At 68.7% G+C, this 111,779-nt stretch carries 108 protein-coding genes, 1 tRNA gene and 1 pseudogene (2 of these 110 only partly in view); 43 read left to right on the top strand and 67 right to left on the bottom strand.

Annotated features, from left to right (window positions below; all coding sequences use genetic code 11):
• The 3 genes from IEY36_RS05775 to IEY36_RS05765 form a co-directional block, all read right to left on the bottom strand.
• Positions 1-728 carry the 5' portion of a TRAP transporter substrate-binding protein gene (locus IEY36_RS05775; protein ID WP_188965953.1) on the bottom strand. The gene continues 274 nt to the left of window position 1, outside the view, so 728 of the gene's 1,002 nt are visible here — the first part of the coding sequence; it begins with the start codon at positions 726-728; its stop codon lies off the left edge, out of view.
• 109 nt (positions 729-837) lie between these two features.
• Positions 838-1,725 (bottom strand): dihydrodipicolinate synthase family protein, encoded by an 888-nt coding sequence (locus IEY36_RS05770; RefSeq protein WP_188965952.1) that lies wholly within the window; start codon positions 1,723-1,725, stop codon positions 838-840.
• Positions 1,722-2,435 carry a GntR family transcriptional regulator gene (locus tag IEY36_RS05765; protein ID WP_188965951.1) on the bottom strand — a complete coding sequence of 238 codons (714 nt, stop codon included), beginning with the start codon at positions 2,433-2,435 and terminating at the stop codon, positions 1,722-1,724. The genes IEY36_RS05770 and IEY36_RS05765 overlap by 4 nt, the downstream gene beginning before the upstream one ends.
• Before the next feature lie 66 nt (positions 2,436-2,501).
• Here IEY36_RS05765 and araD point away from each other — a divergent pair, with 66 nt between their 5' ends.
• Positions 2,502-4,229 (top strand): L-arabinonate dehydratase, encoded by a 1,728-nt coding sequence (gene araD, locus IEY36_RS05760; protein ID WP_188965950.1) that lies wholly within the window; start codon positions 2,502-2,504, stop codon positions 4,227-4,229.
• A 173-nt stretch (positions 4,230-4,402) separates the two neighbouring features.
• Positions 4,403-4,867, top strand: a complete 465-nt coding sequence (locus tag IEY36_RS05755; RefSeq protein ID WP_188965949.1) for an OmpA family protein — start codon at positions 4,403-4,405, stop codon at positions 4,865-4,867.
• A 146-nt stretch (positions 4,868-5,013) separates the two neighbouring features.
• Here the strand turns inward: IEY36_RS05755 and IEY36_RS05750 are convergent, their stop codons facing one another.
• A complete protein-coding gene (locus IEY36_RS05750; protein WP_188965948.1) occupies positions 5,014-5,571 on the bottom strand; it encodes a cysteine dioxygenase family protein in 558 nt (185 codons plus the stop codon).
• A 168-nt stretch (positions 5,572-5,739) separates the two neighbouring features.
• On the opposite strand from IEY36_RS05750, the gene IEY36_RS05745 reads away from it, so the two are divergent.
• Both IEY36_RS05745 and IEY36_RS05740 read left to right on the top strand, forming a co-directional pair.
• On the top strand, positions 5,740-7,086 hold the full coding sequence (locus tag IEY36_RS05745; protein WP_188965947.1) for an amidase: 1,347 nt from the start codon (positions 5,740-5,742) through the stop codon (positions 7,084-7,086).
• Positions 7,083-7,409 (top strand): cupin domain-containing protein, encoded by a 327-nt coding sequence (locus IEY36_RS05740; RefSeq protein WP_229681159.1) that lies wholly within the window; start codon positions 7,083-7,085, stop codon positions 7,407-7,409. The genes IEY36_RS05745 and IEY36_RS05740 overlap by 4 nt, the downstream gene beginning before the upstream one ends.
• 139 nt (positions 7,410-7,548) lie before the next feature.
• Here the strand turns inward: IEY36_RS05740 and ltnD are convergent, their stop codons facing one another.
• From ltnD to IEY36_RS05725, 3 genes are all read right to left on the bottom strand, one after another.
• The gene (ltnD, locus tag IEY36_RS05735; protein ID WP_188965946.1) at positions 7,549-8,448 is read right to left on the bottom strand and encodes an L-threonate dehydrogenase; all 900 of its coding nucleotides are present in this window, start codon (positions 8,446-8,448) and stop codon (positions 7,549-7,551) included.
• 281 nt (positions 8,449-8,729) lie between these two features.
• Complete coding sequence (locus tag IEY36_RS31080; RefSeq protein WP_268238101.1) at positions 8,730-9,185, bottom strand: MarR family winged helix-turn-helix transcriptional regulator; 456 nt, start codon at positions 9,183-9,185, stop codon at positions 8,730-8,732.
• Between the two features lie 164 nt (positions 9,186-9,349).
• Complete coding sequence (locus tag IEY36_RS05725) at positions 9,350-10,291, bottom strand: ketopantoate reductase family protein (RefSeq protein WP_188965944.1); 942 nt, start codon at positions 10,289-10,291, stop codon at positions 9,350-9,352.
• A 343-nt stretch (positions 10,292-10,634) separates the two neighbouring features.
• On the opposite strand from IEY36_RS05725, the gene IEY36_RS05720 reads away from it, so the two are divergent.
• Entirely contained in the window at positions 10,635-11,663 is a 1,029-nt protein-coding gene (locus IEY36_RS05720) for an esterase-like activity of phytase family protein (protein WP_188965943.1), read from the top strand.
• A gap of 148 nt (positions 11,664-11,811) precedes the next feature.
• Here the strand turns inward: IEY36_RS05720 and arsB are convergent, their stop codons facing one another.
• The 3 genes from arsB to IEY36_RS05705 form a co-directional block, all read right to left on the bottom strand.
• Positions 11,812-12,873, bottom strand: coding sequence for an ACR3 family arsenite efflux transporter (arsB, locus tag IEY36_RS05715; protein WP_188965942.1), 1,062 nt, complete (start codon positions 12,871-12,873; stop codon positions 11,812-11,814).
• Between the two features lie 16 nt (positions 12,874-12,889).
• The gene (locus tag IEY36_RS05710) at positions 12,890-13,654 is read right to left on the bottom strand and encodes a competence/damage-inducible protein A (RefSeq protein ID WP_188965941.1); all 765 of its coding nucleotides are present in this window, start codon (positions 13,652-13,654) and stop codon (positions 12,890-12,892) included.
• Positions 13,655-14,087: 433 nt separating this feature from the next.
• A complete protein-coding gene (locus tag IEY36_RS05705; protein WP_229681157.1) occupies positions 14,088-15,182 on the bottom strand; it encodes a calcium:proton antiporter in 1,095 nt (364 codons plus the stop codon).
• A gap of 64 nt (positions 15,183-15,246) precedes the next feature.
• Between IEY36_RS05705 and IEY36_RS05700 the strand changes: the two genes are divergently transcribed.
• A complete protein-coding gene (locus IEY36_RS05700; RefSeq protein ID WP_229681156.1) occupies positions 15,247-16,008 on the top strand; it encodes a VIT1/CCC1 transporter family protein in 762 nt (253 codons plus the stop codon).
• Between the two features lie 143 nt (positions 16,009-16,151).
• On the top strand, positions 16,152-16,433 hold the full coding sequence (locus IEY36_RS05695) for a hypothetical protein (protein WP_188965940.1): 282 nt from the start codon (positions 16,152-16,154) through the stop codon (positions 16,431-16,433).
• Between the two features lie 345 nt (positions 16,434-16,778).
• Here the strand turns inward: IEY36_RS05695 and IEY36_RS05690 are convergent, their stop codons facing one another.
• Positions 16,779-18,596, bottom strand: coding sequence for an ABC transporter ATP-binding protein/permease (locus IEY36_RS05690; protein ID WP_188965939.1), 1,818 nt, complete (start codon positions 18,594-18,596; stop codon positions 16,779-16,781).
• Positions 18,597-19,059: 463 nt separating this feature from the next.
• A complete protein-coding gene (locus IEY36_RS05685; RefSeq protein ID WP_188965938.1) occupies positions 19,060-20,304 on the bottom strand; it encodes a Zn-dependent hydrolase in 1,245 nt (414 codons plus the stop codon).
• A 494-nt stretch (positions 20,305-20,798) separates the two neighbouring features.
• On the opposite strand from IEY36_RS05685, the gene IEY36_RS05680 reads away from it, so the two are divergent.
• Positions 20,799-21,257, top strand: a complete 459-nt coding sequence (locus IEY36_RS05680) for a septal ring lytic transglycosylase RlpA family protein (protein WP_188965937.1) — start codon at positions 20,799-20,801, stop codon at positions 21,255-21,257.
• A 15-nt stretch (positions 21,258-21,272) separates the two neighbouring features.
• Here the strand turns inward: IEY36_RS05680 and IEY36_RS05675 are convergent, their stop codons facing one another.
• Entirely contained in the window at positions 21,273-22,178 is a 906-nt protein-coding gene (locus IEY36_RS05675; protein ID WP_188965936.1) for a LysR family transcriptional regulator, read from the bottom strand.
• A gap of 101 nt (positions 22,179-22,279) precedes the next feature.
• Here IEY36_RS05675 and IEY36_RS05670 point away from each other — a divergent pair, with 101 nt between their 5' ends.
• Complete coding sequence (locus IEY36_RS05670) at positions 22,280-23,467, top strand: MFS transporter (RefSeq protein ID WP_188965935.1); 1,188 nt, start codon at positions 22,280-22,282, stop codon at positions 23,465-23,467.
• Positions 23,468-23,883: 416 nt separating this feature from the next.
• Here the strand turns inward: IEY36_RS05670 and yihA are convergent, their stop codons facing one another.
• The 5 genes from yihA to rpmH form a co-directional block, all read right to left on the bottom strand.
• Positions 23,884-24,540 (bottom strand): ribosome biogenesis GTP-binding protein YihA/YsxC, encoded by a 657-nt coding sequence (gene yihA, locus IEY36_RS05665; protein ID WP_188965934.1) that lies wholly within the window; start codon positions 24,538-24,540, stop codon positions 23,884-23,886.
• A 98-nt stretch (positions 24,541-24,638) separates the two neighbouring features.
• Positions 24,639-26,441 carry a membrane protein insertase YidC gene (gene yidC / locus IEY36_RS05660; protein ID WP_188965933.1) on the bottom strand — a complete coding sequence of 601 codons (1,803 nt, stop codon included), beginning with the start codon at positions 26,439-26,441 and terminating at the stop codon, positions 24,639-24,641.
• An 11-nt stretch (positions 26,442-26,452) separates the two neighbouring features.
• Positions 26,453-26,686 carry a membrane protein insertion efficiency factor YidD gene (yidD, locus tag IEY36_RS05655; RefSeq protein WP_188965932.1) on the bottom strand — a complete coding sequence of 78 codons (234 nt, stop codon included), beginning with the start codon at positions 26,684-26,686 and terminating at the stop codon, positions 26,453-26,455.
• Positions 26,683-27,057, bottom strand: a complete 375-nt coding sequence (gene rnpA / locus IEY36_RS05650; protein WP_188965931.1) for a ribonuclease P protein component — start codon at positions 27,055-27,057, stop codon at positions 26,683-26,685. Before rnpA ends, yidD begins: the two co-directional genes overlap by 4 nt.
• Positions 27,058-27,080: 23 nt before the next feature.
• The gene (rpmH, locus tag IEY36_RS05645) at positions 27,081-27,215 is read right to left on the bottom strand and encodes a 50S ribosomal protein L34 (protein ID WP_188965930.1); all 135 of its coding nucleotides are present in this window, start codon (positions 27,213-27,215) and stop codon (positions 27,081-27,083) included.
• Positions 27,216-27,426: 211 nt separating this feature from the next.
• Between rpmH and IEY36_RS05640 the strand changes: the two genes are divergently transcribed.
• The 5 genes from IEY36_RS05640 to IEY36_RS05620 all read left to right on the top strand — a co-directional run bounded on the left by IEY36_RS05640 (position 27,427) and on the right by IEY36_RS05620 (position 32,876).
• Positions 27,427-28,113 carry a TVP38/TMEM64 family protein gene (locus tag IEY36_RS05640; protein WP_229681155.1) on the top strand — a complete coding sequence of 229 codons (687 nt, stop codon included), beginning with the start codon at positions 27,427-27,429 and terminating at the stop codon, positions 28,111-28,113.
• Positions 28,106-29,527 (top strand): dihydrolipoyl dehydrogenase family protein, encoded by a 1,422-nt coding sequence (locus IEY36_RS05635; protein ID WP_188965928.1) that lies wholly within the window; start codon positions 28,106-28,108, stop codon positions 29,525-29,527. The genes IEY36_RS05640 and IEY36_RS05635 overlap by 8 nt, the downstream gene beginning before the upstream one ends.
• Before the next feature lie 502 nt (positions 29,528-30,029).
• Positions 30,030-31,097 (top strand): patatin-like phospholipase family protein, encoded by a 1,068-nt coding sequence (locus IEY36_RS05630; RefSeq protein ID WP_229681154.1) that lies wholly within the window; start codon positions 30,030-30,032, stop codon positions 31,095-31,097.
• A 265-nt stretch (positions 31,098-31,362) separates the two neighbouring features.
• Positions 31,363-32,133, top strand: a complete 771-nt coding sequence (locus IEY36_RS05625; RefSeq protein WP_188965927.1) for a methyltransferase domain-containing protein — start codon at positions 31,363-31,365, stop codon at positions 32,131-32,133.
• Positions 32,130-32,876: an SIR2 family NAD-dependent protein deacylase gene (locus IEY36_RS05620; RefSeq protein ID WP_229681153.1), complete on the top strand. Its 747-nt coding sequence runs from the start codon at positions 32,130-32,132 to the stop codon at positions 32,874-32,876. The genes IEY36_RS05625 and IEY36_RS05620 overlap by 4 nt, the downstream gene beginning before the upstream one ends.
• A 14-nt stretch (positions 32,877-32,890) precedes the next feature.
• On the opposite strand, the gene IEY36_RS05615 is transcribed toward IEY36_RS05620, so the two are convergent.
• Genes IEY36_RS05615 through IEY36_RS05605 form a run of 3 tightly spaced genes read right to left on the bottom strand, consistent with a single transcriptional unit; the run spans position 32,891 to position 35,672 of the window.
• Positions 32,891-34,051, bottom strand: coding sequence for an MFS transporter (locus tag IEY36_RS05615; protein WP_188965926.1), 1,161 nt, complete (start codon positions 34,049-34,051; stop codon positions 32,891-32,893).
• Positions 34,048-34,488 carry a DUF3293 domain-containing protein gene (locus IEY36_RS05610; RefSeq protein WP_188965925.1) on the bottom strand — a complete coding sequence of 147 codons (441 nt, stop codon included), beginning with the start codon at positions 34,486-34,488 and terminating at the stop codon, positions 34,048-34,050. The genes IEY36_RS05615 and IEY36_RS05610 overlap by 4 nt, the downstream gene beginning before the upstream one ends.
• Positions 34,485-35,672: a class I SAM-dependent rRNA methyltransferase gene (locus IEY36_RS05605; protein WP_188965924.1), complete on the bottom strand. Its 1,188-nt coding sequence runs from the start codon at positions 35,670-35,672 to the stop codon at positions 34,485-34,487. Before IEY36_RS05605 ends, IEY36_RS05610 begins: the two co-directional genes overlap by 4 nt.
• A 227-nt stretch (positions 35,673-35,899) precedes the next feature.
• Here IEY36_RS05605 and IEY36_RS05600 point away from each other — a divergent pair, with 227 nt between their 5' ends.
• From IEY36_RS05600 to panC, 4 genes are read left to right on the top strand one after another with little or no spacing between them, the layout of a single operon-like run.
• Positions 35,900-36,259, top strand: a complete 360-nt coding sequence (locus IEY36_RS05600) for a hypothetical protein (RefSeq protein ID WP_188965923.1) — start codon at positions 35,900-35,902, stop codon at positions 36,257-36,259.
• Between the two features lie 6 nt (positions 36,260-36,265).
• Positions 36,266-36,529 carry a hypothetical protein gene (locus tag IEY36_RS05595; RefSeq protein ID WP_188965922.1) on the top strand — a complete coding sequence of 88 codons (264 nt, stop codon included), beginning with the start codon at positions 36,266-36,268 and terminating at the stop codon, positions 36,527-36,529.
• A complete protein-coding gene (locus IEY36_RS05590) occupies positions 36,526-36,852 on the top strand; it encodes a DUF1488 family protein (protein WP_188965921.1) in 327 nt (108 codons plus the stop codon). The genes IEY36_RS05595 and IEY36_RS05590 overlap by 4 nt, the downstream gene beginning before the upstream one ends.
• Positions 36,853-36,889: 37 nt before the next feature.
• Entirely contained in the window at positions 36,890-37,732 is an 843-nt protein-coding gene (gene panC, locus IEY36_RS05585; protein ID WP_188965920.1) for a pantoate--beta-alanine ligase, read from the top strand.
• A 261-nt stretch (positions 37,733-37,993) separates the two neighbouring features.
• Here the strand turns inward: panC and IEY36_RS05580 are convergent, their stop codons facing one another.
• Positions 37,994-38,881, bottom strand: coding sequence for a DMT family transporter (locus IEY36_RS05580; RefSeq protein ID WP_229681152.1), 888 nt, complete (start codon positions 38,879-38,881; stop codon positions 37,994-37,996).
• A gap of 76 nt (positions 38,882-38,957) precedes the next feature.
• Positions 38,958-39,746 (bottom strand): aldolase, encoded by a 789-nt coding sequence (locus IEY36_RS05575; protein ID WP_188965919.1) that lies wholly within the window; start codon positions 39,744-39,746, stop codon positions 38,958-38,960.
• A gap of 68 nt (positions 39,747-39,814) precedes the next feature.
• Here IEY36_RS05575 and IEY36_RS05570 point away from each other — a divergent pair, with 68 nt between their 5' ends.
• Positions 39,815-40,246 (top strand): VOC family protein, encoded by a 432-nt coding sequence (locus tag IEY36_RS05570; protein ID WP_188965918.1) that lies wholly within the window; start codon positions 39,815-39,817, stop codon positions 40,244-40,246.
• A 106-nt stretch (positions 40,247-40,352) separates the two neighbouring features.
• Here the strand turns inward: IEY36_RS05570 and IEY36_RS05565 are convergent, their stop codons facing one another.
• Positions 40,353-41,657 carry an LLM class flavin-dependent oxidoreductase gene (locus tag IEY36_RS05565; RefSeq protein WP_188965917.1) on the bottom strand — a complete coding sequence of 435 codons (1,305 nt, stop codon included), beginning with the start codon at positions 41,655-41,657 and terminating at the stop codon, positions 40,353-40,355.
• A 302-nt stretch (positions 41,658-41,959) separates the two neighbouring features.
• Positions 41,960-42,367 carry a hypothetical protein gene (locus tag IEY36_RS05560; RefSeq protein WP_188965916.1) on the bottom strand — a complete coding sequence of 136 codons (408 nt, stop codon included), beginning with the start codon at positions 42,365-42,367 and terminating at the stop codon, positions 41,960-41,962.
• A gap of 146 nt (positions 42,368-42,513) precedes the next feature.
• On the opposite strand from IEY36_RS05560, the gene argB reads away from it, so the two are divergent.
• On the top strand, positions 42,514-43,404 hold the full coding sequence (argB, locus tag IEY36_RS05555; protein WP_188965915.1) for an acetylglutamate kinase: 891 nt from the start codon (positions 42,514-42,516) through the stop codon (positions 43,402-43,404).
• 117 nt (positions 43,405-43,521) lie between these two features.
• On the opposite strand, the gene IEY36_RS05550 is transcribed toward argB, so the two are convergent.
• Positions 43,522-44,736, bottom strand: coding sequence for a DUF2336 domain-containing protein (locus IEY36_RS05550; protein WP_188965914.1), 1,215 nt, complete (start codon positions 44,734-44,736; stop codon positions 43,522-43,524).
• Positions 44,733-46,106, bottom strand: coding sequence for a sensor domain-containing diguanylate cyclase (locus IEY36_RS05545; RefSeq protein ID WP_188965913.1), 1,374 nt, complete (start codon positions 46,104-46,106; stop codon positions 44,733-44,735). Before IEY36_RS05545 ends, IEY36_RS05550 begins: the two co-directional genes overlap by 4 nt.
• 100 nt (positions 46,107-46,206) lie before the next feature.
• Here IEY36_RS05545 and dapD point away from each other — a divergent pair, with 100 nt between their 5' ends.
• From dapD to IEY36_RS05530, 3 genes are read left to right on the top strand one after another with little or no spacing between them, the layout of a single operon-like run.
• On the top strand, positions 46,207-47,043 hold the full coding sequence (gene dapD / locus IEY36_RS05540; RefSeq protein WP_188965912.1) for a 2,3,4,5-tetrahydropyridine-2,6-dicarboxylate N-succinyltransferase: 837 nt from the start codon (positions 46,207-46,209) through the stop codon (positions 47,041-47,043).
• On the top strand, positions 47,043-48,191 hold the full coding sequence (dapE, locus tag IEY36_RS05535; protein ID WP_373290313.1) for a succinyl-diaminopimelate desuccinylase: 1,149 nt from the start codon (positions 47,043-47,045) through the stop codon (positions 48,189-48,191). The genes dapD and dapE overlap by 1 nt, the downstream gene beginning before the upstream one ends.
• A gap of 32 nt (positions 48,192-48,223) precedes the next feature.
• Positions 48,224-48,769, top strand: a complete 546-nt coding sequence (locus IEY36_RS05530) for a hypothetical protein (RefSeq protein WP_188965911.1) — start codon at positions 48,224-48,226, stop codon at positions 48,767-48,769.
• A gap of 3 nt (positions 48,770-48,772) precedes the next feature.
• Here the strand turns inward: IEY36_RS05530 and truA are convergent, their stop codons facing one another.
• The 3 genes from truA to def all read right to left on the bottom strand — a co-directional run bounded on the left by truA (position 48,773) and on the right by def (position 51,204).
• On the bottom strand, positions 48,773-49,534 hold the full coding sequence (gene truA / locus IEY36_RS05525; protein ID WP_188965910.1) for a tRNA pseudouridine(38-40) synthase TruA: 762 nt from the start codon (positions 49,532-49,534) through the stop codon (positions 48,773-48,775).
• On the bottom strand, positions 49,534-50,439 hold the full coding sequence (gene fmt, locus IEY36_RS05520) for a methionyl-tRNA formyltransferase (RefSeq protein WP_188965909.1): 906 nt from the start codon (positions 50,437-50,439) through the stop codon (positions 49,534-49,536). The genes truA and fmt overlap by 1 nt, the downstream gene beginning before the upstream one ends.
• A 234-nt stretch (positions 50,440-50,673) precedes the next feature.
• The gene (gene def / locus IEY36_RS05515) at positions 50,674-51,204 is read right to left on the bottom strand and encodes a peptide deformylase (RefSeq protein ID WP_188965908.1); all 531 of its coding nucleotides are present in this window, start codon (positions 51,202-51,204) and stop codon (positions 50,674-50,676) included.
• Between the two features lie 191 nt (positions 51,205-51,395).
• Between def and IEY36_RS05510 the strand changes: the two genes are divergently transcribed.
• The 3 genes from IEY36_RS05510 to IEY36_RS05500 all read left to right on the top strand — a co-directional run bounded on the left by IEY36_RS05510 (position 51,396) and on the right by IEY36_RS05500 (position 53,350).
• Positions 51,396-51,791: an Hsp20 family protein gene (locus tag IEY36_RS05510; protein WP_229681180.1), complete on the top strand. Its 396-nt coding sequence runs from the start codon at positions 51,396-51,398 to the stop codon at positions 51,789-51,791.
• 89 nt (positions 51,792-51,880) lie between these two features.
• Positions 51,881-52,147: a hypothetical protein gene (locus tag IEY36_RS05505; RefSeq protein WP_229681150.1), complete on the top strand. Its 267-nt coding sequence runs from the start codon at positions 51,881-51,883 to the stop codon at positions 52,145-52,147.
• 24 nt (positions 52,148-52,171) lie between these two features.
• Positions 52,172-53,350 (top strand): tetratricopeptide repeat protein, encoded by a 1,179-nt coding sequence (locus IEY36_RS05500; RefSeq protein WP_188965906.1) that lies wholly within the window; start codon positions 52,172-52,174, stop codon positions 53,348-53,350.
• 59 nt (positions 53,351-53,409) lie between these two features.
• On the opposite strand, the gene hpf is transcribed toward IEY36_RS05500, so the two are convergent.
• From hpf to IEY36_RS05465, 7 genes are all read right to left on the bottom strand, one after another.
• A complete protein-coding gene (hpf, locus tag IEY36_RS05495; RefSeq protein ID WP_188965905.1) occupies positions 53,410-54,000 on the bottom strand; it encodes a ribosome hibernation-promoting factor, HPF/YfiA family in 591 nt (196 codons plus the stop codon).
• Positions 54,001-54,102: 102 nt separating this feature from the next.
• Entirely contained in the window at positions 54,103-55,578 is a 1,476-nt protein-coding gene (rpoN, locus tag IEY36_RS05490) for an RNA polymerase factor sigma-54 (RefSeq protein WP_188966120.1), read from the bottom strand.
• A gap of 81 nt (positions 55,579-55,659) precedes the next feature.
• On the bottom strand, positions 55,660-56,421 hold the full coding sequence (gene lptB, locus IEY36_RS05485; RefSeq protein ID WP_188965904.1) for an LPS export ABC transporter ATP-binding protein: 762 nt from the start codon (positions 56,419-56,421) through the stop codon (positions 55,660-55,662).
• Positions 56,418-57,368: an LptA/OstA family protein gene (locus IEY36_RS05480; protein ID WP_188965903.1), complete on the bottom strand. Its 951-nt coding sequence runs from the start codon at positions 57,366-57,368 to the stop codon at positions 56,418-56,420. Before IEY36_RS05480 ends, lptB begins: the two co-directional genes overlap by 4 nt.
• Positions 57,369-57,376: 8 nt before the next feature.
• Complete coding sequence (lptC, locus tag IEY36_RS05475) at positions 57,377-58,099, bottom strand: LPS export ABC transporter periplasmic protein LptC (protein ID WP_229681149.1); 723 nt, start codon at positions 58,097-58,099, stop codon at positions 57,377-57,379.
• Positions 58,096-59,073, bottom strand: a complete 978-nt coding sequence (locus IEY36_RS05470; protein WP_188965902.1) for a KpsF/GutQ family sugar-phosphate isomerase — start codon at positions 59,071-59,073, stop codon at positions 58,096-58,098. Before IEY36_RS05470 ends, lptC begins: the two co-directional genes overlap by 4 nt.
• A 385-nt stretch (positions 59,074-59,458) precedes the next feature.
• Positions 59,459-60,115, bottom strand: coding sequence for a ribonuclease D (locus IEY36_RS05465; protein ID WP_229681148.1), 657 nt, complete (start codon positions 60,113-60,115; stop codon positions 59,459-59,461).
• A gap of 168 nt (positions 60,116-60,283) precedes the next feature.
• Here IEY36_RS05465 and IEY36_RS05460 point away from each other — a divergent pair, with 168 nt between their 5' ends.
• Positions 60,284-60,766 carry a YybH family protein gene (locus IEY36_RS05460; RefSeq protein ID WP_188965900.1) on the top strand — a complete coding sequence of 161 codons (483 nt, stop codon included), beginning with the start codon at positions 60,284-60,286 and terminating at the stop codon, positions 60,764-60,766.
• A 25-nt stretch (positions 60,767-60,791) separates the two neighbouring features.
• Here the strand turns inward: IEY36_RS05460 and IEY36_RS05455 are convergent.
• Together IEY36_RS05455 and IEY36_RS05450 are read right to left on the bottom strand one after the other, a co-directional pair.
• Positions 60,792-60,878: transfer RNA gene (locus tag IEY36_RS05455), tRNA-Leu, on the bottom strand.
• A 113-nt stretch (positions 60,879-60,991) separates the two neighbouring features.
• Positions 60,992-62,221: an SAM-dependent methyltransferase gene (locus IEY36_RS05450; protein WP_188965899.1), complete on the bottom strand. Its 1,230-nt coding sequence runs from the start codon at positions 62,219-62,221 to the stop codon at positions 60,992-60,994.
• A gap of 154 nt (positions 62,222-62,375) precedes the next feature.
• Here IEY36_RS05450 and IEY36_RS05445 point away from each other — a divergent pair, with 154 nt between their 5' ends.
• From IEY36_RS05445 to fzlA, 5 genes are all read left to right on the top strand, one after another.
• Positions 62,376-63,323, top strand: a complete 948-nt coding sequence (locus IEY36_RS05445; RefSeq protein ID WP_188965898.1) for a complex I NDUFA9 subunit family protein — start codon at positions 62,376-62,378, stop codon at positions 63,321-63,323.
• 252 nt (positions 63,324-63,575) lie between these two features.
• Positions 63,576-65,015 carry an NAD(P)-dependent oxidoreductase gene (locus IEY36_RS05440; protein ID WP_188965897.1) on the top strand — a complete coding sequence of 480 codons (1,440 nt, stop codon included), beginning with the start codon at positions 63,576-63,578 and terminating at the stop codon, positions 65,013-65,015.
• A 5-nt stretch (positions 65,016-65,020) separates the two neighbouring features.
• Entirely contained in the window at positions 65,021-69,559 is a 4,539-nt protein-coding gene (gene gltB / locus IEY36_RS05435) for a glutamate synthase large subunit (RefSeq protein WP_188965896.1), read from the top strand.
• Between the two features lie 125 nt (positions 69,560-69,684).
• Positions 69,685-70,194, top strand: a complete 510-nt coding sequence (locus IEY36_RS05430; protein ID WP_188965895.1) for a hypothetical protein — start codon at positions 69,685-69,687, stop codon at positions 70,192-70,194.
• Between the two features lie 74 nt (positions 70,195-70,268).
• The gene (fzlA, locus tag IEY36_RS05425) at positions 70,269-70,937 is read left to right on the top strand and encodes an FtsZ-binding protein FzlA (protein ID WP_188965894.1); all 669 of its coding nucleotides are present in this window, start codon (positions 70,269-70,271) and stop codon (positions 70,935-70,937) included.
• A 51-nt stretch (positions 70,938-70,988) separates the two neighbouring features.
• On the opposite strand, the gene IEY36_RS05420 is transcribed toward fzlA, so the two are convergent.
• On the bottom strand, positions 70,989-71,801 hold the full coding sequence (locus IEY36_RS05420; protein ID WP_188965893.1) for a tetratricopeptide repeat protein: 813 nt from the start codon (positions 71,799-71,801) through the stop codon (positions 70,989-70,991).
• Between IEY36_RS05420 and IEY36_RS05415 the strand changes: the two genes are divergently transcribed.
• On the top strand, positions 71,800-72,735 hold the full coding sequence (locus IEY36_RS05415) for a Rossmann-fold NAD(P)-binding domain-containing protein (protein ID WP_229681147.1): 936 nt from the start codon (positions 71,800-71,802) through the stop codon (positions 72,733-72,735). The genes IEY36_RS05420 and IEY36_RS05415 overlap by 2 nt on opposite strands.
• Here the strand turns inward: IEY36_RS05415 and IEY36_RS05410 are convergent.
• The 5 genes from IEY36_RS05410 to IEY36_RS05390 form a co-directional block, all read right to left on the bottom strand.
• A complete protein-coding gene (locus IEY36_RS05410) occupies positions 72,688-73,440 on the bottom strand; it encodes an alpha/beta hydrolase (RefSeq protein ID WP_188965892.1) in 753 nt (250 codons plus the stop codon). The genes IEY36_RS05415 and IEY36_RS05410 overlap by 48 nt on opposite strands.
• Before the next feature lie 301 nt (positions 73,441-73,741).
• A complete protein-coding gene (locus tag IEY36_RS05405; RefSeq protein ID WP_188965891.1) occupies positions 73,742-74,908 on the bottom strand; it encodes a fumarylacetoacetate hydrolase family protein in 1,167 nt (388 codons plus the stop codon).
• An 81-nt stretch (positions 74,909-74,989) separates the two neighbouring features.
• Positions 74,990-75,505: a glycosyl hydrolase 108 family protein gene (locus tag IEY36_RS05400; RefSeq protein ID WP_188965890.1), complete on the bottom strand. Its 516-nt coding sequence runs from the start codon at positions 75,503-75,505 to the stop codon at positions 74,990-74,992.
• A gap of 46 nt (positions 75,506-75,551) precedes the next feature.
• Positions 75,552-76,706 carry a patatin-like phospholipase family protein gene (locus IEY36_RS05395; RefSeq protein WP_188965889.1) on the bottom strand — a complete coding sequence of 385 codons (1,155 nt, stop codon included), beginning with the start codon at positions 76,704-76,706 and terminating at the stop codon, positions 75,552-75,554.
• 271 nt (positions 76,707-76,977) lie between these two features.
• Positions 76,978-78,183: a patatin-like phospholipase family protein gene (locus IEY36_RS05390; protein ID WP_188965888.1), complete on the bottom strand. Its 1,206-nt coding sequence runs from the start codon at positions 78,181-78,183 to the stop codon at positions 76,978-76,980.
• A gap of 138 nt (positions 78,184-78,321) precedes the next feature.
• Between IEY36_RS05390 and IEY36_RS05385 the strand changes: the two genes are divergently transcribed.
• Positions 78,322-79,296, top strand: coding sequence for a Bug family tripartite tricarboxylate transporter substrate binding protein (locus IEY36_RS05385; protein WP_188965887.1), 975 nt, complete (start codon positions 78,322-78,324; stop codon positions 79,294-79,296).
• Positions 79,293-80,375: a malate/lactate/ureidoglycolate dehydrogenase gene (locus tag IEY36_RS05380; protein ID WP_188965886.1), complete on the top strand. Its 1,083-nt coding sequence runs from the start codon at positions 79,293-79,295 to the stop codon at positions 80,373-80,375. The genes IEY36_RS05385 and IEY36_RS05380 overlap by 4 nt, the downstream gene beginning before the upstream one ends.
• A 37-nt stretch (positions 80,376-80,412) precedes the next feature.
• On the opposite strand, the gene IEY36_RS05375 is transcribed toward IEY36_RS05380, so the two are convergent.
• The 6 genes from IEY36_RS05375 to trxB form a co-directional block, all read right to left on the bottom strand.
• Positions 80,413-81,384 carry a Bug family tripartite tricarboxylate transporter substrate binding protein gene (locus tag IEY36_RS05375; protein ID WP_188965885.1) on the bottom strand — a complete coding sequence of 324 codons (972 nt, stop codon included), beginning with the start codon at positions 81,382-81,384 and terminating at the stop codon, positions 80,413-80,415.
• Between the two features lie 82 nt (positions 81,385-81,466).
• Positions 81,467-82,456, bottom strand: a complete 990-nt coding sequence (locus IEY36_RS05370; protein ID WP_188965884.1) for a Bug family tripartite tricarboxylate transporter substrate binding protein — start codon at positions 82,454-82,456, stop codon at positions 81,467-81,469.
• Between the two features lie 102 nt (positions 82,457-82,558).
• Entirely contained in the window at positions 82,559-83,143 is a 585-nt protein-coding gene (locus tag IEY36_RS05365) for a DNA-3-methyladenine glycosylase I (RefSeq protein ID WP_188965883.1), read from the bottom strand.
• Positions 83,144-83,185: 42 nt separating this feature from the next.
• A complete protein-coding gene (locus tag IEY36_RS05360; RefSeq protein WP_188965882.1) occupies positions 83,186-83,425 on the bottom strand; it encodes a hypothetical protein in 240 nt (79 codons plus the stop codon).
• Positions 83,426-84,007: 582 nt separating this feature from the next.
• A complete protein-coding gene (locus tag IEY36_RS05355) occupies positions 84,008-84,898 on the bottom strand; it encodes a LysR family transcriptional regulator (protein ID WP_188965881.1) in 891 nt (296 codons plus the stop codon).
• A complete protein-coding gene (gene trxB / locus IEY36_RS05350; protein ID WP_188965880.1) occupies positions 84,898-85,872 on the bottom strand; it encodes a thioredoxin-disulfide reductase in 975 nt (324 codons plus the stop codon). Before trxB ends, IEY36_RS05355 begins: the two co-directional genes overlap by 1 nt.
• Before the next feature lie 145 nt (positions 85,873-86,017).
• On the opposite strand from trxB, the gene IEY36_RS05345 reads away from it, so the two are divergent.
• Positions 86,018-86,494: an Lrp/AsnC family transcriptional regulator gene (locus IEY36_RS05345; protein WP_188965879.1), complete on the top strand. Its 477-nt coding sequence runs from the start codon at positions 86,018-86,020 to the stop codon at positions 86,492-86,494.
• 399 nt (positions 86,495-86,893) lie between these two features.
• Here IEY36_RS05345 and IEY36_RS05340 read toward each other — a convergent pair whose 3' ends face one another.
• The 9 genes from IEY36_RS05340 to carA all read right to left on the bottom strand — a co-directional run bounded on the left by IEY36_RS05340 (position 86,894) and on the right by carA (position 95,905).
• On the bottom strand, positions 86,894-88,153 hold the full coding sequence (locus IEY36_RS05340) for a threonine ammonia-lyase (RefSeq protein ID WP_188965878.1): 1,260 nt from the start codon (positions 88,151-88,153) through the stop codon (positions 86,894-86,896).
• Between the two features lie 89 nt (positions 88,154-88,242).
• Complete coding sequence (greA, locus tag IEY36_RS05335; protein ID WP_188965877.1) at positions 88,243-88,716, bottom strand: transcription elongation factor GreA; 474 nt, start codon at positions 88,714-88,716, stop codon at positions 88,243-88,245.
• Between the two features lie 114 nt (positions 88,717-88,830).
• Complete coding sequence (gene carB, locus IEY36_RS05330; RefSeq protein ID WP_188965876.1) at positions 88,831-92,076, bottom strand: carbamoyl-phosphate synthase large subunit; 3,246 nt, start codon at positions 92,074-92,076, stop codon at positions 88,831-88,833.
• Between the two features lie 8 nt (positions 92,077-92,084).
• On the bottom strand, positions 92,085-92,372 hold the full coding sequence (locus IEY36_RS05325; protein WP_188965875.1) for a hypothetical protein: 288 nt from the start codon (positions 92,370-92,372) through the stop codon (positions 92,085-92,087).
• Entirely contained in the window at positions 92,369-92,662 is a 294-nt protein-coding gene (locus IEY36_RS05320; RefSeq protein ID WP_188965874.1) for a hypothetical protein, read from the bottom strand. The genes IEY36_RS05325 and IEY36_RS05320 overlap by 4 nt, the downstream gene beginning before the upstream one ends.
• An 85-nt stretch (positions 92,663-92,747) precedes the next feature.
• Positions 92,748-93,047, bottom strand: a complete 300-nt coding sequence (locus IEY36_RS05315) for a hypothetical protein (protein WP_188965873.1) — start codon at positions 93,045-93,047, stop codon at positions 92,748-92,750.
• Positions 93,044-93,676: a LysE family translocator gene (locus IEY36_RS05310; protein ID WP_188965872.1), complete on the bottom strand. Its 633-nt coding sequence runs from the start codon at positions 93,674-93,676 to the stop codon at positions 93,044-93,046. Before IEY36_RS05310 ends, IEY36_RS05315 begins: the two co-directional genes overlap by 4 nt.
• The gene (locus IEY36_RS05305; RefSeq protein ID WP_188965871.1) at positions 93,676-94,434 is read right to left on the bottom strand and encodes an SDR family NAD(P)-dependent oxidoreductase; all 759 of its coding nucleotides are present in this window, start codon (positions 94,432-94,434) and stop codon (positions 93,676-93,678) included. The genes IEY36_RS05310 and IEY36_RS05305 overlap by 1 nt, the downstream gene beginning before the upstream one ends.
• A gap of 85 nt (positions 94,435-94,519) precedes the next feature.
• Entirely contained in the window at positions 94,520-95,905 is a 1,386-nt protein-coding gene (gene carA, locus IEY36_RS05300; protein ID WP_229681179.1) for a glutamine-hydrolyzing carbamoyl-phosphate synthase small subunit, read from the bottom strand.
• 111 nt (positions 95,906-96,016) lie between these two features.
• On the opposite strand from carA, the gene IEY36_RS05295 reads away from it, so the two are divergent.
• A complete protein-coding gene (locus IEY36_RS05295; RefSeq protein ID WP_188965869.1) occupies positions 96,017-96,469 on the top strand; it encodes a GatB/YqeY domain-containing protein in 453 nt (150 codons plus the stop codon).
• A gap of 120 nt (positions 96,470-96,589) precedes the next feature.
• Entirely contained in the window at positions 96,590-97,039 is a 450-nt protein-coding gene (locus tag IEY36_RS05290) for a DUF3592 domain-containing protein (RefSeq protein WP_188965868.1), read from the top strand.
• Positions 97,040-97,081: 42 nt separating this feature from the next.
• On the opposite strand, the gene IEY36_RS05285 is transcribed toward IEY36_RS05290, so the two are convergent.
• Positions 97,082-97,300, bottom strand: a complete 219-nt coding sequence (locus IEY36_RS05285; RefSeq protein WP_188965867.1) for a DUF3126 family protein — start codon at positions 97,298-97,300, stop codon at positions 97,082-97,084.
• 146 nt (positions 97,301-97,446) lie between these two features.
• Between IEY36_RS05285 and dnaG the strand changes: the two genes are divergently transcribed.
• From dnaG to IEY36_RS05270, 3 genes are all read left to right on the top strand, one after another.
• Entirely contained in the window at positions 97,447-99,246 is a 1,800-nt protein-coding gene (gene dnaG, locus IEY36_RS05280) for a DNA primase (RefSeq protein ID WP_188965866.1), read from the top strand.
• A gap of 70 nt (positions 99,247-99,316) precedes the next feature.
• Entirely contained in the window at positions 99,317-101,239 is a 1,923-nt protein-coding gene (gene rpoD, locus IEY36_RS05275; RefSeq protein WP_188965865.1) for an RNA polymerase sigma factor RpoD, read from the top strand.
• Between the two features lie 116 nt (positions 101,240-101,355).
• Positions 101,356-101,925 carry a GNAT family N-acetyltransferase gene (locus IEY36_RS05270; RefSeq protein ID WP_229681146.1) on the top strand — a complete coding sequence of 190 codons (570 nt, stop codon included), beginning with the start codon at positions 101,356-101,358 and terminating at the stop codon, positions 101,923-101,925.
• On the opposite strand, the gene IEY36_RS05265 is transcribed toward IEY36_RS05270, so the two are convergent.
• From IEY36_RS05265 to IEY36_RS05245, 5 genes and pseudogenes are all read right to left on the bottom strand, one after another.
• Positions 101,897-103,990: a protein-disulfide reductase DsbD family protein gene (locus IEY36_RS05265; protein ID WP_229681145.1), complete on the bottom strand. Its 2,094-nt coding sequence runs from the start codon at positions 103,988-103,990 to the stop codon at positions 101,897-101,899. The genes IEY36_RS05270 and IEY36_RS05265 overlap by 29 nt on opposite strands.
• A gap of 108 nt (positions 103,991-104,098) precedes the next feature.
• Positions 104,099-104,815, bottom strand: a complete 717-nt coding sequence (locus IEY36_RS05260; protein WP_188965864.1) for an MgtC/SapB family protein — start codon at positions 104,813-104,815, stop codon at positions 104,099-104,101.
• An 80-nt stretch (positions 104,816-104,895) separates the two neighbouring features.
• Positions 104,896-106,539: an FAD-dependent oxidoreductase gene (locus IEY36_RS05255; protein WP_188965863.1), complete on the bottom strand. Its 1,644-nt coding sequence runs from the start codon at positions 106,537-106,539 to the stop codon at positions 104,896-104,898.
• A 172-nt stretch (positions 106,540-106,711) separates the two neighbouring features.
• Complete coding sequence (locus tag IEY36_RS05250; protein WP_229681144.1) at positions 106,712-108,832, bottom strand: sodium-translocating pyrophosphatase; 2,121 nt, start codon at positions 108,830-108,832, stop codon at positions 106,712-106,714.
• A 570-nt stretch (positions 108,833-109,402) separates the two neighbouring features.
• Positions 109,403-109,817, bottom strand: a pseudogene (locus IEY36_RS05245) (IS5 family transposase); the annotation flags it as partial.
• Between the two features lie 300 nt (positions 109,818-110,117).
• Here IEY36_RS05245 and IEY36_RS05240 point away from each other — a divergent pair.
• A complete protein-coding gene (locus tag IEY36_RS05240) occupies positions 110,118-110,639 on the top strand; it encodes a MarR family winged helix-turn-helix transcriptional regulator (RefSeq protein ID WP_188965860.1) in 522 nt (173 codons plus the stop codon).
• On the opposite strand, the gene IEY36_RS05235 is transcribed toward IEY36_RS05240, so the two are convergent.
• Positions 110,636-111,529 carry a TauD/TfdA dioxygenase family protein gene (locus IEY36_RS05235; protein WP_188965859.1) on the bottom strand — a complete coding sequence of 298 codons (894 nt, stop codon included), beginning with the start codon at positions 111,527-111,529 and terminating at the stop codon, positions 110,636-110,638. The genes IEY36_RS05240 and IEY36_RS05235 overlap by 4 nt on opposite strands.
• Positions 111,530-111,764: 235 nt before the next feature.
• Between IEY36_RS05235 and IEY36_RS05230 the strand changes: the two genes are divergently transcribed.
• On the top strand, positions 111,765-111,779 hold the 5' end (the start) of the coding sequence (locus IEY36_RS05230) for an HpcH/HpaI aldolase family protein (protein ID WP_188965858.1). The gene runs 765 nt beyond the window's last position; only the first 15 of its 780 coding nucleotides appear in the window; the start codon lies at positions 111,765-111,767; the stop codon falls past the right edge of the window.

Below are 111,779 nucleotides of genomic sequence, written 5' to 3'. Positions count from 1 at the left end.
TCCGGCACGTTGGAATGCTCGGTGGTGGAATAGAAGCGCGCCACCTCGAAGTGGCGGGTCGATTCATAGGACGGCCAGTTGTTCTCCGCCCCGTCGATCACGCCCGATTGCAGGGAGGTGAAGACCTCGCCGAAGGGCAGCGGCGTCGGGTTGGCGCCGAGGTTGCGCATCAGGTCGATCCACAGATCCGACGTCTGCACGCGGATCTTCATGCCGCGCAGATCGGCCGGCGTGCGCACCGGGCGCGTCGTGTAGATGCTGCGCGCCCCGGCGTCGTACCAGGACAGCGCGATGATGCCGATCTTCTCGAGATCGGCGGCAATCGCCTCGCCGGCCGGCCCGTCGATCGCCGCCTGCATGTGCGCGACATTGCGGAACAGGAAGGGCAGCGTCACGACATTGGTCGTCGGCGCCAGGTTGTTGAAGGGCGAGAGGTTGAAGTTCGCGAAGTCGATGGTGCCCAGCCGCATCTGCTGGATCGCCTCGTCCTGCTGGCCGAGCTGCGCGGAATGGAAGGTGCGCATGCGGATGCGGTTGTTGGTGCGCTCGCCGACGATCCGGGTGAAGGCATCCATACCGATGCCGTTGGGGTAGTCGGCAGCATGGATGTTCCAGCCGCGCCATTCCTGCGCGGCAGCGGGGGCGGCGCCGAGGCCGAGCATACCGAGCGCCGCGGCGGCGACGGCAGCGAAAAGGACGCGGCGGGGCCGCGTGGTCTTGGGGGGCATGGAAGTCTCCTCGAACGGGGGCGGTGGTCCGCTCCTCGGGTGGTTAACTGCAATAGCAGATAGCAGATAGCAGATTGGGGCGTCTTTCAGGCAGCCGTCAACGGCCCCGTCAGACCGATGACCAGCCTGCCATGAGCGCCCGCAGCCTTGCGAGGGAATCCGGCGCGACCGGCCAGGCGGCGGGCGGGCGGGCATGGCCGACATCCTTGCCCGCCAGTGCCAGCGCCGCCTTCACGATCGAGACATTGGCGCCGTTCTGTTCCTCCGAGCGCAGGGCTTCGAAGGGGCCGATTTCCCCGATCAGCGCATTCGCGGTCGCGAAATCCGCCGCCCGCAGCGCAGCGAGGATGGCAACGGACCGTTCGGGCGCGACATTGATCAGGCCGGAGGTGAAGCCCTGCGCACCCAACGCCGTCATTGGCGGCGCCCAGGGTTCAGCGAGGCCGCAGACGAAGCGAATGCCTGGCGCGGCGCGGATGGCGCGCGCCAGGGCCATCAGGTCGACGCTCGCCCATTTCACCGCGACGACGCCGGGGATGGCGGTCAGCGCCGCGATGGCGGCGTCGCCAATGCCGGCATTGCGCAGATACAGCACCACCGGCAGCCCGGCCGTGTCGCCGATGCGCCGCACATACTCGGCGACACCGCGCGGGCTGACGAAGGGGTCGGGCGGTTGGTGGACCATCACCGCATCGGCGCCATCGGCCTTCGCGCGCGCAGCAAGGCGCACGGCCTCGTTCACGGACCGGCCGATGCCGGCGACCACGCGGGCGCGACCGGCGACGATGGCCGGCACCTCGGCCTGCATGCGTTCGGCCTCGGCGAAGGTCAGGCCATAGAATTCCGAGGTATTGCCATTCACCGTCAGCGCATCGACGCCGGCCGCGGCGCAGCGCCCGACGATAGGCGCGAGGCGGGCGGGGACGATCGCGTCGTCGCTGTCGAAAGGTGTCACCAGAATGCCGGAGATGCCGGTCAGTGCCTGTTCCAAGGTCATGTCCGGCGTTCCTTTCGAGGTGGTGGCGGCAGCACGCCATTGGTCACCAGCGAGCGCAGCACATGATGGCGCATGCGTGCCTCCGCGAGTGCGGGGTCGCGCTTCTTCAGCGCGGCGACGATGCCCTTGTGCTCGGCCAGCGCCTTGGGCAGGTCGCGTGGCGTGCTGCCCACCGCACGGTGCCGGCCAAGGTTGTCGTAGGCGCGCAGCGACCCCAGCGAGCGCATCAGGAACAGATTGCCCGTCGCGCGATGGATCAGGGCGTGGAATTCCTCATTCGCCTCATCGAGGGCATCGGTGTCGCGCGCCTCGGTGCCGGCCTGCATGCGCTTGAGGATGGCGGCGATGGCGGCGATCGAGCCGGCATCCATGCGTTCCGCCGCGAGCGCGGTGGCGACGCCCTCCAGCGCGGCGCGGATGCGGCCGAGTTCGCCGAGTTGGGCCGGGCCGACCTCGGCCACCACCGTGCCGCGGCGGGGCAGGGTGACGACCATGCCATCCTGTTCGAGCCGGCGCAGCGCCTCGCGCACCGGCTGGGCGGAGATGCCGAGTTCCACGGCCAGGCTGCGTTCGGAAATCTTGTGTCCGGCGGGCAGCACGCCTTGCACGATGGATTCGCGCAGGCGTCGATAAGCGCGCTCCCCGAGGGAGAGCGTATCCTCCTCGGCGAGCGGCGCGATCCTCCCTCGGGCTGTCTTCGCAGCGGCCATGGACAACTGCCATAGCAGTTGGCAGCCTCCGGCGGAAGCCAAGCCGACGCCAGGAGGAGAAAGCCCATGACCCGCAAACGCCCCGAGGAACTGCGCAGCCATCGCTGGTTCGGCGTGGATGACCTGCGCGCTTTCGGCCATCGGTCGCGCATGCTGCAGGCCGGCTATGCCGAGGAGGATTTCCGCGGCAAGCCGGTGATCGGCATCATCAATACCTGGTCCGAACTCAGCCCTTGCCATTTCCACTTCCGTACCCGGGCGGAGGAAGTGAAACGCGGGGTGTGGCAGGCGGGTGGCTTCCCGGTCGAACTGCCGGCGCATCCGGTGACCGAGCAGTACCAGAAGCCGACCTCCATGCTGTATCGCAACATGCTGGCGATGGAGACGGAGGAACTCGCGCGCAGCCATCCCTGCGACGGGCTGGTGCTTCTGGGCGGCTGTGACAAGACGCCGCCAGGGCTGATGATGGGGGCAATCTCGTCGGGTCTGCCGTCGATCATGGTGCCGGCGGGGCCGATGTTGCGCGGCAATTGGCGCGGCAAGACGCTGGGGTCCGGTTCCGATGTGTGGAAATACCATGCCGAATTGCGCGCGGGAAACATCACCCCGGCGCAGTGGAAGGACATGGAAGGCGGCATCGCGCGGTCCTTCGGCACCTGCATGACGGCCGGCACGGCGGCGACGATGATGCTGGCGGTGGAAGCGCTCGGCTTCACGCTGCCGGGGGCGTCGTCCATCCCCGCCGCTGACTCCGCCCATCCGCGCATGGCGACCGAGACCGGCCGCCGCATCGTCGAGATGGTGTGGGAGGATGCGACGCCGCAATCGCTGATCACCGAGGGCAGTGTGGATAATGCCGTCACCGCAGCGATGGCCTTCGGCGGTTCGACCAACGCCATCCCGCATCTGATCGCCATGGCGCGGCGCGCGGGGGTGATGCTGGATCTCGAACGCTTCGATGCGCTGTCGCGACGCGTGCCGCTGGTGGCGAACCTGCGCCCCAATGCCGGTGAATATCTGATGGAGGATTTCTTTTACGCCGGTGGAGCGCGCGCCTTCCTCAACCGCATCCGCGACTATCTCGACCTGTCCGCGCGCACCGTCACCGGCAGGACGATGGGCGAGAACATCGAGGGCGCCGAGGTCTTCGATGACAAGATTATCTTGCCGGTCGACAAGCCGTTGCAGGCCGAGGGCGGGCTTGCCGTGCTGAAGGGCTCGCTGGCGCCGAACGGCGCGGTCATCAAGACCAGCGCGGCCGAGCAGCGTTTGCTGCAGCACACCGGCCCGGCGGTGGTGTTCGAAAACTATGCTGATCTGAAGAAGCGTCTCGACGACCCCGATCTCGACGTCACGGCGGATTCAGTGCTGGTGCTGAAGCAGGCTGGGCCGCAGGGCGGGCCGGGCATGCCGGAATGGGGCATGCTGCCGCTGCCGCAGAAGCTGCTGAAGCAGGGTGTGCGCGACATGGTGCGGCTGTCGGATGCGCGCATGTCCGGCACCTCCTACGGCACCTGCGTGTTGCATGTGGCGCCGGAAAGCCATGTCGGCGGGCCGCTGGCCTTCGTGCAGGATGGCGACCTGATCAGGCTGGATGTGGCGGGGCGGCGGCTCGACGTGCTGGTGGATGAGGCGGAGATGGAAAGGCGCCGCGCCGCCTGGACGCCGCCTGCACGGCGTTATGGGCGTGGATGGACGTCGCTGTATCTCGACAACGTCACCCAGGCGGATGAGGGCTGCGACATGAAGTTCCTGGAAGGGACGACGCCGACGCCGGAGCCGGATATCTACTGAGGGACGCGGAGAGAAGCTTTGCCGGCCTGGTCAATTGCGGGACGGGGCTCCCGGCTCGTTCGACAAGCCGAGCCGGACTGGAGAGATACCGGCACGTGCTCACATCCGATCAAGGACGACCCGTCGCACGTGCTGCGGTGCGTCCTGGCACGTGTCCACGAAGGGCAACGCGCATGAAGGGCTGTCGGGCCGCTTTTGCGATCCTCGTTGTTGGCGTCAGCTTGTTCTCGGCCCGCATGGAGGCATCCGCCGAGCAAATCAACCATCGCTGCTTCTTTGAACCCGAAAGCGACGCTATCGACGCGCGGTGCGAGCAAGTCCTGCGGGATGCATTGGCGCTATGGGAACGCCGTCGGGACGGGCGAGCACCGGCGCGGATTCCATCGGACGGCACAATGGCACCGGCACAGATGGGTCGGGTTGACGTGATCGGACATATCGACGGTGCCGAGGTGCAGCGCGGGCTCTCGATCGTTGGGGAGCAACGCGCCAGAGCCGTTGCCGAATGGCTGATCGCCGCGGGCATTTCACGAGGGCTGGTCAGGCTGTGTCCCGTGAACGTGCGGGATATGCTCGTGCCGACGCCGCCGGGAGTAGCGGAGCCGTGGAACCGTTGGACCGAAGTCGTTCGCCAGTAGCGCCTGGGCGAATCAGAACTGGGTAAAGCCAGCTTCCGACCTCCTGGCGCAGATGTCATCTGCAGCGCCAAGTATCGGTTTCCAAAGGCCCCGGGCCTTTGGCGGGGTGAGGTCCGGAGAGGGGCAGCACCCCTCTCCGCCCACCGTCACCGATGCGCCAGCATCGCGTTGCTGTCCTCGAACCGCTGCATCACCTTGGCCGAATCATACGGCCCTTCCTCCAGCGTCTCCGGGTCCCATTCGCTGCGATGCGCGGCGAAGAAATCCCCGCCATAGACATGGATCGCCCCGGTCAGGCGCGGGATCGGGTTGGTCACCGAATGGATGATGTCCTTGCCCAGCACCGTGCAATCCCCGGTGCCGAGGGCCTTGGCGCCGGCCGCCTCGATGCGGTGCCCGTCGCCCTCGGCGATGCGGCGCCAGAAGATGTTGTCCTCGCGCCCGCCATAGATGCCGATGCACGCCCACATGCGGTGATCATGCGGCTGCAGCGTCATCAGCGGCCCCCAGGCCAGGTTCAGGATGGTCAGTTCCGGTGAGCGGTACAGCGGCACCAGCCCGGCCTTGGTCGGTTCGCCCAGCGCCTTGATGACCGAGGCATGGTCGGCGACGGCGCGAGCGACGACCTCGCGCACCGATTTGTGGCTGCTGTCCTGCGCGATGGCCTCGCGGCAATCGGCGATGAAGCGGTCGAGATCGAACATGGGGGTGCCTCCCTGCTGGCGGGACATTGCAATCCCTACGCGGAGCCTGATTGAGAAGTTACGCCTCCGCCGATGGCGGCGCACGCCAAATTCTCGCCTGCCCGAGCGCCCTTGTCGATCCTCGAGCAGGGCGGAAGAATGCCCGCCAGGTTCAGGAGCAGCGCCAGCATGAAAACGCTTGTCGAGGCCGCCGCGTCACTCGCGGCCGGCCACACCACCGCCGCCGCGCTGACGGATGCCGCGCTGGCCCGCATCGCCGCGCCTGAAGGCGAGGGCGCACGGGCATTCATTGCCGTGCATGCGGAGACCGCGCGCGCTTCCGCCGCCGCGATGGATGCGCTGCGCGTCGCCGGCCGAGCGCCCTCGGCCTATGCCGGCATCCCGATCAGCATCAAGGACCTGTACGACGAGGCGGGCGTCACTTCGCGCTCGGGCTCCATGGCGTTGAAGGGTGCGCCGCCGGCCAAGGCCACCGCGCCCGCCGTGCAGCGGCTGATCCGCGCCGGCTTCGTGATCCTCGGCCGCACCAACATGGTGGAATTCGCCTTCTCCGGCCTCGGCGTGAACCCGCATTTCGGCACACCGCGCAGCCCGTGGGACCGGGCCAGCGGGCGGCTGCCGGGGGGTTCCTCCTCCGGCGCCGGCGTCGCGGTGGCCGATGGCATGGGCTTCGCCGGCCTCGGCACCGATACCGGCGGTTCCTGCCGCATCCCGGCCGCGCTGTGCGGTGTGGTCGGCTGGAAGCCGACGGCCAAGCGCGTGCCGATCACCGGTATCCTGCCGCTCGCCACCTCCCTCGATTCGGCCGGTCCGCTGGCGCGCAGCGTGGCGGATTGCGCCGTCGTCGATGCGCTGATGGCCGGCGCCGAGGACCCTGTCGCGCCGAAGAAGCTGCCGATCAAGGGCCTGCGCCTCGGCCTGCCGCGCGGCACCTTCCTGACCGATGGCATGGACGGCACCGTCGCGGCGGTGTTCGGCCGCACCCTCACGCGTCTTTCCGCCGCGGGGGCACAGATCATCGAATTCGACTTGCCGGAGCTGGCCGAGATACCCGTTGCCAATGCCGCCGGTGGCTTCGCGGCCAGCGAGGCCTGGGCCTGGCACCATTCGCTGATCACCGCCAAGGCCGATGACTACGACCCGCGCATCCTCAAGCGCATCCGTCGTGGCGAGCAGATGTCCGCCGCGGATTACGTGGATCTGCTGCAGGCCCGCGCGCGCATCATTGCCGCCGCCGCCCCGCGCACCGCGCCCTTCGATGCGGTGATCTGCCCGACCTGCCCGATCATCCCGCCGCGCATCGCCGAGGTGGAGGACGAGGCCGACTACAACCGCATCAACATGATGCTGCTGCGCAATACCAGTGTCGGCAATTTCCTCGACCTCTGCTCGATCAGCATCCCCTGCCACGCGCCGGGTGAGGCGCCTGTCGGGCTGATGCTGACCGGCGAACACATGGGCGATGCCCGGCTGTTCCAGGCGGCGGCTTCGGTGGAAGCAGTGCTGGCGGCGTGAGCGCACCGCGCTTCGGCAGCCTGCATGACGGGCCCGCCCCCGCCGCGCCGGGGGCGGAAACCTTCACGGAATTGCTGCGTGCCGGCGGAGCGCGGGTGGAACGCATCGCCTCCCGCGCCGTCCGCGACGGCGACTGGTACGAACAGGGCTGGGCGGAATTCGTCCTGCTCGTCGCCGGGGCGGCGCGGCTGGGCTTCGCCGATGGCACCGAACACCCGCTCGCCCCTGGCGACTGGGTGCATCTGCCGGCTTGCTGCCGACATCGCGTCGTCTGGACCGACCCGGCGGTGGAGGCGATCTGGCTGGCGGTGCACTTGCCGTGAGGCCGAGAGTCCGTTTGGGAACGCGCCTTCCGGTGCGTTTCCACGTACGGCACCGGCCCGCCCCTCGGCCACTCATTTCACGATGCTGGCGTGGGTGGCCGGGCCGGGGCGGGCCGCTGCCGGACTTTCCAACAGGCTCTCAGCCCTTGCCGTCGCCCGGCAGCTTGATCCCGGTCATCGCCTGCCACACCCGGATGACGAAACCATCATCCTTGCCGCCCTGGCCGATCGCCCGCGCCGCGGTGAACAGCTGCTGCGCCTGGGAGGCCAGTGGCACCGGGAAGTTCAGCCCGCGCGCCATGTCCGCGACCAGGCCAAGATCCTTCACGAAGATGTCCACGGCTGATCGCGGTTCGTCATCGCCGGTGAGTACGCGGGCCATGCGGTTCTCGAACATCCAGGAATTTCCGGCCGCGCTCGTCACGACGTCGTAAAGCTGCTGCGGATCGGCGCCGGCGCGGATGCCCAGCGCCATCGCCTCCGCCGCCACCGCGATATGCACGCCGGCGAGCAACTGATGCACCACCTTCACCGTGGCGCCGATCCCGGGTTCCTCGCCGAGGTTCCACACTTTGGCGGCGACCGCGCCGAGCACCGGTTCCGCCGCCGCGAAGGCGGCCGCGCTGCCGGAGGCCATCACCGTCATCTCGCCCGCCCGCGCCTTGACCGCGCCACCCGAGACCGGCGCGTCGAGGAACAGGAACTGTCGCGCCGCCGCCAGCTCGGCCAGGGCGCGCGCCGCATCCGGCCCCATGGTGGCGGAACTCACGATCACAGCGCCCGGGGCCAGGCGCGGCAGCGCGCCATCGGCGCCGAACACCGCCGCCTCGGTCTGGGCGGCATTGACCACCAGCACGACGAGCGCCTCGAGCCCCTGCGGCAGTTCGGAGGCCTTGGCCGCGACGCCGCCGCCGGCCTCGGCGAATTCCGCCCGCGCGGTCTCCCGCATGTCACAGCCGGTCACGTCATGCCCGGCACGCAACAGGCTCAGCGCCGCGCCCATGCCCATGCTGCCCAACCCGATGACGCCGACCTTCATGTCTTTGACCCCGTGTGAGGGGCGCAAGCTGGCGTCGTCACGGCGGGCGGTCAACGCGTCATCGCGACCAGCAACTGGACGACGGCGAAGACGACCATGAGCAGCAGCGCGATTTGCCGCAGGCGATGGATGGAAGGCATGGCGGTCTCGGCTTGAACAGTGCCGGCGTCAGGACGGCACTGCCCGAAGCCTAGAGCAGATCGGCCGAGGCTGGCATCATTGTTCGGCCTGACGATACTCAATCGAACGACCAGGCGGCGGCCTCTCGACCGGAGCCTGTTCTAGGCGCGGGGTCGGTGCTTGCGCCCTTGCCGGGCGATCAGCGCACGCAGCAGGTCCTTGATCGCGGCCGCATCGGGATGGCGGGCGACAACCTCGGCCTCATGGGCACGCGCGGCGACCAGCAATTCGGCCAGCATCGTCTCTCCCTTGGGGGCGAGGTGCACCCGTACCAGCCGCCGGTCCCGCGCATCCTGCTGGCGTGTCACCAGGCCACTGCGCTCCATGCGGTCGAGCACCTTGGTCATGGTCGGCTGTTGCAGGAGGCACGCGTCGGCGAGCACGGTCACGGTCTCGGGCCCGCCTGACAGCGTGCCCAACACACGCCACACCGGAACCGAGACCCCACGCGCGCGAATTCGGTCGTGGAACTCCGCGGAAACGACATGCGATGCACGCGCAAGTAGCGAAAGTAGATAATCATCTACAAAGCGAGGCGATGTGTGTTCCGTGTCCATGGCGATCCACCCCGATGGAAGGCGGTACATTAACCATTTCGGACCTGCGATGTCTCGCATTGCATGCATATATTTCGTGATGCAGGTCCGCGTGCGGCATTATCGGTGCCTCGGTGCCAGTTTGAGACGATCGTTTGTGCGTCGCAATATGATGGGTGCGTCTCTCAGCCTCGTGGCAGTCGATCGGCCGCGCGGCGCTGCTCATAGGCGTGGGCATGCAGCAAAGCGGCTTCATGGACCTCCTCGGGCAGGCCGGCGCGCCGGAGGGCCGCCAGCAGGAAGCCAAGGATGTGGTCGGCCTCGATCCGCCCGCCGGCCTCGATATCGCGCAGCATCGAGGTGGCATAGGCACTCGCCGGGTCGGCAAACAGCGTGCGGTATTCGGCCATGAAGGCCTCGCGCATCGGAAAGCCATGGGCGGCCGCGATGGCCGCATTGCGTTCGAGCAGGCGGTGCAGGAAGGCGCTGCCGCCGCCGCGCACGATCTCCCCCACATTGGCGCGCATCAGCACGGTGCCGATCGCGCTGGTGCCCAGATGCACCAGCTTCTCCCACATCCGTGCCATGATGTCGGGCACTGCCTGTGCGACCACGCCGCGGGCGGGCGCGAAGGCGGCTTCGATGGCGCGGACACGGTCGGACAGCCCGCCGCCGGTTTCCCCGAAGGTGATCCAGCGCCAGTCATTGAGCTGCCGCACCATCCCATCGGGGGCTAGCGTCGCCTGGATCTTTGCCAGACCGCCAAGGACGCGATCGACGCCGAAGGCCTCGCCCAGCCTCTCAATATGGGACAGGCCATTGAGCACCGGCAGGATGGCGGTCCGACCATCCACGGCCGGGCGGATGGCGGCAATCGCATCGTCCAGGTCATAGGCCTTGCAGGAGAGCAGGATCACGTCCCATCCCGGCCCGACCCGCTCGGCGCCGATCGTGGCGACGGGGCCGCGCCAGGCGCCGAACGGGCTTTCAATGACCAGGCCGTCGCGCTCCAGCACTGCCTGGCGCGCCTGGCGGACCAGGAAGGCGACCTCCGCCGTACCGGCCTCGGCAAGCCGCCCGCCAAAATAGCCACCCAGGGCACCGGCCCCCAGCACCAGGACACGCATGTCGTTTCCTCTCGATTCTTCGCGCAGGACACTAGATCCTTGCGTGGACATTCGGTGGTGCGGATGTGCGTTGAGGCCCCGGATTTCCGTTTGCCGCGTCCTGCGGATGAGTGCGTCGGGTGCGAGGCCTCGCCGGCGCCTTGGCCGGCGTTTCAGGGGCCGATGAAGCCGTCGAGGCGCTGCCCGCCGTACCCGGGCTCGACGCGGTGGTGGCTCTCGACGGTCGGCTTCACCCTTGCGCCGATGGACACCCAGGCTCCTCTGACTATGTTGGGCCGGGCGACAGACCGCCTGTGTCGGCGCGACGCTGACGCGGAGAACCCGGCCCGTCGTGCCTCCTTCCGTGCCCTGGAAACGACTTCACCACCAAACCTGGCGATCATGCGCCAGGCCTCCGGTTAGTGGGGAGACAGGGCAGGGCAAGGGCCTCTCCCGACGCGCCGCGCTCGCCGCGGCACTGGCCACGACGGGGTGCCTCCACCCCTACCCGACGCCCCCCGCAGGCGGTGCCGCCAATGCCCTGCCGCCCCTGCCGCTCGCTGGCCCGCTGCGCAGCCTGGGCGGCCTCGATATCGACAATGCCAACCTTGGGGCCGGTGGCCTGTCCGGGCTGTATCTGGATGACGGCCTGGTCGCGACATTCGTCGATGACCGAACGCGCTGGGCGCAGGCCCGCCTTGTGCTGCGGGACGGGCTTCCGGCGGGACTTGCGCCGATCGCGTCCGGTCCCCTGAATGATGGCGGCGGACGGCCTCTGCCGGGCGGCTTTGGTGGCGACGCGGAGGCGCTGACGCGCCTGCCCGACGGCACTTGGCTGGTCGCTTTCGAACGATGGCATCGCATCCGCGCCTATCGTCGGCTTGACGATGCGGGCCTCTATGTCGAGGCCCCGACCGGCCTCGATCGTGCACCAGCGAATGGCGGGCTGGAATCGCTGGCCCTGCTGGCCGATGGCCGCCTGCTTGCCATTGCCGAGGATTTGCAGCCGACCGGCAGCCCTTCCCTGCGTCAGGGTTGGGTTGGCGGGCCGGGACTCTGGGCGCCGCTCACCTATCGCCCGGCAGAGGGCTTCGTGCCGGTTGACGCCACCGGCTTACCGGATGGCGGGGCGCTGGTCCTGGAGCGCCGCTTTCGTTGGTACAGCGGCTTTTCCGGCCGCCTGGTCCGCCTGCCCGCCGGCGCCATGAGGCCGGGCGCGGTGCTGGAGGGGCAAGAGATCCTGCGCATCGACGGCAACCCCGTGCCGGCGGAGAATTTCGAGGGCGTCACGGCGCGCCGCCATGACGGGCGAACCCTGGTCGCCATCGTCGCCGACGACAACCACATGCCGAATCAGCGCAGCCTGATGCTGTTGTTCGAACTGGCCGGTTGATTTCTTCTTGTCTGGAGCGACGTGGTTGTGTCGCCCGGGTACGGTCGAGCCGTGCGCGCGACGAGGATTCTGTCCGGAAGCCGGCGCCCGCCACGGCTGTTGGCACGGGCATTCCCGGTACGCTTGTCGTCCCGGTTGGCCCGAGACCTCAGCGCGTCGCGCCGGCCTCGTACCAGCCGCGCGTCGCGGTGACGATGCGCACGACGGAGAGCATCACCGGCACTTCCACCAGCACGCCGACCACCGTCGCCAGCGCCGCGCCGGAATCGATGCCGAACAGTGAAATCGCCGCCGCCACCGCCAGCTCGAAGAAATTCGACGCGCCGATCAGCGCCGCCGGCGCGGCGACGCACCAGGCGACGCCGAAGCGCCGGCTGAGCCAATAGGCGAGTCCGGCATTGAGATAGACCTGGAGCAGGATCGGCACGGCCAGCAGCGCGATCACCAGCGGCTGCGCCAGGATACGCTCGCCCTGGAAACCGAACAGCAACACCAGCGTCGCCAGCAGCGCCAACAGTGAGACCGGCTGCAGCCGCGCAAGGACGCTGGACAGTGCCGCTGCGCCACCACCGGCAAGCAGCGACCGCCGCCAGACCTGCGCCACCACCACTGGCACGATGATGTACAGCACCACGGAGAGGAACAGCGTGTCCCACGGCACCGTGATGGAGGCCACGCCGAGCAGCAGCCCGACCAGCGGCGCGAAGGCCACCACCATGATGGCGTCGTTCAGCGCCACCTGGCTCAACGTGTAGTGGGGTTCCCCGCCGCAGAGTTCGGACCAGACGAAGACCATCGCCGTGCAGGGCGCGGCGGCGAGCAGGATCAGCCCGGCGATATAGGACGGGATCTGCGCCTGCGGCAGCAGCGGGGCGAACAGCCAGCCGATGAAGACCGTGCCGAGCAGCGCCATCGAGAACGGCTTCACCGCCCAATTGACGAACAGCGTCACGCCAATGCCGCGCCAGTGTTCCCGCACGCCGCCCAGGGCGCCGAAATCGATCTTGAGCAGCATCGGCACGATCATCAGCCACACGAGGGCGGCGACCGGCAGGTTGACTTTGGCGAGTTCGGCCTGCGCCACCATGGCGAAGGCGCCCGGCGCGAGATGGCCGAGCAGGATGCCCACCGCGATGCACAGCGCGACCCAGAGGGAGAGGTAGCGCTCGAACAGCCCAAGACGCGCGGGTGCGACGGCGGTGGTGCTCATGCCAAGCGCCCCGACATCAACCCGGTTCGCCTTCGATCGGCTGTCCGCCGCAGGCACGCATGAATACCAGCACGTCATGCGCGGCCTGCTTCACTGCCGTGGGTTCGATGCCCTTGGCCACCACCGCGACACCGCCGCCGCCCGCGCGGTAATAGGGGTAGGAGCCGATATCGATGTCCGGGTAGCGCGCCTGGATGGCGGCGAGGCCTTCGGCGATCCGCCCTTCCATCAGCCCGTTGGCGTGCACTGCGGCCGAGACGATGGGCGGGCCGCCCTGGAGCGTGGGGGCGAGCGCCTCGAACATCGCCTGCATGATGCGCGGCACCCCGGCCATGACGTGGACATTGCCCATGGTGAAGCCGGGGGCGATGGAGATGATGTTGTCGATCAGCGTCGCCCCGCGCGGCATCGTCGCCATGCGCTGGCGGGCGGCGTTGAAATCGCCCGGCGGCGTCTGCCGCGCATAATGGGATTCCAGCCGCCGCCAGGCTTCCGGATGCGGTTCCCAGGGCACGCCGAAGGCCGCGGCGACGCATTCGCTGGTAATGTCGTCATGCGTCGGGCCGATGCCGCCGGTGGTGAAGACGTGGTCGTATTTGGCACGCACCTCGTTCACCGTGCCGATGATGGTCGCCGGTACATCGGGGATGACGCGGACCTCGCGCAGCGGGATACCGATCTCGCCGAGGCGGGTGGCGATGAATTTCAGGTTGGCGTCCTGCGTGCGGCCCGACAGCACTTCATTGCCGATGATGAGCAGGCAGGCGGTCGGGTTGGGCATGGCGGGATCCTCCAGAGGCAGCGAGGATAGGCGGGACGCGCCGGCAGACCAATGGGGCCGCCGCTGCGCGGGGAGAAGGCACGCGCTCGGCGCTCGCGGTCCGAGAGACCGATTGAAAATGCGCCAGGGGGCGCATTTTGAGGTCCGGCACCGGCCCGCACCCCCACCCGGCCACCCATTCCAGGATACTGACGTGGGTGGCCGGGTGGGGGTGCGGGCCGGTGCCGGGCTTTTCGAACGGTCTCCGAGGGGCAGACGATGCCTCGGATCGAGGCGCAGCCTCGGTCCGGGAGCGCACGGCGCCACCGCGCCCAGACCGAGAGAAGCGTCCAGCGCAGCCGTGCAGGGCGCGAGGCAAGCCGGCCGGATGGCCGGCGCCCGCCGCCTGAGGGACAAACAATATCTCACCTCGGGCCTTCCGGCCCGAGGTGGATCACGGCGCGAAGACGGTGAAGACGTAGGTTGCCGCCAGCACCAGATGGACGATCCCGCACAACAGATTGGTCCGGCCCGTGCCGTAGGTGATGATCGCCACCGCGAAGGACAGTGCCAGCAGCGTCGTCTGCCCGGCAGAAATGCCAAGGGCGAGCGGTTGCCCGATCATGAAGGAAACCGCGGCCACCGCGGGCACGGTCAGCCCGATGCAGGCGACGGCGCTGCCGAGCACCAGGTTGATGCTCGATTGCAGGCGGTTATGGGCGGCGGCGCGGATCGCCGCAGCGCTTTCGGGCATCAGCACGATCGCGGCGACGATGACGCCGACCACCGTCGTCGGCGCGCCGACGGCGGCGACACCTTCCTCCAGCGCCGGCGCCAGGGCCTTGGCCAGCAAGACCACCGAGGTCAGCGCCACGATGAGCAGCACGGCGGAGCCTGCGGCAATCCGGCCCGCCGGGCGGGCATGGCCGGCCGAGGGACCGTCACCGACCGGCAGGAAGTAGTCGCGATGCCAGTTGGTCTGGATGAACAGGAAGGCGAGATAGAGCGCGAGGCAGGCCCCCGAGATGAAGATGAGCTGCGCTGTGGTCAGGTAGGGCCCCTCGGTGGACAGCACATGGTTGGGCAGCACCAGCACCAGCGTCGCCATCGGGATGAGCACGGCGAGGAAGGAATTCGCCCCGTCCACGCGGAATTCCGACCCGCGGTGGCGCCAGGCGCCGATTACGATGCAGGCGCCGGCCAGGCCATGCAGCACCAGCATCACCGCGGCATGCACCGAATCGCGCATCAGCCCCGGATTGGGGTCGCCACCCAGCATCAGCGAGATGATCAGCCCGGCCTCGATGACCGTGACGGCCAGGGCCAGGATCAGGGTGCCGTAGGGTTCGCCCACGCGCAGCGCGACGATCTCGGCATGGTGGACGGCCGCCAGCACGCTGCCGAGCAGCACAATCGCGAGCAGCAGCGCCACCAGCCCGAGCCCGGCCTTGCCGATAACGACCCAGGCCAGCACGCCCAGCACGGGCAGCAGGATGGTGTGAAGCGGGATTCGGTCTGTCGGTGCGCCGGCCATGACCGTGCCTAGCATGGCCTTGCCGGTCCCGGCAGTTGCGAACCTGTCGCGCCGCCGATGATCCGCTAGCCTGCCCGCCATGGACACGCCCGCACCAAGCCCCGCTGCCGAGACGCTGAACCGAGACGGCCTCTGGGCCATGCCGGCCGGCCCGCCGCATGAGGAAATGCACGTCGCCCAGAATGCCGTCGTCCGCGACCTGGTGATCGGCGCGGCGGATGCGCTGACCCTGCCGTTTGCCCTGGCCGCCGGCCTGTCGGGCGCCGGCGCGGCGAACCCGCTGGTGGTGACCGCGGGCCTCGCCGTGATCGCCGCCGGCGGCATCGCCCGGAGCCTTCGCGGTTACCTCGATGCGCGCAACGAGGCCGACCACTACCTGGCCGAGCGCGGGCGCGAGGAGGAGGAGACGGTCGAGTACGCCGACCGCGAGCGATGGGAGGTTGCCGCCATCCTGCATCGCTACGGCGTGCGGGGGGATGCGCTGCGCCTGTCGGTCGACTCCATCTGTGCCGATCAGCGCCGCTGGGTCGATTTCATGATGCGTTTCGAACTCGACCTGAAGGAACCCGAGCCGCAGCGTGCGGCGCAAGCCGCCCTGACCACCGGCTTCGCCAGCGTGGCGGGCGGGCTGGTGCCGCTCGCGCCCTTCATCCTGGTCACTGGGGCGCCCACCGCCCTCGCCATCTCCGCGGCGCTGACCGGGATCGCGATGGCAGGGCTTGGCTGGCTGCGCGCTTGCGCCACCGGCCTGCCGGCGCTGCGCGGGGCCGTCCAGGCCGTGATGATCGGCGCGAGCGCCGCGGCCGCGGCCGCCATGGTGGCCAGGGCTGTGGCTGGCTGACCGACCGGAAGCGTCGCCGCCGGCAACCGGCAAGGTCCTCGGGCCGAACTCGCCGCCGCGGTGATGCATCGTTTGATTGACGCAGACCGCGCTGCGGGCGCAGCACTGCAGGGCGGCAAACCGCAACGGGGAGGGAAAAAAACATGTACGTCACCATCCGCAGCTACGCCGCGACCGGATCGGTCGAGGAGATCGTGCGTCACGTCGAAGCCTTGGTCCTGCCGATGCTGAAGGGGCACCCGGGCTTCCAGGCCTATTGGGCCGGGCGCAGCGAGGAGGGGGTGTTCTCCGTCAGTCTCTTCGATACCCGGGAACATGCCGAGGCGGCGCATGAGGCCGTGCGCGGCATCGTCGCGGCGAACCTCACCGAGTTGCTGCCACAGCCGCCGGTCGTCACGCGCGGCGAGGTGCTGGTTTCAGCCTAGATCGTGATGGCCGCGGGTGCGAATGCACCGGAGGTCTGAATCGCGCAATCAAACAATAGGTTAGAGCGTGGTGGGTGAACGAATGTGAACCAATCACGATCGAGTGGCAGGAGGGGCGGGGGAGAGACCTCCCGGTACGCCGCCGTTTGTTGACGTAGATGGCAGACCGGTGTCGTCCGATGCGGGATGGCCGCGCCACTGTCACTGACAGGCAATGCAACCGGTTCGGTTCGAACCTTCCCGCATCGCAGGACCTTCGAGCCATGACTGGATGAAGCACGACGGGCAGAACGGCGGTGACGCTGCTTCGCCTGTGAGGCCAGTCAGTAGCGCAAGCCTTCCCCGTCAGCGCCCGTACCCTTCTCGCATCCGATCGATCACGCCGAGTGGCCGGCGGCGCGGCATCTTGGCCGCCTGCCGCCTTGCGTAGACCTCATTGAGCAGGACTTCGCCGTCGGCAGCACGCTCCAGCGTCAGGCGCCGGCTGAAGATCTCCGCGGATCCCGGGTGTCGCCCGATCAGGACGATGCCGGCTTGCGGTAACCGTTCAGCGATCACGCGTAGCATGGCATCGGCTGAGTCCGGGTCGAGCGCATCCGTCGCATCGCCCAGTACGATCCAGTGCGGACGCAACAGAATGATCCGCGCGAAGGACAGTCGCTGCACTTCCGCCGGGGTCAATGCGCGCGTCCAGTCGGCCATTTCGTCCAGCCGCGCCGCGAGATGTGCGAGACCCACGCCGGCAAGCGCGTCTTGCAGCGCCGCATCATCGTGACGGTCCGCCGTCCCCGGAAAGGCCAACGCTTGGCGCAGCGATCCCTGCGGTAGGAACGGCCAGGGACCGACAGCGATCATCCCGGCATCGGCCGGCAGAACCACCTGGCCGCGGCCCCAGGGCCAGATGCCGGCCAGCACGCGGAACAACGCGCTCGCCGCCTCCGGGTCGCCGTCAACCAGCACGTGCTGGCCCGGCTCCACCTGCAAGGTGAGGTTCGACAGCATGGTGGTGCCGTCGGGTGTTGCGACCCACAGGTCGCGGACCCCGAGTTGCGATGTCGGCACGCGGTCGAGGTTGAGCGCGGTCTCCCCGGTGCGTGCGGCTTCCAGCGCAACGATGCGGACCGCCTCGTCGAGCATCAGCACACGCTCCACCGAGGCGCGCCATCCGGCGATCAGGGCAAGGTTGTCGACCGGCCACGACAGCGCGGCGGTGACCTGCTGGAACGCCTGCCCCGACTGGATCAACCGCCCGAGCGAGAGCGAGCCATCGAGGAAGCGCGGCGTGCCGACCAGGATCGGAAACACGCCGGCCAGCGCCACATAGCCTGAGGAGAAGGCCAGCAACCGCGCCAGGCCGATGGACTGGTCGTACCAGGATCGCGCGATGGTCTCGAAGACCGTCTCCAGGCGTTCGCGCTCCAGCGGTTCGCCGCGCGCGACGGCGATCGGTTCGCCGCTCTCATGCGCGCGCACCAGGCTGAAGCGGAAATCGGCCTCTTTCGTCTGCCGCGTGTCGGTGGCGCGCACGAGTGGACGGCCCAGCAGGAAGGCGACCACGGCGCCCGTGCCGGCATAGACGAAGGCGAGCACGACGAGGTGCCCGGGCACGTCGAGGCCGGCAACGCTGATCCAGCCTGACAGCGACCACAGGATGCCGACGAAGGTGATCAGCAGGAGAATGCAGTAGAACAGGGTGCTGGCCAGCTCGATGGCGACTTCGGTGGCGATGCGGACGTCTTCGGCGATCCGCCCGTCCGGGTTGGCGTGGTCGCCGGGGATGAGGTCGGCCTGGTAGTGCCGCGCATCCTCCATCCAGTCGCCGATCACCCGCGTCGTCAGCCAGCGTCGCCAATCGAACTGCAGATGACGTCGCACGACGAGATGTGCGGTGTTGGTCGCCATGGTGCCAAGCACGATGAGGCCGAAGATACCGATCTGGGTCATCGCGCGGTCAGTCGAGCGCCGTTCCAGCGCATCGAACAGATCCGCGCTCCAGATGTTCAGCCGGATCGCGAGTGCCACCTGGGCGACTACCAGCAGGGCGAGCATCGTGGTCAGCAGCCGCGGCCGCCAACGCCCCCGCCCGGTCCAGTATGGGCCGGCGATCCTGGCGAAGTCGCGGACGAAGTGCTGCGGGTGGCTTGGCTCGGTGGTGCCGATCATCGAACCCCCTTCAGGCGGCGCCTGACGGCGCAGGCGGGACCAGGCCGGACCAGACATGTCGCGCGTGGCCGCATCGTGCGCCAGGCTGCTGCGCCGCGTCGACATGTGCGAAGGGACAGAAGGCCGGCGGGGCGCCGGCAGCGGCTTGCCCCGATGGGGGGCCGAAGACGCACGCGCCGCCAGCGACCCTCTCAGGCCGGTCGTGGAAGAAAAGCGTACCCTGGAGGTCGAGCTCGGCCTCCGGGGATGGCATTGCGTCGGGGTGCCGGCCGGTGTCCGGACGAGCAGCGTCGTGTTCCTGACGCAAGCGGTGATGTGGCCCTGGCATGGGGCGATCCCGTCAGCCAGGCTCTCGGCGCGGCCGGGACGCACCGCCGTCATCCCCTCTCGCAGATGCGCGCGCGAACCGGCCCCGGTGGTCGCCAGAGGGGCTGGTTCGCCGCGGTACGCATGACCCAGCGCGTCAGAGCAGGCGATTGGCGCGGGCGAGGACCGCCTCGAACAGCACCTGGCAGCCGGCTTCGGCCTCGTCGGGCTGGATGCTCTCGGCCTCGTTGTGGGACAGGCCGTCCTTGCACGGCGTGAAGATCATCGCCGTCGGGACCGAACGCGCGACATAGACCGCATCGTGGCCGGCGCCGGAAATGATCTCGCGCGAGGAGAAGCCCAGCCGCTGCGTCGCCTGGCGGACCAGGTCCACGCAGGACGGGTCGAAAGGCTGCGCCGGGATGTGAAACAACTCGGTCAGCTCGAGCCGACAACCGGTCTCGGCCACCAGGCGCTGCGCCTCGGCCGGGAAGGTCGCGGCCAGCGTCTTGATCTCGGCATCGTCGGGGTGGCGGAACTCGACGGAGAAGCGCACCTCGCCGGGCACCACATTGCGCGAGGGCTGGGCGATCTGCAGGAAGCCGATCGTCCCGCGGCCATCTTCACCGCGCGCGCGCATCAGCTGGTCGACCAACGTCACCACCCGGGCGGCGGCGACCAGAGCATCCTTGCGCGCCGAGGGCGGCGTCGTGCCGGCATGGCTTTCCTGCCCGATGATCACTGCGTCGTACCAGACCTGCGCCTGCGCTCCGGTCACGATGCCGACCTGCTTGCCCTCGCGCTCGAGGATCGGACCCTGCTCGATATGCAACTCGAAATAGGCATCAGCGGGGAAAGGCTTCGCCGCGTGCTCGCCCTTGTAGCCGATCTGGTCGAGCGCTTCGGAGACCGACACGCCATCCACGTCGCGAAGGTTGTAGGCCTTGTCCTGCGTGTAGATGCCGGCCCACACGCCGGAACCCATCAACGAATGGCCGAAGCGGGAGCCTTCCTCATCGGTCCAGTTGACCAGTTCGATCGGCGCCTCGGTGGTGATGTTCAGGTCATTGAGCGATTGCATCACCTCGAGCCCGGCAATCACGCCGAGGGCACCGTCGAACTTGCCGCCGGTGGGCTGGCTGTCGAGATGGCTGCCGAGGAGCACCGGCAGGCGCTTGGGGTCGCGCCCCTCGCGCCGGGCGAACATGTTGCCGATGGCATCGACGCGCACCGTCAGGCCCAGCGCCTCGCACCAGCCCTTGAACTGGTCGCGACCCTTCTTGTCGACATCGGACAGGGTCAGGCGCTTCACGCCTCCCTTCGGCGTCGCGCCGATCTCGGCCATCGCCATCAGGCTGTCCCACAGCCGCTTTCCGTCGATGCGCTGATTGGTGCCGCTCATGGATCGTCGTGCCCGTCCTGCTTCGGAAAATCAGGGGACTAAGCCTTGATCCGGCGGCTGTCCACAGGTGGCGGGGCGAGGCTTTCGGTGGGTCGGTGAATTGGGTGCGAATACAATATACATGCCGATCAATTCAATTCCGGCTTGGGCAAGTCTCAATATAAAATTGACGTCAGTACTTCACGAATAGATTGAAGGGCGGCCAGTCGGCGGAGGCGTTGCCCCTGCCCTGATGTTGCCATGGTTGGGCGGGACTGTTGCCAGTCGCCAGGAATTGTTGCATGGCAGCAGGACAAGGCGCAGGTGTGTCTATCATTTCTGTCATTTTCTCCCCTTTGGAGATTCTCGTGCGTCGCCGGACGCATCCCCCCAACGGCTCGCGCAGCCAGGACCACCAAGGAGATTCCCTCATGGGGTTCCAAAGCTTCTCTCTTCAGGCCCGTGACGGCCGCGTTGCGCTCCCCCGCGCCGCGACCGCATCCCGGGCCGGGCGGATGCGGACGACTGCCCTGCGGGCGGCGGCCAGCTGCGCGGTGATCAGCCTCTCGGCGCTGACCATGGGCTGCGCCCAATCGGCCGAGGGCATCGCCGATGGTTCCTCGGGGCCGGTCACGGCCTCCCCTGATCTCGGCCGCGCCGTGGGTGACCCGCAGGTTGGCACGGCTTCCTACTATTCGCGCCGCTTCACAGGCCGGCGCATGGCGAGCGGCGGGCGGTTCGACCCGGCGTCCGACACCATCGCGCATCGCACCCTGCCATTTGGCACCATTGTGCGCGTGACCAATCTGCAGAACGGCCTGTCGGTGACCGGCACAGTGCAGGATCGCGGCCCCTGGTCGCGTGGCCGCATCGTCGACCTCAGCCCGCGCATCGCCCAGAATCTCGACATGATCCGCAGCGGCGTGGCGCAGGTCGAAGTGGTGCCCGTCGAACTCGCCGAGGCAGCTGAGTGAGATCGCCCCGCCGGGTCACCCCAGGCGGATCGCTTTCACCAGATGATCGATGAAGACGCGGACGCGGCTGGGCATGCGCCCGGCCTGACTGGCGTGGATGGCATGGATCTCCTCCCGGTCACCGGGGTTGAGCGCCTCCAGCACCGGCACGAGCCGGCCCGCGGCGATGTCCGGCCCGACATGAATATGCGCCAGCCGCGCCAGACCGACACCCGCCAGGGCCAATTGCCGCGCTGATTCGCCGTCGCCCACCTGGGCATTGCCGCAGGCCGCGACCGTGGCGATGCGGCCATCTTCCAGGAACGGCCATTCCTCGAAGCTGCGAGCGAAGTTGAAGCCGATCAGATTATGCGTCGTCAGCGCCGCCAAGCTGCCCGGCATGCCGTGGCGGGCGAGGTAGGCGGGTGCTGCGACCACCACCATCGCGCTGCTGCCGAGCTTGCGCGCCACCAGCTGCGAATTGCGCAGCGGCCCGACCCGGATGGCGACGTCGGCGCGCTGTTCCAGCAGGTCGATCACCTGGTCGCTCAGCACGATGTCGAGCGTCACCTCGGGAAAGCGCTCCAAGAAGCCCGGCACCAGCGGCAGCAGGTGATGGGTGCCGAAAGGCACGCTGGCATTGACGCGCACCCGCCCGCGCGGCGCCGCGCCGGCGGCCGCCTCGCGCTCGGCTTCCTCGATATCGGCGAGGATACGCTGGCAGCGATCGTGAAAGGCCAAGCCCTCTGCCGTCAGCTGCATCCGCCGCGTCGACCGGTTCACCAGCCGCGCGTCGAGCCGTGCCTCCAGCCGCGCCACGAGCTTGCTGACTGCCGAGGGCGTCATGCGAAGCGCTCGCGCCGCCGCCGAGAAGCCCGCATGGGCGACGACCTGGGTGAAGACCTCCATCTCGGCGCTACGATTGATCTCCGGGCGGGGCATGTGACGTCACCTCACAAGTGATGTTCCATCCTTCCGTATAGTTCACAGCTCCGCGGCGTCCATGTTGCAGTGCATCACAACTGAAGCCGTCGGAGGCTGCCTTGCCCATCGCCGTCTATGCCCTTGCCGCGGGTGCCTTTGGCATCGGCGTCACCGAATTCGTCATCATGGGCCTGCTGCTGCAGGTCTCGACCGATCTTGGCGTCTCGATCTCTGCCGCCGGCCTGCTGGTGTCGGGCTATGCGCTCGGCGTCTTCGTCGGCGCGCCGGTGCTGACCATCGCGACGCGGCGCCTGCCGCGCAAGACCGTGCTGATGGCGCTGATGGCGATCTTCACCATCGGCAACATCGCCTGCGCCGTCGCGCCGAGCTATGGCGCACTGATGGCCGCGCGTGTTGTCACCGCCTTGGCCCACGGCACCTTCTTCGGCGTCGGTTCGGTCGTCGCCGCCGGGCTGGTCGCGCCGGAACGTCGCGCCTCGGCCATCGCCCTGATGTTCACCGGGTTGACGGTGGCGACGCTGCTGGGCGTGCCGTTCGGCGCCTGGCTGGGCTTCGACCATGGCTGGCGGGCGACCTTCTGGGCGGTCGCGGCGATCGGCGTCCTGGCCTTCGCGGCGCTGGCACTGATCGTGCCGCGGGACGCTGCGCGGCGGGATACCGTGCCCCTGGCCGAGGAACTCGCCGTGCTGCGCCGCCCGCAGGTGTTGCTGGGGCTGTTGATGACGGTGCTGGGCTTCGGCGGCGTCTTCGCGGTGTTCAGCTACATCCAGCCGATCCTGGTGACGATCACCGGCTTCTCCGAAGCCGCCGTGTCGCCGATCCTGCTGGTGTTCGGCGTCGGCCTGATCCTGGGCAACCTGGTCGGTGGCAAGCTGGCGGATTGGCGACTGATGCCGGCCCTGTTCGGCACGCTGGCGGCACTGGCGGTGGTGCTGGTCGCGGCGACCTTCGTGCTGCATGACCGCGTGGCGGCGGTGGTGGCAGTCGGGCTGCTGGGCGCGGCGGCCTTCGCCACGGTCGCGCCGTTGCAGCTCCGCGTGCTGGAAGCGGCGGGCGGGGCCGGGCAGACCCTGGCCTCTAGCCTGAACATCGCCGCGTTCAATCTCGGCAATGCACTGGGGGCGTGGCTGGGCGGGGCGGTCATCGACCACGGGCCAGGGCTCGGTGCGGTGACGTGGGTGGCGGCAGCGATGCCGGCGGTGGCGCTCGTCGCGGCGCTCGGCAGCCGTGCGCTGGAGCGGCGCGGGGCGGGGCGGCGAGAGGTGGTTGCTGTCGCGGGAGATTGATGGCTGAGGAGCGCGCGACGTTGCGGGCCATGGAGAGGGGCTCTGCCCCTCTCCAAACCTCACCCCGCCAAAGGCCTAAGGGCCTCTGGACACCTTAAGTTGGCGCGGGGCAGCCGGACGAACCGGGACGGTAGAGATGAGTTGGGCTCGATAGCCGGCAAGACGCTTGGCACTTGGCAGTGCGGGTGTGCCGATCGCGGGGATAGCCCCATTCTGCCCAGCACCAAGGATGAGGTTTCCAAGAGCTTCATGCCTTTGGTGCGGCGAGATACGGAGGGCGCTGCAATTACTGGTGCCTCGACTTCGCACCGCTCCGACGATTTCACAGACATTGAGCGAAGGTGCAGAAGCCTTCGTTTCCTGCCGGGGTGCCCGAGGGGCAGCGCCCTTCCGCCTTCACGCGCGCGGCCGGCCCGCTACGCGGCCAACGACGCGATCTCGGCCCTCAGTTCGGCGATGCCCTGGCCGGTTTCGCTGCTGGTCACCAGCACCAGCGGGTGCGCCGCCGTATGTTCGCGCGCAAGGGCCTCGGCTTCCTTGATTCGGGCGGCCAGTTTCACCGGCCCGACGTCATCCGCCTTGGTCAGCACGATCTGGAAGGCGACGGCGGCGACGTTCATCAGTTCCATCGCCGCGCGATCGGATGACTTGGTTTCGACCCGCGCATCGAGGAGCAGGATGACGCGCATCAGGTTCGGCCGGCCGCGCAGATAGTCGAACATCACGCCTTGCCAGTCGCGCTGCATGTCCTTCGATGCCTTGGCGTAGCCATAGCCGGGCAGGTCCACCAACACGATGCGGTCGGCCAGGTTGAAGAAGTTGAGCTGCCGTGTGCGCCCTGGCGTCTGTGACACGCGGGCGAGCGCCTTCTGCCCCACTAGCGCATTGACCAGCGTGGACTTGCCGACATTGGAACGCCCGCAAAAGGCAACCTCCGGCAAGCCCGGCTCCGGCAACTGATCGGATTTCTGCGCCGCGTAGAAGAAGTTGCAGGGCCTGGCGAAGAGCAACCGCCCCGCCTCGATCAACTCGGCCCGTTCCTCGTCGTTGCGTGCCTCTGCCAGCCCAGTCATCGCTTGTCTCTCGCTAGATGGGCCGTGCCTGTCGCGTTGGCGCCCCTTGGTGACGGATAGAAAAAGGAGGGGGTGCGGGGGAGTTCTCTCCCCCGCCTTTACGATTTCGCCTTGGCGGTCTTGCCCGTGGACTTGGCGGCCTTCGCCGCGGCGCGGTCATGCCGCATGATGTAATACTGCTGCGCCACCGACAGCGTATTGTTCCATGCCCAATAGATGATCAGCCCCGCTGGCATGCCCGCGAGCATGAAGGTGAACACGATCGGCATCCACTGGAAGATCTTCGCCTGGATCGGGTCGGGCGGCGCCGGGTTCAGCTTCTGCTGCACGAACATGGTCACGCCCATGATGAGCGCCCAGGCCGGCATGTGCAGGAAGTGGCTGTACTGCACCGGGTCGAAGGGCAGCAACCCGAACAGGTTGAACAGGTTGGTCGGGTCCGGCGCGGACAGATCGTGGATCCAGCCGAAGAAGGGCTGGTGGCGCATCTCGATGGTGACAAACAGCGCCTTGTACAGCGCGAAGAACACCGGGATCTGGATCAGGATCGGCAGGCAGCCCGAGGCCGGGTTGACTTTTTCCGACCGGTACAGCGCCATCATCTCGGACTGGACCTTTTGCGGGTCGTCCTTGTGGCGTTCCTTCAACTCGGCCATTTTCGGCGCGAGCGCCTTCATCCGGGCCATCGAGTGATAGGCCTTGTTGGCCAGCGGGAAGAAGGCCGCCTTGATCAGCACGGTGAAGATCAGGATGGCGACGCCGAAATTCCCGGTCAGGCGGAAGATCCAGTCGAGCGCCAGGAAGAACGGCTTCACCAGGAAGTAGAACCAGCCGAAGTCGATCGCCTTGTCGAAATCGGTGATGTGCAGCCGGTCCATATAGCTGTCGAGGAGGTGGACCTCCTTGGCGCCGGCGAAGACGCGCGTCGCCATCTGGCCGGTGGCACCCGGGGCGATGGTGATGGGCTGCGGCGTCGCCATGTCGACCTGCCAGCGGTCGCCGGCATCCCCGCCACCATCGTTGGCGAAGCGGTAGGAGGCGCGCAGCGTCTGGTCGGGCGCGGCTGGCATGACGGCGGCGAGCCAGTACTTGTCGGTGAAGCCGGCCCAACCGCCCGCGGTTTCCTGGTCGAGCGCCACGCCGGAGCGGCGGGTCGCCTCCGTCTTGGCGCTGGAATAGGTCATCTCGTGCAGGCGGTCGCCGAGCACGCCAGTGAAGCCTTCATGCAGGATGTAGTAGCCGGCGCCGATCGGCGTGTGCTCGCGGCGGATGCGCGCCCAGGGCAGCACCGAGACCGGCTCGGCGCCGCTGTTGCGCACGCGCTGGTCGGCCGTGATCATGTACTGGTCGTCGACCGACAGGGCGATCTCGAAGACCTGCCCCCGGCCGTTATCCCACGACAGGATGACCGGGTTGCTGGCGGTGAGTGGCCCGGGGGTCGCGGTCCAGTCGGTCTCGCTGTCCGGCACGCGGACGGCGGGGCTCGCCGCGGTCCAGCCCCATTGCGCGAAATAGGGATTGGCGCTGCTGCGCTGGTCGAACAGGCGGACCCGCGGCGAATCAGGGGCGAGCGTCTCGTGATAGGTGGTCAGCACCAGGTCGTCGACGCGCGCGCCGCGCAGGTTGATGCTGCCGGCGACGCGCGCATTCTCGATCGACACGCGCGCGGCGGGCGGCCGCGCTGCGGTGGCGGAAGCCTCGGTCTGCACCGGGGCCGTCACGCCGGGTGTCGGCACGCCACCGGCGGCGGCCGGCGAGGGCACGGGCACGGCGGGGGCCGTCTGCATTGCGGGCAGCGCGGGCAGCGGGGCGGGCGGCCGGTTCGTGCGGTTCCACACGTCGAAGATCAGCAGGATGCCGATCGACAGCGCGATCGCGGCAAAAAGGCGCTTCTGGTCCATCGGGGAAAATCTCAGCCTTTCGGCGGAAGGGGCACTGGGTCGTAGCCCCCCGGGTTCCAGGGATTGCAGCGCAGGATGCGCGTCGCGCTCATCAGGGCGCCGCGCGCGGCACCATGGGTGGTGATGGCTTCAAGCGCGTAGTCACTGCAGGACGGGTAGAAGCGGCAATGGCTGCCAATGACCCCGCGCAGTGTGTAGCGATAGGCGTGGACGCAGCCCTTGAGCGCAATGGCCGCGGCGGTCATGGCAACACACCGACCTGCTTCAGCGCCCCACGAAGGTCGCCGATCAACTGGCCGAAGGGGCGCTTGCCGGTCCCGTCACGCCCGATCAGCACCAGGTCCCAGCCGGACAGGCCAAGGCTGGGCAGAGACAGGCGCGCAGCTTCCTTCAGCCGGCGCCGGGCGCGGTTGCGCACCACGGCGTTGCCGACCTTCTTCGTCACGGTGAAGCCAAGACGCAGAGATCCGGGCTCGCCGGCCAGCGCCTGGAGCACCAGGCCCGGCCGCGCGGCGCGCTTGCCGCGCGAGGCGGCGCGCAGGAACTCCCGGCGCTTCTTGAGCCGTCCGGCTGGAACACCCGTCTGGGGCGGGGCCGGGTTGGCGCTGCCCGACATGGGGTGCTCCGCGGCGCGGATGGTCAGGCCGAAAGGCGCTTGCGGCCCTTGGCGCGACGATTCGTCAGAATCCGACGGCCGCCCACGGTCGAGAGGCGGGCGCGGAAGCCGTGCCGGCGCTTCCGGACAATCTTCGAGGGCTGGTAGGTACGCTTCACGACAGGTCTCCTGAACCTCGGTGCCGGCGCGCGGGGACGATGCCGCCAGCAAGACGCGCCGGCGGTCCCCTTTCAAGAGGCGCCCCGGCGAGGGGCGGAGGTATAGGGAGCAGGATCGCCGCCCGTCAACCGCGCAGGGCCGCAATTCCTGTATGTAACCGTTCCGTAGTGGGGTTCGAAGGCCAAATCGATGTTGAGACCCCACCCTACCTTGGCCCGCTCCTGGCCGATCCTGCTGATCGCGGCGCTGCTGCTGGTCGCCTGGGCCTCCGGCGCGACCCGGTTGCTGTCATTCGAGGCACTGGCCGAACACCGGGCGAACCTCGTCGCCCTCGTCACCGCGCATCCGGCCATCGCCGCGGTGGGCTATGTGGTGGCCTATATCACCGCCGTCACCCTGTCGCTGCCCGGGGCGGTGGTGCTTTCGCTGGCCGGCGGGCTGCTGTTCGGCCCCTGGCTCGGCACCGCGCTGACGGTGCTGGGGGCGACCATCGGCGCCTGCCTGCTGTTCCTGGTGGCGCGCAGCGCGCTGGCCCCGCTGGTGACGGGGCGGGCGGCGGGGCTGGTGGACCGGCTGCGACCCGGCCTGGAGAAGGACGGCTTCTTCTACCTGCTGACGTTGCGGTTGATCCCGGTGGTGCCGTTCTGGCTGCTCAACCTGGCTCCGGCCCTGGTCGGCATGCCGTTCGGCGCCTATGTCGCCGCGACGGCGATCGGGATCATCCCTGGCACGGCGGTGTTCGTCGCCATCGGGTCGGGGCTGGGGGATGTGCTGGCGGCCGGTGGCCGGCCCGACCTTGGCGTGATCCTGGCGCCGGAAATCCTGCTGCCATTGCTTGGGCTGGCGGCGTTGTCCCTGCTCGGGGCCTGGTGGCGGAAAAGGAAGCGCGATGCCTGATGTCGATGTGGCGGTGATCGGCGCCGGGGCCGCGGGGCTCTCGGTGGCGGCGATATCGGCCGGGCTCGGGCTGAAGGTGGCGCTGTTCGAACGCGGGACGATGGGGGGCGACTGCCTCAACACCGGCTGCGTGCCCTCCAAGGCCCTGTTGGCGGCCGCCCACGCCGCCGCAGAGGCCCGCCGCGCCCATCGCTTCGGCATCCGCCTGCCGGCCCCCGAGGTCGACTGGGCCGGCGTGCGCGCCCATGTGGATGGCGCCATCGCCGCCATCGCGCCCAATGATTCGGCAGAACGATTCGGCGCGATGGGGGTGACGGTGGTGCGCGCCTCGGCCCGCTTCGCCGAACGCGACGTCATTGAGGCCGGCGGGCGCCGCTACCATTTTCGCCGCGCGGTGGTCGCCGCCGGGTCTTCCGCCATCATTCCGCCGATCCCGGGCCTCGCCGAGGTGCCCTTCCTGACCAATGACTCGTTGTTCAGCCTGACGGAGCGGCCCGGGCACCTGCTGATCCTCGGCGGCGGGCCGATCGGGCTGGAAATGGCCCAGGCGCATGCCCGGCTCGGCTGCCGGGTAACGGTGGTGGAGGCCGCCGCCATCGCCGGGCGGGATGACCCCGAATGCATCCCGCCGCTGCGCGAGGCGCTCACCGCCGAGGGCGTGGTGCTGCGCGAGGGCAGCCGGGTGCAGGCGGTGGAGCCGGATGACGAAGGCGTGGCGCTACTGCTGGACGACGGCACGCGCCTGACCGGGACGCATCTGCTGTTGGCGGTGGGGCGCGTGCCACGGCTGGCGGGGCTGGACCTCGCCGCGGCCGGCATCGCCTTCACCCCGCGCGGGGTGACCACCGACCTGGCCCTGCGTTCCGTCTCCAATCGCCGGGTCTGGGCGGCGGGCGACATCGCCGACCCGAAGGGGCTGGGGCCGCGCGCCTTCACCCATGTCTGTTCACAGCATGCCGGCATCATCGCGCGGTCCATGCTGTTCCGCCTGCCGGCGCGGCTGTCCTACGACGCCCTGCCGCGGGTGACCTACACCGACCCGGGCCTCGCCCAGATCGGCCCGACCGAGGCCGAGCTGCGCGCCGCCGGCCGGAAGGACCTGACGATCCTGCGGTGGCCGCTGGCCGAAAATGATCGACTGGTCGCCGAAGGTCGCGCCGAAGGTCTGGTGAAACTGGTGACGGACAGCAAGGGGCGGCTGCTGGGCGTCTCCTTGGTTGGGCCGGGGGTGGGCGACATGGCCGGGTTGTTCGTGTTGATGATCGGCCAGCGCCTATCGGGGTTGGCGGGGTCGGTGCTGCCCTATCCGACAACGCAGGAGGCGGCCAAGCGCGCCGCCTCGGAATTCTACACGCCGAAGCTGCTCTCGGCGCCGGTCAAGCGGTTGGTCGGGCTGCTGAAGTACCTGCCCTGACGCCTTGCCCCTGGTCGTGGCGACCCGGGGCAAGGCATTGGCAACCCGGCTGTCGTGTCGGGCAACGACGCGGCGCCCTTGGCGGCCGCGGCCCAATGCAGGCGTCGGATTGGGGCGCGGCCTGGCGGGCCCGGGGTCCTCGACGGCGGGGAGGCAGTTGTCGGCGATGTGATCGATTTGGCGGTTGGGGGACGAAATGGCGACAGTCGCACGGCCGCCGACGACGACAAGCAACTCGGGGCACAGATGAGCGCCGTTGGACCCTTAAGGACGAGTGTACGCCCTCGCCACGATTCCGCCTAACGTCCCGACGACCGTGGGGCTTCCCCGCGACCGCCCGCTTCGGCACCATGCGCCGCCCGGCAACCCGCCCACCGTCACCCCCACATAATTCTGGAGGTCCCATGTCGATGGACCGCACCCGCCATTGCCGCCCGGCCGCCCCCACCGCTCCCCGGCCCGCGGGGTTCGCGCCCACCGATTGTCCGGCCCGGGCCTCCACGTGAGCGAGGAGACCACGCCCGCCACGCCCGCCGTCGCCAGGCCGGTGGCCAAGCGCCGCGTCAGCCTCGCCCTGCAGGGCGGCGGCACGCATGGCGCCTTCACCTGGGGCGCGCTGGAACGGCTGCTGGAGGATGACCGGCTCGAGATCGACGGCCTGTCCGGCACCTCGGCCGGCGCGATCAACGGCGCGATGCTGGTGCAGGGGCTGTTGGAAGGTGGGCCCGAAGCGGCAATCGCCGCCCTCGACCGCTTCTGGCGCACTATGGCGCGCCGCCTGGCGATGAGCCCGATCCAGTCAACGCCACTCGAGAAACTGGTCTGGGGCCACGACCTGACCTGGTCGGTCGCCTACCGAACCTTCGACACACTCTCGCGCGTGCTGTCGCCCTATCAGATCAACCCCTTCCCCTATGAGTTCAACCCGCTGCGCGACGCGCTGTCGGACAGCATCGATTTCGACCGGCTGCGCATGGAGGCCAAGGCGCCGCGGCTGTTCGTCTCCGCCACCTCGGTGCGCACCGGCAAGCCGCGCGTCTTCACCCGTCGCGAACTGACCGTCGAAGCGCTGCTTGCCTCCGCCTGCCTGCCGCAGGTGTTCAAGGCCGTGGACGTGGATGGCGAGCCGTATTGGGATGGCGGCTATCTCGGCAATCCGGCGCTGTGGCCGCTCTATGACCAGGGCGGGCCGCCGGACATCATCCTGATCCAGCTGAACCCGCAGGTGCGCGACGAGCACCCGACCTCGGCGTCCGACATCGTCAACCGGCTGAACGAGATCACCTTCAACGGATCCCTGATGGCCGAGATGCGCGCCATCGATTTCGTGCAGCGGCTGCTCGATACCGGGCGGCTGGAACAGCCACGCTACCGACGCCTGTTCATCCACCTGATCGAGGATGAGGAACGGCTGCGCGGGTTCAAGCTGTCCACCAAGTTCAATGGCGACTGGGAATTTCTGTGCATGCTGCGCCAGTACGGGCGCGAGGCGGCGGATGCCTGGCTGGGCGAGCATTTCGACAAGCTGGGGCGGGAGAGTTCGGTCGATATCAGGGCGAGGTTTCTGTGATGCGCGGCAGACGGAACCGAGAGGGGCTTTGCCCCTCCCGGACCCTCCCCACCAAAGGCCTAAGGGCCTCTGGACACCTTGAGTTGGTGCCGCGCGCGTCGGGCAAGGGCGATGCCGAGACGCCTGTTGCGCGGCGGACGCGTTGTGGGGGAGATATCCCGCCCATCGCGCACCGCACCAATATTCGGCATTCCAAAGTGCCCGGCACTTTGGCGGGGTGGTTTGGAGGTGCGGCGCCCCTCCATTCAACCGCGGAGGTCTCGGCATGAGCGCCTCAACCTGGGACGCCGCGCAGTATCTGCGCTTCGAGGGCGAGCGCCTGCGCCCGGCCATCGACCTGATCGGCCGCATCCCGCATGCGGCGCCGAAGCGTGTCGTCGACCTCGGCTGCGGTGCTGGCAATGCGCTGCCGGCGCTGGCCGCGCGCTTTCCCGATGCGATGGTCACCGGCGTCGATGGTTCCGCCGCGATGCTCGCCAAGGCGGCGGCGACCGGCTTCGCGACGGCGCAGGCCGACATCGCCACATGGGCACCGGCCGAACCGGTCGATGTGCTGTTCAGCAACGCCGCGCTGCAATGGCTTGGTGACCACGACACGCTGTTCTCGCGCCTGCTGTCGGGCATCGCGCCGGGTGGCGTGCTGGCCGTGCAGATGCCGTCGATGCACGCCGCGCCGCTGCGCGCGCAACAGGACCGCATCGCGGGCGACGGCCCCTGGGCGGCGACGCTGTCACGCGTGACCAGCGCACCGCCGATTCTCACCCCCGGCGACTACTACGACCTGCTGACGCCGCGTGTTGCGACACTGGACCTGTGGATCACCGAATACGTCCATGTGCTGCGCGGCGAGGACCCCGTGGTGCAGTGGGCCATGGGCACCTCCCTGCGTCCCTATCTCGATGCGTTGCAGGGGGCGGAGCGCGACGGCTTCCTCGACGCCTATCGCGCAGCGATGCGCGCGGCCTATCCGCCGCAGGCCGATGGCGTGGTGCTGTTGCCGTTCCGTCGCCTGTTCATCCTGGCGACGCTGCCGTGAGCGACGCCGCGACGCTCCGCCGCATGATCGAGGAGGCGCGGCGCGTCGCGGTCTTCACCGGCGCGGGCATCAGCACCGAATCCGGCATTCCGGATTTCCGTGGCACCAACGGCGTTTGGACCAAGATGCAGCCGATCCTGTTCCAGGATTTCGTCGCCTCGCCGGAAGCGCGGCGCGAGACCTGGCGCCGCCGCTTCGCCGGCGACGACACGATGCGCGCGGCGCAGCCCAATCGTGGCCATCGCGCCGTGGCGATGCTGGTGCGGCAGGGCAAGACGCGATCCGTCATCACGCAGAACATCGACGGGCTGCACCAGGCTTCGGGCATTCCCGAGGCGCAGGTGATCGAGTTGCACGGCAATTCGACCTACGCCCATTGCCTCGACTGCACCACGCGATACGAGATCGGCGCGCTGCGGGCGGTGTTCGAGCGCGAGGGCGACGTGCCGGCCTGTGCGGCCTGCGGCGGGCTGGTGAAGACGGCGACGATCTCCTTTGGCCAGTCGATGCCGGAAGAACCGATGCGCCGGGCACAGGAGGAAACCCTCGCGGCCGATCTGTTCATCGTGCTCGGCTCGTCGCTGGTCGTCTATCCGGCAGCGGGCTTTCCCGAAATCGCCAAACGTCGCGGCGCGCGGCTGGTGATCGTGAACAGGCAGGAGACGCCGCTCGATGACTTGGCGGACCTCGTGATCCATGACGGGATCGGCGATGTGATGGGCGGCGCGCTGGGGGTGAACTGACGGCGGCCGCGGCGTCACCCCCGCGCCACCATCCGCCGGAACGCCAGGAACATGCCCATCGCCGCCAGCAGCAGCAGGGCCGCGAAGATCACCGGCACCGTCGCGCCGCCTGTCCGGTCAGCGAGCCATCCGGCAAGCGGCGGAAACCCCGTGCAGCCGCCATAAAACCACACGAAATAGACGCCGAGGCCCTGCGCCCGCCGTTCCGGTGGCACGGCGAGCGCCGGCAGGGCCGAGAACACCGTGATCGGCAGCGCGTACAACAGCCCATGTGCCGCGAGGATCGCCGCCGCCCAGCCCAGCCCCGCGAAGGGCAGCGCCGCCGCCAGCGCGGCCGAGGCGGTGATGCAGACCAGCACCATTGGCATCACCAGTGCCGGGCGGCGTGCCAGCATCGCGCCCGCCGGCACGGCGATCAGGTTCACCCAGGACATCAGCGATGTCGCGAAACCGGCCTCGCCCACCGACAGCCCACGCGCGACTAGCAAGGGTGGCGCGAAGGTGACGAGCACCATGTAGGTGCCATTGACCATCGCCCAGCAGGCACCGGCTAGGCACATCAACCGTATCTCCCGCCCGGTCAGCCGACCCGAGGCGGCGACCGGCGCCGGGGCGCGCGAGGCCGGCCTTGAGGCGGTGGCGAGGCTGATGGAGGCGACCAGCATCGCTGCCGCGCCGGCGAGGAAGGGTACCTGCCAGCCGAACGTCACCGACAGCCCCGGCAGCACCGCCTGTGCCGCGGCGATGCCGACCGGCCAGCCGAGCACGTAGATCGCCATGGCGGGGAACAGGTCCGCGCCCTTGAAGCGATCCTGCATCATCTTGGTCAGCAGCACGATGACCAACACGGTGCCGCTGCCCATCAGCAATCGCCCGGCATACAGCAGCGCCACGCCGCTGCCGGCCATGGCCGAGACCAGCCCCCCGGTCACCAGCAGCCCCATGCCGAACAGCACGACAGCGCGGTCGCCCAGTTTGGGCGCGACAAGGCCGAGAGGGACGGCGATCACCAGCCCCGGCAGCCAGAACAGCCCGACCAGCGTGCCGAACTGCGTCCAGTCCATGCCGAATGCCGGCACGAGCACCGGCCCGGCGGCGCCCGGCGCCTGGAACAGCACGCCGAGCGCGGCGCGCAGCGCGAAGACGGCCGCCAGAAAACCGATCGCGCCCTTCACCGCAACACCAGCAACCGGGAGGCCGCGCGCAGCCGCACGCGCAGGATGGCGTGCTGGCGGAAGCGCCGCGCCAGGACGGTGATGGGCCGCAGGTCGCCGAGCATCAGCAGGTGGTCCTCCGCCCAGGGCGGTTTGGCGGCATGGCCGCGCCCCGCGATGCAGCGGCGTCCGCCACGCTGTGCCAGACCACGCAGCCGGGCCAGGGCGCGGTCGTTCCAGCGTCGCGGCATGGCGCGGCTCAACGGGTTCCACGCCCCGATGAAGGCACCCTGCCGAACGCCGGCAGCGGTCAGCAGTGCATCCACCACCGCCGATCGCCGACCGAGCCGCACCGCCGCTCCGCCGGCCGCATAGGCGGTGAGGCGCCAGCCTCGGGCCAGGCGCGGCCCGACCGGCAATGGCGCGGGGTGCAGGAAGCGGACGTGCGGCAGGCTCACGGCAGGTGCAGCAGCATGCCCTTCAGATACTGGCTTTCCGGCAGCATCGGATGCAGCGGATGGTCCGGCCCGGCACCACCCATGTGCAGGATGCGCGCTTCGCGGCGGGCACGATGCGTGCCCCAGGCGACGGCATCGGCGAAGTCACCGAGGCCGACATGATGGCTGCAGGAGGCGATGAACAGCATGCCGCCCGGCGCGGTCAGCGTCGCCGCCAGCCGCGCCAGCTTGCCATAGGCGCGCAGCGCCGCCGGCTGGTCCTTTCGCGTCTTGGCGAAGGCGGGCGGGTCGGTGATCACCACGTCGAAGCGACGGCCCTCGCCGACCAGCCGTTCCAGGGCTTCCATCGCCTCGCCGCGCTGGGTGGTGACGCGGTCGGCGACGCCGTTCATCGCGGCGGCCTCGGTGGCGGTGGCCAGCGCATGTTCGCTGCGGTCGAGCAGTTTGACCTGCGCCGCCCCGGCGACCGCGCAGCCGATGCCGAAACCGCCAGTATGGCAGAAGGCGTCGAGTACCGTCGCCCCCTTGGCGAGGCGTGACACGCGGGCGCGGTGTTCGCGCTGGTCGAAGAACCAGCCTGTCTTTTGCCCACTAAGCAGATCGACGGGGAAACGACGGCCATTCTCCTCGACCACCGCGCCGGCGGCATCGCCGTGCAGCAGAGAAGTTGCCTCGGGCAGGCCCTCCAACGCACGCACGGCGCTGTCGTTGCGGGCGACGATGCCGCGCGGGGCGATCAGGTCGGTCAGCGCCTCGACGATCAGCGGTGTCGCGGCCTCCATCCCGGCGGTATTGGCCTGCAACGCCACCACATCGCCATAGCGGTCGATCACCAGCCCGGGCAGGCCGTCGGCCTCGGCATGCACCAGGCGGTAGTGCGGGGCGTCGAACAGCCGGTCGCGCAGACCCAGCGCCTCGCCGAGGCGGGCGCGGTACCAGCCGGCATCGCAGGCCGCATCGGGATCGGTGGAGAGCCGCCGCGCGGCGATCAGCGAATGCGGGTTGAAGTGGAAGGTGCCGTGCTTCATCCCGTCATCACCTTCGAGGCGCACGACGCTGCCCGGCGGCAGCGCCTTGGCCGCCGGCGTCATGACGATCTCGTTGGAGAAGGCCCACGGGTGGCCGGCCTTGATGCGACGGTCGCGGCCGGCTTGCAGGCGGAGGGTCATGCGGTCGAGGGACATGCCGCCGCCTAATCCTTCCCGTCGTTACGGGCAAGTCTGTGGCCGGATCGGCCATGCCCGCCAGGGCTCGAATGCCGAAATAATTTCAAATCAAACATTGTATATCCGGAAGAAAATTGCCATCTGAATGTTGCGACCATGCCTGCGGAATTGATCAGGAATACTTTTCCCGTCTCCGCAGGGCCGGCAGTTTTACCTGCGCGATATGGTCGCCAGGAGCATCAACCATGTCGGCTGGCACCCCGAGCGCCTTCGCCCGTTTCTCCGCTGATTGCGGCGCGCGCTGGACGAAAGCCAAGCCCCTGCTGCTCGCCCTCGGCGTCGGGCTGGTCGCCGGGCCGATCATCTCCGGCATGGTGGGTTTCCAGATGCGCACCAGCACGGCGCAGACCCTCGCCCATAATGGCGTCGTCGCACAGCAGGCGATGTATTGCGCCGATCGTGCGCGGGTGGAGACGCCCGGCGCCAAGGAACTCGACTGGTCGGCCCGCAACACGCTGTCGCGTCGCTTCGCCACCAACCCGGCCGGCGGCACCAATATCGACCCCGATGTGGCACGCGCCTGCGCGGATCTTCTGGCGCGGTGACCCTTGATGGAAGCCCGCACGACGAGCGAGGTGATGGAATTCCATCATCCGTTCCTCGTCTCCTCCCGTTCCGGCCCGCTGCCCGCGGGTCAGTACCGGGTCGAGACGGAGGAGGAGATGATCGAGAGCCTCTCCTTCCCCGCCTGGCGGCGAATCAGCCTGACGATCGCGCGGCATGGCCTCGCCTCCGGGCGGTTGGTGCAGGCGCTGGCGATCACGCCGGCGGAACTCGCCGCGGCGCTCGCCGACAATGGAAGGCCACAGTCATGACCGAGATGGAAACCCCGGCGCCACCACGCTGGGATGGCCAGCGGCTGATCTTCGAGCTGAACATGGATGACGGCACGCTGGTGCGCTGCGCCATCTCGCGCCTCGCCTTGCTGGGCGTCAGCGGTGGCGGTTCATTCCACGGCACCGACCTGATGACGCGCTTCGCCGAGGCGCGCCCGCGCATCGAGGCCGCAGCCCATGCCAAGCTGCGCGAACGATCGAGCCCGCCGCTTGGCATCCTCCATATCTGGGAGGACGACATCCTGGACCCGACACCTGGTGCGTCGCCCCGCGCGATGCAGGCATCCATGCGCCGCGGCTGAGATTCCGGCGGATCGCAATCCGGACTACAAACCGGCCATGCTGATCTGCCGAGACCTGCCCTCCCTCCGCACCGCCACCGCCGCCCTGCGCGCGGCTGGCAAGCGCCTCGCCCTGGTGCCTACCATGGGCGCGCTGCATGACGGGCATCTGGCCCTGGTCGCCGCCGGGCGCCAGGCGGCCGATGCCGTCGTCACCTCGATTTTCGTCAATCCGCTGCAGTTCAATCCGAATGAGGACCTGTCGCGTTATCCGCGCGATGAGGAAGGCGACCTCGCCAAGCTGCGCAGCGCCCGTTGCGACCTGGTCTGGATGCCGCCGGTCGAGGCGATGTACCCGCCGGGCAGCGCTACGGTGATCGAGGTCGCCGGCCCGACTCACGGCTGGGAAGGCGATGCGCGGCCGGGTCATTTCCGCGGCGTGGCAACTGTCTGCTGCAAGCTGTTCCTACAATGCCAGGCCGACGTTGCCGTTTTCGGCGAAAAGGACTGGCAGCAATTGCAGGTCGTCACGCGCATGGCGACCGATCTCGACATTCCCATCGGCATCCTGCCGGTCGCGACGGTGCGCGAGGCCGATGGGCTGGCGATGTCCTCGCGCAACCGCTTCCTCTCGCCCGAGGATCGCGCCACCGCCCCGGTGCTGTTGCGCGTGATGACGCAGGCCGCGGCGGCGATCGCGGCCGGCAGCGACGTGGCGGCGGCGCTTGGCGAAGGTGTGCAGGCGCTGCGCGATCATGGCTTCGCGCCCGATTACCTCGCCTTGGTCGAGGCCGAGACGCTGAAGTCACTGACGGCGCGGCGCGTGGATGGCCCGATGCGGCTGGTGGCTGCGGCGAGGCTCGGCACGGTGCGGCTGCTGGACAACGTCCCGGTGGACTGAACTTGCGCATCTTTCGGTGCTGATATTGTCAGTTCAGGGCACTTCCCGGCCCGAGGGATGTGGGCCGGCACCGTCTGATCGGGAAATGCTCCAGCCACCAGATGCGTGGTGCTTCCTCGGCGCGATGGATTGCGGCGTGCCGGCCGACGGGTGACGTGTGGCGGTGGCGATCGCCGGTCTGGGCGCGCATCGCGGCACCAGACCTGCGCGACGTCGTGCCCGATATCCGCATACCGCCGCCGCAAGATCCCTGAACGAGGCTCACCCCCGCACCGCCAGCCCGACGCCTGACAACGTCAGCCCCAGTGCTGTCGCCTCCCGCCAACCGAAGGGCTCGCCCAGGAACAGCGCGGCGCTCGCCACCCCGACCATGGGCGTGAGCAGCGTGCCGAGAGAGGCGAGCGAGGCCGGCAGCCGTCGCAGCGCGGCGAACCAGGACAGGTAGCAGAGCCCCAGCGCGAAGACCCCGCCATAGGCGAGCAGCGCCCAGTCGCCTACCGACAGCCGTCCGACCTCGGGCCGGTCGAAGATGAGCGCGAGCACCGCCAATGGCAGGATGCCGATGCCGACCTGCCACACCGTCGCGCTGGTCGGCGGCAGGCCGAGCGGCCAGCGCTTGGTGACCACCGTGCCCAGCGAGAACAGGATGGCCGAGCCAAGCCCGAAGGCGACGCCCGGGGCCTTTTCCAGCCCCACCGCGACGCCGTGGCCGAGCACCAGCACCACCAGCCCCGACAGCGCCAGCGCCAGCCCGGCGAGGCGCGCCGGGTGGGGCTTCTCACCCAGGATCGCCCAGGCCATCAGCGTCGCCCAGACCGGCATGGTGTAGCAGATGATGGTTGCCTCGGCCGCCGACAGCCACAGCAGCGAAAAGGAGGCAAGCCCCATCCAGGCGGTGACGTTGAGCAACGCGGTCAGCACGAGGCGCGGCCAGAGTGCGGGCGGCACCGTAAGCTTCTCCCGCCGCACCAGCGCGACCGTCAGCAGTAGCGTGAGCCCCAACGCGCCAGCCGAGGCACGCGTCGTCAGCACCGGCCATTCAGCCAGCAGCACCTTCATGGCGGGCCAGTTGAGGCCCCAGCCGAGCGTGGTGACGGCGAGCAGCGCCAACCCGGCCCCATCCGGCCCCGACCGTCCGGGCGCGCTCAAGACGCGTCACGTGTGGCGACGCTCGACCTGCTCGCCGCCGCGCTGCCGGGACGACCGCGGCGCGCCTCGGGCAGGGTCAATGCATGAAGTCCGGTTCCTCGCGCGCGAGAATGCGCTTCACGCTTTCCAGATGCAGCCGTGCGCTCTCGCGGTCGCCTTCGCGCATCTGGGCGTAGGTGCGCGCCGCCATCGCCTCCGGCACGACCTTCAGGGTGCGGCCGGTCGCCATGGCCATGCGCTGCACCTCGGCCGCACGTTCGAGGTAGTACAGGTCATCCCACGCCTCGGCGACCGAACCGCCGACCACCATCACCCCGTGATTTTTCATGAAGACGATGTCTGCGTCGCCAATGCTCGCCGCGATGCGGTCGCCCTCCTGCTCATCGAGCGCGAGGCCGCCATATTCCTCGTCGACCATGGTGCGGCCATAAAATTTCAGCGCGGTCTGACCTGCCCAGACCAGCGGCGGGCCTTCCAGCATGGCCAGCGCCGTCGCATTCGGCATGTGGGTGTGGAAGGCGGCCTTGGCGCGCCCGACATTCTTATGCACGCGGGCATGGATGAAGAAGGCTGTCGCTTCCGGCACGCCGTCGCCGGCCACGACATGGCCGTTGAAGTCGCACACCAGCAGGCGCGAGGCGGTGATCTCGCTGAACGCCCAGCCATAGGGGTTCACCAGGAACAGGTCGTCGCGGCCGGGCACCACGAAGGAGAAATGGTTGCAGATGCCTTCATGCATGCCGAGGCGCCCGGCCATGCGGAAACAGGCGGCGAGGTCGACCCGCGCCTGGCGCACCGTGTCGGCGTCGAGCTCGGTGTTGCGCAGGATGGCGGGGGCGGCGGGCGCGCCCAGGGCATGGGCCATGGCGGTATCTCTCCTGGGGGTGTCGCGCGGAGGTTCCCCCAGCGGCGGTGCGGGAGCAAGATGCGGCCATGAGCACTCCGCCCATCGCCGGTGTCCTCGAGACCGCGATCTACGTCGCCGACCTGGCGCGCGCCCGGTCGTTCTATGAAGGGGTGCTGGGTCTCGCGCCGGTTTTCACCGATCATCGCCTGGTGGCCTATGCGGTGGGCCGCTCAGTGCTGTTGGTCTTCCTGCGCGGCGGGACGACGGAGCCGGTGGTGATGCCGGGCGGGATCCTCCCGCCGCATGACGCGGCAGGGCGCATTCACTACGCCCTGTCGATTGCTGCGGCGGACCTGCCGGCCTGGGCCGCGCGGCTCGCCGAGCATGGCATCGCCGAGGAAGGGCGGACACGGTGGCCGCGCGGCGGCATCAGCCTGTATTTCCGCGACCCCGACGGGCATCTGGGCGAATTCGCGACGCCGGGGATCTGGCCCAATGAAGGCGAGCCGCCCGGCTGAGGGTGTGTCTCGCCGGCAGCGGTTCGCACCTCGACCCGGCCACGGATACGGTCGTTGGGTGGCCGGGCCGGCGCCGGGATTTCAAGACAATCTCCCGGCGCGCCCGTCACGGGTTGGCCAGGTTCTCCCGCAGCGTCGTGCCCGCATACTCCTTGCGGAACAGGCCGCGCTTCTGCAGTTCCGGCACCACCATTCGGCCGAAATCCTCGAACATGCGGGGGTGGATGGTGGGCCAGATGATGAAGCCGTCGCAGGCGCCGGCGGTGAAGAAATCCTCCAGCTCATCGGCGATGGACTGCGGCGTGCCCACCAGCAGCCCGCGGGGCTTGCTCGCCGCTTCGGTGAAGCTGATGCCTTCCTGCTGCATCAGTTGCATGACGCGGTCGATCGAGCCGCTGATGCCCTGGTTGCCCTGCGCGGCGGCGAAGCTCGCGACGTCGCGATGCCGGGACAGGTCGGCACCCATCAGGGAGGAGTTCAGCATCAGCTGCGCCTCGGGGTCGATCAGCGACTGCAGATGCGCGTATTTCTCCTGCGCGATCTGCATCGTCTCGCCGACCACCACGGCGAAGCTCGGCAGGATCTTGCACGCATCGGGCGCCCGGCCGAGCCTCGTCATGCGGGCCTTCACGTCGTTGTAGAAGGCGATGGTGTCGGCCTTGCTGTGCGGCGTGCAGAAGATCAATTCCGCCCATTGAGCGGCGAAGTCGCGGCCGCGGTCGGACGAGCCGGCCTGCATGAAGACGGGGCGCACCTGCGGCGTGCGAGGGATGGTCAACGGGCCGCGCGTCTTGACCCATTTGCCTTCGAAGTTCGTGTAGCGGACCTTGGACGGGTCGATGAAGATTCCGGCCTCGCGATCCTTCACCATTGCGTCCGCGTCCCAGGATTCCCATAGGGCGATGCAGGCGGCGAGCACTTCGTCGGCGCGGTCGTAACGTTCGTCCTTGGCCGGGATGCCGTCCTGGCCGAAATTCTTCGCCTCGAGATTGGTCGCCGAGGTGACGATGTTCCACGCCATGCGCCCGCCGGTGATCATGTCGAGCGAGGCGAGCGTCCGCGCCAGGTAGTATGGATGCATGAAGGTTGTGGACAGCGTCGCGCCGAGGCCGAGGTGCTTCGTCACCCGTGCCATCAGCGGCATCACCACCAGCGGATCGAGATAGGATATCTGTCCGCCGCGCTTCAGGTAGGCGTCGAAATTGCCGCCATGGATGTCGGGCAGGCCGAAGGTGTCGGCATAGAAGCAGGCATCGAAGCGCGCATCCTCCAGCACCCGGGCGATGTGCTCGTAGCGTTGGGGGCTGAAGATATCGTCGAGGGCTGCTTCGGGATGCCGCCAGGCGCCGGGATGGTTCGCTGTCGGGCCGGTCTTGAGATAGGCGACGAGATGCATGCGGCGCTGCGTCATGCGGCGCGCATCCGGCGGGCAAGGCGGCGGGTGGGACGGGCCATGGGACCTCCGGTCTCCGTTGGGCCGTGTTGGCGTTCGGCGTGTTGCGGCGACTATGCGGGCCGCATGGCGGGGCGGCAAGCGGTGGGCCGGATCAGGTCGCGAACCGCGCGGCATCCGCGAATCGGTGCCCCGACAGCATGAGAGAATGCCCTCGGAAGGCATCCTGGCGCGGCTCCCCGGCCCACATCCCGAGCCGGCCGTCCGAGCAGGATCGTGATGCCGTGAGATGTCGTGCGGGCCGGTGCCGCGAGGCTCGATCAGCCTGGCGGCGTTGTCCCGGCCGTGAAGGAGAGGGAGGTCGCCCGCTCGTACGCCACCATGACGATGCAGGTCACCTGCAGCGTCGCTTGCGCGACCATCCTGGGTGTGCAGATCGCGCCGACAGCGGACCCTTCGGCACGGCCGGCGAATTCGACGGTGCGGTCGCGCGGCATGGCGCCGTGCATCGCGACCTGGCCGTTGACTGTAATGAACACTTCATGTTCCGGGCGTGAGACAAGGCCGGACCGGACGCGTCGCGTCTCCAGCGTCCCAGCGATCCGCCAGGCATCCTTGGTGGTGCTGGGGCGCCAGAATTGCGGGCCCGCCTCGACCCGACCGGCGGCCGTGCGCGGGCCGCAGGCGGCCAGGGCCAGGACGAGGACCAGGGCGATGGTACGGGCCATGCGGAACTCACCGAAGTTCGTTCCGGCTGGCATAGCGCGCCAGGGTACTGTGCGCCTAGGTTGTATCCATCCGCGCCATCCCGACTTGACCGCCCTACCATGCGCCGCCAGAAACCGGCACCCCTGCGATGGGGCGAGGAACGCCGATGACCGAGACCGCCGAAACGCTCGACGCCATGCACATCCTGGCCGGCGCGCTACCCTTCCTGAAGCGCTACGACGACGCGACCGTGGTCGTGAAGTATGGCGGTCACGCCATGGGCCAGGAGGAGACGGCGTTGCGCTTCGGTCGCGACATCGCCCTGCTCGAGCAGGTCGGCGTGAACCCTGTGGTCGTCCATGGCGGCGGACCGCAGATCAACGCCATGCTCAAGCGCCTGAACGTGAAGTCCACCTTCGTCCAGGGCCTGCGCGTGACGGATGAGGAAATGCTCGATGTGGTCGAGATGGTCCTGGCCGGCCCGGTCAACAAACAGGTCGCCGAGGCGATCACCCGCGCCGGCGTCATGGCGGTGGGCATCTCGGGCAAGGATGGCGGGCTGATCCGCGCGCGCAAACTGCAGCGCACCTACCGTGATCCCGAGAGCAACATCGAGCAGGTGCTCGACCTCGGCTTCGTCGGCGAGCCCGAAAGCGTCAATCCGAAGGTGCTGCAGCTGATGATCGGCGCGGACATCGTGCCGGTGGTCGCCCCGGTGGGCATTGGCGCCGATGGCCAGACCTACAACATCAATGCCGACACCGCCGCGGGCGCGATCGCCGGCGCGCTGAACGCCGAACGGCTGCTGATGCTGACCGATGTGGCCGGCGTGCTCGACCCCGAGAAGCGTCTGATCCCGGAGATGTCGGTGGCCGAGGTGAAGGCTGGTATCGCCGCTGGCTGGATCGCCGGCGGCATGATCCCGAAGGTCGAGACCTGCATCTACGCGATCGAGCGTGGCGTGAAAGGCGCGGTGATCCTGGATGGCCGCGTGCCGCATGCGATCCTGGCCGAGCTGTTCACCGATGCCGGCCCGGGCACCCTGATCCGGCCCTGAGACGGGCGGGCCGCCGCTCCTTTCCGGCGCCGGCCCGGCACGGTCTGCATCGGCACAACGCCGCGGCACGCCTGGCGGCCTTGGGTCGGTCACCGTCCAGGGTGCGCGGAACCTGTCTCAACGCGCGGCGGCGCGTGACAGCGCGTCGATCCGCCAGCGCAACTCGCCATCGCCCACCAACGACGGCGCGACCGCCACCGTGGCCGCGGCCGGCGGCGTGGGGGCGAGCAGCGCGATGACGGTCTCGGCCGCCGTGTCACTCAGCCCGGCCTTGCGGCACAGCCCCGCCAGGGACTTGCTGCACCGCGTCGTGACCGCATGGTCCACCGTGCCCTGCGGCACCTCGGCCAGCCCGGCCAACGCGGCCGCGACGAAGGGTGCCTCGCCGCCGCGCGACGCGCGCACCATTGTCTCCTCATCCAGCGCGCGCGCGCGCAGCAGCAATGAGGCACGCGCGGCGGCATCCTCCGCGGTCTCGCCAGGCCGGGGCTTGCCGGCGAGCCGCCCCGCCACGGCGCCGCGGATGCGCGCGGCGATCTCGCTTGGCAGATCGCTCCGCTCCGCCAGCGGTGCGAGGAGTTCTTCCGCCACGAAGCGCGCCAGCGCCAGCGCCGCGCGGGGCGGCAGGTCAGGACGGCGAACAAGCGGTTCCTGCCAGGCGGTGTGTTCGGCCGCCTGCACCACCAGCGCATCCAGCGTGCTCTCGCGAATCGCTGCGGTGTTGTTGCCGAGCAGCGTGGTGATCGTCCCCGGGTCGCCGGTGGCCACCAGCGCATCGGCCACCGTCTCGCTGATGGCCGGCCGGCGCGCGATGGCGGTCAGCGTCGCGGCCACCGGCGGCGCGGCGACGAGACCCAGCAGGTCTTCCTCGGTCAGCAGCGGGCACAGGCGGATGACCGGTTCGGCCACGCGCAGGTTGGTGTCGTGGGCGAGAGCGAGCATCATCGACCGTGGCGCCTCCGGCAGGTCCTTCACCGCCTCGGCGATGGTGGCGCGGATCTCCTCGACGGTATCCTCGGCCAGCTTGGCGAGCGCCGTCCAGGCAAGCTGCGCGACGCGATCCTGCTGCCCCGATGACAGGCCGGGCGCGAGGTCCGAGAGGCGTATCGCCAAGGCCTGCCGCACGCCCTCGTCATCATCGACCGCCAGCGTCGTGAAGGTCTGGTGCGGGCTCGCGGGATTGGCCGCGACGGCGGCACGGGTTTGCGGCGCGCGGTCCGCCATCAGGTAGTAGAGCGCCTCGGGCGGTGCATCGGGATTGGCGGCAAGCGACGCACGTTCGCTCGCCGGGCCTTCCTCGAGAATGCGGACGATGTCGGTGATGGCTGTCATGCTGCCGGCTCCGCCATGCGCCAGCCGCCGCGCCCGCTGCGCTTGGCGTCATAGAGTGCGGCATCGGCGCGGGCGAGCAGGCCGTCGGCGCCATCCCCGCTGCCTGGTGCGCGGCAGGCGAGGCCAATGCTGAAGCGCGGCGCCGGGCGGTCGGCCGGCAACGCCGCGGCGGCGGCGATCAGCGCTTCGGCGCAGGCGACCGCTTCCTTGGCGGTCGCGCCGGGCAGCCACAACGTGAACTCATCCCCGCCGAAGCGCGCGGCGATGCCGCTGCTGCCGGCGGCTTCGCGCAGCATCTGCGCGGTGGTTCGCAGAGCGACGTCGCCGGCCTCATGCCCGTGCTGGTCATTGAGTGGCTTGAGATTGTCGAGATCGGCGAAAAGAAGGGCGCCGCGAGGCCCGCTCGTGCCATCGCCAAGGGCATTCGACAAGGCGTCGAGAAAGGCACGCCGATTGGCAAGCCCGGTCAACGGGTCTGTGCCGGCCTGGAGTTCCAGCGTCGCCTGCAGCCGGCTGAAGCCGAGCACGGCGCCGAGCGTGGCCGCCATGGTGCGCAGCACCGCGAGATCTTCGGCATCCCAGCCGCGGGCCCCGGCGGCCCGCCAGGCGGCCAGCGCCGAGATGGCAGGCGGGCGGCCATGGTGGTGGAACAGCGCCGCAGGTAGACGGCCATCGATCTCGCCGAGCCAGTCCCGCGCCGTATCGAGCGTCTCGCCGGCAATGGCGCCGAGCCCTGGCGGCACCTCGGCGGTGGCGCCGATGATCTCGGCGCCGTTCCCGCCCGGCACCACCATGGCCGTCCCGACACAGCCCAGCGCGTCGCGCAATTCGGCGAGGCCATTGGCCAGCGCCTCGCGCGCCGTGCCGGCATGGCGCACCGTCTCGCCCAGCGCGTCGAGCAGGGCGGCGCGGCGCAGCCCTGCGGCGGCCGCGGTGGCGGCGGCTTCCTGGTCGGTGACGTCATGGGCGGCGCCACGCAGCCCGGCGAACTGGCCGCGAGCATCGCCGATCGGCGCCAGGGACAGGGAAATGCAGCGCGGCCGCCCACCTGCTCCGGCCATCCAGACCCGATGGTGGCGTATGGCATGGCGCTGGTCGAAAGGGTCGGTCGCGGTGCCGAGCAGCAGAGAGGCCGCCCGCCGCCCCAACAAGCCGGCAGCCGCATGGCCAAGGATGTGGTTGGGCCAGAGAAAGCTGAAACGGCCGGCGCTGTCGGTCTCGAAAACGAAATCGGCCGCGAGGCCTGTAAGGTCCTGCCAGCGCTGCCGGGATTCCAGCAAGGCGCCATGCAGCGCCGCCGCCGCCGCAGCCGCGGGCGGGATGGTCGCCGATCGTTCCTCAGGGCGCAGGGCCGTCGTCATCAGCGGCATGGAACGGCATCGGCAATGAATGCCCGGTTACCGTGGCGCGTTGACAGGCAGCCGCGGCGGCGCCAAGCAGCCTTGCCCTTTCCGATCGCCCGAGGACGCCATGAACATCACCGCCCTGCAGGCCCGCATTGAATCGCTGTGGGAGACCCGTGACCGCATCACCTCGGCCACCGGCGGCGACGACCGCGCGGCGATCGAGGCGGCGCTGGAATTGCTCGATTCCGGCAAGGCCCGCGTGGCGCAGCCGGACGGCCAGGGCGGCTGGAAGGTCAATCAGTGGCTGAAGCAGGCCGTGCTGCTGTCCTTCCGCCTGGTTGATTCGGCGCCGATGGACACCGCCGCCGGCGCCTATGACAAGGTGCCCCTGAAGTTCGCCGATTGGGGCGAGAACCGCTTCCGCGAGGCCGGCTTCCGCGCCGTGCCCGGGGCCGTGGTGCGCCGCTCGGCCTTCATCGCGAAGAATGTGGTGCTGATGCCCTCCTTCGTGAATCTTGGCGCCTATGTCGACGAAGGCACCATGGTCGACACCTGGGCGACGGTCGGCTCCTGTGCGCAGATCGGCAAGAACGTGCATCTGTCGGGCGGCGTGGGGATCGGCGGCGTGCTGGAGCCGCTGCAGGCCAATCCGGTGGTGATCGAGGATGACTGCTTCATCGGCGCTCGGTCGGAAGTCGCCGAGGGCGTGATCGTCGAGCGCGGCGCGGTGCTGTCGATGGGCGTGTATCTCGGGGCCTCGACCAAGATCATCGACCGCGCGACGGGCGAGATCTTCATCGGCCGCGTGCCGTCCTATGCCGTGGTGGTGCCGGGCGCGCTGCCGGGCAAGCCGCTGCCGGACGGGTCGCCGGGGCCCTCGTTGTACTGCGCGGTGATCGTCAAGCGCGTCGATGCGCAGACCCGGGCCAAGACCGCGATCAACGAGCTGCTGCGCGACTGATCGCCCCGGTGACCACTGATCCGATCCCGCTCGCCCAGGCGCTGATCCGCTGCCGGTCTGTCACACCGGCCGATGGCGGCGCGCTGGATGTGGTGCAACGGGCGCTGGAACCGCTTGGCTTCACCTGCACGCGGCTGGTCTATGGACCCGATGACTACCGGGTGGACAATCTGTTCGCCCGGCGCGGCACGGCGGGCCCGCATCTCTGCTACGCGGGGCATACTGATGTGGTGCCGCCCGGCGATGTCGCCGCTTGGACCGATGACCCGTTCAGCGGCGAGGTGCGCGACGGGCTGTTGTTTGGCCGAGGCGCCTGCGACATGAAGGGCGGCATCGCTGCCTTCATCGCCGGGCTGACCGACTATCTGGCGGCGCATCCGGACCATCCCGGTTCGATCTCCCTCCTGATCACCGGGGATGAGGAGGACCGTTCGGTCGACGGCACCGCGAAGGTGCTGGAATGGATGCAGGCGAACGGCCAGGTGCCCGACATGGCGCTGGTCGGCGAACCGACCAGCCGGCGCGCACTGGGCGACACCATCAAGATCGGCCGGCGTGGCAGCCTGACCGGGCGCATCACCGTGCAGGGCAAGCAGGGGCACAGCGCCTATCCGGCGCTGGCCGACAATCCGATCCATCGGCTGGTGGCCGCCCTGGGGCCGCTGCTCGCCGCGCCGCTCGACAACGGGTCGGAGTTCTTTCCCCCGACCACGCTGCAGGTGACGGGATTCGATGTCGGCAATCGCGCCTCGAACGTCATCCCGGCGACCGCACGGGCGATGCTCAACATCCGCTTCAACGACCACCACACCAGCGCGACGCTGACCGAGCGGCTGCACGCTGCATTGCGAGCCGCCGGCTGTGCCTACGCGCTGGACGTGGATTGTTCGGGGGAGTCCTTCCTTACCCGGCCCGGCCCCTTCGTCGATGCGCTGTCGCGCGCCATCGCGCGCAGCACCGGGGTGACGCCGGCGCTCGACACTGGCGGCGGCACTTCCGATGCGCGCTTCATCGCGCGCTATTGCCCGGTGGCGGAATTCGGCGCGGTCGGCGCCACGCTGCACCAGGTGAACGAGCACGCCTCGGTGGCGGAGTTGCGCCGCTTGGCCGCCGCCTACCAGACGATCATCGCGGAGATTCTCGGCTGAGCGGCGCAGCCCCCCCGCCGCCCGGCCCGGCGGTGCGCGGCATCGCCGGCGCGCTGCTGCTCGCCCGCGGCAAGGTCGATGGCATCGACGCCTTCGAGCCGACCATGGAGGATGCGCGCGTCTCCTTCCTCGCGGCGCTGCTGTGCCTGCCGATCTTCCTGTTGCTGCGCATGGGTGGTGGCCCGGCCGTGGTCGCCGTCGACCCGGTGCGTGCGCTGGCCGCCGACCTGATCGCCTTCATCTGCTCCTGGGCCGGTTTTGCCCTGGCCTCGCTGCCCTTGACCGAGGCGATGGGGCGTCGCGTGTTGTGGCCACGCTTCATTGCCGCCTGGAACTGGGTGAATCTGGTCCAGTATGTGGTGGTGGCGCTGCTGTCGCTGCCCGAACTGCTCGGCCTGCCGGGGCTGATGGCGGATACGCTCGCGCTGCTCGGCCTTGGCTATGCGATGTGGTTGCAGTGGTTTGCGACGCGCCTCGCGCTTGGCCTCTCCGGGCCACGCGCCGCGGCGTTCGTGGCGCTCGACCTCGGCATATCGCTGTTCCTGTCGGGGCTGGCGGCGAAGTTCGCGCTGGGCTGACCCTCAGCGCCAGTCGATCGCCTCGGGGTATCGCACGCCGGTCAGCACCAGCCCTTCCGGTGGCGCGGTCTGGCCGGCGCGGCCGCGATCGCGGCCCTCCAGCACGCTCCGCGGCCAGGAGACCGGGCGCCTGCCCATGCCGACCTCCACCAGCGTGCCGACCATGTTGCGCACCTGGTGGTGCAGGAAGGCGCGCGCGGCGGCGGTGATCACCACCTCATCGCCGAGCCGCGCCACATCCAGCCGGTCGAGCGTGCGCAGCGGTGACTTCGCCTGGCAGGCCGTGGCGCGATAGGCCGAGAAATCATGCTTTCCGAGCAGCCCCTGCGCCGCCTCATGCATCGCTGCCGCATCGAGCCGCCGCTGCACATGCCACACCCGGCCGAGATCGAGCGCCGGCCGGGCCCGCCGGTTCAGGATGCGGAAGCGATAGGCCCGGCCGATCGCCGAGAAGCGCGCCGACCAATCCTCCGGCATCACCGCCGCGCCCAGCACGGCGATGGGGTGGGGCTTGGTGTGGAAGTTCAGCGCCTCGCGCACCCGTTCGGGCGGCAGATCACCGGCCAGCGTCACCTGGGCAACCTGGCCTTCCGCATGGACGCCGGCATCGGTGCGCCCGGCGGCGATGACGGTGGGCACCTCGCCGCCATTCAAATGCGCGGCGGCTTCCTCCAGCACCTGCTGCACGGACAGCCCGGTCGCCTGGCGCTGCCAGCCGACGAAGGGCGTGCCGTCATATTCGAAGAGCAGCGCGTAGGAGGGCATCAGCCGAGCACGGTGCCGGCGGGCAGGGCGAAGCCGCGCAGGAAGGCCTCGGCCTCCATCGCGGCCCGCCCGGGGCGTTGCAGGCGCAGCAGCCGCAAGGCGCCAATCCCGCAGGCGACCAGCGCGGCATCGTCGAGCAGCGTGCCGGGCGCACCGGTACCGGCCTCGACGCGCGCGGCGAGCAAACGGATCTGTTCGCCGGCCTGGGTGAAGTAGGTGCCCGGCCAGGGGTTCAGCGCCCGCACGCGGCGTTCGAGCGCGGCGGCGTCGAGCATCCAGTCGAGCCGACCATCCTCCTTGGTCAATTTCGCAGCGTAGGTGACGCCTTCCTCCGGCTGAGGGATGGCGGGCGGGTCCTCGGCCAGGGCGCGCAGCACCAACCGCGCGCCGATTTCCGACAATGCATCGTGCAGCGCCTGGACGGTGGTGTCCGAGCCGATCGGCGTGGCTTCCGTCAGCAGCATCGGGCCGGTGTCGAGGCCTTCCTCCATGCGCATGATGGTCACGCCGCTTTCGGTGTCACCGGCGAGGATCGCGGCATGGATCGGCGCCGCCCCGCGCCAGCGCGGCAGCAGCGAGGCATGGATGTTGATGCATCCGCGACGGGGGGCATCGAGCATCGCCTTGGGCAGGATGAGCCCATAGGCGGCGACCACCGCGACATCGAGGTCTAGCGCCGCGAAGGCCTTATGCTGGGCGGTGTCGCGCTTCAGCCGGGTGGGAGTGCGGACCTCCAGCCCCAGGTCGAGCGCGGCGCGGTGGACAGGGCAGGGGGTTTCCTTCTGGCCGCGGCCAGCGGGGCGCGGCGGCTGGCAATAGACGGCGGCGATATCGTGGCCGGCGGCATGCAGGGCGCGCAGCGCCGGGACGGAGAAGTCCGGGCTGCCCATGAAGGCGATTCGCATAGCGTCACGCGCCGGAGAGGGGCGCCGCCCCTCTCCGAACCTCACCCCGCCAAAGGCCTAAGGGCCCTTGGAACCCTCGAATTGGGGTGCGCCACATGGGCAGGGTGCTCCCGAAAAGTGATGGTTTCCAAAGGGCCTGTGCCTTTGGCCGGTGGGGTTCGGGGAGGGCAGGCCCTCCCCGATGACAGATGGGGTTCGGGGAGGGCAAAGCCCTTCCCGAGGACGACCGCGCCGTCAGTCCCGCTGTTTCGCCTTCAGTTCCTTGGCCAACTTGCGCAGCAACATGTTGCGCTTGAGCACGCTCAGATAATCCACGAACAGCACGCCGTTCAAATGGTCGATCTCATGCTGCAGGCAGGCCGAGAGCAGGCCCTCGCCCTCGATCTCGCGCTTCGCCCCGGTCAGGTCCTGGTAGCGTACCTTCACCCGGGCGGGGCGCGTGACGTCGCCATACTGGTTGGGCAACGACAGGCAGCCTTCCTCGCGTGTCGCGAGTTCGTCGCTCTCAGCCACGACCTCGGGGTTCACCAGGACGAGGGGCGCGCGCGCATCTTCCTTCTGCAGGTCGATCACGACCAGGCGCAGCATCTCGCCGACCTGCGGCGCGGCCAGGCCAATACCGGGCGCGGCATACATCGTCGCCAGCATCTTCTCCGACAGAGCGCGCACGGCGTCGCTGTTGCCGGCGGCGACGGGTTTCGCCTTGGCGCGCAAGCGCGCATCGGGGACGAGCAGGATCGGCAAGGTGGCGGCGGGATCGGTCATGGCGGGGCTGGCCGGATGTAGCCTTGGCCGCCCCCCCTTGCAACCGCCGGCCCCCCCGCCAAAATCACGTAGCGGCTGGATGCTTCGGGTCCCGCCGCCCGCTTCGCTCTCGGATGAGGAGGCCTGCCTTCGTGTCTCGACCACCGCTTTTCGGTTCGCCCCTGTTTCTCGGCTTCGACCATCTCGAACAGATGCTCGACCGCGTGGGCAAGAATGCCGATGGCTACCCGCCCTACAATATCGAGCAGATCGGCCCAGACCGGCTGCGCATCACCCTCGCCGTCGCCGGCTTCGCCATGGACGACCTGCAGATCACGCAGGAAGACAACCAACTGGTGATCCGCGGGCGCCAGCAGGATGACAGTGAAGGCCGCATCTTCCTGCATCGCGGCATTGCCGCGCGGCAATTCCAGCGCGCCTTCGTGCTGGCGGAAGGGATGGATGTGGAAGGCGCCTGGCTCGACAATGGGCTGTTGCACCTGGAACTCAAGCGCCCGCAGCCCGAGACGCGGGTGAAGACCATTCGCATCGGCGCCCGCACCAATGGCGCCACGACAATCACGGAACGGCTGCCCGAACCGGGCTGAAGCCCGACCGTTTTCCCCAACCGGGCCTATCCGGGCCGGACCCAGTGCCACACGGGCCCCAGCGGACGTGGCGGCAGGAGGATACAGTGATGACCGACGACCATGACGACTTCGACGAAACCGACGAAACTGCCGTGATGATGCCCTCCGCGGTTGAGATGCGGCGCCTCTCGCCGCTCGACTGGGCCCGTTTCGGCGCCCGGAGCATGGCCTATGCGCGGCCTGTTCTGGTGAACGGCCAGGCGGCGGTCGCGATCCACGCGGCGGATGGTACGCCGATCGGCGCGGCCCCGACGCTGGCCCTCGCGACGGCGGCAATCCGCCAGCATGGGATGGGTGCGGCGCTGGTCCACTGACCGGCGGCGCGGGATCATTGCCGGATGGCCGGCAATATCGTGTTCGAGGATGCGGAGATCCGGGTCGTGCATCGGCCCGGATCCAGCGACTACAGCCTGGTCACCTTCGCGGCACTCGGCCATCGGCCGAACGGCGACTGGATCTGGGCTGGCCCGCCCATCGAAAAGCTCGACATCGAGGCGATCGGGATCATCGCCCATCGCCCGAACTGGTTTCCGGCCGCGGCGATGCAGGCCGCGGCGCCGGTCATCCGCGACCTGCTGCGCCCACGCGCCATCGGCTACGGCTACAGCATGGGCGGCTATGCCGTGCTGAAGTACGGGCGGCTGCTCGGGCTGACCCATGGATTGGCGGTATCGCCGCAGGTCAGCATCGACCCGGCGGATGTGCCGCAGGAACGACGGTTTCGCCCGCATCACGACCCGGTCCTGCATGCCAACATGGCGGTGGTGGCGCCGGACCCACCGCCGATCAGCTTCGTCGTCGGCGACACGATGTGGGACCTTGATGGGTTGCATCTGCGCCAGGCGGCGACATTGCCGGGCGTACACGTCATCCCGCTGCCTTTCATGCGCCATGCGGCTATCGATCGTCTCACCTCGACGCGCGTCATAGCCTCCGTGCTCGACCTCGTGCTGGCTGGCGATGCCGCCGCGCTGCGGGAGGAGTTGCGCCGGGGGCGGTCGCAATCGGCTGAACTGCACCTCTGGATCGGGCGCTCCGCGGCGGCACGCGGTCATCTCGGACCGGCTGAGCGGCTCTGGGCACGGGCGCAGGCGCTCGGCGCCCGGCCTGGCGGCATCGCCGCGGTCCGCGCCCTGGCCCTGCGCGAAAGGCTGATGGCATTATTCGCGATGCGCCGGCCGCGCGAGGCCATCGCCTTCATCAATACGGCGATCGAAGAACAGGGACGCCAGGTCCAGGCGTTGGTGCATCTTGGCGAGTATTTGCGCCGCCGTGGGCTGCCCGCGAGAGCTGCCCAGTGCTTCCGCCGCGCGATCCAGACGGCGCCGCGATTTGCGCCGGCACATCTGGGCCTGTTGCAGGCGTTGCAGGCGCGCGCCGGACCTCGAGAAATCGCGCTGGCGCGGAGTGCGGCGCTGGAAAACCTCAGCCACAGTCCGGCGGACGTCGGGGCGGTGCTGGCACTCGATATTGATCTGCCGGCGCCGGCCGAAAGTGTGCCGATCCCCGGCCAGTGATCGGGAACCTGGCGCGGATTGCCGCGCCAGGCCCTTCCGTAGTGGAAACCTGCCCGTGCTTACCCTTCGCCCGGGTCGATCCAGCCCACATGTCCGTCGCCACGCCGATAGACGACATTCAGCGTGCGCGTTGCCTTGTTGCGGAACATCAAGACCGGAACATGGGCGAGATCCATCCGCATCACCGCCTCGCCCACCGTCATCAGGGCGATGGCGGTCGCATGCTCCGCGATGATCGCGCCATGGTCGGCGCCGTTGGTGGCGACCGGCTGCTCGCCCTCCTCCTCCTCGATGGCCTGCAGCACGCGCTCGCGGCCGCTGGGCGCCTCGGCGTCGCGATCGGGGGCGACGGAGCGGGAATGCTCGTTCATGCGGCGGCGATAGCGGCGGAGCCGCTTGGCCAGGTGTTCGGCCGCTTCCTCGAAGGCGCGATGGGCGTCCGGGCCCTCGCCCTCGGCCCGCATGGTCAGCCCTCGACCGGCCTTGAGATTGATGTCGCAAGCGAAATGCGCGCGTGAGCGGTGGAAGGTTACATTCGCTTCCAACGCGTGGTCGAAGTATTTGCGCGTGATGGCATCGAGGCCGTCGCGCACATGGACCTTCAGCGCCTCGCCGGTTTCGACCTGCTTGCCTGCGACCGTGACATGCATGGGGCTATGCCCTCCTTCTTCCAGTGAAGGGGAGGGGCCGCCCCGTATGGCGACCGGACGCCGGTCCGCATCCTCCGCGCGGGCCGTACAGGCAGGACCGGATCAGGCCGGGACGGCCTTCTCCCTTTTGCGCTGCACCGATGATGGGATGCGCAACGCATCGCGGTATTTGGCCACGGTCCGCCGGGCAATGTCCACGCCTTCCGCACGCAACCGTTCGACGATCGCGTCATCCGACAGGACATCGGCCACGCCTTCGGCCTCGACCATGGCCTTGATGCGGTGACGCACCGCCTCGGCACTGACCGATTCGCCGCCGGCGGTGCCGGCGATGGCCGTGGTGAAGAAATACTTGAGCTCGAAGGTGCCACGCGGCGTGGCGATCGCCTTGTTCGAGGTGACGCGCGAGACGGTGCTTTCATGCATGCCGACTTCCTCGGCCACATCGCGCAGGATCAGTGGGCGTAGATGCGCGACGCCATGGCGGAAGAAGCCATCCTGCCGCCGAACGATCTCGGCCGAGACCTTCAGGATGGTATTGGCCCGCTGCTCCAGCGATTTCACCAGCCATGACGCGGTCTGGAAGCGTTCGGCGACCCAGGCCTTCTCGTCGCGCGACTTGGCGCCGACCACGGCGCGGGCATGAAAGCCCCGATTGATCAGCACGCGCGGCAGCGTCTCGGGATTCAGCTCGATGATCCAGTCATTGGCCGGACCGCGACGCATCAGCACGTCGGGCACCAGCGTCATCGCCGGCGGCGCGTCGAAACTCGCACCGGGCTTGGGGTCGAGCCGTTTCAGCTCGGCCACCATCTCGGCGATGTCCTCGCCATCGACGCCGCAGACGCGCTGCAGGCCGCGCAGGTCGCGCCGCGCCAGCAGGTCCAGGTTGTCGAGCAGCGCGGCCATGGCCGGGTCGAAGCGGTTGCGGTCCTGCAACTGGACCATCAGGCATTCGCGCAGGTCGGCGCAGAACATGCCGACCGGGTCGAAGCGCTGCATGCGTCGGCGCACGGCGGTGACCACGGCTTGGTCGCAGCCGAGGGCGGCGGCGATGGTGGCATCAGGCACCGCGAGCCGACCGGCCGCATCGACCAGCGCGAGCAGGTTCGCCGCGATCATGCGCTCCTGCGGGGTGCCGAAGGTCAGCCGCACCTGTTCGCCGATGTGCTCGCGCAGGTTCTTCTCCGGCGCAGCCATGGCATCGATGCCGGACAGGTCGTCGTCGAAATCCGCGCGGCCGCCGCGACCCATCGGCGGCGTACCGCTGTCATAGACGTTGTCCCACTCGGTATCGAGCGGCGCGGCAGCTTCCGAAGGCAGCACGTCCGATGCCGCGGCGGTGGCGGTGTCGGGCGCCTCGGCGGCGGCGGGCAGCGGGTCGGTGCTGCGCCCGGCATCGGGGCCGGGTGTCGCGCGCTCATCGCGTTCGAGCAGCGGGTTCCGTTCGAGCTCCTCCTCGACGAAGCTGGTGACTTCGATGTTGGAGGATTGCAGCAGCTTGATCGCCTGGCGCAGCTGCGGCGTCATCACCAGCTGCTGCGAGTGACGCAGGTCGAGGCGTGGGCCGATCGCCATCAGGGCGACACGCGTGGCGAGGCCGCGCGTTCCCGCCACGCATGCAGGATCGGTGCGGCGGCTGCAGGCATGGCGGTCAAATTACAGGCTGAACCTTTCGCCGAGGTAGACACGGCGAACGCCCTCATGCGCGACGATGTCGCGCGGATTGCCTTCCATCAGCACCTGGCCGTCATGCAGGATATAGGCGCGGTCGATGATCTCGAGCGTCTCGCGCACATTGTGGTCGGTGATCAGCACGCCGATGCCACGATCCTTGAGATGCTTGACCAGGTCACGGATCTCGCCGACCGCAATCGGGTCGATCCCGGCCAGCGGTTCGTCGAGCAGGATGTAGGAAGGATGCGTGGCGAGCGCGCGGGCGATCTCGCAACGCCGCCGCTCACCACCCGACAGCGCGAGGGCCGGCGCGCGGCGCAGGTGCGAGATGCCGAATTCCGCCAGCAGCGCATCGAGCATCTGCTCGCGCCGGTCGCGCAGCGGTTCGACCACCTCGAGGGCGGCGCGGATATTGTCCTCCACGTTCAGCCCGCGGAAGATCGAGGCTTCCTGCGGCAGGTAGCCGAGGCCGAGGCGCGCGCGGCGATACATCGGCAGGGTCGTAACGTCGTGGCCGTCCATCATCACCTGCCCCTCATCGGGGCGCACGAGGCCGGTGATCATGTAGAAGGTCGTGGTCTTGCCGGCGCCGTTCGGGCCGAGCAGGCCGACCGCCTCGCCGCGCTTCACCGAGATCGAGACGTTCCGCACTACCGGTCGCTTCTTGTAGCGCTTGCCGAGGCCACGGGCGACCAGCCCGCCGCCAGTGGCGGCCCCTTCGACGACACGCAGGGCGTCGCTCATCGTGTCGCCTCCGGCTGTGGCGCGGGTTGCGGCCCGGGAATGGGCTGGCCCTGCTGCTGCGGCACGACGAGGCCCTGCACGCGCGCGCCGGGCGCCGAGACGAGGCGAGCCACGCCGGTCTTCATGTTCACGATGGCTTCCTGACCAGTCAGTGTGTTGTCCCCACGCGTGATGCGCACGGCGCCCAGCAGGCGCGCGAGGCCCGAATTCGGGTTGTAGACGCCGCGGTCGCCGCGCACGACTTCCTCGGCGGTGCGGATATCGACATTGCCATAGGCCTCGACGCGTTCGATCGAGGAGGCCTCGGTGCCGGGCGGCTGGCCGGGCAGGGTGGCGGCCGGCTGCGCGCGCGGGGTGCGTTCGGGGGTCGGTGTCGCCCCGGGGGCGGCATTCTCGACGAAATAGGCGACCAGTGTGTCGGCCCGCACGCGCCTTCCGTCATTGGTGACCACCACAGCATTGCCGCGCGCCACGGCCATGCGGCGCTGCGCCCAGTATTCGATGCTGTCGCGCGCGGTCAGCGTGTTGTCGGTCGAGATCAGGCGGAGGTTGCCGCCGGTCATCACCATGACCGACTGGTCCATGTCATAGACGGCTCGGTCGCCCTCGGCGCGGTCGGTCGCCGAGGTGACGACGACGTTGCCCTCGGCCTCCAGGCGCCAGATTTCCCCGCCGCCGGTGGGGCCATCGGTCGGTGCGCGCGGGGCGGCGCCGGACTCCCCGCCACGCGGGCGATAGCGGGCGATCAGGCGGTCGGCCTCGACGGTGACGCCGCCGCGCACCGCACGGGCCTCGCCGCGGGCGACGATCACCTGTTCCTGCTGCCGCCATTCGATGCCGTCGACGGCGGTGACCTCGATCGGGCCGCCCTGGCTGAGGTCGAGACCCTGCGCGAAGGCCGCCGATGACAGCAGCGCCGCAGCCAGGCCGAGGATGGTCCGTCGCATGATGGTTCTCATTGCCCGCCCTCGAGCACGGCACGGGACCGGCCGGTGAAGATCACGACCTGGCCGCGGTCGAGCAGTCGGAAACCCTCGCTCACCAACGTGCCGAAGGGCCCTTGCGCCGCCACCGGTTTGTCGCCGGAGGCCGAACCCTCCTGCAGTTGCACCTGCGCCGCGGCGGTGACGAGCAGGTTGCCGCCATCCTGCCACAGCGTGACGTCGCCCGAGAGGTCGAGCAGGTGCCGCCCCTTGTCGAAGCGGCCCTGGTTGGATTCCAGCAGCACCCAGCTGCCATCGGTCAGCAGCACATCGGCGCGCGGGCGGTCGAGGTCGACGATGTCGGGGTCCTCGGTCTGCGTCGCGACGGTGGCGGTCACAGTGAAGGGCCGATTCTGTTCATCGAGGCCTTGGTAACGGGGCTCGACCAGGCGAACCGCTTCCGGCTGGGCCTGGATGACGCGGCGGAAGGAGACACGGGCGCGGTCTTCCATGCGGTCGAGTTCCGGCCAGACGGCGATCGCCAGCAGCAGGCCGACGCCGGCAAGCGGCAGGAACCATTTGGCGACGCGCACGGCGAAGCGGCGGCGGGCGATCTGTCCGGCCGACGGCGCCCAGCGACGACGCGATGGCGGCAGCATGTGGCGCGAGACTACCGCCGGGCCGCGTTCCGTCGCCACCGCGCGCAGCGGCACGGCCGGCGCGGGTTGGGGGGTGGGCTCGTCCCGTCCGCTCACGCGACACCGGCCCGGAGCAGGTCGTGGATATGCAGGATGCCGACCGGGCGCGATGCCTCATCCACCACGAACAGGGTGGTGATGGCACGCGTGTTCATCGCGTGCAGCGCCTCGGCCGCGAGGGTATCGGGGCGGACGGTTCGCGGCGCGCGGGTCATGACCTCGCCGGCGGTGCGGTTGAGCAGGGTGCCGCCGGCTTCGAGGCTGCGGCGCAGGTCGCCATCGGTGATGATGCCGAGCAGCTGGCCATCCGCGCCCTGCACGCCGAGGCAGCCGAAGCGCCGGGCCGTCATGGCGACGATGGCGGCATCCATGCGCGTCTCGGGCGGGGCGAGGGGCAGTTCCTGTTCGCCATGCATCAGGTCGCGCACCCGTTGCAGCCGCGCTCCCAGCTTGCCACCGGGGTGGAAGACGCGGAAATCGGCGGCGGTGAAGCCGCGCCGGTTCATCAGCGAGACTGCCAGCGCATCGCCCAGGGCGATCTGCATGGTGGTGGAGGTGGTCGGCGCGAGGCCCATCGGGCAGGCCTCGGGCGCTTCAGGCAGCAGCAGTGGGACATCGGCGGCGCGGGCGAGGGTGCTGCCAGGCCGGCCGGTGATGCCGATCAGCGGAAGGCCGAAGCGCTTGGCGTGGCCGATCAGGTCGGCGAGTTCTGGCGCTTCGCCGGAATTGGACAGTGCCAGTACCGTATCGCCGGGGATGATCATGCCGAGGTCGCCGTGGGACGCCTCGGCCGGGTGGACGAACAGCGCGGGCGTGCCGGTGGAGGCGAAGGTTGCCGCGATCTTGCGGGCGACATGGCCGGACTTGCCCATGCCGGAGACGACGACGCGCCCCGTGGTGGCGGCGAGCACCGAGACGGCCTGGGCGAAGCGATCGTCCAGGCTGTCGGCCAGGGCGGTCAGGGCTTCGGATTCGAGCGCCAGGACGCGGCGCGCGGTGTCGAGATCGGGGTGGGGAATAGGGGCGTTCACGACGCCTGTATGGTGCCGCGGGGCCTAAGGGTCAATAAAAGTCGCTGCGGTCTATCAAGAACCGTGCCAAGGCCATTCGGCGAGCGAATCGAGGGCATCGGGCCGGGGACGGGGCGGTGGGCCGCGGCGCGCGGCCTGTGGCTGCGCCGGAGCCCGCGAGGGCGAAGTGCGACCGCGCCGCCGGCCGATGCGACGGTGGTGCGAGAGGAGGCGGCCAAGCTGGCGGGCATCGGCGTTGGGCGCGTGAACCAACACGCTGCACAGGTGCCCGCGAGCGCACGGCGGGATCGCGCCCAACCGGCCCGTCGCCCCCGATGCGACAACCATGGGCGCGAAGGCAAGCGGCCCAGATAGGCCGCGCCCGCCGTATGAGGGGCGAAAAAAGCTAGTGGCTCAGGATGTCGGGGTCTTCGTAGCCCAACAGGTCAAGCTTGCCGCGCGCCGGCAGGAAGCGGAAGCAGGCCTCGGCGAGATCCAGCCGGCCTTCCCGCTTCAGCAGCCCTTCCAGCTTCGCCCAGAGCGCATGCAGGTGCAGCACATCGGATGCGGCGTAGGCGAGCTGTTCAGGCGACAGTTCCGGCGCGCCCCAGTCGGAGGTCTGCTGCTGCTTCGACAGGTCGACGCCGAGCAACTCCTTGCACAGATCCTTCAACCCGTGCCGGTCGGTGAAGGTGCGCACCAGCTTGGCGGCGACCTTGGTGCAGACCACCGGTGCCGTGGTGACGCCGAGATAGCGGTACAGCGCCGCGACATCGAAGCGGGCGAAGTGGAACAGCTTGGTCACCGCCGGGTCGGCCAGCAGCTTCTTGAGGTTCGGCGCGGCATAGCCCTGGCCGCCGAGGCTCTCGGGGATCAGTTGCACAAGGTGGGCGGAGCCGTCGCCGGAGGAGAGCTGCACCAGGCACAACCGGTCGCGATGCGGGTTGAGGCCCATTGTCTCGCTGTCGATGGCGACGACGCGGCCGAGATCGAGCCCGTCCGGCAGATCATTACGATGCAGGCGGATCGTCACGCCGGCATGGGTGAAGAGTGTGGTGCCCACGGAATGCGCGCCCTTGACGTTGTTTGATGCCCGCACCGATGGAAAGGCGTCGGCCATGTACCGGCCCTAGACCAGAACGGCGCAGGCGTGAAGCGGCGCCCGCGGTACGGCATGATGGCAGGACGTTTCGCATGCCGCGCCGCGCGAGAAGGCCATGAAAGGAAAACCATGTCGGAAGTCGAAGCGATGCGCCGTGGTGTGTTGTGCGCCGGCGCGACGATGATGTCGTCCCTGCTGGCTGGCGCCGGTCCCGCGGCGGCACAGACCCGGCCGACAACACCGAAGGACTTGATAGAGCAGTTCGCCGCAGCGATCATCGCGCACGATCCTGACCGCATCGCCGGGTTCTACACGGATAAGGCGATGCTGCTGACCTCGGAGGGACAGATCATTCAGGGCCGCGACCACATTCGTGAGGCCTTTGCCTGCAGGGTCGCTTCCGGTCCGCCGCCGACACGGCTGGTCAACGCGCATTCGGGTGGGGGCCCCCGATTTGGCGTGATTTCCTGGACCTGGGCGACAATCATCGCACGCCCGGGTCAAGTCCCGCAGCACCGGCGTGCCCATTCGATATTGTACCTGAAGAATTTGACGGCGGGCTGGCATGTCGTGGCTGACATGTTCCAGGTTTTCGAACCGCCGCAGGACTAGCCTGCGCGCCGTGTTCTGCCAGCCTTGGTGCCCAGGAAAGGACTCGAACCTTCACGACCTTGCGGTCACTGGCACCTGAAGCCAGCGCGTCTACCAATTCCGCCACCTGGGCAAGGGGGCCGGCGCCTTTCGGCGAGGGGCGGGGAATTACCCGTGGCGGTGCGGGCCGTCAAGCGCCCCCGCGCGCTTTTCGGGCGGGGGCGTTCCGCCCGGGTGCGACGCGCCTTAACGCGCGCCGATTTCCGCCAGCCGCCGCTCCTCGTCCTGGATGAAGTCGCGCACCACCGGTACGTCGTCACGACGGTCGGACAGCAACAGCTGGAAGACGAAATTCGACCCGTGCAGGAAGCCGAGTTCGACCGAGGCCAGGTAGAAATCCCACATGCGGCAGAAGCGGTCGCCCATCATGGCCACGGCTTCGTCGCGGCGGGCGTCATAGGCTTCGCGCCAATGCTTGATGGTCCAGTAGTAGTGCAGGCGCAGGCTCTCGCAATCGTCGCACCAGGTGCCGGTGCGTTCGAGCGAGGCGAAGACCTCCGACAGCGCCGGCACATAGCCGCCGGGGAAGATGTATTTGCGGATGAAGGGGGCGGTGGTGCCAGGTGGCGACATCCGGCCGATGCAGTGGACCAGCGCAAATCCGCCCGGTTTGGTCAGCGCCTTGATCTTGCGGAAATAGGTGTCGAACTCGTCGATGCCGATCGCCTCCATCATCGCGATCGAGACGACGCGGTCATAGGTGCCTTCCAACTCGCGATAGTCCTGCTCGCGGAACTCGACGCGGTCGGTCACGCCCTCATCGATGGCGCGCTGCTTGGCGACCGCGCATTGCTCGGGCGAAAGGGTGACGGAGGTGACCGTCACGCCGTAGTTGCGCGCGAGGAAGGTGCCAAGGGCGCCCCAACCCGAGCCGATCTCGGCGACCGTCATGCCCGGCTCGAGCCGCAGCTTGGCGGCGATGTGACGCAGCTTGGCGATCTGTGCGTCGTACAGCGAGGTCTCCGGCGTCGGGTAATAGGCGCAGGAATAGGTCATCGTCTCATCCAGCCACAGCCGGTAGAAGGCAGGCGGGATATCGTAATGGTGGCGGATGTTCTTCGCCGCGAGGCCGAGCGGATTGCGCTGCTGCCACCGCCGCACCGACCGCCAGGCGCGACGCAGCATCTGCTGCACCGGATGCGCGGCAAGTCCCGAACGGTTGATCGAGAACAGATACAGCAGGTCGAAGACCGGCGCGCCGCCCTCCATCACCAGCCGCCCATCCATATAGGCTTCGGCGGTCTTGAGTTCGGGGTTGAGGAAGATCTCCCGCTCCACCGCCTTGTCGGTCAGGTGGATGGTCACTTCCGGCCCGTCCTCCCCCGAACCGAAGCGGTGGGTGGCGCCCGTGTGGTCCAGCACGATGAGCCTGCCGCGCCGGACGAAGCGGCGGAGGAGATGGGAGAGCAGCTTCATCGACGACGGTTTCCTCTCGGGCGGATGGAATTTCCTTATCGCGCCTGTCGATGCGTGTCTCACCTGATTGTGCGAGCGAGGTGCATGATCCGCTGGCCACTTGGTGCGGTGGGGCCGGACCATATGGAGAAGCGGTGATGGAAATGAGGGCGGAATGATGCAGCAGGTAGCGACGGTGTTCGGCGGCTCTGGCTTTATCGGACGCCATGTCGTCCAGCGACTCGCCAGGCAGGGTTTCATCGTCCGCATCGCCGGGCGCGACACGGTCGCGGCCGCCAAATTGTGCACCCAGGGCGATGTCGGGCAGGTGGTGCCCGTCGCCGCCTCGGTGACGAATGAGGCCTCGGTGGCGCGGGCGGTGGCCGGGGCGAGCGTGGTGGTGAACCTGGTCGGCATCCTGTTCGAACGGAAGCCCGGCGATTTTCAGCGCATCCAGGCCGAGGGTGCCGGCCGTGTCGCCCGGCTGGCCGCGGCGGCGGGTGTGCGCAAGCTGGTACATATATCGGCGATTGGCGCGGATCCGGGCAGCCAAAGCCACTATGCGCGCAGCAAGGCGGCGGGCGAAAAGGCGGTCCTTGAAGCCTTTCCGGGCGCGACCATCCTGCGCCCCTCGGTCGTGTTCGGCGCTGAGGACCAGTTCTTTAATCGTTTCGCGGGGCTGGCGGCGGTGCTGCCCTTCATGCCGGTGGTGGAAGGACAGACGCGCTTCCAGCCGGTCTATGTCGGCGATGTCGCCGATGCGGTGATGGCGGCAATCGCGCGCGACGACGCGGCGGGGCGAGTTTTCGAACTTGGCGGCCCGCGGGTGATGACGATGCGGGACGTGCTGGGCTTCGTGCTGGAACATACCCATCGCCGGCGGATGATGGTGCCGCTGCCGCGGGCGCTGGTGGCCATCCAGGCGCGGCTTGGCGAATTCCTGCCGACCCCGCCGCTGACGCGCGACCAGCTGATCCTCCTGGCGCGCGACAATGTGGTGGCGGCGAATGCGGCGGGGCTGGAGGCGCTCGGCATTGCGCCCAAGGCGGCGGAAGCGGTGGTGCCGGCCTATCTGGCGCGTTACCGGCGGGGTGGGGCGCGGCAAACGGTCTTCGGGCGATAATTGGTCCAATTCGGACCAATTTGATGGCACCATGAGGTTGATGGATCATGGCGTACGGTATCCGGCATTGAATTAGGACATTAAAACTGACCTATCAGCGCAAAAAGGACTCGCGCTAGGTGATTCCATGCCTTATGTGACCCTCAGCCAGGGTCGCCGTGGCGGATCGTGCCTTACGCATGCCCGCCTGCCACCTTGCTTGGATGCAGTCCGTAATTTTCACGCAAGAATTATGCCGCCGCGGGGGTTTGCATGGCCGAGAAGATGCTCCAGTTCGTGCGCCTGCAGCAGCGCCAGCCCGACAAGCGCGATGCCGGCGCCCGCCGCGCCGACTGGGCGGAAGTCTACCAGCCCTTCGCGCAGGAAGCCGCCGCGACCCAGGCATCACGCTGTTCGCAATGCGGCGTGCCCTTCTGTCAGGTGCATTGCCCGCTCAACAACAACATCCCGGACTGGCTGAAGCTGACCGCCGAAGGCCGGCTCGAGGAAGCCTACGAAATCGCCGCGGCGACCAATACCTTCCCTGAAATCTGCGGCCGCGTCTGCCCGCAGGACCGGCTGTGCGAAGGCAATTGCGTCATCGAGAAGGGTTTTGACTCCGTCACCATCGGCGCGGTCGAGAAATACATCACCGACACCGCCTGGGAGAAAGGCTGGGTCAAGCCGCCGATGCCGGTGCGCGAGCGCGCGCAGTCGGTCGGCATCATCGGCGCCGGCCCGGCCGGCATGGCGGCGGCCGAACGGCTTCGCACCATGGGCTATCAGGTCACGATCTATGACCGGCATGACCGCGCCGGCGGGCTGATGATCTACGGCATCCCGAACTTCAAGCTGGAGAAGGACATCGTTCAGCGCCGCCAGCAGCAATATGCCGAGGGCGGCATCGTCTTCAGCATGAATGTCGCGATCGGCCAGGACATCACGCTCGACGCATTGCGGGCGAAGCACGACGCCGTGCTGATCGCGACCGGCGTGTACAAGGCACGCGACATCGACAATCCGGGCGGCGACCTGCCGGGCGTCGTGCCGGCGCTCGACTACCTGATCGCGTCGAACCGGAAGGGGCTGGGCGACAGCGTGCCCGAATTCGACTCCGGTGCACTCGATGCCGCGGACAAGCATGTCGTCGTGGTCGGCGGCGGCGATACCGCGATGGATTGCGTGCGCACCGCGGTGCGCCAGGGGGCGGCCTCTGTCACCTGCCTGTACCGGCGCGACAAGACCAACATGCCGGGCTCGATGCGCGAGGTGAAGAACGCCGAGGAAGAAGGCGTGCGCTTCGAATGGCTCGCCGGCCCCGAGGCATTTTTCGGCGAAGACAAGGTGCAAGGCGTGCGCGCCCAGCGCATGCATCTCGGCTTGCCGGACGCGACCGGCCGCCAGCAGGTCGAACCGATCCCCGGCGCGCTGTTCAACCTGCAGGCCGAACTGGTCATCAAGGCGCTCGGCTTCGACCCCGAGGACCTGCCCGCCGCCTTTGGCGAACCCGCGCTGTCGGTGACGCGCTGGGGCACGCTGAAGGTTGACTACCGCACGATGATGACACCGCTGCCCGGCGTGTTCGCCGCCGGCGACATCGTGCGCGGCGCTTCCCTGGTGGTGTGGGGCATCCGCGACGGGCGCGATGCCGCCGACCAGATCCACAGCTTCATCCAGGCACGCGGCGAGAGCCCGGCCATTGCGGCGGAGTGACGACCATGACGCAGCACGAATCCGGTTCCGCCTTCGTCGCCTCCTATGCCGCCGGCCGCGCCGCGCTGGAGGGTGCGGCCCATATCGACATGACCGAGCATGACGCCTGCGGCGTCGGCCTGGTCGCCGCGCTGGACGGCGTCGCCTCCCGCAATGTGGTGCAGGCCGGCATCGATGCGCTGAAGGCGGTGTGGCACCGCGGCGCCGTCGATGCCGACGGCAAGACCGGCGACGGCGCGGGCATCCACATCGAGATCCCGCAGGACTTCTTCGCCGAGGTGGTGGAGCGCGGCGGCGACCGGCTGCGCCCGGGACGCATCGCCGTCGGCATGGTGTTCCTGCCCAAGACCGACCTCGGCGCGCAGGAACGCTGCCGCCAGATCATCGAGACCGAGATTCTCAATGCCGGCTACAGCATCTATGGCTGGCGCCAGGTGCCGATTAACGTCGCCTGCATCGGCGAGAAGGCCAATGCGACGCGGCCCGAGATCGAGCAGATCCTGATCTGGGACCCCGAGCAGCGCGATGTCGCCACCGCCGAGCGCGACATGTTCGTCATCCGCCGGCGCATCGAGAAGCAGGCGATCGCCGCCCAGATCCCCGAGCTGTATCTGTGCTCGCTGTCGGCCCGGTCGCTGATCTACAAGGGCATGTTCCTCGCCGAGAGCCTGACGGATTTCTACCCGGATCTGCTCGATGCGCGCTTCGTCTCGCGCTTCGCGATCTATCACCAGCGCTACAGCACCAACACCTTCCCGACCTGGCGCCTGGCGCAGCCCTTCCGCATGCTCGCCCATAATGGCGAGATCAACACGCTGCACGGCAACGCCAACTGGATGAAGAGCCACGAGACGCGGCTCGCCCATTCGCTGCTCGACCCCTTCATGGATGACCTCAAGCCGATCGTGCAGGCGGGCGGGTCCGACACCGCGACGCTCGACAACGTGTTCGAGCTGCTGGTGCGCGGCGGGCGCGACGCACCCATGGCCAAGGCGCTGCTGATCCCCGAAAGCGTCGGCAACAATGCGACCATGCCGGAGAACCACCGCGAACTGTTCATGTACTGCAACGCGGTGATGGAACCCTGGGACGGGCCGGCGGCGATCGCCGCGACCGATGGGCGCTGGGTGATCGGCGGGCTCGACCGCAACGGCCTGCGCCCGATGCGCTATACCGTGACCTCCGACGGCCTGCTGATCGTCGGTTCCGAGACGGGCATGGTGAAGGTGGCCGAGGACCGCGTCGTGCAGAAGGGCCGCCTCGGTCCGGGACAGTGCATCGGCGTCGATCTCGACGAGGCGCGCTTCTACGAGGATGCGGCGCTGAAGGATGCGCTCGCCGCCCGCAAGCCCTTCGGCAAGTGGACCGCGCGCACCACCGGCATCGACGAGATCCTCAAGCCTGAACTCGACCAGCGCTCGCATTTCGGCGTCGAGGAGTTGCGCCGCCGCCAGCTCGCCATGGGCTACACGCTGGAGGAGCTGGAAGGCATCCTCCATCCGATGGCCGAGGACGGCAACGAGGCCACCGGCTCGATGGGCGACGACACGCCGATCGCGGTGCTGTCCTCGCAGTATCGTGGCCTGCACCACTACTTCCGCCAGACCTTCAGCCAGGTCACCAACCCGCCGATCGACAGCCTGCGCGAGACGCGGGTGATGACGCTGCGGACGCGGCTCGGCAATCTCGGCAACATCCTCGACGAGGACCCGTCGCAGCTCGAGATGCTGATGCTGGAAAGCCCCGTGCTGACTAATGCGCAGTTCGAGGCGATGCGCGGCTACATGGGCAGCACGGTCTGCACTGTGGACTGCACCTGGGCGGTGAGCGACGGCGAGACCGGCCTGCGCCGCGCCATGGAACGCATCCGGCGCGAGGCCGAGGAAGGCGTGCGCTCCGGCTGCGCCCACGTCATTCTGACCGATGAAGGCCAGTCCGCCGAGCGGGTGGCGATCCCGATGATCCTCGCCGTCGGCGCCGTGCAGACGCATCTGATCAAGCACGGGCTGCGCACCTTCACCTCGCTCAACGTCCGCGCCGGCGAATGCATGGATGTGCACTACTTCGCCGTGCTGATCGGCGCGGGCGCCACCACGGTGAACGCCTATCTGGCGCAGGAGAGCATCGCCGACCGCCATCGTCGCGGGCTGTTCGGCAATGTCGGCCTCGGCGATACCGTCACCAAGTACAAGAAGGCGGTGGACAAGGGCCTGCTGAAAGTCATGGCCAAGATGGGCATCGGCGTGTTGTCCTCCTATCGCGGCGGCATGAACTTCGAGGCGATCGGCCTGTCGCGCGCGCTGGTGGCGGAATTCTTCCCCGGCACGCCCTCGCGCATCTCGGGCATCGGCCTGTCGGGCATCGCGCGGCGTGTCCTCGCGCTGCATGACAAGGCCTGGCAGATCGGCGCCGTCGCCCTGCCGGTGGGTGGGCTGTACAAGCTGCGCCGCCGTGGCGAGGTCCATGCCTTCGACGGCAGCCTGATCCACACGCTGCAGAAGGCGGTCGAGACCGACAGCTACCAGACCTACAAGCGCTATACCGAGGCCGTGCGGCGCCTGCCGCCGGTGGCGCTGCGCGACCTGCTGGATTTCCGCATGGACGGCCGCACCGCGGTCGCGATCGAGGAAGTCGAGAGCATCACCGAAATCCGCAAGCGGCTGATCGCCCCGGGCATCTCGCTCGGCGCGCTGTCGCCGGAAGCGCATGAGACGCTGTCGATCGCGATGAACCGCATCGGCGCGCGTTCGGACAGCGGCGAGGGCGGCGAGGATCCGTCGCGCGCCAAGCCGCGCTCGAACGGCGACAACGCGAATTCCGCGATCAAGCAGATCGCCTCGGGCCGCTTCGGCGTCACCGCGGAATACCTCAACAACTGCCGCGAGATCGAGATCAAGGTTGCCCAGGGTGCCAAGCCCGGCGAGGGCGGGCAGCTGCCCGGCTTCAAGGTGACCGGGCTGATCGCCAAGCTGCGGCACTCGACGCCGGGGGTGATGCTGATCTCCCCGCCGCCGCATCATGACATCTACTCCATCGAGGATCTTGCCCAGCTCATCTATGATCTGAAGCAGATCAACCCCGATGCGAGCGTGTGCGTAAAGCTGGTCTCGCGCTCGGGCATTGGCACCATCGCGGCCGGCGTGGCCAAGGCGAAGGCAGATGCGATCCTCGTCTCCGGTCATTCCGGCGGCACCGGTGCCTCGCCGCAATCCTCCATCAAATATGCCGGCCTGCCCTGGGAGATGGGGTTGTCGGAGACGCACCAGGTGCTGCAGCTCAACCGGCTGCGTCACCGCGTGCGGCTGCGCACCGATGGCGGTCTCAAGACCGGGCGCGACGTGGTGATCGCGGCGATGCTCGGCGCCGAGGAATTCGGCATCGGCACCGCCTCGCTGGTGGCGATGGGCTGCATCATGGTGCGCCAGTGCCATTCCAACACCTGCCCGGTCGGCGTCTGCGTGCAGGATGAGGCGCTGCGCGAGAAGTTCACCGGCACGCCGGAGAAGGTCATCAACCTGTTCTCCTTCGTGGCGGAGGATGTGCGTGAGATCCTCGCCGCGCTCGGCTTCCGCAAGCTGACCGATGTGATCGGCCGGACGGATCTGCTGCATCAGGTCAGCCGCGGGTCGGAGGACCTCGACGACCTCGACCTCAACCCGCTGCTGGTGCAGGCCGATGCCGGCCCGCATGCGCCCTACTGCACGATCGAGGGCCGCAACGAGGTGCCCGAGACGCTGGATGCCGAGATGATCCGCGACGCCGAGGCGCTGTTCCGCCACGGCGAGAAGATGCAGTTGCAGTACAACATCCGGAACACGCATCGTGCGATCGGCACCAAGGTGTCGTCGCGCATCACCCGGCAGTTCGGCATGTCCGGGCTGCAGCCCGGACATTTGAATGTTCGCCTGCGTGGCTCGGCCGGCCAGTCGCTCGGCGCCTTCGGCGTACGCGGGCTCAAGCTGGAAGTCTTCGGCGACGCCAATGACTATGTCGGCAAGGGATTGTCCGGCGCGTCGATCGTGGTGCGGCCGGCGCCGTCCTCACCGCTGGTGTGGAATGACAACACCATCATCGGCAACACCTGCCTGTATGGCGCGACGGCCGGTGAGTTGTTCGCCGCCGGCCAGGCTGGCGAGCGCTTCGCGGTGCGCAATTCCGGCGCCACCGCGGTGGTCGAAGGCTGCGGTGCCAATGGCTGCGAATACATGACGGGCGGCACCGTCGCGATCCTCGGTGCGGTCGGCGACAATTTCGGCGCCGGATTCACCGGCGGCCAAGCTTTCGTCTATGACGCCGACGACAATTTCGGCGTGCGCGTGAACCCCGAGACGTTGGTCTGGACGCGCCTCGCCCATCCGCATTGGGAAGGTGTCCTGTGCGACCTGATCGCCCGGCATGTCGCCGAGACGGGCAGTCGCTTCGCCGCCCGCCTGCTGAACGAATGGGCGGTGGAACGCGGCCACTTCTGGCACGTCGTGCCGCGCGAATACCTGAAGTACCTGCCGGTCCCGATGGCCGCGACCGAGGCCGTCGCCGCCGAGTGAGCCTGAGCACCGCCCGGTGAAGCGTTTCACCGGGCGGTGTCGCGATACCTTCCGTTCCCATGACGGCGCGGTAATCTTGCCCCGACCGATGCGCGTCCGGCGCGTCGCAGGAAGGGAATAGAGCCATGCGCCGTCTGACCCTGGCCCTGGTGGCCGCCCTGGCCCTGGTCGTGCCGGCCAAGGCGCAGGAGGTCCGTAACCTCGCATCCGTCAATGGCTGGGTGGCTTATCTCGCGCAGAGCGCCAACGGCCCGCTCTGCGGCATGGGGACCGAAGCCAATTCCCAGGGCCGATTCCTCTGGATCAAGGTCGAACGGTTGGGTCCCGAGTTGCACGGCTTCGTCCAGGTAGGCGACCGCAGTTGGCAGGTTCGCGACGGCGTCACAGGGCAGATCATCATCGGCATCGACCGGCAGCGTGCCGAACTCCACTACACCGGCACCAACCGGCCCGACATGATCGAGGCCTCCTACCGCGGCGCCTTCGACAATTTCATCAATTTCGTCCGCGCCTTCGCGCTCGGCAATCGCATGCAGGTGATCTTCCCTGGTGAGACTGTGGAACCCTGGGGCGCGGATCTGCGCGGCACCCGCGCAGTGACCGACGCCTTCCTGGCCTGCGCCCGGCGTATCTGAACGCGCTGGCACCAAACCCCGGCTGAACGGCGGCCTTTGCGCCGCGGCGGGCAGGGTGGCATAAGCGGCCCATCGTGAGGCTGCTGTTCCACCTTCCCCTCTCCCCCTTCTCCCGCAAGGTGCGTTTGGCCCTGGCCGAGAAGCGCATCCCCTTCGACATGCGCGTCGAGCGCGTGTGGGAAAGGCGTGACGACTACCTGGCCATGAACCCTGCCTGCACCGTCCCCGTGCTGCAGGAGGACAACGGCCTCACCATCGCCGATTCGACCGCGATCTGCGAATATCTGGACGAAGCCTACCCCGACATGCCGCTGCTCGGCCGTACCCTGGCCGAACGCGTCGAGGTGCGTCGCCTGGTGGCTTGGTTCGACGGCAAGTTCCACGCTGAGGTCGGCATGAACCTGCTGTACGAAAAGCAGATGAAGCGAGTGATGGGGCGCGGCAACCCGGACGCCACGGCGATCCGTGCCGGCTACGCCAATCTGCGCCCGCATCTCGAATATATCGGCTGGCTGGCGGAAACCCGCCCCTGGCTGGCCGGCACCTCGCTGACGCTGGCGGACCTTGCCGCGGCGGCACATCTTTCCGCCCTCGACTTCATCGGCGACGTTGACTGGTCGCTGAACGAGGCCGCCAAGGATTGGTATGCGCGGATGAAATCCCGCCCTTCCTTCCGCCCTCTGCTGACCGACCGCGTCAGCGGCGTGACGCCGCCCGCGCATTACGCGGATCTCGATTTCTGAGGGCTGCGACGGCGGGCGGCTGAGTCCTTTTTCGCCCTCAGGCGCCACGCCTCACTGCGCGGGGCCGGCCTCGATCAACGCCATGTTCTGCGCGGCGAGGTCCGCCGTCGCCCCATCGGGCTCCAACTCGATCACCCGTTCCCAATCCGTCCGTGCGCCAGCGGCATTGCCCTGCGCCTGGCGGATGATGCCACGTTCCAGCAGCGCCTCGACATTGTCCCCGTCAAGCTGCAGCGCCCGCGTCACGCTCTCGGCGGCCGGAGGCAACCGGTCCATCCGCCGCAGCGCCGAGGCGCGGACGATCCAGGCCTGGGTCAATGACGGCTCGACAACGACAACCTGATCAACATCGGCCAGCGCATCTGCCGGACGGTCGAGGGCGAGCGACGCCATCGCTCGCTCCGTCAGCAATTCGGCGTCGGCCGGCGTCAGCGCCAGCGCCAGCGTCAGGGCGGCATGGGCGCGCATCGGGCGCCCAGAGGCGATCCACGCCGTACCGGCTTGGCCGAACACCGCCGCACGTGCGGCAATGCCCGCCTGGCTGCGCGTGGCGATGCGTTCCAACGCCTCGGCGGCGCGCTCGGCCTCGCCCAACGACAGCATCGCCAAGGCCGCGCAATGCGCCGCGCCCTCGCCGCCGCCCTGCATGGCCCAGTTGTCGGAGAGTGTCCGCGCGCCTTCCGGGTCGTCATCCAGCATCTGCAGGCAGCGTTCGTATTCCGGTGAATCCACCAGACGCGGCGGTTCGGGCGGCGTTGGCAGGATGTCGTCCTGCTCAGGCCCGGACAACCACCACCACGCGCCACCACCCGCCGCGAGCATCACCATCGCGGCCCCGGCCATAAGGAGGCGGAAGGGCTTCATGGTCGTCAATCTAGTGTTCGGATCCGGTCCGTGCCAGATCGCTGTGTGGGAGGCGGCCATGCTTCTGGTGTTGGGTCTTGGCTATTCGGGGTTGGCGGTGGCGCGGCAGGCACAGGCGGCCGGCCTGGCGGTGCGCGGGACGGCACGCGACCCCGCCACCCTGCCACCGGCGGCGCGGGCCCTTGCGATCCCCTTCGCCGCCGCCGGGGAGGCGATTCGCGATGCCACGCACCTGCTGGTCACCGCGCCGCCGGGCGAGGCCGGCGACCCGATCCTCGCCATCCACGGGCCGGCGCTGGCGGCGGCGCTGGCCACCGGCACGCTGCGCTGGGTCGGCTATGTCTCCACCACCGGCGTCTATGGCGATCGCGGCGGTGCCGAGGTAAATGAGGCGACGCCGCCAGCCCCCGGCCAGCCGCGCAGCCTCCGCCGCCTCGCCGCGGAACAGGCTTGGCGCGACGCCACCCACGGCCGCGCCGCGCTCGACCTGATGCGCGCTGGCGGTATCTACGGGCCGGGGCGTTCGGCCCTCGATGACCTGCGGGCAGGGGCGGCGCGGCGCGTGCTCAAGCCTGGCCATGCTTTCTCGCGCATCCATCGCGACGACATCGCGCTGGCGGCGCTGGCCGCCATGGCGCAGGACCGGGCGCGGGTGCCGCGCGTTCTGCATCTGGTGGATGACGAAGCGGCCGAGAGCGCCGAGGTGATCGAATTCGCCGCCGGGCTGCTGGGCATTGCCCCACCGCCGGGCATCCCCTTCGAGACGGTGCGCGCGACGATGTCCGCCATGGCACTGTCCTTCTGGTCGGAGAATCGCCGCGTCGCCAATGCCGCCACCAAGACGGCGCTCGGTATTGCCTGGCGTTATCCAACCTACCGCGAGGGCCTAGCGGCCATCCTGGAGCAGGAGCGGCGCGAGGGTCTCGCCCAATAGCGCCAGGTCCTGCGGCCGCGACAGCCGATGGTCGCCATCCTTGACCAGATGGATGCGGACATCCTCGCCGGTCAGCGCCTCGCCGATGCGCAGGGCGTGGCGCCAGGGCACATCCGCGTCGCGCTGGCCTTGCAGGATGCGCACCGGCACGTCGACCGCCAACGGGGCGCGCAGCAACACGTGGTTGCGGCCATCCTCGATCAGCGCGCGGGTGATGGGGTAGGGGGCGCCATACTCGCTCGGGCGGTGCCAGACGCCTTCGCGCTCGATGGTCGCGCGAATCTCGGGCGTGAAGTCGGCCCACATCAGGTCTTCGGTGAAATCCGGCGCCGGGGCGATGCCGACCAGCGCCCGGGGTGGGCGGTGTCGCGCCAACAGCAGCGCAATCCAGCCGCCCATGGACGACCCCACCAGCACCTGCGGTCCCGGCGCCAGGGCGTCGAGCACACAGGCGGCGTCCTCCGCCCAGCGACCGACGGTGCCATCCACGAAGCGCCCTTCTGAGGTGCCGTGACCGGAATAGTCGAAGCGCAGGAAGGGCGTGCCACGCGCCTCGCACCAGCCGGCGAGGAATTCCGCCTTGCTGCCGGCCATGTCGGAATTGAAGCCGCCGAGGAAGACGACGCCGGTGCCCCGGCCCGCGATGCGGCGCCAGGCGAGGTGGATGCCGTCGCCGCGGTCGAGGGTGCCGGTCTGCTCCTTCATGGGGGTGGCGCCGTGCAACCGTTGGAGAGGGGCTCCGCCGCTCTCCAAACCTCACCCCGCCAAAGGCCTAAGGGCCTCTGGACACCTTGAATGGGCGATGGGCGCGCCGGGCTGGCCAGCATGGCGGAGGACGATCCCTGCGTGGCGCCAGGAAGATCGCCAGGCAGCGGGCAGGGCTGATGCCCCTGCAACGTGTGCTGCCTGCTCTGCCCGGCACCAGGTATCGGCTTCCAAAGGCCCCCCGGCCTTTGGTGGGGTGAGGTCCGGAGAGAGGCGACGCCCCTCTCCGCTGTCCCGCCCGTCACGCCCGAGGCAGCCCGCGCCGCGTCAGCGAGGCAAACAGAGCGCCGGTCCCGAACACCCAGGGCGGGCATTCATCCGTCCGGTCCACCTCATTGACCAGCGCGCCGAGCTGGGGCGACGATACCCGCACCACATCGCCTTCCTGGTGGGTGAACCCCATCCCCGCCGCGCCGCGATCCTTCGACGGCGAGAAGGGCGTGCCGAGATACAGCACCGCCCCATCCGGGTATTGGTGGTGCGCACCGATCATCTGCCCGACGATGTCGGTGGGGTCGCGGCTGATCGAGCCGACCGCGCCGCGCTCATCAAGCGCGAAGCCGTCGCGTCCGCTGATGGTCAGGGTGATCTCGGCCTGGCGCACATCCTCCAGTGTGAACTCCTCATCGAACAGGCGGATCATCGGCCCGAGGGCGGCCGAGGCGTTGTTGTCCTTCGCCCGGCCCAGCAACAGCGCGCTGCGCCCTTCCACGTCACGCAGGTTCACGTCATTGCCGAGCGTCACCCCCTGGATGCGGCCGCGGCTGTTCACCACCATCACCGCCTCGGGTTCCGGGTTGGACCATTGCGAATTGGGGTGGACGCCGACCTTCGACCCGGTGCCGACCGCGGCCATCGGGGCGCATTTGGTGAAGATCTCGGCATCCGGGCCAATGCCGACTTCAAGGTATTGGCTCCACCAGCCCTTCTCGACCAGCGCGGCCTTGACGCGCATCGCCTCGGCGCTGCCGGGCACCAGGGCGGCCAGGTCATCGCCGATGATCTCGCGCACCTCGACCCGCACAGCGGCGGCGAGCGAGGCATCGCCACGGCAGCGCTCCTCGATGACGCGTTCCAGCATGGAGCGGACATAGGTGACGCCGGCGGCCTTCACCGCCTGCAGGTCGATCGGCGCGAGCAGCCAGGGCTTGGCCGGGTCGCGCGCGTCATGCGCCGAATTGGCCAGCAGCGCGTCGAGGTCGAGCGCCATTGGTACGCCGCGGGTGCGGATGCAGGCGGTGGGCGTCTCCGCCTCCATCCAGCGGGACATGGTGCCCCACATGGGCGTCATGTCGAAGGCGGCGCCGCCGATCAGGCCGACGACGCAGGGCCCGTCCGGCGTCATGATGCGGGCGGCGAAGGTGCCACGCGCCATATCCGCAGGCAGGCAGGTTCGGTCCAGCCGCATCAGCGATCATCTCCCAAGTTCTTCTCGGGGATAGGCTGGCCGCCCGAGAGCCGTCTGCCAAGAGGGGCGCGGCCGGCCTGCTCAGCAGACGGGCGTGAGGTCCCTTCGGGCCGATGCGATGCGACGGGCCCGGCCTGATGTCGCGGCCGGCAGGCCTCGCGTTTCGCGCCAGGCGGCATGGGCGGCGGCGATGGCATGGGCCAGTGCGGCGGGCTCGCGCATCCGGGCCGCGGCAAGGGTTGCTGCATCGGGCGCGCCGGTCGCCTCGACGCCGAGTTCCACCTGCAGGTCCGTCAGGGCCTGCAGCGTCCCGGCCTCCACCGCATAGTCGAACAAGGCGAGGTCCGGGCCTGGCGGCAGTGCACTCGCACCCAGCGGCGCCCAGACCATCGCCCGCAGGATGCGCCCCGCCTCGTCACGCCCCAGGGCGCGCAGCGCCGGGGCATCGGCCGGACCGCCTATCCAGACGGAGAGCAGCCCAAGCCCGATGCCATGCGCGGCCGGCCCGTCAAGCAGCGGATCGCGCAGCCTGAACCCGCCATGCGCCGTCATCACGGTTGCAGCGCAGGCGGCGAAGCAGTCCTTGGCAACGGGCATGGCACAGGCTGGCGTCGGCAGGGTTGAGATTGCCTTTCCGGGCTGGTCAGGGTGGCAGCGTGTGCTTCCACGGATAACCTTGCCGCGCCTTGCCGTAGCCGTAGTCGAACAGCGCGCGCAGATAGTCCTGGTCGAAGGATTCGGCTGCCGTCGTCGTGAAGTCGTCATCGATATTGGCGAGGCGGAACCCAATGTCGTGCCGCTGCGTCGCTGCCTGGATGCGAAAGATGTCGTTGACGCCCGAGGCACCGAGCAGTGTCGAGATGGCCCGCTCGGCAATCGTGAAGGCGCGCCGCGGAACCGGCCCGCCGCTCTGGGTCAGCCGCCCGTTGCGCACGATATAGGCGGTCACGGCCGGCGGCGTCAGGCCCGCGCGGATGCGTTCGGCACGGCTTTCGCCGAGGGCGGGCGGATAGAGGAAGGCCTGCGCATAGGTGCCGCCATCCACATGCATTTCCTGGAAGGGCCGGCCGTCGACCGTCACATCGATCATCACCGGCGGAAACACGGCGGGCACCGAGGCCGAGGCGAGCAGTACCTGGCGCGTGAGCTCGAGCGCGCGCGGATGCCCGCTGGCGGCGATGGCGCCGATATTCCAGCCGACCGGCCGCTGCGCATCGAGATTGGTGGTGTTGATGATGAGCTGCCGCCCGCCGCGATAGCCCTCGGCGATCTCGGCGAGCAGGGCGTCGTCCATGAACCGTGCGATGGTGCGGGCGAGCGGCGCGCTGTCGGCCAGGGCATCGTCGACCAGCGCGGCGAGCAGTCCGCGGCTGGTCAGCACATCGGCCGCGGTGATCTCGGTATAGGCGGCGCGCAGCTGCGGGTCGCGCCGCGGCCCGACGAAGACCATCGGCGCGGTCAGCGCGCCGGTGCTGGTGCCCGTCGCCAGGGTGAATTCGGGCCGATCGCCGTGCTCGGTCCAGCCGCAGGCGAGTCCGGCCCCGAACGCCCCGTCATCCCCGCCGCCGGAGAAGGCGATGATGTGCCCGTCCGGCAGCCGGTCGCGCGGGCCGAGGCCGAAACGCCGGCGCTGGCGGCGCCCGGCCTCGTTGAATTCCTCGACGATGCGCGGAACGTCGTGCGGATCGGTGACGCAGAAGCGTTCATTGGGCACGCCGAGCACCTGGGCATTGCGCACGCGCGCGGCCGGCACCGGATCGACCCGCCGCGGGATGGCGCAGCCGGCCAACGAGAACATGCCACCTGCCAGGACAGCGCGCCGGGCCAGCCTGAGCCAGCATTCTGCTTCATGCATGGCGTCCAGGTTAAGGCAGTTCCCGATCCGGTGACATCACCTGAACCGGTCATGGCGTCCCGATCGTCAACGAGGCGGATCGGATTCCGTACACCAGGACGACGCGGCACGACCCCGTTCGGATGCCGTGGCAGGCCGCCGCGCCGCGCGGGCATTTGCGCCGCCGCCGCCTGGCCGAAGGCTCCACCCGGTACGCCGGCAGCCGACGCCATGCTCAGAAGGGCGGGCGATGCGCCCAGTCATAGCCGCGCCGCCCCGCCGCGAGGCCGTAGTTGAACAGGACCCGCATATAGGTCTGGTCGAAAGGGGAGGGCAGTTCCTCGGTGAAGTCCGAGCCGATGAAGGCGAGGTTGTAGCCGATCCCGTCACGCTGGGTGTTGGCCCACATCCGCCCGATATCATTGTAACCGCTGGTGGTGATCATGGTGGAGATGGCGCGACCGGCGATGCCCAGCGTGCGACGCTCCACCGTGGCCCAGTCGGGGTCGAGCCGCGCATTGCGGATGATGTAGGCCTCGGCCTGCCGAGCGGCGGTGCCCTGGCGGATGCGCGCGCGCCGCTGCTCGCCGAGGGCGGCGGGATACAGGAAGGCCTGCGCGAAGGCGCCGCCATCCACATGCATTTCCTGCTTCGCTTCGCCATCCACCGTCACGTCGAACATCACCGGCGGAAAGGCGCCGGGGATGGAGGCGGAGGCGAGCAGCACGCGGCGGATGAGGTCCGGCGCGCGGGCGTCGCCGCTGGCGGCGATGGCGCCGATGTTCCAGATGACCGGGATCTGCGCATCGAGATTGGTCGTGCCGATCAACAGCAGCCGGCCTTCCTGATGGGCGCGGGCGAGGTCGGCGAGCATGGCCTCGTCGATGACGCGCGAAATGGTGCGGAACAGCGGGGAGGTGTCGGCGAGCCCGTCGGCGAAGAGGGCCGCATGCAGCAGGCTGCGGCTTTCGAGAATGTCGGCCGGCGACAGCTCCGTATAGACGCTGCGCAGCTTTGCGTCATAGGCGGGGCCGAGATAGGCGAAGGGCGCCGTCAGCGCCCCCGTGCTGACGCCGGTGACCAGATTGAAGACCGGGCGCGTGCCGTTCTCGGTCCAGCCGCAGAGCAGGCCGGCGCCGAAGGCCCCGTTCTCCCCACCGCCGGAGACGGCGAGCAGATTGATCGGCGGCAGCGGCACGCCGGGACGCAGGGCCAGGCGGCGCCGCGTGCGTTCACCCGCGGCGACGAACTCGGCATCCATCGCGGCCAGGCCGGCACGGGACAGCACCAGGAAGCGCTCGTTCGGCAGGCCCAGCACCGTGGCGTCGCTGGTGCGGGCTCGTGGAACGGCGGGGCCGCGTTCGAGCGCGGCACAACCCTGCAGTCCGCCGGCGGCGGCAAGGGCGAACAGGGAACGGCGCGAGGTCTTGGCGATGGCCATGGGGGCCTGATCCTGACTGACGTGCAGGCGCAGCATAGACCGGGCCGGCGGCGGGCGACATGCCAACGCCTGCGTGGATGGACGCGACGGGCGCCATCGGCCAGTCTCATAACAATCGGGAAACCCGGAGGAAACACCATGACCACCCGTCGCGCCGCCCTCGGCACGCTCGCCGCTGCCGGTGCCCTCGCCCTGCCGCGCATTGCCCAGGCCGCTTGGCCGGCCGACCGGCCCATCGAAGTGATCGTGCCCTATCCCCCCGGCGGCGGCGTCGACACCATGGCGCGCATGGTGCTGCCGGTGGTGCAGAACCGCCTGCCCGGCGCGCGCTTCGTCGTGGTCAACCGCGCGGGCGCGGGCGGGCAGCTCGGCTGGGAAGCGGTGTTCAATGCCGCGCCCGACGGCTTCACCCTGGCGGCGACGTCGGTGCCGGCGATGATCACTTATCCGATGGAGCGCACGGTGCGCTACCGGCCGATGGAATTCACCTTCATCGCCAATGTCGTCGACGATCCAGGCGGGTTGTTCGTCGGCGCCGATTCGCCGCTGCGGACGCTGGCGGACCTGGTCGCGGCGGCCAAGGCTAATCCCGGGCGGCTCAGCTATGGCACCACGGGTATCGGCTCGGATGACCATCTGCTGGTGCTGGGCCTTGAGGACAAGCTGAGCCTGCCGCCGATGACCCATGTGCCGTTCAACGGCATGGCGCCGCTGTCCACCGCGTTGGTCGGCGGGCATTTGCAGCTCGGCGCCTTCAACATGAGCGAAGGCCTCGCGCTGCTGCAGGCCGGTCGCATCCGCGGCCTGGGGCAGGCGGCGGCGACGCGCTGGTCCGGCACGCCGGATGTGCCGACCTTCAAGGAGCAGGGCATCGACCTCATCAGCGGCGCCACACGTGGCATTGTCGGCCCGCCGGGCCTGCCGGCCGAGATCGCCGGCAAGCTGGAAGAGGCCTTCCGCGCCGCCTTGTCGGACACCGATTTCGTGCGGGAGGCCCAGCGTCTCGGCCTGCCGCTCGCTCCGCGCATCGGCGCCGACTTCCGCAACGATGTCGCGACGCTCGAGACCAGCCTGCGCGGGCTTTGGCAGCGCCGGCCCTGGAAGGAATCATGACCGAAGCCGATACCGTCCACGTCGAGGCGCAGGCCCTCGGCGACTTCCTGCGTGCCATCGTGGGTGCGACCGGCAGCAGCCGGCAGGAGGCGGAGGAAGTTTCCGCCCATCTGCTGGAAGCCAATCTGCAAGGGCATGACAGCCACGGCATCATGCTGCTGCCGCGCTACGTGCAGCATGTGCGCGAAGGCAAGCTGCACCCGGATGTCACGCCGACGCCGGTGCGGCAGGAAGCCTCGCTCGCGCTGTTCGACGGCAATATGGGCTTCGGCCAGCATGTCGGCCGCCAAGCGATGGACTGGGCGATCGAGGCTGCCCGCCAGCACGGCCATGCGGTGATGGGGCTGCGCAACGTCCATCACATCGGCCGTGTCGGCACCTATGGCGAGCAGGCGGCGCGAGCGGGGATGATCTCCGTCCACTTCGTCAATGGCGTGTCCGGGCCGCCTTCGGTCGCCCCCTTCGGCGGGTCGGACGGCAGGCTGTCGACCAACCCGGTCTGCGTCACCATCCCGCCGGCCGAGGCGGGCGGGCAGCCGCTGGTGCTGGATTTCGCGACCTCGGCGATCGCGCTCGGCAAATGCCGGGTGGCGTTCAATGCAGGCCGGCCGGTGCCCGAAGGCGCGCTGGTCGATGCGAAGGGCCAGCCCACCACCGACCCCGGCGTGCTGTATCGTGACAATCCGCGCGGCGCGCTGTTGTCCTTTGGCGCGCACAAGGGTTACGGCTTGGCGCTCGTCTGCGAGATCCTGGCCGGCGCGCTGCTGGGTGGCGCGACCGCCTGGCGGCCGGAGATGCGCGAGCGCGGCATTGTCAATTCCTGGCTCGCCTTCGTGCTCGACCCGGCGCGCTTTGGCGACGTCTCTGCATTCCGCGCGGAACTTGCGGCCGTGATCGCCGATGTGAAGGCCTCGCCCGCCGCGGACCCGGATTACCCGGTGCTGGTGGCCGGGGAGAAGGAGCGCATCACCAAGGCAACGCGCCTCGCCGGCGGCATCCCGGTCGATACGACGACGTGGAGGAATTTGGTCGAGGCGGCACGGAGCCTGGGCATCAACGCGCTGCCGGCGGTGCGGTAGTCGGACTGGAGGGGATTTGCCCCTCCAGTCAGCCCGCTCAGTCCACCCGCGCGCCCGACGCGCGGATCAGCGGCGCGAAGGCCGCCTCATTCGCCGCACGGAAATCCGCGAGCCCCTCCGGTGTCGTCCACCACGGTGTCGCGCCGTTTTCGCGGAAACGCTGCATCAGGTCCGGGCTTTCCAGCGCCTGCTTGGTCAGCGCGTTCATGCGCTGGACGATCGGGGCCGGGACGCCGGCCGGCGCCAACACGCCACCCCAGGAGGTGATCTCGAAGCCGGGCAGGAATTCCGCCATGGTCGGGATTTCGGGGGCCATCGGGCTGCGCTCGGCGCCGGTCACCGCCAGGGCCCGCACTTGGCCGGCGCGCGCCTCGGCAAGGCCCTGCGGGATGTTGTCGAAGATCATGTGCACGCGCCCGCCGATCAGGTCGACATGCGCCGGCGCGCCGCCGCGATAGGGCACATGCAGGATGTCGAGCCCGGCGAGGTGCTTGAACATCTCCCCCGACAGATGAACGGTCGTGCCGGAACCCGAGGAGGCATAGGTGTACTTGCCGGGATTGGCACGCAGCAGCGCGATGAGTTCGGGGACGGTGTGCGCCGGCAGGTCGTTGTTGACGATCAGCAGGTTCGGCAACTGCCACAGTCCGGAGACGAAGGTGAAGTCACGCCGCACATCAAAGGGCAGGCGTGCATAGAGCGTCGGCGCGATGGAAAGCGAGGAGACCGAAGCGAGGCCGATGGTGTTGCCATCCGCCGGGGCGCGGGCGATCGCCTCGGTGCCGACATTGCCGGCGCTGCCGGAGCGGTTCTCGACGACGAATTGCTGGCCGGTGATCTCACCCATCTTGGCGCACCACAGGCGGGAGAGGATGTCGGTGCCGCCGCCGGGCGGGAAGATGCCGATGAAGCGGATGGTGGTGTTCGGCCAGATAGACTGGCTGACTGCCGGTGTCGCGAGCGCAAGCCCAGCGCCCGCGAGCAGTGCGCGGCGTGATAGTGACGTCATGGAATGTCTCTCCCTGCCGGTTCTCGGGACCGGATGAGCGACATGTCACGATGCCGCACCGGCCAGCGTCAAGGGCGTGGCGTCATTCCACGACGGCACCAGACGCGCGGATCAGAGGCGCGAATCGCATTTCGTTCTCGCGGCGGAAATCGGCGAGGCCTTCCGGCCCGACCCACCAGGCGGTCGCGCCGGCGGTCTCGTAGCGGTCGCGCACGGGTGGGCTTTCGACCGCCGCGCGACCCAGCTCGGCCATGCGGGTGACCATGGCAGGCGGCAGGCCGGCCGGCGCGATCACGCTGCCCCAGGAATTGATCTCGAAGCCCGGCAGGAACTCGGCCATGGTCGGCACCTCGGGCGCTTGCGGGCTGCGGGTGGCGCCCGTTACGCCGAGCGGGCGCAGCTTGCCTTCGCGCGACAGGCGCAGCGCCTCGGGGATATTGCCGAAGATCATGTCGAGCCGGCCACCCAGCAGGTCGGCATAGGCCGGCGCGCCGCCGCGATAGGGCACGTGCAGGATGTTTACGCCGGCAAGCTGCTTGAACATCTCTCCGGCGATGTGCAGCGTGGTGCCGGCGCCCGAACTGCCGAACGAATACCGACCAGGGTCGGCGCGGCACAGCTCGACAAGTTCAGGTACCGTCTGTGCCGGCAGGTCGGGGCGCACCACGAGCAGGTTGGGCAATTGCCACAGGCCGCAGACATAGGTGAAGTCCCGCATCACGTCGAAGGCGAGGCGCCGGTACAGCGTCGGCGCGATCGACAGCGAGGAGACCGAGCCAAGGCCGATCGTGGTGCCGTCCGGCGCGGCGCGCGCGATCACTTCGGTGCCGATGTTGCCGCCCGAGCCAGAGCGGTTCTCGACGACGAAGGATTGGCCGGTGATCTCCGTCATCCGGTTGCACCAGATGCGCGACAACTGGTCGGTGGAGGCGCCGGGCGGGAAGATCGCGATGTAGCGGACCGGACCGGTGGGCCAGGCCGGCTGCGCGAGCGCGGGCGTGCCGAGGGCAGCCGCACCGAGCATGAGCATGGCGCGCCGGGGCGTCGCCATGCGGCGGTGATCCTGGTCCATTTGTCTTCTCCCCAAACGCCCGGTCGGGCCGGGCTTGGAGGCATGGCAGACGAGGCGGACCCGCCGCGTCAAGTTTTGTCTGCCGTCGCGGCGGTGGCGCGGTCAGCCGGTGGCGAGGTGTGGTCCCTGGCTGGTCACGTCGCGGCAGAAGCAACCCAGCGCATGGTCGTTGACGATGCCGACCGCTTGCAGCCAGGCCTGCACGATGGTCGGCCCGACAAATTTGAAGCCGCGGCGCTTGAGATCCTTCGAGACGCGCTCGGCAAGCTCGGCCGAGAGCGCCTGCGTCCGGCCGTCACCGTGCCGCACCGCGCCATCGGTAAAGGACCAGCAGTAGTCTGCGAAGTCCTCGCCGGACGCCTGCATCTCGAGAAAGATCTGCGCGCCACGGATGGTCGCTTCGATCTTGGCGCGGGATCGGATGATGCCGGGATCGGCGAGCAGGCGGAGGATATCGGCTTCGGTGAAGCGGGCGACCTGCCGCGGGTCGAAGCCGGCGAAACCGGCGCGGAAGGCGTCGCGCTTGCGCAGCACGGTGATCCAGGCGAGGCCGGCCTGGAAGCCTTCCAGCATCAGGCATTCCCACAACGCGCGCGGGTCGCGCTCGGGCACGCCCCATTCGGCGTCGTGGTAGTCCCGCTCGATCGGGTTCTTGCAAGCCCAGGCGCAGCGGGGGCGGTCGGGCATGGCGGTGGCTCCTGGTCGGCGGCGAGGCGCTGGCGGTGGCGTTCAGGTCGGCGGGCGGAAGCGCGCCGTGATGCGCGCGAGGCGCCTGGCGAGCAGACGCATGCCGGAAGTACGCTCGCCAGCGGGGGCTGGATGGAGGAAGCGGGCAGCGTCCTCGATGGCGGTGAGTGGCAGCGCGGGGTAGCGCGCCCAGAGGTGGTCACGGGTTTCGGCATCGCTGGACGGCGTGTTGCGGCCGCGCGGCGGCGAGGCGCGCAGACGGCGCAGCGTTGCTTTATCCAACCAGCTTGGCGGCTCCGGGTGCATGCATGCAGCTTGGTCGGGATTTAGGAACAATTCAAGAACACATCGAGAGGGTCGATGGTCGCGATATCGGCATGGCGGAGCGACGCCCACGCTGATGCGGTACTTCGGTCGATTTCTCGCTGATTTCATCAAGCAAGAATCGCACCAACGACGACCACCGCAAGTTGCTCACGCCTCGCCTCGAATCGCCAAAATATGCGTAATAATGCAGTTTGATGCCCGTAAAAGTTGCAGGACTCATCGTCAATTCCGCCTGCCCGGGCGGCGCCGCACAATGGCGTATCTTCGCGCACCGCAAAAAGAAAGGCCCGGAACCCCTTGGGGGACCGGGCCTAAGTCAACAGGGAGGCTTCACGTCTGGGAGACGAGGGATCCAAAGACCCCTTCCGACCTAGTCGCCGGATGAAGAAATCCTAATCCCGAAATCGGCATGCGTGATTCTCGATATGCACCACCCGGATATACCAGAGGCGCATGGCTGGCGCTCACCCTTGCGTGATGTGCGTGGCAGCCCCCGTGACGCGATTCGGGCCCGGCGCATCGCCGCTGCCGGTAGGCTCAGCCCCCGGCGTTCACCAACTCCGCCATCAGGAAGTCGCGGAACACCGCCACGCGCTTCGAATGACGCATCTCCTCGGGATAGACGAAGAAGGCCTCAATGCGCGGCGCCTTCACCTCGGGCAGCACCTGCACCAGGTCCTCCACCTGCTCCATGTAGTCGGGCAGTGCAGCGAGGCCGAGCCCGCTGCGCACCGCGCCCAGCATGCCGGGCAGCGAGTTGATCTCGATCGCCGCGCGGCGTGGCGTGCCGGCACGGCGCCCGGCCTCGGCCAACCAGTTGATGTTGTCGATCGGCGGGCGGTAGTCGCCATAGACGATCAGCCGATGCGCATCGAGCTCCTCGACACGCTGCGGAATGCCCGTCGTCTTCAGATAGGCCGCCGAACCGCAGACCTTCCACCCGAAGGTCGCGATATGGCGCTGGATCAGGTCCGGCTGCCGCGGGGGATGCATGCGGATAGCGACATCGGCTTCGCGCATCGCGAGGTCGAGGTCGGAATCGTCCAGCAGCAGCGTCACACTGATCTCGGGATGCAGGTCGAGCAGCCGGCGCAATCGCGGCGCCAGCCAGGCGCTGCCGAAGCCGGTCGTCGTCGTCACTTTCAGCCGGCCGGCGGGGCGCTCTCGGCTTTCGGTCAGCAGCGCCTCAGTCATCGCCAGCTTGGCGAAGACCTCCCGTACGGTGCGGTTCAGCGTCTCCCCCTGCTCGGTCAGGATCAGCCCGCGCGCATGGCGATGGAACAGCGGCACCGTCAGCGCTTCCTCCAGCGCCTGGATCTGCCGCGAGACGGCGGATTGGCTGAGGTTCAGCGTCTCTCCCGCATGGGTGAAGGAGCCCGCCTCGGCGACCGCGTGGAAAACGCGCAGCTTGTCCCAGTCGATCGGCATCAGGCGGCTGCTTGCTCGGTCTCGGCATCCGAGGCGGCAAGGAACTTCTCCGCCTCCAGCGCCGCCATGCAGCCGGTGCCCGCCGCGGTGACGGCCTGGCGATAGATCCTGTCCTGCACATCGCCCGCGGCGAAGACGCCAGGGATCGAGGTTCGCGTGGTGCCCGGCCGCGTCACGATGTAGCCCTCCGCATCCATCTCGACCTGGCCCTGGAACAGCGCGGTCGCCGGCGCATGGCCGATGGCGACGAAAACACCATCGACCGCGAGCTCCCGCCGCTCGCCGGTGCGTGCGTCACGTAGCGCCAGTGCACGGGCCACCGGCACGCGGCCCGAGGGGTCGGCCAGCACAGCCTCGGTCACGGTATCCCACATCACGGTCACGTTCGGCTTCGCAAACAGCCGCTGCTGCAGGATCCTTTCACTGCGCAGGCTGTCGCGGCGATGGATCAACGTGACGTGGCGGGCAAGGTTCGACAAATACAGCGCTTCCTCCGTCGCGGAATTGCCGCCGCCAATCACCGCGACATCCTTTCCACGATAGAAGAACCCATCACAGGTTGCGCAAGCGGAAACGCCGAAGCCGCCAAGTTCCTTCTCGCCGGGAATGCCGAGCCAGCGCGCCTGGGCGCCGGTGGCGATCACCACCGCTTCGGCTTCGAAGCTGTCGCCCGAATCGCCGATGGCGCGGAACGGCCGCGCCGAGAGGTCGATGCCGGTGATGATGTCGAACAGCACCCGGGCGCCGACATGCTCGGCCTGCTTCTGCATCTGCTCCATCAGCCAGGGGCCCTGGATCGCCTCGGCGAAACCTGGGTAGTTCTCGACATCTGTGGTGATGGTCAGCTGCCCGCCCGGCTGCAGCCCGGCGACGATCAGCGGTTCAAGCCCGGCTCGCGCGGCATAGATCGCGGCCGTATACCCCGCCGGGCCGGCGCCGATGATCAGGAGGCGGGTACGATGAATCTCGGCCACGGCAGGCAATCCATACCTAGTTGCAATTCTCTGGATATCAGGCACTCCCGGCGCCGTCACAACCCAATGCCTTGAAGGACCGCGTCCTTGCAATGATATTGCGCCAGACGCTGCGCCTGAGCAATGAAGCAAACGAGTTGGCACGATGAACCGCGAAGATGATCCCGATCTCGATTCGGTTGACCGGCACATCCTGGCCGAACTCCAGCTGGATGGACGGATGACGAATGTCGAGCTGGCCCGGCGGGTGAATCTGTCCGCGCCGCCCTGCCTGCGCCGCGTGCGCCGGCTGGAGGAGGCCGGCATCATTCGCGGCTATCACGCCGATGTCGACCCGGTCTCGCTTGGCTGGGAGATCACCTTTTTCGCCCTGGTCGGGCTGGAGTCGCAAAAGCTGGCCGTGCTCGACGCCTTCGAGGCGCTGGCGACCGCCTGGCCGGAAGTGCGCGAATGCCACATGATTCGCGGCGGAGGCGATTTCCTACTGCGCCTCGTGGCGCGCGACACGGCACATGAAAACGAGTTGACCACGCGGCTGACAAACGCCGCCGCCGTGCAGCGGGTGCAAACGCTGCAGACCATCCGGACGGCGAAGGACGCGGCGGGCGTGCCGATCGGGTGAGGGGCGCGAGCCTCGGCCTTGCGTGCGCAGACGGCTTGGTGGGGCTCTGAGCCGTGGGAGCCAAGCCGGGGGCTGAACGCCTTGAAGAGGGGCGCCACCCCTCTCCAAATCTCACCCTGCCAAAGGCCTAAGGGCCTCCGGACACCTCGATTTGGCGCCGGGCCCGACGGTCATATCAAGACGAAGTCGTTCCGGGCACGATGCCCGGTAATGCGCTTGGTACCGGGCGCGGTGTGCGCCCTGAACCAGTGAAACCCCAGCCCTGCCCATCGCCAGGTGCAAGGTCTCCAAAGTCCTTAACTGGCGGGTTCCCATGCGCGTTGCATAGCAACGTCAATGGGTCCTCGTGGTGGGGTGAGGTGCGGAGCGGGGGCGAAGCCCTTCTCCGGTCCCCCGGCATCACCCGCGCCGCACCACGTAATCCGCCGCTTCCATTGCCGCGATGATGGCGTCGCCCTGGGCCTGATCGCGCACTTCCACCATCAGATGCAGTTCCGTGCTCTGCACCGTCGGCGCGCCGAACAACTGCTGGTGCTTCACCTCGATCACATTGCCGCCAAGATCCGAGATGCGCGCAGCGATGTCGGCGAGAACGCCGGGGCGGTCGGGGATGTCGAAATGCAGTCGCAGGATCCTCCCGTCGCGCAGCAGCTGGCGCAGCAGCACGTTGGACAGGGCCCGCGCGTCGATGTTGCCGCCGCAGACCGTTGTGCCGGTGACCTTGCCGGCGAAGCGTTCCGGATAGGTCAGGATCGCCGCCAGCGCCGCAGCGCCGGCCCCTTCGGCGACCACTTTGGCACCCTCGACGAGCAGGGCGACGGCCTGCTCCACCGCGCGTTCGGGCACCAGTAGCACCTCGACGTCCAGGTCACGCAGGATCCCAAGCGGCGTCTCGCCCACATCGCGCACGGCGATGCCCTCGGCGATGGTCGGCCCGCCGACCGAGACCGGCTGCCCCGCCAGGCGCTGCGCCATGGCGGGATAGCCTTCCACCTCGACGCCATAGACCTTCATGCCGGGGCGCAGTTCGGCGGCCGCGCTCGCGACCCCGGCACACAGCCCGCCGCCGCCGATCGGGATGACCAGCACCTCGATCTCCGGCGCATCCTCGAGTATCTCAAGCGCCATGGTGCCCTGGCCGGCGATGACGCCGACATCGTCATAGGGATGGATGAACACCAGCCCCTCGCGGCGGGCGAGGTCATGCGCATGGGCGGCAGCCTCGGCCAGTGTCTCGCCGTGGAGAACGACGCGCGCGCCCCAGGATTCGGTGCGCACCACCTTCGTCGCCGGGGTGAATTTCGGCATCACGATCGTGGCCGCGACGCCGGCGAGCTGCGCATGCCGCGCCACCGCCTGCGCATGGTTTCCGGCCGACATGGCGATGACGCCGGCGGCGCGTTCGTGCGCGCTCAGCAGCGCGAGACGGTTCGCGGCACCGCGTTCCTTGAAGGCGCCGGTCGCCTGCAGGTTGTCGAGCTTGAGCATCACGCGCGTGCCGGCGGCGCGGCTGACGGCCGGGCTCTCAATCGTCGGCGTGCGCAGAATGGCCCCGCGAATTCGCTCCGCCGCGGCACGAATGTCGGCGAGCGTCACACTCGGCACGACAGGGGCCTCGGTGGCCGCGGCAAGACCGCGGATCGCATTCACGGCGGACATTGGTGATCCTCACTGTGGTGGACAAGAAAGAAGAAGGGCGCACCGGGTTTCCCCGGAGCGCCCTGGCCGCACGGCAATGGAACCGGCGGTCAGGTGAAACGCACGGCGGTAATCTCGACCGACCGGGCGCCGCCAGGGGCGGGGACTTCGACGGAATCACCGATCTTGCGGCCCATCAGCGCCTTGGCCAGCGGCGAGGTGACGGAGATCGACCCGTTCTTCATGTCGGCCTCATACTGGCCGATGATGCGGTAGGTCTTCTCGTCTTCGCTTTCCTCGTCGACGATCGTGACATGCGCGCCGAACAGCACCTTGTTGCCGGAAAGCCGGGCGACATCGATCACCTCGACCGAGGGGATAATCGATTCAAGCTCCCCGATGCGGCCCTCGATGAAGGACTGGCGTTCGCGCGCGGCATGGTATTCGGCGTTCTCCGACAGATCACCATGGGCGCGCGCTTCCGCGATCGCCCGGATGATGGCCGGGCGCTCTTCGGATTTCAGGACCTTCAACTCCTCCTCCAGGCGCACGAGGCCCTCGGCGGTCATCGGGAACTTCTGCACAGCAAACCCTTCCCATAGAAAGCGCCCCCCAAAGCCGACCCTCGGTCCGGTTCAGCCAGGCCCGACGGCGCTGGGGGGAGAGACGCCACGGGGGCCCGAAAGGCCCCCATGCGGTCAGAATGATGTATCAAAATACGCCTGCAGGGGCGCCACATCAAGGGTTCCGGCCTTCAGTGCCGCAATCGCATGCACCGCAGCCCGCGCTCCAGCCGCCGTGGTGTAGTGCGGAATGCCATGCGTCAGGGCCGAGCGCCGGATGTCGAAGCTGTCCGCCACCGACTGCCCGCCGCCGGTGGTGTTGATCACCAGCTGGATGTCGCCGGACTTCATGGCGTCGACGCAATGTGGCCGACCCTCCAGCACTTTGTTGACGATCTGCACCTCCAGCCCGGCCTCGCGAATGCGCGCCGCGGTGCCGCGGGTCGCAAGGATTCGGAAGCCCATATCCGACAGGCGCCGCGCGAGGGTGACCGCCGCCGCCTTGTCGCTCTCCTTCACGGAGATGAAGGCGGTGCCTTCCTCCGGGAGCTTCACCCCGGCGCCGAGCTGCGCCTTGAGGAAGGCACGCTCGAAGGAATGGTCGAGGCCCATCACCTCGCCTGTCGACTTCATCTCCGGCCCGAGAATGACATCGACATTGGGGAAACGGTTGAAGGGGAAAACGGCTTCCTTGACCGCAACATGGCGCGAGACGGCATCGTCATCGAGCTTGAAGCTGGACAGATGCTCGCCCGCCATGACGCGGGCGCCGATCTTGGCCACGGCGATGCCGGTCGCCTTGGCGACGAAGGGGACGGTGCGCGAGGCGCGGGGGTTTACTTCGAGCACGAAGATCTCGCCGTCCTTGACGGCGTACTGCACGTTCATCAGCCCCTGCACCTTGAGCGCGCGGGCCATCGCTTCCGTCTCGGCCTTGAGTTCCGTCACGATGGCGGGCGGGAGCGAATAGGGCGGCAGCGAGCAGGCGGAATCGCCCGAATGGATGCCGGCTTCCTCGATGTGCTCCATCACCCCCGCGACATAGACCTGGCCGACGGCGTCGCAGATGCAGTCGACATCGACCTCGATCGCGTCGGCCAGATACTGGTCGATCAGGATGGGGTTCTCGCCCGAGACCTTTACCGCCTCCGCGCCGAAGCGCCGCAGTTGCTCGTCGTTATGCGCGATCTCCATCGCACGGCCCCCGAGAACATAGGACGGGCGCACCACGACCGGATAGCCGATGCGGTTGGCCTCGCTGACGGCCTCGTCCAGCGTGCGCGCCGTACCGTTCTGCGGCTGCTTCAGGCCGAGGCCCTTCAGCAGCTGTTGGAAGCGCTCGCGGTCCTCGGCGATGTCGATGGCCTCGGCCGAGGTGCCGAGGATCGGAATGCCCGCCTTGTGCAACGCCTGGGACAGCTTCAGCGGCGTCTGCCCGCCATATTGCACGATGCAGCCGAGCACCTCACCGGATTCCTGTTCCTTGCGGATCAGGGCGATGACGTCCTCGGCCGTCAGTGGTTCGAAATACAGCCGGTCGGAGGTGTCGTAGTCGGTCGACACAGTCTCGGGATTGCAGTTGACCATGATGGTCTCATAGCCGGCATCGCGCAGCGCGTAGCAGGCATGGACGCAGCAATAGTCGAATTCGATGCCCTGGCCGATGCGGTTCGGCCCGCCGCCGAGGATGATGACCTTCCTACGCGCCGTCGGTCGTGATTCGCAGACAGGCGTGCCGAAGCCGCCCTCATAGGTCGAATACATGTACGGCGTGTCGGAGGCGAATTCGCCCGCGCAGGTGTCGATGCGCTTGTAGACCGGCTGCACCCCAAGCTTGCCGCGCAGCGCCGTGACTTCCGTCTCCTTCACGCCGGCGAGCTTCGCCAGCCGCATGTCGGAGAAGCCGAGCGCCTTCAGGTTGCGCATGGCAGGCGCGCTCTGTGGCAGGCCCTTGGCGCGAATTTCGTTCTCGGCGAGCACGATCTTCTCGACTTCACGCAGGAACCACGGGTCGAATTTGCAGGCCTCGTGGATCTCGTCGAGCGAGACGCCGGCGCGCATCGCCTGCGCCGCCATCAGGATGCGGTCCGGCCGCGGTGTCGCCAGCGCGGCGTGGAAGGCCTGGGCCGAACCGTCGCCCGGCACCGGCAGGTCATCGAGGCCGGTGAAGCCCGTCTCCAGCCCGCGCAGACCTTTCTGCAAGGCCTCCGCGAAGGAGCGGCCTATCGCCATGGTCTCGCCGACTGACTTCATTGAGGTCGTCAAGGTTGCCGGCGTGCCGGGGAACTTCTCGAAGGTGAAGCGCGGGATCTTGACCACGACATAGTCGATCGTCGGCTCGAAGCTCGCCGGCGTGACCATGGTGATGTCGTTCTGCAATTCGTCGAGCGTGTAGCCGACGGCGAGCTTCGCCGCGATCTTGGCGATCGGGAAGCCGGTCGCCTTCGAGGCCAGTGCGGAGGAGCGCGACACGCGCGGATTCATCTCGATGACGACCATGCGTCCATCGGCGGGGTTGATGCCGAACTGCACGTTGGACCCGCCGGTATCGACGCCGATCTCGCGCAAACACGCGATCGAGGCGTCGCGCATGCGCTGGTATTCCTTGTCGGTCAGCGTCAGCGCCGGGGCGATGGTGACGCTGTCGCCGGTATGCACGCCCATCGCGTCGAGATTCTCGATGGAGCAGATGATGATGCAGTTGTCCGCGCGGTCGCGGACGACCTCCATCTCGTATTCCTTCCAGCCCAGCACGCTTTCCTCGACCAGTACTTCGCTGGTCATGGAGGCGGCGAGGCCGGCGGCAACGATCTGGTCGAATTCCTCGCGGTTGTAAGCGATGCCGCCGCCGGTGCCGCCGAGCGTGAAGGATGGCCGGATGACGCAGGGCAGCCCCACCACCTTCAGCGCATCCCAGGCTTCCGGCATGGTGTGCGCGATCTCGCTGCGCGGGCTCTCGATGCCGATCTTCGTCATCGCATTGCGGAACTTCTGGCGATCCTCGGCCTTGTCGATGACCTCGGCCTTCGCCCCGATCAGCTCGCAGCCGTATTTCTCAAGAATGCCGGCCTCGGCCAGCTTCAACGACGTGTTGAGCGCGGTCTGCCCGCCCATCGTCGGCAGCAGCGCGTCGGGGCGCTCCTTGGCGATGATCTTCTCGACGATCTCGACCGTGATCGGCTCGATGTAGGTGGCATCCGCCAGCCCGGGATCGGTCATGATCGTGGCCGGGTTGGAATTCACCAGGATGACGCGGTAGCCCTCGGCGCGCAGCGCCTTGCAGGCCTGGGCGCCGGAATAGTCGAATTCGCAGGCCTGGCCGATGACGATCGGGCCGGCGCCAATGATGAGGATGGACTTGATGTCGGTGCGCTTGGGCATTGGGTCGGTCAGCCTCTGCGAAAGAAAATGAGAAGTATGGGCAGCACCATCACCTGCAACAGCAAGGTGGCGCCGAGGGTCAGCAGCGCGACCTCGTCGTCGCGCAGCACGGCATCGCCGAGCACGCCGCCGAGGCCGGCCAGCGCCAGGGCCGCCAGTACAGCGGCCGGCGCGCGATAGATCGTCGCCAGGTCACGCAGCCACCACCAGGCCAGTGGCAACGCCAGCAGCGCCGCGACCGCGGCCAGCAGCAGCACCACATAGAGCGGCGTGAAATCGATCGCGATGTCGCTCACGGCGCATGGCCGCGCGTGAAGAAAACCCAGCCCAGCAGCGCCACGCCTACAGGGGCGAAGATGGCGAAGGCGAAGGGTGGGGACAGCACCAGCAGGTGCAGGTCGAAGCCATCCGGCGGCAGGCGCGATGCCGACCAGCCGACAAAGGTGAACCCCGCCAGCATGACCAGCACCGGCGCGAGCAGCGCCGCCGCCCAGCGCGGCAGGAAGCCTGGCCGCAGCCGATAAACCAGCGCGGACAGCGCCAGCGCCGCCAGTTCGGCCAGGACCAACACGAGGAGCAACAGCATCACGCGTGGTGTCCCGTTGCCGGCGTCACGGTCAGCAACAGCACGACATGGCCGGGCAGGGCAGGGAGGTCATGGATCATCGCTGTCATCGCCTGTGCGGAAACAGCAGCAGCACGAGGAAGGCGAGCAACGCGAAGATCGCGCCGCCGAGCAGACCGCCGCCCATGGCTTCGTCGACGAAGCTCGCGCGCTCGAAATTCGCGGCCCACAGGCCTGCCCCACCGATGGCGATGCCATAGGCCGCGCAGACGGCGACGAAGGGCCGCAATGGCCGCATCCCGGTCAGGCTGCGCGTCAGTCGCCAGAACAGCACGACCGCCGGCAGGAAGACGACCAGCGCCGCCGTCGCGCCATGCGCAAGTGCATCGAGGCCATAATAGTTCATCGCCGTCCCTCGCTGGCGAGCTTCACGGCGATCAACGCCAGAGCCGCGCCGAGAACCCAACGCTGCGCCGCCATCCAGCCCGGCCGCGTGCCAAGGAAGCGCGCGACACCCGCCGCGCCATAGATCAAGGCGCCGTCGAAGATGATGGCGACGAGGACCTGCACCGCCCCAAGTACCACGCCCTGGGTGAAGACATCGCCGCGCGCCGGGTCGATGAAGGGCGGCAGCACGGCCACGTAGAACAGCGCGACCTTCGGGTTCAGCGCCGCCGTGGCGAAGCCGACCGAGAACAGCCGCGCCGCTGGCTCGCGCGGCATCGCGCGGGGCGCGAAGATCGGCTGCCCGCCGGGGCGCAGGCATTGCCAGGCGAGCCATGCCAGATAGGCCGCGCCACCAAGGCGCAGCACATCCCAGGCATAGGGCACGGCGAACAGCGCCGCGGTCAGCCCGGCGGCGGCACACAGCATGATGACCAGCGAGCCGGCCTGGCAGCCGACGAGCGACACCATGCCCGCCCCGGTTCCCTGCGCGAGCGCGCGGGAGACGAGATAGAGCATGTTCGGCCCCGGCGTTGCCGCGAGGCCGAAGGACAGCGCGGCGAAGACCAGCAGCGTCTCAATGGAGGGCATCAGCCGTGAACCGAGAACCCGCCATCCACCGGAATCGCCACCCCGGTGATGAAGGCCGCCGCGTCGGATGCGAGGAACGCCGCGACGCCTTCGAAATCGCCGGGCGTGCCCCAGCGCTTCGTCGGCGTGCGTCGCAGCACGTCCTCGTTCAGATTGACCATGTCGGTGCGCGCCTTGCGCGTCAGGTCGGTGTCGATCCAGCCGGGCAGGATGACGTTCACCGTGATGCCGTCCTCCGCCCAGGCCACTGCCATCGACTTCGTCATCTGCACCACGCCGCCCTTCGACGCGCCATAGGCGGCATGAAAAGGCAGGCCGAAGATTGACAGCATCGACCCGTTGTTGATGACGCGGCCCACGCCGCCCTTCTTCAGCCACGGATGCGCCGCCTGCGCCGCGATCATGCCGCTGGTCAGGTTGGTCGCGATGACGGTGTGCCAATCCTCCATCCGGTAGACCTCCGGACGGTTGCGGATGTTCGTGCCGGCATTGTTCACCAGGATATCGAGCCGCCCGAGCCGCTCGGCCGTGGTCGCGACCATGGCGCGGATCGACGCCTCATCGGTGACATCGACCTCCACGGCATCGGCCGTCGCGCCGAGCGCCCGCAACTCAGCCACCGCGGCGGCATTCTTCGCCGCATTGCGCCCGGCCACCATCACGGATGCGCCGGCCTTGGCCAGCCCCCGCGCGAAGCCGAGTCCGATGCCGCCATTTCCGCCGGTGACGAGCGCCGCGCGCCCCTTCAGATCGAACATGCCGTTCTCCCGTTTGTACGCGTCCGGTGCGGACCGTCAGGCCTGGGGCGTTGCGGTCACCGGTCGCGGTTCTGCGCCGGCGGGTTCAGGCCCGGCCAGCCTTGGACGCCGCCATCATCTCGACGAAACGATGGAACAGGTAGTGGCTATCGGTCGGCCCCGGGCTCGCTTCGGGGTGGTACTGCACGGAGAAGGCCGGCCGGTCGGTCGCCGCGATGCCTTCATTGGTGCCGTCGAACAGCGAGACGTGGGTGACCTTCGCCGTGTCCGGCAGCGTCTTCGGGTCCACCGCGAAGCCGTGATTCTGGCTGGTGATCTCGACCTTGCCGGTGGTCAGGTCCTTCACCGGCTGGTTCGCCCCGCGATGGCCGCGCGGCAGCTTGAAGGTCTTGGCCCCCAACGACAGCGCTAGCAACTGATGCCCCAGGCAGATGCCGAACACCGGCACCTGGCTCGCCATCACGCCCTGGATCGCCGGCACGGCGTATTCGCCCGTCGCCGCCGGGTCCCCCGGGCCGTTCGAGAGGAACACCCCATCCGGCTTGTGGGCGAGGATCTCCTCGGCGGTCGCCGTCGCCGGCACCACCACCACGTCGCAGCCGGCCGAGGCCAGGCAGCGCAGGATGTTGCGCTTCGCCCCGTAATCGACCGCAACGACCTTGTGCGTCGGCGCCGTCTGCTGCCCGAAACCCGTCGACCAGGCCCATTCGGTCTCGTTCCAGGCGAAGCTCTGGCGGCAGGTGACCTCCTTGGCCAGGTCCATCCCTTCCAGCCCCGGCCAGCCGGCGGCCTGCGCCTTCAGCGCTGCGATGTCGAACTTGCCGTCCGCCCGGTGGCTGATCACGCCATTCGGCGCCCCGCCATCGCGGATCAGCACGGTCAGCGCCCGCGTATCCACCCCGGCGAGCCCGGCGATGCCATGCGAGACCAGCCAGCCATTCAGATGCTTGGTCGAACGGTAATTGGCCGGCTCGGTCACATCCTGGCGGACGATCAGGCCGCGAGCGGCCGGCGTCACGCTTTCGAGATCCTCGATATTGGTCCCGACGTTGCCGATGTGGGGGAAGGTGAAGGTGATGATCTGGCCGGCATAGGACGGGTCGGTCAGCGTCTCCTGATACCCCGTCATGCCGGTGTTGAAGCAGACCTCGCCGACCGCCGAGGTCTCGGCGCCGAAGCCTCGGCCCCAGATGATGGTCCCGTCGGCCAGCACCAGGCAGCCCGTGGCACCATCGGGGGGAGTATCGGCAGAGGCCATGGTCGGCTCCGTCTTCAGGGTTTCGCCGGGCGTACCCGGCAGGTCGGACAGGGAAAGGCCGGTCGCGGAGAGAACCGCGGGCCAGTGTTTGGCCGGGATGGCCCGGGCCTGGCGCCATTTGCGGATCGCCTCGGTGCCGACGCCGCAATGCGACGCCGCCGCCTCGGGACCTCCGAGCAGGGCGATGATATCTTCCACGGTGCGCATGGGCAGGGTTATGCCGGGAACTGATTTCCCAGTGCAAGCTGATTCAGGTGGATGGGAAATTTCCTCCCAGGCGACTGAAGCGCTATATCCGTGCCAACCAGACCGAGGACCTCGACCATGTCACTCCGCGACCGTTTCACCGATGAGCTCAAGACCGCGATGCGCGCCGGCGAGGCCGCCCGTGTCTCCACCCTGCGCATGATCACGGCCAAATTGAAGGACAGCGACATCGCCGCCCGCCCCGGCCCACCGATCGACGAGGCCGGCATCATCGCCATGCTGCGCGGCATGGCGAAGTCGCGCGCCGAGAGCGTGACGATGTACCGCCAGGGCGGCCGCGAGGAGCTGGCGGCCAAGGAAGAAGCCGAGATCGCGATCATCGACAGCTTCCTGCCGCAGCAGCTGGACGATGCCGCGATGGCGGCCGCGGTCGACGCCGCCGTGGCCGAGGCCGGCGCGACCAGTGTCAAGGAGATGGGCAAGGTGATGGCGGTGCTGAAGGGCAAGTATGCCGCGGTGCTCGACATGGCCAAGGCGGGACCGATGGTGAAGGCGCGACTCGGCGGCTGATGGGGGACGGCGCTTCGCGATCGCCCCATGATGGCCTCCGGCTATTCCGCTGCCGCAACGCGGTCTAGCCTCGCGGCGCAACCGGATGCCCAAGGCGTCCATCGCGCTGGAGCGCCGGGCATGGCCACCGCATCGTCATCGCAAAGCCGCTGGGTCTACTTCGCCTTCTGCTTCGGCCTCGGCGGACTCTTCGCCTGGTATGCCTGGTCGCAGGCGAGTGCCCATTGGTCGCTCGCCTCCCGTGGCCAGCGTACCGAGGCCGCCATCGTCGGCTATGACGAGGTCCGCGGGCGCCGCAGCACGACCTGGTATCCGGTGTTTCAGTTCACTACGCCGGACGGCCGCCGGGTGCAGGCGGCGTCAGGCGTTTCAGCCGAACCCGCCCAATTGCGGCGCGGCAACCGCGTGACTGTCGTCTACGACCCGGCGCATCCGGAGACGGTGCAGCAGGCCTCCGCGCTGGAAGGCGGGCCGGGCGTGACGCCCTGGATCCTGGCCGCGATGGCGCTGCTCATGTTCGCGCTGGCCTCGGTCTTTCTGCTGCCGCAGAAGCCGCGGAAGATGGCCTGAGGGGGGCGGGGAACCCGGTGGGGCGGTTTCCCCGCCGTCGCCTCAGTTCGGCATCTCGAGGTCTTCGGACAGCACAACGATCTGCACGGCGTAGGAGACTTCGCCATCCTCGGCGTCGCGATGGATGGTGCCGATGAACTCGTCGCCGACGCGCAGTTCGACGCTCGCGCCCTTACGCTCGGGAGCCATCACGGCAATCCGGTTGTTGCCGAACAGGCGGCGGAGATGGGCTTGCACGGCGGCGCGTTCAGCCGGGGTCATGGCGGGGTCCTCATGTATGGATCGGGCGGCTGGATAGCTCCGCCGTCACGGCGGCGCAAATTGCCGGCGGCGGGCCGCCCCGCCCACGCTTTTCTTTCCGGGCCATCCAACCCGACCCCCGCCTTGTGCTAAAGGCCCAGGAACCGATGGCCCTCAGTCCCGCATTCCTCGACGAGCTGCGCGCCCGCACGCCCTTGCCCGGCCTGATCGGCCGCAAGACGCGCCTGCTGAAGTCCGGGCGCAACTGGAAGGGGTGCTGCCCCTTCCATGGCGAGAAGACGCCCTCCTTCTACGTCTATGACGACCATTTCCACTGCTTCGGCTGTGGCGCGCATGGCGATGCCATCTCCTTCCTGATGCGGGCGGAGGGCGCCGCCTTCCCCGAAGCCGTGGAGCGCCTGGCCGCCGAGGCCGGGCTGGAGGTGCCCAAGCCGTCCGCCCAGGACGCCGCGCGGGAGCGCCGGGCGCGCGATCTGCACGCCGTGATGGCCGCCGCCGCCGAGGCCTATCATCGCCGCCTGTTCCTGCCCGAGGGCCGACCCGCCCTCGATTACCTGCGGCGGCGCGGGCTGAAGGAACAGACGATCCGCGACTTCCTGCTCGGCTGGGCTCCGGGCGGGCGCGGCGCCATCGCCGCCGACCTGCGTGGCGAGGACATCACCGAGGACCAGCTGATCGAAGCCGGCCTGTTGCGCGAGGGCGAGGGCGGCGAGCCTTCGCGCGATTTCTTCTTCTCCCGCGTGATGTTCCCGATCCGCGACCGGCGTGGCCGGGTGATCGCGTTCGGCGGGCGCATCCTCGGCGATGGCCAGCCGAAATACGTCAACAGCCCGGAGACCCCGCTCTTTCGCAAGCGACTCGGGCTGTACGGGCTGGACCTCGCCCGCGAAGGTGCCTTTCGCGGCGCCACGGTGGTCGCCGTCGAGGGCTACATGGACGTGATCGCCCTGCATCAGGCGGGCTTCACCGGGGCGGTCGCACCCCTCGGCACGGCGCTGACCCCCGAACAGTTGGAAGAATTGTGGCGGATCTCCCCCGAGCCGGTGCTGTGCTTCGACGGCGACGCCGCCGGCGCGCGGGCGGCGGCGCGGGCGGCGGAACTCGCCCTGCCGCTGATCTCGACCGAGCGGACGCTGCGCCTCGCCACCCTTCCGGCCGGCGAGGACCCCGACACGCTGACCGCCAAGCGCGGCCCTGCCGCCTTCCAGGGCGTGCTCGACGCCGCGCGGCCGATGTCCGACGCCCTGTTCGGCCTGATCACCGAGGGCCGCCCCTCGGCCACCCCAGAACAGCGCGCCGCGTTGCGCAATCGGCTCGCCGGCGTCGCCGGCACAATCACCGACAAATCCCTGGCGGCAGAATACCGGCGGGTGTTGCTCGACCGCTTCTTCGCCGCCTCGCGCATCAAGCCCGGCGGACGGCCGCCGCCGCCGCGCCGCCCGGCCCGCCCGGTCATCGAAGCCGGCCCTGTGCGGGCCGAACGGGCACGGATGATGTTCGCCATCATCCTGCGTCACCCCTGGATTCTGTCGCAGGTGGAGGAGGCGATCGGCCTGCTCGACCTGCCCGAAGGCCCCGCCGCGCAATTGCGGGCCGCGATTCTCGCATGGCCTGTGGCTGCGGAACCGCTTGACTCCGAAGGGTTGATCGCCCACCTCGCCAAGTACGGTGTGGAAGATGCGGTAGCCTGGGCCCTGATGCCCACAGGACTGCCCCTGGCAGCGAGGCCCGAGGCCTTGCCGGGTGAAGTCGAGGAAGGCTTCTGGCATTTCTTCCTGCGCCTGCGTGGCGAGGCGGAGTTGATCGAGGACCAGCAGGAAGCCCGGCAGACACTGGCCGAGACGAATGATGCCTCGGCGCAGCGCCGGCTTATCCTGGTGACGGAGGCGCTCGACGCCATCCGCCGTGGGGAAGCGGCCTCGGGGGCGGCAGGCGACGCCGCATAGGATAGAGAGTTTTTTTTCGGGCATCCGGCTACCCCGGATGCCCGAAACCGTTGGACGGAGCGGAATGCGCATGGCGAGCAAGGCGGCGACCGGGGCTGAGACGACCGAGACGCGGGACGAGCAGGTCGAGGGACTGTTGCTCGACACCCAGTCCGCGGCCGTGAAGAAGCTGATCGCCCGTGGCAAGGAGCGGGGCTACGTCACCGTGGACGAGCTCAACGCCGCGCTGCCCTCCGAACAGGTTTCCTCCGAGATGATCGAGGACACCATGGCGAACCTGAGCGAAGCCGGGATCAACGTCGTCGAGGCCGAGGAAACCGAGGACGGCGAGGCCGTCGCCAAGCCGGCCGAAAAGAAGGACGGCGAGGAGGAGGAGGAATCCGGCGGCAACGTCGATGAGGAAACCCTCGGCCGCACCGACGACCCCGTGCGCATGTACCTGCGCGAGATGGGCTCGGTCGAACTGCTCTCGCGCGAGGGCGAGATCGCCATCGCCAAGCGCATCGAGGCCGGCCGCGACATGATGATTGGCGGCTTGTGTGAAAGCCCGCTGACCTTCCAGGCCATCCTGCGCTGGCATGAGGCGGTGCGCGCGAGCCCGCCGCGCATGCTGCTGCGCGACGTGATCGACCTCGAAGCCACCCAGACCGCCGGCAACCCCGACAGCCCCCCGCCTGAGGCCGCCGAGGAGGAATTCGAGGAAGGCGACGAGAATGAGGGCATGGGCCTCTCGCTTTCCGCCCTCGAGGAAAAGCTGAAGCCCGAGGTACTGGCGAACTTCGAGCAGATCGAAAGCCTCTACGGCAAGCTCCAGAAGCTCTCGAACAAGCGGATGGATGCCTACCATGCGGGCGAGGAACTCGCCGGCCGCGGCGAGAAGAACTACGAGAAGCTTCGCCGCGAGCTGATTGCGCTGGTGGAGAAGGTGCATCTCCACAACAACCGCATCGAGGAGCTGGTCGACCAGCTCAAGGGCCTCAACCGCAAGCTGACCGTGCTCGAAGGCCAGGTGCTCCGCCAGGCTGAGGCGCACAAGGTCAAGCGCGAGGATTTCCTGCAGCATTGGCGCGGCTCGGAACTCGACCCGGCCTGGCTCGAGCGCGTCGGAGCCCTGCCGTCCAAGTACTGGAAGGCCTTCGTCGCCAAATCGAGCACTGAGGTCGAGGTGATCCGCGCCCGCATCGCCGAGGTCGCCAACCTGACCGGCATGCCAGTTGCCGAATACAAGCGCGTCTACGCCACCGTCTCGCGCGGCGAGCGCGACATGACGCAGGCCAAGAAGGAGATGATCGAGGCAAACCTCCGCCTCGTGATCTCCATCGCGAAGAAATACACCAATCGCGGCCTGCAGTTCCTCGACCTGATCCAGGAAGGCAACATCGGCCTGATGAAGGCGGTCGATAAGTTCGAATACCGCCGCGGCTACAAATTCAGCACCTACGCCACCTGGTGGATCCGCCAGGCGATCACCCGCTCGATCGCCGACCAGGCGCGCACCATCCGCATCCCCGTGCACATGATCGAAACGATCAACAAGCTGGTGCGCACCTCGCGGCAGATGCTGCACGAGATCGGCCGCGAACCGCAGCCCGAGGAGCTCGCCGAAAAGCTCGGCATGCCGCTCGAGAAGGTCCGCAAGGTGCTCAAGATCGCCAAGGAGCCGATCTCCCTCGAAACACCGATCGGCGACGAGGAAGACAGCCATCTCGGCGACTTCATCGAGGACAAGGCCGCCGTCATCCCGCTCGATGCCGCCATCCAGTCCAACCTGCGCGAGGCGACGACGCGCGTGCTGGCCAGCCTCACCCCGCGTGAGGAACGCGTGCTGCGCATGCGCTTCGGCATCGGCATGAACACCGACCACACGCTGGAAGAAGTTGGCCAGCAGTTCAACGTGACGCGCGAACGCATCCGGCAGATCGAGGCCAAGGCCCTGCGCAAGCTCAAGCACCCCTCGCGGTCGCGGAAGCTGCGCTCCTTCCTCGACAACTGATCGCGGTTCGGCGGCTGGGCCGCATGTGCGGGGGGCCTGGCCCCAGGGTCAGCGACCGCTGTTGACCGCCCCCCATCGCCTCCGCGAGACTCGCGCCACCAGGAGGGGCCCGCGCCATGGCGGCAACGATGAATGCGGTTCAGGAGGTGATGGTCGACGTCACCTTCCTGCGCATGGAATCCCGGCCGACCGACCCGGTGCGGCCGCTGCCGCCCGACGTGCGGGTCGAGCAGGCGCGCCACTGTTCGGTGCCCTTCTACCGCTACCTCTACGACACGGTGGGCGAGCCCTGGCTGTGGTGGATGCGCCGCACTGCCTCGGATGCCGACCTCGCCGCGCTGCTGTCGCTGCCGGCCGTGTCGATCCATGTGCTGATGAAGGATGGCGAGCCGGCGGGGTTCTACGAACTCGACCGGCGCCATCCGCATTCCGTCAACCTGGCCTATTTCGGGCTGATGCCCTGGGCGATCGGCAGCGGGCTGGGCCGTGCCTTCCTACGCCACGCTATAGACACCGCCTGGGCCGCCGGCCGGCCGGCGATCACGGTGAATACCTGCACCGCCGACCATCCCCGCGCGCTGCCGGCCTATGTCTCGGCTGGCTTCCAGCGGCTACGCACCGTGCGTGAAATCTGGCCGGTGCCGACCCGCCTCGGCCTTACGATCCCGCCGCACCTGATGCGTTGAGCGCGTCCAGCACGATCCCCTCGGTGAGGATCTGCGGCAGGATGCGCGGCGCCGTCGCGCCCGCCGGGTAGAACAGGTACAGCGGCACCCCGTCGCGCCCATGCGCGCGCAGCATGGCGGTGATCGCCGGGTCACCTCGCGTCCAGTCGCCGACCAGGGTGGTGATGCCGCGCTGCTCGAAGGCCTGCCGTACCCCAGCGCTCGATAGTGCGAGACGTTCATTGACCTTGCAGGTGATGCACCAGGCCGCGGTCAGGTTGACGAAGACCGGGCGACCCTCGGCCCGCAACTCGGCGAGGCGGGCCTCGGACCACGCTTCTCCGCCCGCCGCTTCGGCGGCCTGCGCCGGCGCCGGGGCGGCATGTAGCACCGGCAGCAGCGCCAGCGCGCCGAGCAAGGCGACACCGCCAGCCAGCCGCCCCAGCCGCCCACCGGACCCCTGCGCCAGCCCGACCGCCCAGGCAGCGAAGCCGATCAGCACGGCCCCCATCAGCACCAGCAGCACCGCCGACGGCCCGGCCTGTTCCGCCAGCACCCAGACCAGCCAGGCGGCCGCGCCATACATCGGGAAGGCGAGGCCCTGCTTCAGCCGGTCCATCCACACCCCCGGCTTCGGCAGCGCCCGCGCCAGCCCAGGCGCGAGGCCCAGCAGCGCATAGGGCAGCGCCATCCCGAGCCCCATGGCGCCGAAGACGGCCAGTGCCTCGACCGCGCCGAGCCCCAGTGCCGCGCCGATCGCCGCCGCCATGAAGGGCGCGGTGCAGGGCGTGGCGACCAGCACCGCCAGCGCCCCGGTGAAGAACGACCCGGCATGCCCACCCTTGGCCGCCAGCGCCCCACCGGCCGCGGCCGGCCCACCCACCGCATAGACGCCCGACAGGTTCAACCCGACCGCGAGCATCAGCCAAGCCATCGCGCCCACGAAGACCGGCGACGTGAATTGGAAGCCCCAACCGGCCACGCCGCCGGCCGCGCGCAGCCCGATCATCACCCCGCCTAGGGCGAGGAACGACAGCACCACCCCGGCCGTATAGGAGCCCGCATGCGCCCGCACGGCGGCGCGCGCCTGCCCCGAAAGCCGCGCCAGCGCCACCGCCTTCATGGCGAGGATCGGGAAGACACAGGGCATCAGGTTGAGGATCAGCCCGCCCAGCGCGGCGAACAGCACCGCCTGCCACAACGGCAGCCCGCCCGCCGCAGGCACCGGCCCCGGCGCGGCCGAGACCAGATAGGCCCCGCGTACCCCCGCGGCATCCGTGATGGCGACGACGCCCTCGATGCTGGCCGGCAGCGCATCCGCCCGCGCCCGCGTCAGGCCGAGGCGCAGCGTGCCGTCGCGCAGCGTCAGCGGCTGTGGCGCGGCATTGTCGAGGAGGTTGACCTCCAGCGGGAAGAAGAACGCCTCGCGTACCGCATTGGCAGTGATCAGCGGACCGGCGAGTTCCACCGCGCCTTGCAGCCCGTCGAAACCGGCGCGCGCGGCGAAGGGGCCGGCGCGCGGTTCGGCGGCCTCGGCGGCGATGAAGGCCGGGCCGGTCACCGGGTCGGGGCGCGGCGTGACCTCGACGGGGATGTCGAGGCGGAAGGCGCCTTCCTCCGGAATGCAGACCTGTTCGCAGACCAGCCAGGTCGCGTCGGCGGTCAGGGTGAAGGTATCACCTGGGCGCAGCGACGTGGATGCGATGACCGGGATGGTGAAGACCGCCTCACCCTCATAGCCGAAATTCACCAGCGGGCCGAAGGGGATACGTTGCGGCGCCGGGAAGCGCATGGTGCCCGCGGTGGCACCCTCAGGCAGCGCGAAGGTCACTTCCGGCGGTTGCCCGGCATCGCCCGGATTGATCCAGTAGGTATGCCAGCCTGGCGCGAGGCGCTGCCGCAGCGCGACGCGGAAGGCCTGGCCTGGGGCGATCGCCGCCTGGTCGGCCATCAGCGTGACGGTGGCGCGCGGGGACCGGACAGGGGTGCTTTCGACCGCCCGCGCCGCGGGGGTGAAGGCCATCACGGTGGCGAGGAGGGCGAGCAGGCGCAACATGGAGTGCATGAAGGGTCTGGGGCGGCTCAACGCAAGTCCCCTTTCGGTGAAAGCGGCGTAGGGTGCCCGCCCGCCAAACCCGCCCAGCGGCCACGGCCGATCGGCCAGCGCCTGCGCAAGGCCGCTGCGAAGGGCGCGTCATTCCAACGTGCTGCTCTCCCATGTGGCGTGGCTGATACCCGGATGGCCGGCGAGCTCGCGCATCACCCCTTCGATCTCCACCGTCACCACCGTAGTGCTGACCAATACGGCGGTGACCTCTGTCGTGCCGTCGCTGTGTTCGGTCACCTCGATATCCGCGACCGGGTAATGCGCTGCCTGCAGGCGATCGATCAGGTGGCGGCGCACCCTGGGCAGGCTGGCCGGCTCGGTGGTCACGCGCACCTCGATGCGCGCTTCGGTGGTCGCGTCATTGACCGGGATGCGTTCGATCCAGGTCACCACCGGCCGCAGCAGCGTATTGCCGGCCAGGACGAAGACGGTGATCAGCACTGCCTCCACCGCCAAGTCCGACCCGGCGGCGGCGCCGACCGCCGCCGAACACCACAACGTCGCCGCGGTGTTCAGGCCGCGTACATTCAGCCCGTCCTTCATGATGACACCGGCGCCGAGGAAGCCGATGCCGGAGACGACATACGAGATCACGCGCACTGCTTCGGCATCGCCAGCCAGCCGCTGGGCGATATCGACGAAGGCGGCGGCGCCCACGGCGACCAGCGTATTGGTGCGCAGCCCGGCACTGCGCTGGCGGAATTGCCGTTCGACACCGATCAGCGTCCCCAGGACGAAGGCGACGAACAGGCTGAAGATGCTGTCCAGGACGGGCAGCAGGTGAACGGTTTCAACGAAGCGCAAAACGAGGACTCGCCGGCCAGGAGGGAATTTGCTCGCATCCTAACAGGCGGGCGGCGTCGTGGTGTGCTGTCAGGAAAGTGTCATGCCGTCCGCTTGGCGGCCCGGGTCGCGATCATGGCGTGGATCTGCGCGACGACCGCCGCGCCCTCACCGACCGCGGCCGCGACGCGCTTCGTCGAACCGGCCCGCACATCGCCGATAGCGAAGACCCCCGGCATGGTCGTCTCCAGCGGCAGGGCGCCCTGGCCGGTGACGACGAAACCCTTGGCGTCGGTGGCCGCGCGACCTCCCAGCCATTCAGCATTGGGGTCGGCGCCGATGAACAAGAAGATGTGGCGCAGAGCGCGGCGCTGCACCGTCCCACGCGCATGATTCATGATGGTGACAAAGGACAGACCTGACGCGCGATCGCCTTCCAGCCGCGTGATCTCGGCGCCGACATGGATCTCGACATTGGGCTGGGCGGCGATCCGGTCGACCAGATAGCGGGACATCGTCTCCGCGAGATCGCGCCGGACAATCAGGTGAAGCCGTTTGACATGGGGGGCGAGGAACACCACGGCCTGGCCTGCCGAATTGCCACCGCCGACCAGGGCGACCTCCTCGCCGCTGCAAATGCGTGCCTCGATGGGCGACGCCCAGTAGGAGACGCCTGCGCCTTCGAAGGTCGCCAGGTTGGGAATGGCGGGTCGCCGATAGCGAGCGCCGGAGGCGACCACGACACTGCGCGCCCGCACCTGGCGGTCGCCGGACAGCGTCAGGGTCAGCCGGTCGTCCGCACAGGCAAGGTTTTCGACCGTGACCGGGATGAGGATTTCGGCACCAAATTTGACCGCTTGGTTGACGGCGCGGGCAGCCAAGGCGTGGCCCGAAATCCCGGTGGGAAAGCCGAGGTAGTTCTCAATCCTGGCCGAAGCGCCTGCCTGCCCGCCCGTCGCGTGCTGATCAAGCACGATGACCGACAGTCCCTCCGATGCGGCGTAGACGGCGGCGGCAAGGCCCGCCGGCCCCGCACCGACGATCGCGACATCATAGACTACCGTTGGGTCCAGTGCGGGTGTCATGCCGAGGCAGCCGGCGAGTTCGGCGTCGTTCGGGTTGCGCAGCAGCGCGCCGCCCGGGCAGACGACCAGGGGCAATTCGTCGGGCAGCACCCCGAGTCGTTCGACCAGCGCCCGACCCTCGGAATCGCGAGCCGCATCGAGCACAAGATGAGGGAAGCCACTGCGCGTCAGGAAGCCTTGCAGCCGCAGGATGTCCGGGCTGTCCGGCAGCCCGATCAGGATCGTGCCCGCACCGCCTACCTCGATCAGGCCAACGCGGCGCAGGATGAGCGCCCGCATCACGACCTCGCCCAACTCGGCCGAACCGACCATCAGGGCGCGCAGATGCGCCGCGTCGAAGGGCAGGGCGAGGCATCCCTCGGGCCCGGCGCGGCCGGCCGCGATCGAGGGGCGGCCGGCGAGTTGGTTGACCTCGCCGCTGAACTGGCCAACCCGGTGCGTGGTGATCGGGACCTCGGGATTCAGCCCGTCGCGGCGGACGATGTCGATGGTGCCGTCCAGCACGAACCAGGCCGGCGCGTCCTGCTCGCCGATGGCATAGAGCGCCTCATGCGCCGCGAAGTGCCGGGCCGGGCCGCTGGCGAAGCGCCGGGCGATCTCGATCTGCGCGGCGTCGAGCACGGGGAACATCTGGTGCTCGCGGGTGGTCAGGGAATTCATGCGGCTGTCCGATCTGCTGCTGAGAGACCAGAGGATGGTCCGCCACTCAGCGACCTGCCACCGCGATTGACGCAAAGGTTATGAAGGGGCGCGACAATATCCGGGTCCGGCAAGGCCCGCTGCGCCACAGACAGGCCGGTCCGGAGGGGCTTGGCCCCTCCGGTGTTCAGGCTCAGCTATGCGCCAGCATCGCCAGCAGCAGCAGGGCGACGATGTTGGTGATCTTGATCATCGGGTTCACCGCCGGGCCGGCGGTGTCCTTGTACGGGTCGCCCACCGTGTCGCCGGTGACCGCCGCCTTGTGGGCGTCCGACCCCTTGCCGCCATGGTGGCCGTCTTCGATGTACTTCTTGGCGTTGTCCCAGGCGCCGCCGCCGGTGGTCATGCTGACCGCGACGAAGAAGCCGTTGACGATGACGCCGAGCAGCATCGCGCCGAGGGCTGCGAAGGCCTGCGCCTTGCCCGCGATCGCTTGGATGCCGAAGTAGATCACCAGCGGCGAGAGCACCGGCAGCAGCGAGGGGATGATCATCTCCTTGATCGCCGCCTTGGTCAGCATGTCCACCGCGCGGCCGTAATCCGGCTTCTCGGTGCCCAGCATGATCCCCGGTTTCTCGCGGAACTGACGGCGGACTTCCTCGACAACCGACATCGCCGCGCGACCGACCGCCGTCATCGCCATGCCGCCGAACAGGTACGGCAGCATGCCGCCGAACAGCAGCCCGACGACGACGTAGGGATTGGCCAGCGAGAAGTCGATCGCCGTGATCCCCGCGAAGTACGGGTACTGCACCGAATTGGCGATGAAGTAACTGAGGTCCTGCGTATAGGCCGCGAACAGCACCACCGCACCGAGTGCGGCCGAACCGATCGCATAGCCCTTGGTCACCGCCTTGGTGGTGTTGCCCACCGCGTCGAGCGCATCGGTGGTCTGGCGGATCTCCTTGGGTAGCCCGGCCATCTCGGCGATGCCGCCGGCATTATCGGTCACCGGCCCGAAGGCATCGAGCGCCACGACCATTCCCGCCAGGGCGAGCATGGTCGTGACCGCGATGGCGATGCCGTACAGCCCGGCCAGCGCATAGGCCACCAAGATGCCGGCGATGATCACCAGCGCCGGCAGCGCAGTGGACTCCATCGAGACCGCCAGACCGCGGATCACGTTGGTGCCATGCCCGGTCACCGAGGCTTCCGCGATCGACTTCACCGGGCGGAAATTCGTGCCGGTGTAGTATTCGGTGATCCAGATGATCAGCCCGGTGACCACCAGGCCCACCGTGCCGCACAGGAACAGCGAGAAGGCGGTGAAGCTCGCCCCCGCCGCGGTCGCCGTGCCGCTGCCGAAGATCAGGTAGGTGAGCGGCAGCAGCGCGACGAGCGACAGCGCGCCGGTCACTGCGAAGCCGCGGTACATCGCCCCCATGATGTTGTTGTTCGCCGGCAGCTTCACGAAATAGGTGCCGACGATCGAGGTGACGACGCAGACGCCGCCGATCGCCAGCGGATAGATCATGCCCGCGCGCAGGAACTCCGTACCGGCGAAGGCGATCGCCGCAAGCACCATGGTCGCGACCATGGTCACCGCATAGGTCTCGAACAGGTCGGCCGCCATGCCGGCGCAGTCGCCGACATTGTCGCCCACATTGTCGGCGATGGTGGCGGGGTTGCGGGGGTCGTCCTCGGGGATGCCGGCTTCGACCTTGCCGACCATGTCGCCGCCGACATCAGCACCCTTGGTGAAGATGCCGCCGCCCAACCGCGCGAAGATCGAGATCAGCGAGGCGCCGAAGCCGAGCGCCACCAGCGCGTCGATCACCAGCCGGTCATTCGGTGCATGACCGCCGAGCACGACCAGGATGAAGAAGTAGACGGCGACGCCCAGCAGCGCGAGGCCAGCCACCAGCATGCCGGTGATCGCGCCCGACTTGAACGCCACATCGAGCCCGGCAGCGAGCGAGCCGATCGAGGCCTGCGCCGTGCGCAGATTGGCGCGCACCGAGACGTTCATGCCGATGAACCCGGCCGCCCCCGACAGCACCGCGCCAAGCAGGAAGCCGAACGCGACGGTCATGCCGAGCCGCCAGGCGACCAGCACGAACAGCACCGCCCCGACGATGGCGATGGTGGTGTATTGCCGCTTGAGATAGGCGGAAGCGCCTTCCTGGATCGCCAGGGCGATCTCCTGCATGCGCTCATTGCCCGGATCCCGGGAGAGCACGTCCTTGGCGGTGTATACGCCATAGGCGACGGAACACGCCCCCAGCGCGATCACGATGATCAGCCAAACGGTCAACAAATTTCGGACTCCCCCTTCGAATGCCGCGGCGCTTTGCCGCCCGGGCCCATCTTTCGCAGGCCGGAAGGAAGGCTAGAGGCGGAAGGGGAGGGCGTGCAACGGCACCTGGCGCTTTGGCCGCAAGCGCGGAGTGAAATAGGCGGGAAAACGATGATGAGCAGGGTCAGTACCGTGCGGCAGGACGCCGCAAGGCATCGTGATCGTTGCCGCTGCGAGGCCCATGGCCGGGCCGAGCCGCAGAAAAGGTGGTGTCTTCGGCGAGATTCGAACTCACGGCCCCAGGATTAGGAACAGACTGCTAGCCGCCGTCACGTTCCGACACCCGTCGACCATAGTCTTTGAAATCAAGTGGTTGGCCGGCATAGTGTCGCTGGTTATCGCCATGCACCCTCACAATGCCCCCTTCCGGATGAGTCCGCGCGCGACGTCGTCGCGCTGGCTTGGAGGAAATCCTAAGCTCGTGGCGAGGGTGCGTCGGGGCGGAAACAGGGATCTGGCTGTGTCACCATACCACTGAAGATCTTCACTCAAAGATCTGAGAGCCCATCCGGGTAGTTCTGATTCATGCTTGCCCACATCGTAGGCGGACGGGTCCACCGTAGAGCCGCTTTTGCGCCGTCTTCGCCGTCTGGCTGTCGATGATCGCTGTCGTCGGGCTGGCTTCGCGCCCGGCCTGCTCGCGCACCGCGACAGCGAGAACATGATTGATGCGCTCGATGGTACCTTCCCATTCCCATCGGGAGAAGCAATCCCACACCGTGCATTTCGGTGGCAGATCCGTGGGCAGCGCCTGCCACTGGCAGCCGCTGGTGAGCACGTAGAATACCGCGTTCAGCACCCCGCGCACATCCACGGTGCGCCGCCTGCCACCGCGCTTCGCAGGGCGGATCAGCGGCGCCACCAACGCCCATACGTCGTCGGTCAGGTCAGAGGGGTAGCGCAACCCCCCGCCGATCCGCCGCGCCGATGTTGCGCTGTCCATCCCATCCGTCAGCTACCGCGAATCGTCCAGGGGGACAGCGAATTGCATCCAGTTCAACGGATTCAACTTCTTCCCGGATGGGCTCTTAGCCAAGGAGGGGTTCGAAAGGGTGGAGACTCGCATCGCGCCCGTTCCGCTCCGACGCGATCACTGAATGCCCGCTCTGTGCTGGAAAGCCGCCGATTCATCAGCGATAACGGCCAGCAAGCCTTGCAATCGGGATCCGGGTACCCTCGCGCTGATCCACCCCCGGCTTGGAAACGCAAACGCGGCTGCTGGGACGCGCCGTTCGGAGAGGCCATGAGCGAGACTTCCACAGGCGGACGTCACAAGATTCAGGATTCGACGCTATACCGGATTCATCGGCTGGCCCGTTCGCTGTTCAAGGCCTCCACGAACTACTACGTGCCGCGCTTCGCTCTCGGCGTGCCCGAGATGCGCGTACTGTGGGTGATCTCGGACAATGCGCCGCTGGCGTCGAGCGAGGTGGTCGAGATTGCGGCCATGGACAAGGCACTCGTCAGCCGGGTGATGCAACGGCTGGTCAAGCGCGGCTACGTTGCCGACACCGTCGACTCCAAGGACCACCGCAAGCGCGTTTGGACCCTCACCGCGGTCGGGCAGGATGTGGTGGAGAAACTCGCCCAGCGGCGCCAGTCGCGGCAGGCTCGTGTGCTGGGCTGCATCACGGCACGCGAGCGCAAGCAGCTGAACGAAATGCTCGACCGCCTTTTCGTCGCGTCGGAATCGCTGCGGGCGGATGAGGCGGCGGAGTTGGAGGACCGGCAGCCGCCGGCCGAGCCCCGCCGCCGGAAGGGCTAGCCCGCGGTCTGCGCCCCTTCGGCCTCGGGCAGACCGGCGACCGTCGTGCGATGCAGGGTGCGTCGGTACTTTGCCTTGTCGAAGGTCGTCGCGCGATGCAGCGTGCAGCGGTTGTCCCACATGACGAGGTCGCCCTGCCGCCAATGATGGGTGTGGACGAATTGCGGCTGTGTGCAGTGCGCCATCAGTTCGGCCAGCAGGGCGCGTGCCTCCTCCTCCGGCATGCCGACAATGCCGCCAGCATGCGCGCCAACGAACAGTGACTTGCGCCCGTTCACCGGATTGCGACGCACCAACGGATGTTGCACCGGTGCGAGCGGGCGCTTCGCCTCGCGCTTGAACATGTCCGCATCGACACTCTTCATTGAGGTCTCCACTTGGTGGATCCCGATCAGGTCGTCGATCTGCCGGCGCCGGGCTTCCGGCAACGCTTCGTAGGCGCCGCGCATGGTCGCGAATTCGGTGTCACCCTCGATCGGCGGCACCTCACGGCCCGACAGCAACGAGGCCATGGCCGAGACCGGCTTGTAGGAGCTGTCGCTGTGCCACTGCTCGTTGCGGGTTCGCAGGATCACGCGCTTGTCGGTCAGCTGCATGATCTGGCCGTTCTCGTCCACGTTGGTGATCACCGCGACGTGTGACGGCGTGTAGTTGTTGGCGGCGTGCGGCTCAGTCTTCTCCAGCGGGCCGAAGCGGCGGCTGAAGGCGATCTGGCTCTCGTCGTCCAGGGCCTGGCCGCGAAACACCAGCACCTGGTGCTCGTTGAAGGCCTGCCGAATGTCCTCGAACACCGCGTCGGGCAGCGGGCGGGCGAGGTCGACGCCAGCAACTTCCGCACCAAAGAGGGGATGCAGCGGCGTGACGCGGATGGCGATGTCAGTGGCACTCATGCTTCTTCCTCCCGAGGATTGGCCGAACGGCCAAATTAGGTGATCGATCAACTAACATGTGGCTCGATGGGAGAGCAAGCAGGGAAGAAGATAGTTGGCTAGAGAACGATCAATGCCAAGCTGCATATGATTGACGAGTCAATGGTATGGACCTAGCGTTCCGGTCCTTTCGGGAGGATCAAGGAATGCTTCGACGCCAGCCGCGAGTGATCACCGCCCCTCCGAGCGCAACGCCATGAGCCAGCGCGCC

The sequence above is a fragment of the Neoroseomonas lacus genome (assembly GCF_014644535.1).
Lineage (GTDB): Bacteria > Pseudomonadota > Alphaproteobacteria > Acetobacterales > Acetobacteraceae > Neoroseomonas > Neoroseomonas lacus.
The sequence above is the reverse complement of the archived record's forward strand: the minus strand, read 5'-3'. Positions and strand labels throughout refer to the sequence as shown.

Excerpts from the sequence above, each read along its gene's own strand:
- IEY36_RS05770 (WP_188965952.1), bottom strand. The coding sequence starts at position 1,725 with ATGACCTTGGAACAGGCACTGACCGGCATCTCCGGCATTCTGGTGACA.
- IEY36_RS05765 (WP_188965951.1), bottom strand. The coding sequence starts at position 2,435 with ATGGCCGCTGCGAAGACAGCCCGAGGGAGGATCGCGCCGCTCGCCGAG.
- araD (WP_188965950.1), top strand. The coding sequence starts at position 2,502 with ATGACCCGCAAACGCCCCGAGGAACTGCGCAGCCATCGCTGGTTCGGC.
- IEY36_RS05755 (WP_188965949.1), top strand. The coding sequence starts at position 4,403 with ATGAAGGGCTGTCGGGCCGCTTTTGCGATCCTCGTTGTTGGCGTCAGC.
- IEY36_RS05750 (WP_188965948.1), bottom strand. The coding sequence starts at position 5,571 with ATGTTCGATCTCGACCGCTTCATCGCCGATTGCCGCGAGGCCATCGCG.
- IEY36_RS05745 (WP_188965947.1), top strand. The coding sequence starts at position 5,740 with ATGAAAACGCTTGTCGAGGCCGCCGCGTCACTCGCGGCCGGCCACACC.
- ltnD (WP_188965946.1), bottom strand. The coding sequence starts at position 8,448 with ATGAAGGTCGGCGTCATCGGGTTGGGCAGCATGGGCATGGGCGCGGCG.
- IEY36_RS31080 (WP_268238101.1), bottom strand. The coding sequence starts at position 9,185 with ATGGACACGGAACACACATCGCCTCGCTTTGTAGATGATTATCTACTT.
- IEY36_RS05725 (WP_188965944.1), bottom strand. The coding sequence starts at position 10,291 with ATGCGTGTCCTGGTGCTGGGGGCCGGTGCCCTGGGTGGCTATTTTGGC.
- arsB (WP_188965942.1), bottom strand. The coding sequence starts at position 12,873 with ATGAGCACCACCGCCGTCGCACCCGCGCGTCTTGGGCTGTTCGAGCGC.
- IEY36_RS05710 (WP_188965941.1), bottom strand. The coding sequence starts at position 13,654 with ATGCCCAACCCGACCGCCTGCCTGCTCATCATCGGCAATGAAGTGCTG.
- IEY36_RS05705 (WP_229681157.1), bottom strand. The coding sequence starts at position 15,182 with ATGCTAGGCACGGTCATGGCCGGCGCACCGACAGACCGAATCCCGCTT.
- IEY36_RS05700 (WP_229681156.1), top strand. The coding sequence starts at position 15,247 with ATGGACACGCCCGCACCAAGCCCCGCTGCCGAGACGCTGAACCGAGAC.
- IEY36_RS05695 (WP_188965940.1), top strand. The coding sequence starts at position 16,152 with ATGTACGTCACCATCCGCAGCTACGCCGCGACCGGATCGGTCGAGGAG.
- IEY36_RS05690 (WP_188965939.1), bottom strand. The coding sequence starts at position 18,596 with ATGATCGGCACCACCGAGCCAAGCCACCCGCAGCACTTCGTCCGCGAC.
- IEY36_RS05685 (WP_188965938.1), bottom strand. The coding sequence starts at position 20,304 with ATGAGCGGCACCAATCAGCGCATCGACGGAAAGCGGCTGTGGGACAGC.
- IEY36_RS05680 (WP_188965937.1), top strand. The coding sequence starts at position 20,799 with ATGCGGACGACTGCCCTGCGGGCGGCGGCCAGCTGCGCGGTGATCAGC.
- IEY36_RS05675 (WP_188965936.1), bottom strand. The coding sequence starts at position 22,178 with ATGCCCCGCCCGGAGATCAATCGTAGCGCCGAGATGGAGGTCTTCACC.
- yihA (WP_188965934.1), bottom strand. The coding sequence starts at position 24,540 with ATGACTGGGCTGGCAGAGGCACGCAACGACGAGGAACGGGCCGAGTTG.
- yidC (WP_188965933.1), bottom strand. The coding sequence starts at position 26,441 with ATGGACCAGAAGCGCCTTTTTGCCGCGATCGCGCTGTCGATCGGCATC.
- yidD (WP_188965932.1), bottom strand. The coding sequence starts at position 26,686 with ATGACCGCCGCGGCCATTGCGCTCAAGGGCTGCGTCCACGCCTATCGC.
- rnpA (WP_188965931.1), bottom strand. The coding sequence starts at position 27,057 with ATGTCGGGCAGCGCCAACCCGGCCCCGCCCCAGACGGGTGTTCCAGCC.
- IEY36_RS05635 (WP_188965928.1), top strand. The coding sequence starts at position 28,106 with ATGCCTGATGTCGATGTGGCGGTGATCGGCGCCGGGGCCGCGGGGCTC.
- IEY36_RS05625 (WP_188965927.1), top strand. The coding sequence starts at position 31,363 with ATGAGCGCCTCAACCTGGGACGCCGCGCAGTATCTGCGCTTCGAGGGC.
- IEY36_RS05605 (WP_188965924.1), bottom strand. The coding sequence starts at position 35,672 with ATGTCCCTCGACCGCATGACCCTCCGCCTGCAAGCCGGCCGCGACCGT.
- IEY36_RS05600 (WP_188965923.1), top strand. The coding sequence starts at position 35,900 with ATGTCGGCTGGCACCCCGAGCGCCTTCGCCCGTTTCTCCGCTGATTGC.
- IEY36_RS05595 (WP_188965922.1), top strand. The coding sequence starts at position 36,266 with ATGGAAGCCCGCACGACGAGCGAGGTGATGGAATTCCATCATCCGTTC.
- IEY36_RS05590 (WP_188965921.1), top strand. The coding sequence starts at position 36,526 with ATGACCGAGATGGAAACCCCGGCGCCACCACGCTGGGATGGCCAGCGG.
- panC (WP_188965920.1), top strand. The coding sequence starts at position 36,890 with ATGCTGATCTGCCGAGACCTGCCCTCCCTCCGCACCGCCACCGCCGCC.
- IEY36_RS05575 (WP_188965919.1), bottom strand. The coding sequence starts at position 39,746 with ATGGCCCATGCCCTGGGCGCGCCCGCCGCCCCCGCCATCCTGCGCAAC.
- IEY36_RS05570 (WP_188965918.1), top strand. The coding sequence starts at position 39,815 with ATGAGCACTCCGCCCATCGCCGGTGTCCTCGAGACCGCGATCTACGTC.
- IEY36_RS05565 (WP_188965917.1), bottom strand. The coding sequence starts at position 41,657 with ATGACGCAGCGCCGCATGCATCTCGTCGCCTATCTCAAGACCGGCCCG.
- IEY36_RS05560 (WP_188965916.1), bottom strand. The coding sequence starts at position 42,367 with ATGGCCCGTACCATCGCCCTGGTCCTCGTCCTGGCCCTGGCCGCCTGC.
- argB (WP_188965915.1), top strand. The coding sequence starts at position 42,514 with ATGACCGAGACCGCCGAAACGCTCGACGCCATGCACATCCTGGCCGGC.
- IEY36_RS05550 (WP_188965914.1), bottom strand. The coding sequence starts at position 44,736 with ATGACAGCCATCACCGACATCGTCCGCATTCTCGAGGAAGGCCCGGCG.
- IEY36_RS05545 (WP_188965913.1), bottom strand. The coding sequence starts at position 46,106 with ATGCCGCTGATGACGACGGCCCTGCGCCCTGAGGAACGATCGGCGACC.
- dapD (WP_188965912.1), top strand. The coding sequence starts at position 46,207 with ATGAACATCACCGCCCTGCAGGCCCGCATTGAATCGCTGTGGGAGACC.
- truA (WP_188965910.1), bottom strand. The coding sequence starts at position 49,534 with ATGCCCTCCTACGCGCTGCTCTTCGAATATGACGGCACGCCCTTCGTC.
- fmt (WP_188965909.1), bottom strand. The coding sequence starts at position 50,439 with ATGCGAATCGCCTTCATGGGCAGCCCGGACTTCTCCGTCCCGGCGCTG.
- def (WP_188965908.1), bottom strand. The coding sequence starts at position 51,204 with ATGACCGATCCCGCCGCCACCTTGCCGATCCTGCTCGTCCCCGATGCG.
- IEY36_RS05510 (WP_229681180.1), top strand. The coding sequence starts at position 51,396 with ATGCTCGACCGCGTGGGCAAGAATGCCGATGGCTACCCGCCCTACAAT.
- IEY36_RS05505 (WP_229681150.1), top strand. The coding sequence starts at position 51,881 with ATGACCGACGACCATGACGACTTCGACGAAACCGACGAAACTGCCGTG.
- IEY36_RS05500 (WP_188965906.1), top strand. The coding sequence starts at position 52,172 with ATGGCCGGCAATATCGTGTTCGAGGATGCGGAGATCCGGGTCGTGCAT.
- hpf (WP_188965905.1), bottom strand. The coding sequence starts at position 54,000 with ATGCATGTCACGGTCGCAGGCAAGCAGGTCGAAACCGGCGAGGCGCTG.
- rpoN (WP_188966120.1), bottom strand. The coding sequence starts at position 55,578 with ATGGCGATCGGCCCACGCCTCGACCTGCGTCACTCGCAGCAGCTGGTG.
- lptB (WP_188965904.1), bottom strand. The coding sequence starts at position 56,421 with ATGAGCGACGCCCTGCGTGTCGTCGAAGGGGCCGCCACTGGCGGCGGG.
- IEY36_RS05480 (WP_188965903.1), bottom strand. The coding sequence starts at position 57,368 with ATGCGACGGACCATCCTCGGCCTGGCTGCGGCGCTGCTGTCATCGGCG.
- IEY36_RS05460 (WP_188965900.1), top strand. The coding sequence starts at position 60,284 with ATGTCGGAAGTCGAAGCGATGCGCCGTGGTGTGTTGTGCGCCGGCGCG.
- IEY36_RS05450 (WP_188965899.1), bottom strand. The coding sequence starts at position 62,221 with ATGAAGCTGCTCTCCCATCTCCTCCGCCGCTTCGTCCGGCGCGGCAGG.
- IEY36_RS05445 (WP_188965898.1), top strand. The coding sequence starts at position 62,376 with ATGATGCAGCAGGTAGCGACGGTGTTCGGCGGCTCTGGCTTTATCGGA.
- IEY36_RS05440 (WP_188965897.1), top strand. The coding sequence starts at position 63,576 with ATGGCCGAGAAGATGCTCCAGTTCGTGCGCCTGCAGCAGCGCCAGCCC.
- gltB (WP_188965896.1), top strand. The coding sequence starts at position 65,021 with ATGACGCAGCACGAATCCGGTTCCGCCTTCGTCGCCTCCTATGCCGCC.
- IEY36_RS05430 (WP_188965895.1), top strand. The coding sequence starts at position 69,685 with ATGCGCCGTCTGACCCTGGCCCTGGTGGCCGCCCTGGCCCTGGTCGTG.
- IEY36_RS05415 (WP_229681147.1), top strand. The coding sequence starts at position 71,800 with ATGGTCGTCAATCTAGTGTTCGGATCCGGTCCGTGCCAGATCGCTGTG.
- IEY36_RS05420 (WP_188965893.1), bottom strand. The coding sequence starts at position 71,801 with ATGAAGCCCTTCCGCCTCCTTATGGCCGGGGCCGCGATGGTGATGCTC.
- IEY36_RS05410 (WP_188965892.1), bottom strand. The coding sequence starts at position 73,440 with ATGAAGGAGCAGACCGGCACCCTCGACCGCGGCGACGGCATCCACCTC.
- IEY36_RS05405 (WP_188965891.1), bottom strand. The coding sequence starts at position 74,908 with ATGCGGCTGGACCGAACCTGCCTGCCTGCGGATATGGCGCGTGGCACC.
- IEY36_RS05400 (WP_188965890.1), bottom strand. The coding sequence starts at position 75,505 with ATGCCCGTTGCCAAGGACTGCTTCGCCGCCTGCGCTGCAACCGTGATG.
- IEY36_RS05395 (WP_188965889.1), bottom strand. The coding sequence starts at position 76,706 with ATGTTCTCGTTGGCCGGCTGCGCCATCCCGCGGCGGGTCGATCCGGTG.
- IEY36_RS05390 (WP_188965888.1), bottom strand. The coding sequence starts at position 78,183 with ATGGCCATCGCCAAGACCTCGCGCCGTTCCCTGTTCGCCCTTGCCGCC.
- IEY36_RS05385 (WP_188965887.1), top strand. The coding sequence starts at position 78,322 with ATGACCACCCGTCGCGCCGCCCTCGGCACGCTCGCCGCTGCCGGTGCC.
- IEY36_RS05380 (WP_188965886.1), top strand. The coding sequence starts at position 79,293 with ATGACCGAAGCCGATACCGTCCACGTCGAGGCGCAGGCCCTCGGCGAC.
- IEY36_RS05375 (WP_188965885.1), bottom strand. The coding sequence starts at position 81,384 with ATGACGTCACTATCACGCCGCGCACTGCTCGCGGGCGCTGGGCTTGCG.
- IEY36_RS05370 (WP_188965884.1), bottom strand. The coding sequence starts at position 82,456 with ATGGACCAGGATCACCGCCGCATGGCGACGCCCCGGCGCGCCATGCTC.
- IEY36_RS05365 (WP_188965883.1), bottom strand. The coding sequence starts at position 83,143 with ATGCCCGACCGCCCCCGCTGCGCCTGGGCTTGCAAGAACCCGATCGAG.
- IEY36_RS05355 (WP_188965881.1), bottom strand. The coding sequence starts at position 84,898 with ATGCCGATCGACTGGGACAAGCTGCGCGTTTTCCACGCGGTCGCCGAG.
- IEY36_RS05345 (WP_188965879.1), top strand. The coding sequence starts at position 86,018 with ATGAACCGCGAAGATGATCCCGATCTCGATTCGGTTGACCGGCACATC.
- IEY36_RS05340 (WP_188965878.1), bottom strand. The coding sequence starts at position 88,153 with ATGTCCGCCGTGAATGCGATCCGCGGTCTTGCCGCGGCCACCGAGGCC.
- carB (WP_188965876.1), bottom strand. The coding sequence starts at position 92,076 with ATGCCCAAGCGCACCGACATCAAGTCCATCCTCATCATTGGCGCCGGC.
- IEY36_RS05320 (WP_188965874.1), bottom strand. The coding sequence starts at position 92,662 with ATGCTGTTGCTCCTCGTGTTGGTCCTGGCCGAACTGGCGGCGCTGGCG.
- IEY36_RS05315 (WP_188965873.1), bottom strand. The coding sequence starts at position 93,047 with ATGAACTATTATGGCCTCGATGCACTTGCGCATGGCGCGACGGCGGCG.
- IEY36_RS05310 (WP_188965872.1), bottom strand. The coding sequence starts at position 93,676 with ATGCCCTCCATTGAGACGCTGCTGGTCTTCGCCGCGCTGTCCTTCGGC.
- IEY36_RS05305 (WP_188965871.1), bottom strand. The coding sequence starts at position 94,434 with ATGTTCGATCTGAAGGGGCGCGCGGCGCTCGTCACCGGCGGAAATGGC.
- IEY36_RS05295 (WP_188965869.1), top strand. The coding sequence starts at position 96,017 with ATGTCACTCCGCGACCGTTTCACCGATGAGCTCAAGACCGCGATGCGC.
- IEY36_RS05290 (WP_188965868.1), top strand. The coding sequence starts at position 96,590 with ATGGCCACCGCATCGTCATCGCAAAGCCGCTGGGTCTACTTCGCCTTC.
- IEY36_RS05285 (WP_188965867.1), bottom strand. The coding sequence starts at position 97,300 with ATGACCCCGGCTGAACGCGCCGCCGTGCAAGCCCATCTCCGCCGCCTG.
- dnaG (WP_188965866.1), top strand. The coding sequence starts at position 97,447 with ATGGCCCTCAGTCCCGCATTCCTCGACGAGCTGCGCGCCCGCACGCCC.
- rpoD (WP_188965865.1), top strand. The coding sequence starts at position 99,317 with ATGGCGAGCAAGGCGGCGACCGGGGCTGAGACGACCGAGACGCGGGAC.
- IEY36_RS05270 (WP_229681146.1), top strand. The coding sequence starts at position 101,356 with ATGGCGGCAACGATGAATGCGGTTCAGGAGGTGATGGTCGACGTCACC.
- IEY36_RS05255 (WP_188965863.1), bottom strand. The coding sequence starts at position 106,539 with ATGAATTCCCTGACCACCCGCGAGCACCAGATGTTCCCCGTGCTCGAC.
- IEY36_RS05240 (WP_188965860.1), top strand. The coding sequence starts at position 110,118 with ATGAGCGAGACTTCCACAGGCGGACGTCACAAGATTCAGGATTCGACG.
- IEY36_RS05235 (WP_188965859.1), bottom strand. The coding sequence starts at position 111,529 with ATGAGTGCCACTGACATCGCCATCCGCGTCACGCCGCTGCATCCCCTC.